The following is a 115088-nucleotide window of genomic DNA, read 5'->3' on the forward strand; positions in this document are numbered from 1 at the left end:
GGAGCAGCCGCAGGTGGAGGCACAGCCCCGGCCGCAGGTGGCGGCGCAGTCCCGGTCGCAGACAGAGGAGCAGCCGCAGGTGGCGGCGCAGTCCCAGCCGCAGACGGAGGAGCAGCCGCAGGTGGAGGCACAGCCCCGGCCGCAGGTGGCGGCGCAGTCCCGGTCGCAGACAGAGGAGCAGCCGCAGGTGGCGGCGCAGTCCCGGCCGCGGCCGCAGGCCCAGGCACAGGTGCCGGTCCCGGCCTCGGTCTACCCGGGCCGGGCGCACTTCCGCCCCGGCCAGTCGAACGCACATGTCGAGGAGCTCGGCCGCCAGTTGGTGGAGCGGGGCTTCGGCAAGCACTACCTCACGGCGCCCGGCCGGCAGTGGACCGAGGCGGACCGCCGCAACGTCGAGGCGTTCCAGCGTGCCCAGGGCTGGCGCGGCGGTGCCGCCGACGGCTACCCCGGCCCCGAGACCTGGCGACGGCTCTTCTCATGACCCGCCGCCCACCAGACCACGCCACAACCCCGAGGAGGCGTCCCCGGTGACCCCCACGACCCCCAACCCCGAGGACACCGCGGCCCCCCTGCCGCCCGGCCTTTCCCGCTCGCAGGTGCTTTCGCTCCCGGTCCTCGACCTGGGCACGGCGACCGGAACCACGACCTACGCGCCCGCCCCGGCGGTGACGCCCGCATCCACGGCCGCATCCACGGACGCGACCTCGTCCGAGACCGCGACCGTGACCGGCGGCCCCAAGCCGGCCGCACCAGCCGATCCCGCTGCGGCGCCCGATGGCAGCGGCACCGATTCCGGCACCGATCCCGGCCCCGTGTGGGCCTGGGGGGCGGTGGGCGGTCTGGCGGCGAGTGGGCCCGACGGCGACGCCTTCGGTTCGGACGAGCGGGCCGACGCGAAAGGCGCTGACGCCGACGCCGTACGAGACAAAAAGGACCCCACTGTCCGGCGACGCGACGACGGGTCGGGCGACTCGACGGGCTCGGACGACGGCAAGGGCTTCGCCGGACCGCGAGCTGACGGTGCGTCCGGTGGTTCCGTGGATGTCGGCATGAATGTGCCGGGCGTGGCGCGGAAGCCGTCCGGGCGGGAGGCCATGGACGACGACGCCGGCGCGCCGGCGGTGCCCGCGCCCGCGACTGCGGGCCGGCGCACGGTCGTGATCGGGGCCGAGACGACCGGGGCGATTCCCGTGCACCTGCTGTTCCGGGACGTACCCGGAGACTCCGTGGCCGCGGGGCACGTGGTCGCACCGGTCGCCGGGAAGGACTCCCGGACGGATTCCGGGAAGGACGTCGCCGGCAAGGTGGTTGCCGGGAAGGACGACGACGGGGGGCCCGACACCGTCGCCATGGCGCCTGTCGTTCCCTCCGGCCGCCGGGTCGCGACCGCACCGCGGGTGACCGTGGTCTCGCCGAGCCGGCGGCCCGCGCCGCCCGCGGACCCGAAGGTGCGGGAGCGGCCGGGGCCCGTGCTGCCCGGATGGGCCGCCCTGCTCGTCGGGGTCGTCGCGCTCACCGGGTGCGCGGCCGTGCTGCACTGGGCCGGGGCCTTCCCGCGGGAACTGACCGAGCTGTTCCGGCTGAGGCCGCGCCCGTACCACGGCATCGGCGGCGGCCAGTGGGCGCTCCTCGCCGTCGCCGTGGTCTTCGCGCTGTTCTCCCTCGGCGGCCTCGGCCGCGGCAGTGCGGGTAACGCCTGGGTCCTGACGCTGTTCGGCGAGTACCGCGGGACCGTGCGCCGCAGCGGCCTCCTGTGGGTCAGCCCGCTTCTCCTCCGCCGGAGCGTCGACGTACGCCTTCGTCACTGGCGCAGCGAGCCCATGCCCGCCGTCGACGCGAACGGCACCGCGCTGCAGGCCGTCGTTCTCGTCGTCTGGCGGATCCAGGACACCGCGCGCGCCGTACTGTCCGTCGAGGACCATGAGGAGTACCTGCGGGAGCAGGTGGAGGCGGCGATGGCGCGGGTGCTCTCGCAACTCCCCACCGACGCCTTCCACGAGGACGCGCCCACCCTCCGCAACGCCGAGGCCGTCGGCGACGCGCTGACGAAGACCCTGTCGGCGGAGTGCGTCCCGGTCGGCATCGACATCTTCTCCGCGCAGCCGACGCGTATCGAGTACGCCCCCGAGGTCGCGGCGGCGATGCGGCGGCGCCGTATCGCCGCGATCGAGGCCGAGCACCGGGACACCGTGCTGACCTCGGTGGTGGACGCGGTCGACGACACCGTGCAACGGCTCACCGTGCGGGGCCTGGTGGAGCTCGACGACTACGAGCGGAAGGCGCTGGTGCGGGATCTCACCGTCGCCTTCTGCACGGCAAGGGCAGGCGGCACGGAGGCACCGTGATTGGTCTGGACATGTTCAACGTTCGTCAATAATCTGGGACTTGGTCTAGACCGGAACGTGCACGACCGCACAAGCATCCGCACCGCACAGCACGCCTCACGGAACTCCCCCACGTTCTCAGGAGCGACAGCATGCGAAAGCGAATAGGCGCGGCCATGGTCGGCCTCGCGGTGGCGGGAACCTCCTTCCTCGCCACCGGCAGCGCCAGCAGCCACGGCTACACCGACTCTCCGATCAGCCGTCAGAAACTCTGTGCCAACGGCACGGTGACCAACTGCGGTGAGATCCAGTGGGAACCGCAGAGCGTCGAGGGCCCCAAGGGCTTCCCGGCGGCGGGCCCGGCCGACGGAAAGATCTGCGCCGGCGGGCTCAGCCGCTTCGCGCAGCTCGACGACCCACGCGGCGGCGCCTGGCCCACGACGAAGGTCTCGTCGGGGCAGAACTACACCTTCCGGTGGCAGTTCACGGCCAACCACAGGACGACCGACTTCAAGTACTACATCACCAAGAGCGGGTGGAACCCGAGCCAGCCGCTCACCCGTGCGGCCCTCGACCCCCAGCCGTTCCTGACCATCCCCTACAACGGCCAGCAGCCGCCGTCCACGCTCTCCCACTCCGGAACGCTCCCGTCGAAGTCGGGCCGCCATCTGATCCTGGCGGTGTGGACCATCCATGACACCCCGAACGCCTTCTACGCCTGCTCGGACGTTCAGTTCTGACGCACAGTCAGCTACCGTTCGGCGCCATGGGCGGGATGAACGGCGCCACGACCGTCGCGGAGCTCGTGCAGCGCCAGTGGGGCGACCACAGGACCGGGCTGAGACACGAGGACCTCGTCCTCAGCCACCACCAGGTCGCCTCCGGCGCCTCGGCGCGGGCCGCGCTGCTCGCGGAGCTGCTGCCCCGGGGTACCGAGCCGCACCTCGGGATCCTGCTCGACAACACTCCCGAGTTCCCGCTCTGGCTCAGCGCGGCGGCCCTTGCCGGGGCCGCCGTCGCGGGCATCAACCCGACCCGCCGCGGCGCCGAGATCGCCCGCGACATCCTGCACACCGACTGCCGTGTGCTGGTCACCGAGCGCGCGCACCTTCCCCTGCTCGACGGTCTCGAACTGCCGGGCGTGCGGGTGCTGGTGACCGGCCCCGACAACCCTGAGTACGCCGCGCTGCTCGCGCCGTACGAGGGCGTGAAGCCCGGCGAGGCCGTCGCGCTGTCGGGTCGCGCGGTGCGGCCCGACAGCCGGCTGCTGCTCTACTTCACCTCAGGTTCGACCGGAACGCCCAAGGCCGCGATATGCAGCCAGGGGAGGCTCGCTGCGGCCGGGGCGTCGCTCGTGGCGCACTTCGGTGTGCGGCCGGACGACGTCCACTACATCTGCATGCCGATGTTCCACGGGAACGCCGTCATCGCGGACTGGGCGCCCGCGCTCGTGGCGGGTGCGTCGGTCGCACTGCGCCGGCGCTTCTCCGCTTCGGGCTTTCTGCCCGACGTCCGTGCCCACGGCGCCACGTACTTCACGTACGTCGGGCGGGCGGTCCAGTATCTGCTGGCCACACCGGAGCGTGAGGACGACCGCTCGCACTCCCTGCGGCTCGGCTTCGGCACGGAGGCGGGGGCGGTCGACGCGGCCCGCTTCGAGGAGCGCTTCGGGGTACGGCTCGTCGAGGGGTACGGATCCTCGGAGGGCGGCGCGGCCGTCCAGCGCACGCCGGGCACACCGCGCGGTGCGGTCGGGCGGGCGGCGCCGGGGGACGACATGGCGGTGGTCGATCCGTCGACGGGCGAGGAGTGCGAGGCGGCGCGCTTCTCCGAGGAGGGCCGCCTGCTCAACGGCGACCGGGCAATAGGCGAACTGGTCAACCGTGGCCGCAACCCCTTCGAGGGCTACTGGCGCAACCCCGATGCGGACGCGGCGCGCGTACGGGGAGGCTGGTACTGGACCGGGGACCTCTTCTTCCGCGACGAGGAGGGCTTCCTGTACTTCGCGGGCCGCACGGACGACCGTCTCCGCGTCGACGGCGAGAACCTCGCCGCCGCCGTGATCGAGAACATCCTGTCCCGCTGGGACCGCGCCGCGGGCGTCGCGGTCTACGCCGTCCCCGACCCCGTCTCCGGCGACCAGGTCATGACCGCCCTTGCCCTGCGTGACGGCACCGACTTCGACGCGGCTGCCTTCGGGGACTTTCTCGCCGCCCAGCCCGACCTGGGCACGAAGATGGCGCCCCGCTTCGTGCGCATCGTGCGCGGACTGCCGGTGACCGCCACGAACAAGATCCACCGAGCGGCCCTGCGCCGTGAGTCCTTCCGCTGCCCCGACCCGATCTGGTGGCGCCCGGGCGGCCAGCCGCACTACCGCCGGCTGACGCGGGACGACGTGAAGGCGCTGCTGCGCGAGTACGAGTCCCACGACCGGGCTGCGCTGCTGGACCGGTGAGGGGGCGGCGCCTGCGGCCGGGGCTCCGCCCCCGAACCCCCGCGCCGCGCACGCAGGCAGGGCCGCAGTTCGGCCCGTCCGGCGCTCGGGGACGGACACCGGGCCAGTGGACGGCTCGGGGCACCTCCCGGGGGCCGTGGCCGTGCCCGGTTCGGGAACGGCCGCGGGGTAGGGCCAGGTACACCCGGGGCTCCGCCCGCGAACCCCCGCGCCGCGCACGCAGGCAGGGCCGCAGTTCGGCCCGTCCGGCGCTCGGGGACGGACACCGGGCCAGTGGACGGCTCGGGGCACCTCCCGGGGTCCGTGGCCGTGCCCGGTTCGGGAACGGCCGCGGGGTAGGGCCAGGTACACCCGGGAGACGCCCCCTGAGGCCATGGTCCGGCCCATGTGGCGGGACATAGCGTGGGCGGCATGACAGCACGCACCCTCTGGCGGGCGCTGACCCGGCGCGACTACCTGCGGAGCAACTGGCCCTGGCGGGCAGTCGGGTACCTCCTGAGCAGTGCGCTCACCGGAGTGCCGGCCCTCGTCGGCCTGGTGCTGCTCGGTGCGTTCTCCGCCGTGGCCGTGGGCCTGCCCCTCCTGGTGCTCGGCGGCGTCGCCCTCGCCGCCGTCGAGCGCCGTCGCCTGCGGATCGCGGACCTGGAGCCCACCCACAGCCCGCACCGCACACCTCCGGAGCCGGGCATGGCCGCCTGGGCCAGGACCCGGTTCACGGAGCAGGCCACGTGGCGGGAGCTTGCGTACGGGGTGGTGCACGCCACCGTGCTGTGGCCGCTCGATCTGCTGGCCGTCGCCTGTGGCGTGGGCGTGCCCCTCGCCATGACGGCCGCGCCGATTCAGCTCGCCGTCGACGGGCACGAGGCCCGCGTGGCCAAGCTGTGGCTCGTCACGGACCACCCCGCGGCCCTCGCCACGGCTGCCGCCGGCCTCGTGCTCCTCGCCGTGCTGCTCTATCCGCTCGGCGCGCTCGCCGGTGCCCGGGCCGCTCTCACCCGTGCGCTCCTCGCCCCGCGCGAGGCCGAACTCCGCACGAGGATCGACGAGGTGACCCGTTCCCGCGCCCGTCTCGTCGACGCCTTCGAGGCCGAGCGGCGCCGTATCGAGCGCGATCTGCACGACGGCGCCCAGCAGCGGCTCGTCGCGCTGACCATGACGCTGGGCCTGGCCCGGCTCGACGCCCCGCCCGGCAGCCCTTTCGCCGAGCGGCTCGTCACCGCGCACGAGGAGGCGGGGCGCGTGCTGACGGAACTGCGCGAGCTCATCCACGGCATCCACCCGAAGGTCCTGGAGGACTACGGCATCGGCTCGGCTCTCGCCGATGCCGCCGACCGCGCCTTCGTGCCCGTGGACACGGACGTCGACCTGCCGCGCCTGGAGCGCTCGGTGGAGACCGCCGCGTACTTCGCGGTCTGCGAGGCCCTCACCAATGTGGACAGGCACAGCGGCGCCCGCCGGGCGGGGCTCACCGCCCGGCACATCGGGGACCGGCTGACCATCGAGGTCCGGGACGACGGCAAGGGCGGCGCGTCCCCGGACAAGGGCACCGGGCTCGCCGGACTCGCCGACCGTGCAGCCGTCCTGGATGGCACACTGTCGATCACCAGCCCGCCGGGCGGGCCCACCGTCCTGCGACTGGAGATACCGTGCCGGACCGACACGAACCGCTCCGGGTAGTCATCGCCGAGGACAGCGTGCTCCTGCGCGAGGGCCTCACCGGACTCCTCCAGCGCTTCGGTCACGACGTCGTCGCCGCAGTCGGCGACGCGGACGCCCTCCGCGCAGCCGTCCCCGCCCAGGAGCCGGACATCGTCGTCACCGACGTACGCATGCCGCCCGGCCTCAAGGACGAAGGGCTGCGGGCCGCGGTCGACCTGCGCTCCGAGCGCCCGCGGCTGCCCGTCCTCGTCCTCAGCCAGTACGTCCAGCGCACCTATGCCACCGAGCTGCTCGACTCCGGCGAGGGCATCGGCGTGGGCTATCTCCTCAAGGACCGCGTCGGCCACGTCGAGGAGTTCATGGACGCGCTGGTCCGCGTCGCCCAGGGCGGCACGGTCGTCGACCCCGAGGTCGTACGCCAGCTGCTGCGCCGCCGCCGGGACCCGCTGGAGCAGCTCACCCCGCGCGAGCGGGAGGTCCTCGCCCTGGTCGCCGAGGGACGGTCGAACGCCGCGATCGCCCGCGAACTGGTGGTCACCGAGGCGGCCGTGGGCAAGCACATCGGGAACATCCTGGCCAAGCTCGAACTGCCCCCGGCCGAGGACACCCACCGCCGGGTCCTGGCCGTCCTCGCGTATCTGCGCTGATCTCCGCGCCCGGCGCGCCGCTCGCCTCCGTCGACGATCCGGCGAAGGTGACGCAGGTCACGGTCGGTGGGGTGGGGCGTCACGAGCGTGACGAGCGGGGAAGGTGCCCCATGCCCCGGCGGCGGCGACGGCACCTGCGCTGCCGCGGACTCGGTTGCTTGCTTCAGCAGCCGGGGGCCACTGCGCGGTGGTCGCGGAGCGGATGGGCCGAGACGGGTGCCGCGGCTGAAGCGGAAAACCACTGGAGCCCCTCGCGACTGCGAGGGGCTCCAGTGAGGTTGTGCGCCGCCAGGGACTCGAACCCCGGACCCGCTGATTAAGAGTCAGCTGCTCTAACCAACTGAGCTAGCGGCGCGGGCTGCCGTTCTCGCCGCTCTCCGCGGCTGACGACAGGATTAATACTACCTGGTCCGGAGGGGTGCTCCCGACCACCCGCGCCCAAAGGGCGGTGCCAGGGGCCTACAGCGTCAGCGACAGCACGACCGGTGCCGCCTTCCGGTTCAGCGTGTCCGCCGCCGCGCGCAGCCGGTGCGCATGCTCGATCGGGAGCGAGAGCGCCAGGCAGCCCACGGAGGATCCGGCCGTCAGCGGCACCGCCGCGCAGACCGTGCCCACCGCGTACTCCTGCAGATCCAGCACCGGGACCGTGGGCGGCTGCGAGTCCAGCTTCGAGAAGAGGATCCGCTCGTTGGTGATCGTCCGCGACGTCAGCCGTGCGATCCTGTGGCGCGACAGATGATCCCGGCGGCCGTTCTGGTCGAGCTGGGTGAGCAGGCACTTGCCGACCGCGCTCGCGTGCGCCGCCGAGCGGAAGTCGACCCACTCGTTGACCTTCGGGGTGCGCGGGCCGTCGGCGAACTGGGTGATCTTCACCTCGCCGTCGATGTACCGGCTGATGTAGACCGCGGCGCCGACGGAGTCGCGCAGCTCGGTGAGGGTCTCCTGCAGCTTGCGCTCCAGGGCCTCCCGCCGCGTGGCGCCGGAGCCCACCAGGACGAGGGAGTCGCCGATCACATATGCGCCGTCCGCCACCTGCTCCACATAACCCTCGCGCCGCAGCATCAGCAGCATCGAGGCCAGATGGCCGGTGGGCAGACCGGTCTCCCGCGCGATCTGGACGTCGGTGACCCCGCCGGCGTGCCTGGAGACCGTCTCCAGAACGCGCAGGGCGTATTGCACCGAGTGGAACGGCGCGGTCGGCTCCGGCTTCAGCGCCACGGTTTCCCCCTACCAGGTTGTGACCGCAAGCTTCCCTACCACGATAGCTGCCAAGAACCCTTCTCGGGGCTCCTGTTGGCGAGAATTGTGCCGCGCCCCAGCACCATATGCTGGGGCGCACGACAAAGGCATATGCCAAAGTCAAAGTAGGCACAAGGAAGGAAAGGTCAGAGCACCGCGCCGAGAAACTCACGAGTACGGTCGTGCTCCGGCTCGGAGAAGATTTTCTCCGGCGACCCCGACTCGACGACCTTTCCCGAGTCGAACATCAGGACCTCGTCCGAGATGTCCCGGGCGAAGTTCATCTCATGGGTCACACAGAGCATCGTGATGTCGGTGGTCCGGGCGATGTCCCTGAGAAGATCCAGCACCCCGGCCACCAGCTCCGGATCGAGCGCCGACGTCACCTCGTCCAGAAGCAGCACCTGCGGTCGCATCGCCAGCGCCCGCGCGATGGCCACCCGCTGCTGCTGGCCGCCGGACAGCTGGGTCGGCCGGGCGTCGCAGCGGTCGGCGAGCCCGACGAGATCCAGCAGCTCGCGGGCGCGCTCCTCGGCCTCGTCCCGGGACAGACCGAGCACCCGCACCGGTGCCTCGGTGAGATTCCGCAGCACGCTCATGTTGGGGAAGAGGTTGAACTGCTGGAAGACCATGCCGATCTTCTTGCGCACGTCGCGCCGCTGCTTCTCGTCGGCGGGGTACAGGCGGCCGCCGTTGACGTCGATCGTGCCCTCGTCGGGGCGCTCGAGCGTCATCAGCAGCCTCAGGATCGTCGTCTTGCCGGAGCCCGAGGGCCCGATCAGCGTGACGTGCTTGCCGGGGCGGACCGAGAAGCACAGGTTGTCGAGGACGGTGTTCTCCCCGAAGCGCTTGGTGACGTTCGTGAAGCGGATGAGTTCGTTCTGGTTCTGCTTCTGGTTCTGCTTCTCGTGCTGGCGGTCAGCGGGCAAGGCGGCGCTCCAGGGTCCGTACGAGCAGGGAAGCCGGGTAGGCGATGAGGATGAACGCGATGCCGACGACCGTCAGCGGTTCCGTGTACTGGAAGGTCGCCGCGCTCTCCAGCCGCGACTGCTGGAGCATCTCCAGCACGCCGATCCCGGCGAGCAGCGGGGTGTCCTTGAGCATCGCGACGACGTAGTTGCCCAGCGCGGGCGCGATCCGGCGGACCGCCTGCGGCAGGATCACCGCGGACCAGGTCCGGTGGGCGGGCAGGCTCAGTGCCGTTGCGGCCTCCCACTGTCCGGCCGGTACGGCGTCGATGCCGGCCCGGTAGACCTGTGCGGTGTACGTCGAGTAGTGCAGCCCGATCGCGATCGTGCCGGTGGTGAGCGCGGAGAACTGCACACCCCACTCGGGCAGCACGAAGAACAGGAAGAACAGCTGCACCAGCAGCGGGGTGTTCCGGATGAACTCGGTGACGAGCCCGACCGGCCAGCGCACGAAGCGCGGACCGGCACGCAGCCCGAACGCCCAGACCAGGCCGAGCGTGAAGGACAGCAGCGAGCCCAGCACCAGGATCTGCAGCGTGACCAGCACACCGTCCCAGAACCGTGGCATGAAGTCCGCGACCGCGGACCAGTCCCATGTCATTTCGCCACCACCCCGATCCCGACATTGGCCTTGGCACGGCGCTCCAGCGCCTTCATGGAACGGGTGATGGCGAAGGCGAGCACGAAGTAGATCACCAGCGTGACCGTGTAGATCTGCGCGCTCTCCTGGGTCGCCAGCCGCACCAGGTAGGCCGCGAACGACACATCGCCCACGCCCAGCAGCGACACCAGTGCGGTGCCCTTCAGCAGCTCGACCAGCAGATTGCAGAAGGAAGGGACCATCTCGGGCACGGCCTGAGGCAGCAGGATCAGCCGCATCCGCTGCCAGGGGGTGAAGCTGAGCGCGACCCCCGCCTCGCGCTGCGCCGGGGCCACCGCGTTCAGCGCGCCGCGCACGATCTCGGCGCCGTACGCCCCGTACGAGAGCCCGAGCGCGAGCACCGCCGCCCATATCGGCACCAGTTGCCACTCCAGCAGCAGCGGCAACACGAAGAACAGCCAGAACATCAGGATCAGTGCCGACGTTCCGCGGAACACCTCGGTGTAGAAGCCGGCCAGGAAGCGGACGAAGCGCGAGCGATGAGTTCTGGCCATACCCACACCGAAAGCGACGACGGCGGCCAGGGCCGCGCTGTACACGGTGAGCTGGATGGTGATCCAGATCCCCGGGAGCACCCAGTTCTGCCACAGTCCGGCGGTCATCGGCACAGCTCCTTCGCCGTGAGCTCCGTCATCTCGCTCTCGGTGAAGCCGAACCGGCGCAGGATGCGGAAGAGTTCACCGCTCTTCTTCATCCGGTGGATCTCGTCGTTGAACGCGTCCCGCAGCTCGGTGTCGGCCGGACGGAAGGCGAAGCCGCCGCCGTCGATCTTCTCCTTGCCTTCGACCACCGCCGCGAACGGTTCCGTCGCCTCCGCCTTGCTGCTCTTGCGCACCACTTCGCGGGTCGTGAGGGCGGTACCCGCGAAGACGTCGACGCGTCCGGACTCGACGGCGTTCAGTCCGGCCACCTGGTCCTGCAGGATGACGATGTCCTTCTCCGGATAGCCGGCCGCGACCGCGTACCCGATTTCCGCATAACCGGTTCCGGTCGCGAATTTCGCGCCCGTCCGCACCACGTCCTCGTAATTGCGCAGCTTCTTCGGATTGCCTCTGCGTACGATGAAGGAGTCCAGCATCTGGTATTCGGGGTCCGAGAAGATGACCTGCGCGCAGCGTTCCCTGTTGATGTACATCCCGGCGGAGACCACGTCGAACTGCTGCGAGTTGAGGCCGGGAATGAGGGACGCGAAGTCCGTGGCGACGGGTTGGACATCACGTATGCCGAGCCGGCTGAAGACGGCCTTGGCGAGCTCGGGGGCCTCACCCGTGAACTCGCCCTGGTCGTCGATGTAGCCGTACGGCACCTCGCCCGCGATCCCGAGGCGCACCGTGCCCTGCGATCTCAGCCGGGCGAGCGAGTCGCCCGAGGGCACCCGGGCGCAGCCCGCCGCGGCGAGTGCGCCCCCCGTACCGAGCAGCAGCGTGCGCCGCCGTATCGCATGTCCGGTGTGTTCAGCCGTGTGGGGAACCATGGGCGCGCGGCTACCCGGCCCGAGGCGGGGTATGCGTAGCCAATGGCCGATCGCTTCATCGACGTTTCACTCGCAAAGCGCGGGGTCCACTGCACCGCGCGCCTCCTCGACGACCGGGCGCCCGTGACCTGCCGCACGGTGTGGGACGCGCTGCCGCTGGGCGGTGACGTGTACCACGCGAAGTACGCACGCAACGAGATCTACGCCCTCTTCGCCGCCTTCGCCGACCGGGAGCCGCCGCTCGAGAACCCGACGGTGACGCCGATTCCGGGTGACCTCTGCTACTTCACCTTCAGCGGGACGGAGCTGGGAACGGCGGCGTACGGCTACGACCGCAACGACGTCGGCCGGCGGCCCGTGACCGTGGATCTCGCGCTGTTCTACGAGCGCAACAACCTGCTGCTGAACGGCGACACGGGCTGGGTCCCCGGGACCGTGTGGGGCCAGGTGGTCGACGGGCTCGACCGCATGGCCGACGCCTGCCAGGACCTGTGGCGCGCGGGTGCCTTGGGGGAGACGCTGACGTTCCGTCGGGCGTGACAGGGGCGCGCGGCCCGGCCACGGGCCCCGGTCGTGACCGGCGCCCTGCGACGGGCCCGCGTGTCCGTCCTCGAACGCCGGACGGGCCGAGAATCGGCGGGCGTGGCGATCGAGGGACACGGCCGAAGGCCCGTCCGGTGGCCGGGGGCTTGTCCCCGGTTCGGGAAGGGACGGGGCGGGCGGGGTGTGCCGATGGGCGGCTCCGCCGCGTGGGCCTGCCGCAGATGCCACCCGCCCCCACGCCCTACAAGGCCGGCGCCGGGATCGTCGCCGCGCCCGATTCGTACAGCGCATGGGCGGCGCGCAGCACCAGGGCGTCCGCGTGGCGCGCCGCGACCAGCTGGACGCCGATCGGGAGACCGTCCGCGTCCACCCCGCACGGCACCGTCGCCGCCGGCTGCTGGGTGAGGTTGAAGGGGTACGTGAACGGGGTCCACCCCGTCCACCGGCGGTGCCCGGAGCCGCGCGGGACCTCGACGCCCGCCTCGAAGGCCGTGATCGGCAGCGTCGGCGTGACGAGCAGGTCGTACGACGTGTGGAAGCGCCCCATCCGCCGCCCCAGCTCCATCCGCGCGTCCACGGCCGCGAGATAGTCCAGCGCGGACGCCCGCGCCCCCGCCGCACAGATCTCCCGCAGCCCCGGGTCGAGCAACTCCCGCTGCTCCTTGCCGAGGTGCTGCACCAGCCGGGCGGCTCCGCTGAACCACAGCGTGTGGAAGGCGTCCACCGGGTCCGTGATGTCCGGGTCCGTCTCCTCGATGTACGCGCCCAGCTCCGCGAGGCGCGCGACCGCCCCGCGGACGGCCGCGGCGACCGCGGGCCGTACGGCGACCTGTCCGCCGAGGGACGGCGAGTACGCGACCCGCAGCCCCTTCACACCCTCTGCGCCCACGCCGAGTCCCGGGCTCGTCGCGGCGGTGGGCGGCAGCTGCGACCAGTCCCGCCAGTCGGGCCCGCCGATCACGTCGAGCAGCAGCGCCGCGTCGGCCGCGTCCCGCGTCATCGGCCCCGCGTGGGACAGCGTGCCGAAGGGGCTCGCCGGGTAGAGCGGGATCCGGCCGTACGTCGGCTTCAGCCCGAAGATCCCGCAGAAGGAGGCCGGGATGCGGACCGAGCCGCCGCCGTCCGTCCCGATCGACAGCGGGGCCGCGCCCAGCGCGACGGCCACCGCACTGCCGCCGCTGGACCCGCCCGACGTCCGCGTCACGTCGTAAGGATTGCGGGTGACCCCGGTGAGCGGGGAGTCCGTGACACCCTTCCAGCCGAACTCGGGCGTCGTGGTCCTGCCGACGAAGACCGCTCCCTGCTCCCGCAGCCGCGCCACGGCCGGCGCGTCCTCGTCCCGGACGGCCGCGGCGGGACGCACGGTCCGCGATCCGCGCAGCGTCGGGGCGCCCGCCTGCAGCAGAAGGTCCTTGACCGTCACGGGTACGCCGTCGAGCGGGCCGAGCGGCTCCGTGCGGCGGCGGCGCGCCGTGGCCGCATCGGCCTGGGCCAGGGCCTGCTCGGCATCGACCCGGACGAACGCGTTCACCGCCGGCTCCATCGCCTCGATGCGCTCCAGGACGGCGCGGGTGGCGTCCAGGGGGGAGAAGTCTCCCCGCTCGTAGCCGGCGATGAGTTGACGGGCGGTCAGGGCGGTCAGGTCGCTCGTGTCGATCGGCTCAGGAGTCATGAGTGGGGACGTACCCACGTTTCTTGTCGACCACGTTCGTCAGCGGCTTTCCGGCCGACCACAGGGCGAACAGTTCGACGAACTGCGCGCCGAGCCGGTCCCGCCAGCCGACCGTGTCGCCGCTCATGTGCGGCGAAACGATCAGTCCCGGAACGTCCCAGAGCCGGCTCTCGGGCCCCAGCGGCTCGTGCTCGAACACATCGAGGGCCGCGCCCGCGATCCGCCGCCCCGCGAGCGCCGCGACCAGCTCGTCCTCCACCACCAGCGCGCCCCGCCCCACGTTGATGAAGCGGGCCGACGGCTGCATGAGCGCAAAGCGCCGCGCGTCGAACATGCCGCGCGTCGCGTGCGTGAGCGGCGCCGCGCAGACGACCCAGTCGGCGCGGGCGAGCAGCCTGTCGAGGTCCTCGGCCCCGTGCACCCCGGGACGGGCCGTGCGCCCGGTGACGGCGACGGCCACCCCGAGCGCCCGCAGGGTGCGCGCGACGGCCAGGCCGATGGGGCCGGCGCCGACGACGACCGCCCGGCTCTCCGCGACCGGCAGGCCCTCGCGGTGCCGCCAGCGCCGCTGCCGCTGGAGCTCCAGGGTGCCGGGGAGGTCCTTCGCCATGGCGAGCACCAGGCCGGCCACGTACTCGGCGATGGGTTCCTCGAAGATCCCGCGCGCATTGGTCAGCACCGTGTCCGACGCGACGAGCTCGGGGCACAGCAACCGGTCGACGCCCGCACTGGGGGTGTGCACCCAGCGGGGCCGCGGGCCCGGACCCGGCCAGGCCCGGCGCACCGCGTCGGAGGTGAAGTCCCACACCAGCAACGCGTCGGCGTGCGGAAGTTCGGCGGCAAGGCGGCGGCCGTCGGCGTATCTGATGTCGACCTGTCCGGCGAGCGCTCCGAGGCGTGGCGGAGGGTCCGCCTCCAGTACAAGAAGAATCGGGACCGACATCGCGGAGAAACCGTTTCTGAACGTCTGACATGTACGGATTGACCCACGCTCGCACCCCAACCTACCGTCGTCAACAAGACGTAAGGGGGCCTGCCGTGAATGTGTCCCTCGAAGTTTCCTGGCTGGGCGGACCGGCCCCCCAGCGGGGGATCGGCGTGGTCGCCCCCTTCGACTTCGCGCTGGACCGTGAGCTGTGGCGCTGGGTGCCCGACGGTGTCTCGCTGCGGCTGACGCGTACGCCGTACGTGCCGGTGGAGGTCTCCCTCGACCTGGCCCGGCTGGTCAGCGAGCACGAGACGCTCGGCGAGGCGGTGCGGGCCCTGTCCGCCTCCGAACCGGAGGTCGTGGCGTACGCGTGCACCAGCGGCAGCTTCGTCGGTGGACTGACGGGCGAGCGTGCCATGTGCGAGGCCATGACCCAGGCGGGCGACGTGGCCTCGCTCACCACGTCCGGCGCCCTGCTCGAGGCCGTCGAGGAGCTGGGCGCGGGCCGTATCGCCCTGGTCACGCCCTATACGGAGTCGGTGACCCAGGCGCTGGAGGAGTACCTGGGCGAAGCTGGGGTAGCGGTCACGGGTCGCGCCTTCCTGGGGCTGACCCGGCACATCTGGAAGGTGCCGTACCGGTCCGTGGTGGACATGGCGCGCCAGGCCGTGGTGGGCGCGGCGGACGCGCTCTTCATCAGCTGCACCAATCTGCCGACGTACGACGCGATACCCCAGCTGGAGGCCGAACTGCGCATGCCGGTGATCTCCGCGAACCAGGTCACGATGTGGGCCGCGCTGCGGCGGATCGGGGTGTACGCGGTCGGTCCGTACCAGGCGCTGCTGATGGACACGCCGGCCCCGTCACCCGGCGAGGGCCACAGGGCCCAGGGACTGCCCGAGGAACAGGAAGGATGGACATGACGACCGTCGGACTCCTCTACCCGGGGTACTCCGCCGAGGACGATTACCCGCGCATCGCGGTCCTGCTCGACAGCGACGTCCGGCTGCCGCTCTTCCACACCGACATCGGCGAGGACGCGCACCGGACGGACGCACTGATCGAGATGGGGGCGCCGGAGCGGCTGGCGGCCGGCGTCGAGGAGCTGCGGCTGGCCGGGGCGGAGTCGCTGGTGTGGGCCTGCACGAGCGGCGGTTTCATCCGGGGGTGGTCGGGTGCCCAGAAACAGATCCGGGAGCTGGCGCAGGCGGCGGGGCTGCCGGCGTCGAGCACGTCGTTCGCCTTCGTCCACGCGGTGCGGGCGCTGGGCGCCACACGGGTCGCGGTCGCGGCGACGTACCCGGACGACATCACCGCGTGCTTCGCGGAGTTTCTGCGGGCGGCCGGGCTCGAGGTGACCGCGGCGCGGGCGAGCGGGATCGTGACGGCCGCCGAGGTCGGCACCTGGGGGCGCGAGCAGGTCGTCGGCCTGGCCCGCGCGGGGGACGACCCGAGGGCGGAGGCGGTGCTCATGCCGGACACCGCCCTGCACACCGTGGCGTATCTGGAGGAGCTGGAGGCAGAGCTGGGCAAGCCGGTGCTCACGGCGAACCAGGTGACGGTGTGGGAGGGGCTGCGGCTGGCCGACCGCAGGGCGTGGGCGGACGAGCTGGGCACGCTGTTCGCCCGCCCCGACTGGGACCGGTCCGAGTGGAAGCCCGGCCAGGAGGAACGACGCCGGGAATAAAGCGGAGATAGCCTCCTGTTAGTGCTGTGATGGCGCACGACAACGCAGGAGGCCCCTCCGTGGACGCAGTGGACGCAGGCGACGACATCCGTGGCCCGGCGGCCGGAACCGCCCCCGTCCCCCTGTCGGTACTGGACCTGGTGACGGTCGGCAGCGGCAGCACCGCCACCGAGGCCCTGCGCACCAGCGTGGACATCGCCCGGCTCGCCGAGCGCCGCGGATACCACCGCCACTGGGTCGCCGAGCACCACTCCATGCCGGGCGTCGCCTCCTCGTCCCCCGCCGTGATCCTGGCGCATCTGGCCGCCCACACCGAACGTATCCGGCTCGGCTCCGGCGGCGTGATGCTGCCCAACCATGCGCCCCTGGTGATCGCCGAGCAGTTCGGCACCTTGGAGGCCCTCGCCCCGGGCCGTGTCGACCTGGGCCTCGGCCGGGCGCCCGGCACGGACGGCGCGACCGCGGCCGCGCTGCGGCGCACCGAGCTCTCCCGTAGCCCTTCGGGCACGGGAGGTACCCCCATCCACTCGGGTGCCGACGACTTCCCGCAGCAGCTCGCCGAGCTGACCCGCTTCCTGGACGACGACTTCCCCGACGGCCACCCGTACGCCCGTATCCACGCGGTACCGGGGCCGGTGCAGGCCACGGCGGCGGGCGGCGTCCAGTCCCCGGCCCGCCCGCCGGTCTGGCTCCTCGGCTCCTCCGGCTTCAGCGCCCGGCTCGCCGGAATGCTCGGTCTGCCCTTCGCCTTCGCCCACCACTTCTCGGCGCAGAACACGATTCCGGCGCTCGACCTCTACCGCGACACCTTCCGCCCGTCCGAGGTCCTGGACGCCCCCTACGCCCTGATCGGCGTTTCCGCCCTCGCCGCCGACGATCCGCGCGAGGCCCGTCGCCAGGTCCTGACCGGCGCCCTCTCCATGGTGCGGCTGCGCACCGGGCGGCCGGGTCTGGTCCCGACGCCCGAGGAGGCCGAGGCGCACGAATTCAGCTCCATGGAAAGGGAGTTCGTGGACAGCTGGCTCGTGAACATCGTCCACGGCACGCCGGACGAGGTCCGCACCGGCCTGGACGACCTCCAGAAGCGCACGGGCGCCGACGAGTTGATGATCACGGCCAATGCGCACGGCGGCGAGGCGCGCCTGCGTTCGTACGAGCTGATCGCGGACGCGTACGGACTGCCGGACCTGGCCGGGTGAATCCTGGGGTTTCGCGGGCGGAACGGTCCACGCGTGATGCACCCGCCGACGGCTCCCTCAAGACAGCATCGAACCGCTCGTCACCGATGGTGGCGAGCGGTTCACGGACAAGATCGGCGCGTACCTCGACTACGCGAACATCATGACGTACGACATGCACGGCGCCTGGGACGGCGACGGGCCGACGTACCACCAGCCCCGGCCTCCGCACCCGCAGGGGGCGAGGCGTCCAGGACCGGATGGGGTCACACCGCCAGAGGGCTGACCCCGCCGATCATCCCGTCGATGCGTTCCGGCGCCACCGCCCGCGAGTACAGCCAGCCCTGCCCCGTGTCGCAGCCGATGCGTCTCAGACGCTCCGCCTGCCCCGCCGTCTCGACGCACTCCGCGGTGACCGTCAGGCCGAGGCGGTGGGCGAGTTGGACCATCGCCTCGACGATCGTCTCGTCGGCCGGGTTCGGGTGCGCGCCGTCGTCGTAGCGGAAGCCGCGAACAAACGATCCGTCGAGTTTCAGTACGGATACCGGAAGCCGGCTCAGGTACGCCAGGTTGGAGTAGCCGGTGCCGAAGTCGTCGATGGCGATGCGCACGCCCATGTCGCTGAGCGCCTGGAGGGCCTGGAGCGGGCGGCCCGCCGAGCCCATCACCGCCGATTCGGTGAGCTCCAGCTGGAGGAGATGGGGCGCGAGCCCCGTCTCGGCGAGGATGCCGGCGACGTCCGCGACGAGGTCGGAGTCCCAGACCTGGCGTACGGCGACGTTGACGCTGACGAAGATCGGTGCCGCTCCGGGGTGGTCCGTCTGCCACTGGCGGGCCTGGTGGCAGGCCGTCCGCAGCACCCAGCGGCCGAGCTGGACGATCGAGCCGTCTTCTTCGGCAATTCCGATGAACCGATTCGGCGCCAGCGTGCCGAACTGCGGGTGGTTCCACCGCACCAGCGCCTCGACCCCCCGCACCGCTCCGTCCGCCATCCCGACCAGCGGCTGGTACTCGAGTGCGAACTCCCCGCGCTCGACGGCCGGCCGGAGCGTCGACGACAGTGCCTGCCGGGTCATCCGGTGGGCGTTGCGCTCGGGGTCGAAGAGGGTCCAGCGGGCCTTTCCGTCCGCCTTCGCCCAGTACAGCGTCGTGTCCGCGTCCTGCATCAGGCCGGTCGCCGTCGTCCCCTCCGCGGCCCGCTCCACGACACCGATCGACGCCGAGACCGACAGCCGCTGCCCGGCCAGGTCGAACGGCTGCTGGAGCGCGATGAGCACGGACCGTGCCAGATCGGCGAGTTGTTCCGTGCCCGTGGAGTCCTCGACCAGGATCGCGAACTCGTCACCGCCGAGCCGGGCCACCAGGTGCCCGCCGCTGCGCGTGTAACCGTCGCTGTCCGCGCACTCGGTGAGCCTGGCCGCCACGGCCGTCAGGAGCCGGTCGCCGACGCGATGGCCGAGTGTGTCGTTGACGGCCTTGAAGCCGTCGAGGTCGAGGTAGCAGAGCCCGATCCGGCCCGTGCCGCCGTGTTCGTACGACGACGTCTCCAGGGCGGCGCTGAGCCGTTCGAAGAACAGCGTGCGGTTGGGCAGCCGGGTCACCGGGTCGTGCATCTGGAGATGGCGCAACCGCGCCTGGAGTTCCCGCCGGTCGCTGATGTCCGCGATGGAGAGGAGAACGCGACGGCTGTCCGGCACGGGCGCGACGGTGACCTCCGCCCAGAGGGCGTGTCCGTCGGCGTGCTTGAGCCGGCGCGTACAGCGGAAGCGGGAGCGTCGGCCGCGCAGCACCTCGCGGTACGCGTGCCAGGTGCGGCCGTCGGACGCCAGGTCGACGAGGTCGGCGGCGGACTGTTCGTGGAGCGTGGCGGGTTCCGTGCCGAGGAGCGTCGCGAGCGCGTCGTTCGCGGTGACGACGAGGCCGTCGTGGTCGACGACGGCCATGGCGAGCTGGGCGGTGTTGAAGGCGGCGCGGTAGTCGCTGAGTTCCGCGGTGGCCGGCAGGGCGGGGCACCCGGCAGGAGCCGATGCGGAGGGTGGGTCGAGAGCGGGCCCGGCGAGTGGCGGCGCAAGGCTCGGCGCGACGGATGCGCCGGCTGTGACGGATGCGCTGGATGCGCCGGACGGCGAGGTGGGCGATGCGGACGCGGCGGAGGTCGTGGGCGCGGCGGAACCGGTGGTGGCGATCGGCGGGGCGGCGACCGGTGTCGTGGCCGTCGAGCTGCTCGCGGTGTGTGTGCCACGTCCGGACGCATGACGCTCCGTAATCGGCGGCAGGGCGCTCCCGGGCGCCGCGACCGCCGCGGGACTCGGTCCTTCGGTGTTTCCGCTCACCGCTCGCTCCCGCTGTGCGTCGTGTCGTTCAGGTCCGGTCGAGGCCGGAAATCCGGGAAAGTGTGCCGATCATAGAGGCTGGCCGGGGGGCCGTTCCAGCTTGCCTTTCGTGATCAAGCGCACGCGAAGGTCCAGACCGATCGTTTCTGCACGGCTGTGGCCTCGGACGACACTGTCGTGATCGGTTGTGACTTTCTGTGAGCCGCCGGGGTGTCGCCCTGTCTCACCCAACCAGGTCAGCCGAAAGGTGCGAATCACAGAAAATCATCACAAGGTGGGTGAGGCGTCCCGAATTCCGCAGCCGGAGGTCCACGTGGAGGGTCAGCAGACGCGCGTCGGAACACCCGGGGGAGTGGAAAGGCTCAACCTGCGTGCCATGGGCGCCGCTCTCACGTCCCTCGCGGCCCTCGCCGCCACCTCGCTCGTGGCGGGACCCGCCGCGGCCGACACCTCCGCCGGCCCCTGCGCCCTTCCGCGTACGTCCGCCCATCACTCGCTCGGACTGGACAGCTGGAACGGGGCGTTCCCGCGCCCCGAGCGCACGCTGGACGCGGCCATGGTCTTCCTGTCCTTTCCGGACGCCACCCCGTTGACCCGCCCGGACGAACTGGCCGCCGACCACTTCCCGGCGACCAGCGACTTCTTCCGGCGCGCCTCCTACGGGAAGTTCAACCTGCGAGCGCATCCCCTGCCGCAGTGGATCCAGATGCCGCAGCCCTCGACGGCGTACCGGATGAAGCGTGACTGGGACGCCGGGCGCCGCGCCGCGTATCTGCGGGACGCGATCACCGTCGCCGATCCGGCGGTCGACTTCTCGCGCTACGACATCGTCTATCTGGTCGCCGACCCGGACGCGCCGGGCGTCGACTCCGACGCGACGAAGGTCGTCAACTTCGACCGGCCGCTGTCCGCCGACGGCACGGACATCCGGCGCGTCGTGACGGTCTTCGAACGGCACCCGCCCGACCGCAATGTGCTCGCGCACGAGACCGGGCACGTCTTCGACCTGCCCGACCTCTATCACCGGCCGTCGGACGGCAAGGGCGACTGGGACACGCACGTCGGGGACTGGGACGTGATGGGAAGCCAGTTCGGGCTCGCGCCCGAGCTCTTCGGCTGGCACAAGTGGAAGCTGGGCTGGCTCGACGACCGGCAGGTGCGCTGCGTCACCGGCGGAAGGCTGTCCGACCGGATGCTCACCCTGGAACCGCTCGGCGCGGAACCGCCGCCCGGCATCTCCGCCGGTACCCGCCTCGCGGTCGTACGGACGGGTGAGAACGCGGCGCTCGCGATCGAGGCGCGGGGCGCGGCCGGCAACGACCGGGACACCTGCACCGAGGGCGTGCTCATCTACCGCGTACGGAACGAGGCCGAGTCCGGCGGCGGGCCGGTCGAGGTGATCGACGCGCACCCGGACACGGAGGCGTGCTGGGGCCAGTCCGTGTACCCGCCGCTGGCGGACGCACCGCTGACGGTGGGGGAGGCCTTCACGGTGCCGGGGGAGCGGGTCCGGGTGGAGGTCGCGGACCGCACGCGTACGGGAGCGTGGACGGTCAAGATCACGCCGGTGGCGTGAGCGCGAGGCGGTGGAGGGCCGGCGGTCGGCGGGCGGAGGGTCCCTGCGCGGGTCGTCGCCGTGGGCGGCGCCTCGGCACCCCGCCGGATCGCTGTCGCGGGGTGTCCGGCCGATCGCGCCATGCATCCGCAGGGGTGACGGAACGCCGAAGGGCGTCCTCGGAAGCCGAGAACGCCCAGGTCAGCGATGAAACATCGCAAGTGCGCCGCCAGGGACTCGAACCCCGGACCCGCTGATTAAGAGTCAGCTGCTCTAACCAACTGAGCTAGCGGCGCCTGCTGACGTCGTAGACCTTAGCACCCTGATCGGCAGGAGGAAAAATCGATATACGGACCGTCGCCACGGAGGTCGCCCGGGCGGCCCGCACGCATGCCCAGAGCAGGATCTCGGGTCCGGGAAGCCACGGGTTGCGGGTGTCAGGGGCCACGATCCAGCGTGGGTCCGACGCACGGGAGGCCGGGCATGAGGAGCCGGGGCGGGGCGTCAGCGGCGGGAGCGTGACGGCGTCGCCCGTGCCGTGGCAGAGCAGCGGTGGCACGGATGCGCCCCACTCCTCCCAGTCCAGCAGGGACGGTAACCGCTGGGCCGTCCCGGGCGCGGCGAACAGCAGCATCCGACCGCGGTGCAGGGCCACGGGCCCGGAGCCGGGCCCGTCCGACCACAGCCGCTCGAGCATCCGGCGCCCGAAGATCCCGGGCACGTTGACGACGTCGAACAGGGTCCCGCAGGGCACGACGACGGGCGCCGTCGGCTCGGCCTCCCACAGCGCCAGCGCGGACCGCGGATGCGCGCTCGCCGACGCGAGCCACCCTGCCCCCGACGCGGTCACGTGCGCGGTCTGGTGCCGGCCCTCGTCCCGCAGCAACGCGAAGATGTCGCGCCGGCGCTCGTCGTGGTCACTGGCGGGGCTCAGCGGGGTCTCGTCGCGCAGCCAAGTACTCATGGCGCCTACATCTACGGGGAGTCAGCATCCCGTTTCTGTGGGTTGCCGAAAATCGGGACGGCACGGGGCGGGAAGGGGTATCTTGCCCTGCGGCATATGCCATGCGAGATCTTGCCTGTCGTGTGCAAGCCGGATCCACGGGCCTGTCGTGTGCGTGCCGCAACGCCCGACGCCTGCCTGCAGGCCACCTGCCCGCCGGCCACCTGCCTACTGGTCTTCGGGATCCGTCGCGCGGAGGAGGTCGCGGCCGAATTCGACCATCTTCTTCGCGTAGTCCTCGCTCCACTCCGCACGCTGCGCGATGTCCGCCGCGGTCAGCCGGTCGAAGCGGCGCGGGTCGGCGAGCTGTGCCGCCGCGACCGCCTGGTACTCCAGGGCGCGGTCCGCAGCGGCCTGGAACGCCATCGTCAGCTCCGTCGCACGCGACAGCAGGTCCCGGGGGTCCTCGATCGACTCGAGGTCGAAGAAGTGCTCCGGGTCGGAGGCGGCCTCCGAGGGCTCGAAGAGCAGCGGCGCAGGCCGCATCCGCCGCTCGCTCCGCTCAGACGACTCCGCCATGCGTGTCTCCTCCTCGCACATTCCGACCACCCCCTATTGTCCCGCTCGGCACAAGGGGTCCTACGTGGGCCTGCGCGGCCCACGAGAACCGCCGGGCCCACCAAGAACCTAAGGCGTCCACGCCACTCGGTGTTCCCCGAGACGGGACGGAACCGCGTGATTCGCCTCGCACCCGTCCGGGCCGTTTCCTCCGGCCGCGCTCGCACTCCTTCGCCGGCTTCGGGCGGTGGCTCTCATGGTGTCCATGCCACGCGGTGTTCGCCGAGGTGGGACAGAACGGCGTGGTTCGCCTCCCATCCGTCCGGGCCGTTTCCTCCGGCCGCGCTCGCACTCCTTCGCCGGCTTCGGGCGGTGGCTCTCATGGTGTCCATGCCACTCGGTGTTCGCCGAGGTGGGACAGAACGGCGTGGTTCGCCTCCCATCCGTCCGGGCCGTTTCCTCCGGCCGCGCTCGCACTCCTTCGCCGGCTTCGGGCGGTGGCTCTCATGGTGTCCATGCCACGCGGTGTTCGCAGAGGTGGGACGGAACCGCGTGGTTCGCCTCGCACCCGTCCGGGCCGTTTCCTCCGGCCGCGCTCGCACTCCTTCGCCGGCTTCGGGCGGTGGCTCTCATGGTGTCCATGCCACGCGGTGTTCGCCGAGGTGGGACAGAACGGCGTGGTTCGCCTCCCATCCGTCCGGGAACTTCACCGTCACGCCGAGCTGCACCGGCTCCGTCGACGGGTGCTCGTCCAGGAGGTCCGTCACGCCCGCGCGGCACACCACGATGCACGCGTGCCGGTGCCGGGAGGCGAGGACGCACAGGCGGCCCGTCTCCAGGTGGAACGCCGTCGCGTCGGGGCGGCCCGACAGGGGGTGGAGGACGACCGTGACGTCGAACTCGCGGCCCTGCAGTCGGTTCGCCGTGTCCACGGCCACCCCGCTCACCCCCAGCTCGGTCAGCGCCGCCCGCACCGCCGCGGCCTGGTCGCGGTGGGCCGTGCCGACGGCGATACGGTCCGAGGTGAGCGGCACCGGATGCTCCGACCGCTCCGACACCGACGCCCCGCCGCGGTCCAGGAGCCGTCGTACCACCAGCGCCACGGCCCGCACCGCCTCCGGGTCGGTCCGCGGAGTGTGCCGGGCGGGCAGCTCCAGCAGGCCCCAGCCCGACTCGGCCGCCTCGTCGAGCACCCGGTCGGGTCCTGACCCGTCCGACGCCACCCCGAAGGTGAGCCTCCGGTCGCCGTGGCCCGTACCGCTGCGGAACGGCGTGTACGGATAGAACGCCCCCGACACCAGCGGCGCCGCCGACGCCGGCAGCCGCCACGACACCGGCAGCCGGTGCTGCGGCAGCTCCGGATTGTGCGCCAGCAGCGTGGAGACCGCGCTCGCCGACGGGTCGTACGACAGCCCGGCCCACTGGTCGGCCCCGACCACGGAGAACGGGTCGAGCTGCCCCGGATCCCCCACGAACAGCGCCCGCTCGAACAGCCCGGCCACCGCGAGCAGCGCGTCGGAGCGCATCTGGTACGCCTCGTCCACGATCGCGTGCCGCCACGGCTCGACACCCTTCACATGCGCCCACTTCGCGGCCGTCGAGATGACGACGTCGAGGCCCGCGAGGTCACCGGCCTTCGCCGACTTGCGTACGTTCTCCAGCTCGTCGAGCGCCTTGTCGTAGGGATCCGGGTCGTTGCTGTGCAGCCGGCCGACAGGGAGCTCCGGCTCCTTCTCGGCCAGGCGCAGCACCAGATCGTCCACCTGCGCGTTCGTCTGCGCGACGACCATCAACGGCCGCCCGGCCTCGGCCAGTTCGAGTGCCGCTCGCACGACGAGCGTCGACTTTCCGGCGCCGGGCGGGGAGTCCACGACGACGCCCCGGGCATCCCCGTGGAGGGTGTCGTCGAGGATGCCGGCGGTGGCGCGCGCCGCCTCGGCGCCCGGATCGAAACCGGTCGTCACAGCAGGTCCTCCGGGGTCACGGCGTCAGGGCTCTCGGCGGCATCGGTGCGGGGCGGACCGCCGTGCGTCCACGGCGTCTCCTCCGGGTCCGGGAGCTTCGGCCCGCCGCGCTGGTCGTGCTCGAACACCGTCCAGGCGATCCGCTCGCCCTTCTCCGGTACGGAACCCTCGGCCGGATCCTTGGAACGGCCCATCCGGTCCAGCAGCCGCAGCACGAGCGCGCCGTCCTCCTCGGACCGTACGAACTCGGCGGACTGCGGCTTGCCGTCCAGCGAGCGGTACACCTTCACACCCGTGCCCAGATGCGGCCGGTCGTCCGTGCGCACGGTCAGGAGCGGACGCGGTGACGGCCGCTTCGACTCGGACCAGGCCATCACCACCTCGGTGACCTCGCCGACGAACGCCTCGCCCGCGAGCCGCCGCCCCGCCAGCACCAGCGGATCGTCCAACGCCTCCTGGGCCTCCAGCTGCGCCTGGGCCGTCTCTCGCGAGGCGAGCTTCTGCGCCGCGGTCACCGCGTCGTCACGGCGCGGCTGCGGCGGCTCGCCCGCGCGGACCCGGTCGCGGTGGCCCGTGAACGACCAGCGGTCACGGGTCCAGCGGTCGGCGACCCGCGCGCCCACCGGCAGCTCCCGCAGCAGATCCAGGCCCTGCCACACTGCGTCCCAGCTCGGCCGCATGACCCCCTCGAGCAGTCCGCGGATCTCCCGCTCGGCGGCCGTCAGACGGCCCAGCTGCTCGTCCGCCGCGCCCCCGTCCTCGGCGGCGGCGAGCGCCTGGCGGGCCCGGTCGTAGCGCTCCATCGCGGGTGCCAGCAGCCTGTTGTCGAAGGCCGGGTCCGTGGCGGGACCGGCCGGCGGGCACAGCAGCTGACCGCCGGCGTCCCGCGCCAGCTCGGCGCGCAGGGCCGCCTCGGCGCCCGACTCGCCGTCGGGAGGAGCCGTCCAGGCGAGCAGTGCGCCCAGATGCTGGTCCTCCAGATGCGACTGCCCGGTCGCCCAGTGCCGCCCCAGCAGATCCGTCATCGCCAACAGCAACGACGAACCCGGTACGCGTGCCCGCTCCCCGTAGTGCGTCAGCCAGCGTCCGAGCAGCGGCACGCGCGGCGGCGCGGGATACGGGGTGTCCGGATCCTGCTCGGCCGTCCGCCGGAACCGCATCGACCGCCCCAGCAGCCGCACGAACTCGACACCGGCCCGGCTCGGCACGATCACCTGCGGTGCGTCCGCGCACAGTTCGACCTCGACCTTGACCTTCTTGCCGGTCTCGGGGTCCGTCTCGCTCCGCTCGGCGGCCTCGACGTCGTCCGCGTACGCGTCCAGATACGGCAGCACCGCCTCGGCCAGCTCCGCGAGGAAGGCGAACCGCAGATCCCGGTCGCGCGGCTGCGCGACGGTCAGCAGCCGGGGTGCGTCCCGGTCCGTCCCGACGAGCGCCCCGAGCGGCGCGCCCGCCTCTCCGGCGGTGGTGAGCGGCACGAACACGAGCGGCCGCTCGGCCACGTGCCGGTGCCGCACGGTGGCGATCGGCTGCGCCCGGCCGCTCTCGACGGCCTCCAGCCGTGCGAGGGTGGAGATCAGCGACATGCGCCCCTCCCCGCCGTACCGGCCGCTCCCCGCACGCGGGGTCCGGTGCTGCTTCCCCCGCCCCACCCCTTCCGGGCTGCGTCGATGTGCGGCTCCGCCGCGTGCGGGCTCCGCCCCGGACCCCGCGCCCCGATCGCCGGCGGGGCTCCGAACGACCCGGTCCGGCGTCCGAGGACGGACGCCCGGGCCGACGGGACGGTACCGAGCAGGCTCCCGGCTGCCGAGGGCCGGCCGCCGCAGGCGCCCCAGGACCGTCGGGCGGGTGCGAGCGGCATCGCCATCACGCCGTCCCCCGGCCCGCGCCGGATGTGGTCAGCGCTTCAGCCCGCAGCGCGGCGGCGCGGCGGAGGGCGCCGACCGCGGGGTCGGCCGGGTCGCCCGCCTCGCCGCGGGCCGCCGCGAGGATCTCGTCGACCTCCGTCAGACCGCCCAGCTCGCCCCGCACCGCACGCCCCAGCGACTCGACCGCGCCCGCGGTGCGTGCCCGCTCACGGCAGTGGAAGGCCAGCTCGCAGGCGGCCAGGCACTCGGGAGCGTAGGCCGAGGGGACCGCTTCGACGGAGGCCGCCAGTTCGCCGGCAGAGCAGGTCTCCACGTCGAAGCTCAGCCCGTCGGGCAGGGCGGCCGCGATGTCCTCGACACGGGTCAGGCGGGTGAGCTGGCGACGAGTCACCGCGAGCTGCTTGCGTACGTCGACCACGGACGCCGCCGGCAGGTTGGAGAAGTCCTTCGGGCAGACCAGCAGCACCGAGTGCCGCACCTCCGCGCCCTCGGTGAGCGCCGCGACCCGCTCCAACGCCAGCACGTACACCGCGGCCTGGCGCGCCGCCGCGCCCACCTTCGCCGCGTCCGCCGAACCGTCGACCATCGGGAAGGACTTGATCTCGACGACCGTCCACCGTCCGTCGGGATGCACCACCACCGCGTCCGGCTCCAGATACGCCGGCGAACCCGCCACCTCCAGCGCCAGCATCGGGTGGTCGAGCAGCGTCCACACCCCCGCCCCGGTCGCCTCCCGCAGTGCCAGCGCCGTGCGGGCCGCGCGGCCCTCGGGTCCGGCAGCCGTGAGGTCGGGGACCCGCGCCTCCTGGGGATCGGGGATGCCGAGCAGCCTCAGCAGCTCCGCCCCGCCGTCGGCCTTGACGCGGGCCTCGAACGCGTTGCCCCGCATGAACGCGAACTGGGACTGGCCGAACGCCGCGGGCGAACCCAGCGCCCGCGCGAGCGCCGCCTTGTCCACGCCGGCTCCGTCCAGCAGCGCGCGCCGCTTGCACCCGGGGTTCGCGGCGAGGGCCGCCAGCGCGCGGGCGTCGAGCGGATGCGGCGCGGCGGACGGGCCGCGCAGCTCAGCGAGTCGCTGCCGGAGTGCTGTCACCGGCGCCTGCGGAGGAGGTCCGCTGTCCAGGGATGTGCTCACCCGCGGAAGTCTCGCATCCGCCACCGACAATCGTGGACCTGTTGACCCAGGCACCCCGTCCGAACCTGGTCCTCGTCCGCTCCGCGAACCGCATCGCCGGCCTCGTGAGCAGCAGCCCGGCCCCCATCACGGCGACACCCCCGACCGCGTCGAGGAAGTAGTGGTTCGCCGTGCCCATCACCACCAGCGTGGTCAGCGTCGGATAGGCGATCGCCAGCGTCTTCGTGAGCACGCCCCGGCCGTGCAGCCACAGCATCACCCCGCACCAGAGCGCCCAGCCGACGTGCAGACTCGGCATCGCCGCGTACTGGTTGGTCATCCCCCCGAGACCGCGCGGCGCGCTCGCCTCCCCGCCCCACCAGCCGTACGAGCTGAACTGCGCCATGGTGTCGACGAACCCGTGTCCCGCGTCCAGCAGTCGTGGCGGGCACGTCGGCAGGAGCGTGAACCCGATGAGCCCGAGCAGGGTCGAGGCCATCAGCCAGGTCCGCGCCGCCCGGTAGCCGGCGGGGTGCCGGCGGAACAGCCAGACCAGGATGGCGGGCGTGGCCAGGTAGTGGAGCGAGGCGTAGGCGAAGTCGGCGGGTATGCCGAGGCCCGGGGTGCGGGTGAAGAGCCGGTTGAGCGGGTGCTCGAAGTTGATGTGGAAGCGTTCCTCCAGGCGCAGGATCCCCACGCCGTGCCCGACCGCGTCCGCCGTGTCCCCGCGCGCGAGCAGCCTTCCGGCCGAGTACGCCGCGTACACCACGATGATGAGCGGCAGTTCGGTCCACCACCGGGGCCTCCGTCCGACCGGCTGCCGAAGCGACTGCCGGCCCGGCGCTCCCGCGGGCCGCCGGTCCGGCCCGCTGTCCGGGTCCCGGCGCGGTCGGCGGCTGCTGTGCGCGGTCTGCGGCATCCGGACGCGTCTCCCTCGTGTCGTCGGAGCGGCCAGCGGCCGGCGATCAACCGTACGGCGTACAGGACGCGAGGCGACGGGTCGAGGTTGCCCGGACGTCACCGCGAGTTCAGTTGGGCGATGATGGGGATATGGCACCGCGCATATTTCTCGCCCGTCACGGGCAGACGGAATGGTCCCTGCGGGGCAGGCACACGGGGCGGACGGACATTCCGCTCCTGGACGAGGGGCGCCGGGGCGCGAAGCTGCTGGGGGAGCGGCTGCACAAGGCCCCGTGGTCGGGGCTCCCGGACGCAGTGATCCGTACCAGCCCACTCGTCCGGGCGTACGAGACCTGCGAACTCGCAGGGTTCGCCGACCGCGCGCAGCCCTGGGACGCGCTGATGGAGTGGGACTACGGGGCGTACGAGGGTCTGACGCAGGCCGAGATCCAGGCGATCGAGCCCGGCTGGATGATCTGGCGCAACGGCGTTCGCGACGGCGAGACCATGGAGCAGCTCTCCGCCCGCGCGGACGGGATCATCGAGTGGGCGCGCTCGGCCGACCGGGACTCGCTGCTGTTCGGGCACGGGCACATCCTGCGGGTGCTGTGCGCGCGTTGGATCGGGGAGGACGTGTCCTTCGCCGCGCGGATCAAGCTGGATCCGACCAGCCTGTCCGCTCTCGGGTGGGCGTACGGGGCCCCGGCGCTGGAGCGCTGGAACGACACGGGCCACCTGGGGACCTGACCCCGCGCGCGTGCCGCTCCGCGGGTCGGCGGGTGGTTCGTCCCCGAGGACCGTGGCGCCCTGGGCGCGTCACCGGGGCCGGACGCCTCACCGGGTGGCCACCGCTCTCGCTCTGGGTGTCCGTGCGTAGCGGTCCAGGAAGTCGGCGACCCCCGCCGCGTGGCGTAGTGGGGTCAGCACGCGGGCCGTTTCCGCGAGCAGCGCGCGGATGCGTGAGGACTGGACGTCGTCGAGCAGGTCGAGGACCTGGCCGGCCGCCGCCGCGGCTTCCGCGGGTGCACCCGCGCGGGCGAGGTCGGCGGCGAGCTGGGCGCGGTAGAGGGCGAGGTTGCGGGCGAAGTGCGGGTCCTGGAGGGCCGCCGCGCGATGGGCGTGGCGGGCCGCGCGGCCCCACTCGCCCAGCGTCGACCAGCACTGGGCCTCCAGCGCATGGAGCTCGGGCTCGCCGAAGAAGGACATCCACTCGGGGTCCGTGTCCGACGGCCCCCGGCCGAAGAGCGTATGGGCCCGGGACAGTGCCTGCTCGCAGGCCGCCCGGTCGCCGAGCCCCGCCCAGGCGCCCGCCTCCCGCAGGTTCAGCAGCGCCAGCAGTCGCGCCGACGACAGCTTGCCGGCCGCGCGCTGCCCGGCCTGCGCGGCCCGCACCGCCTCCCGGTACCGGCCCGCGTCCCTGGCCAGGAACGACGTGTTGCAGAAGGCGTGCGCCTCCAGGGCCGGGTCACCGGCGACCCGCGCCGTCGCCAGGGCCTCCGCGTAGTGCGAGCGGGCCTCTTCCTTGCGGCCCGAGTCATGGGCCAGCCAGCCGACGGAGATGGCGAGCTCGCCCGCGCCCGCGGCCAGCCGGTCGGCGGTCGAACCACGCGTGGTCGTGCCCGCGTCGAGCAGCGCGTACGCGGTCCGCAGCGGCTGTGCGGCGCGCTGGTAGAGGCCGTCGGCGCCGTGGCGGTCGTCGAGCAGCCGGATCTGGCGCACCGCCTCCTCGACGGCCCGCACCTCGGGCTCGCCGATCCGCGGCCGGGGCACATCGGCGCGAAGCCCGTCGGCGCGGAGAGCCTCGGTGTTCGGCAGGGGGCCGAACCCCAGGGATGCGGCGGCCATGGTGACCGTGCCGCTGGTCATGAATGCGCGACGTAGCACGTCGCTCTCCTCGTTGCTGTAGGTGCTGTTGCTGCTGTCGGAGCCGATGGGGTCGGTGGCGCTGTGGGGGGCGAGGGCGCTGTCGGCGCCCGTGGGGCCGCCGTCAGTGGTGCGCGCCGCCCGGCCCCGTACCGTCTCGCGGGCCGAGAACCCCAGATCCGCCAGGGTCGTGCCGGGGAACATGTGCAGGAAGACCCGCTCGTAGGCGTAGTTGGGGCAGCGGATCTCACCGGCCTCCACGCGCCCGATGTAGCGGGCGTCGCAGGCGACCTGCTCGCCGATCTCCCGGGCGGCCCGGCGCACGAGAGCCGCGAACTCCCCCGGCGAGCGCTGTCCGCGCAGCCGCCGGAAGGTGAGGTTGGGAACTGCCCGTGACGACGCCATGGCCGAGCCCTCTCCTGGTACTGCCGGCGCCCTCTCCTGTACGGAGACGTTCCATGCTCCGGCGGAGGAAGAACGTACCTGCTGTGACGAGCCGGATACGCAGGGTTTGGCTACAAACGGGATATCTCACCCACGATCCGCCATGAACTGCCATCCTTTGCGGCGGCGTGCCGCCGTAGCCGTTGACGCCGGCGAGCGTTGAACCATGCGGGGACACGGAACGTGCTCCCACTCGGCGAGGAGGGGTTCCCTTGTTGGAGGTCGGCATGGAGACCAGCAGTGGCCCGCGGACGAGTGCGACGAGCGCGCAGCACCTGCCCACCGAGGAGTACAGCGCGGCACCGGGCCAGGCCCGTCCGGGCACCGAGGAGGGCGGCGAGCCCTCCGTGCCCTGCGACCTGGTGACCGTTCCGGCCCGCCAGGGCCTGGAGGCGGTCGACATCCTGCGCCGCGGTGGCTCCCCGGCCGTCGGTCCCGTACTCCACGACGGCAGCTGCGACACCCTCGGCTTCCTGGTGCCGCCCGGCACCGCGGACGGCTGGGACATGCCGGGCAGCGCCTGTACGCAGACGTCGGGCCGCGGACTGCGCATCCCCGCGGAGCCCCCCGTCTCCGGCAGCGGCTGGCTGCTTCCTCCCGGCGACAGCGGCCCCGTCACCGACCCGGTGGTGCTCCGCGAGGCCCTCGGCGAGGCCGCCCGCATGATCGAGGCAGCGGACAGCATCTGAGGCCCGCCTTCCGGATCTGGCCTGGCGCGCTGACACAGCACCGCGCCCGTCCGCCGGCACCGGGGCCCCAGGCCGTGCCGGGGCCCGGGGTGGGCGGCACCGATAATGGCCGGGTGGCAAGGAAGAAGCAGCGCGGTCGCACGGCGGCTCCCGAGACCGTCGTCGAGGCCGTGGACGGCGGGCTCGCCGAGCTGATACCCGACCGCGAGCGCCCCCGGGGCTGGACGCTCGTCATCGACGGCGCCCCTCAGTCCCATGTCGACCTCGACGACCCCGCCCTGCTCACCTTCGAGTACCAGCGCCGCCTCGGCCATGTCATCGACCTCGCCGCGCCCGCCGGGCGGCCCGTGAACGCCGTCCACCTCGGCGGCGGCGCTTTCACCCTCGCGCGGTACATCGCCGCCACCCGCCCGCGCTCGACGCAGCAGATCGTCGAGGTCGACGGACCTCTCGTCCAGTTCGTCCGCGCCCGCCTCCCGCTCGACCCGAACGCCCGGATACGGGTCAGGTCGGCCGACGCCCGCGCGGGGCTCGGCAAGCTCCCCGACGGCTGGGCGGACCTCGTCATCGCGGACGTCTTCAGCGGGGCCCGCACTCCCGCCCACCTCACCAGTACGGAGTTCCTCGCCGAGGTGCGCCGGGTGCTGAAACCCGGCGGGCACTACGCCGCGAACCTCGCGGACGGCCCGCCCCTCGCCCATCTGCGCGGCCAGATCGCGACCGCGGCCACCGTTTTCCCGGAGCTCGCGTTGGCCACCGACCCGACCGTGCTGCGCGGGCGCCGCTTCGGCAACGCCGTACTGCTCGCCTCCGACGTGCCGCTGCCGGTCGCCGAGCTGACCCGCCGGGTCGCGGGCGACCCGCACGCGGGCAGGGTCGAACACGGAAAGGCGCTGGCCGACTTCACCGGGGGCGCGGCCGCGGTCACCGACGCGACCGCCAGGCCCTCGCCCGTCCCGCCGCCGTCGGTGTTCCGGACGTAGGGCCTGCCCCGGCCGTAGGGGTTGTCCCGTACGCAAGGCCTGTTCCGGCCCTCGCCGCCTGGCGTCAGCGCTCTTCGATCTCGACGCGTGGAGCCGTGTCGTGCCAGGTGCAGAAGACGTCGATCTCCCGCCCGCCCTGCGAGAACGTCACACGGATGTACGTGGGTTGCTTCCAGACCTGCATCGTCCAGCCGGAGGCCGGGGTCGCCGAGACCAGCTCCGCCGAAGCGGTTCCGATGTCGAAGGCGACCCGGCCGCCCTCGACCGAGTAGCTCTTCACGTTCGCCGAAGCCGTATGCGACGACGGCGGCTTGGTCGTGGCCGGCTTGTCGCCGGGCTTGTCGGCGGGTGAGGACGCCGAGGGCTTCCGGGTGTTGTCCGGCTTCGCACCGGTGGACGCCGAGGGCGACGGCGACTTGGGGCTCTGCGTCGACGACGACTCGGGCGGGGCGGCCTGCGTGGTGCGGCCGTCGGTCGTGATCGGCAACGCGCGGGGCCGGTCGTACGCCGTCCCCGCCATCACCGTGTGCACACCCCACCACGAGAGGGTGACCGCCGCGCCCGTGGCGAGCGACCAAGCCATGGCGTGTACGAGTCCTCTCCGCATCCCGGCCATACTGCACTACGTCCGGGCCCATGTCCCGCGGGGGACCTTCGTACTCCGGATGGCGTACGGTGCCGCCCATGGCAAGTGTGCTCGTGGTCGAGGACGACCAGTTCGTGCGATCCGCCCTGATCAGGCACTTGACCGAGGCCTCCCACACCGTACGGAGCGTCGGGACGGCCCTGGAGGCGCTGCGCGAGGTGGCTCATTTCCGGTTCGACGTGGTGATTCTCGACCTCGGACTGCCGGATCTGGACGGGGCCGAGGCGCTGAAGATGCTCCGTGGCATCACCGACGTACCGGTGATCATCGCGACCGCGCGCGACGACGAGACGGAGATCGTACGGCTGCTGAACGACGGCGCCGACGACTACCTCACCAAACCGTTCTCGGTGGAGCATCTGTCGGCGCGGATGGCCGCGGTGCTGCGGCGTTCGCGGGCGGCGGCGGGTGAGGCGCCGCCGAGCAGGGTGATCCGGGTCGGTGGACTGACGGTCGACCCGCTGCGCCGGCAGGCCGAACTCGACGGGGACCGACTCGACCTGACCCGCCGCGAGTTCGACCTGCTCGCCTTCCTCGCAGGGAGGCCGGGTGTCGTCGTCCCGCGCAAGGAGCTGCTCGCCGAGGTGTGGCAGCAGTCGTACGGCGACGACCAGACCATCGATGTGCATCTGTCCTGGCTGAGAAGGAAATTGGGGGAGACGGCCGCTCGCCCCCGGTATCTGCACACCCTTCGCGGGGTGGGAGTGAAGCTGGAGCCGCCGCAGTGAGATGGGCGCTGGTCAAGGTGTGCCTGGCGGTCACGGCGATGGTCGTGATCGCCTTCGCCATACCGCTCGGACTCGTCATCCAGGAGATGGCCAGGGACCGGGCCTTCTCCAACGCCGAGCGGCAGGCCGCCGCCATCGGTCCCACGCTGTCCATCACCGTCGACCGCGACCAGCTGGAGCGGGCCGTCGCGTCGACCCAGGCGGGCGCCGCGGGGCGGATGGCCCTCCACATCCCCGCATCGGACGAGACGGGCGGCCAGGAGCTGGCGATCGGTATCCGGCGCGCGGCCGTACGGGATGTCGTCACCACCGAGCAGATGGGCCGCGCCTCCATCACCGAGGTCACCGGCGGCTCCGCGCTGCTCCAGCCGACGGCGCTCAGCTCCGGGAAGATCGCGGTCGTCGAGGTGTTCGTACCGGAGGACGAGGTCGGCAACGGCGTGACCACGGCCTGGCTGGTCCTCGCGGCGGTCGGAGCGGCGCTGATCGTCGGTTCGGTCGCGGTCGCCGACCGGCTCGGCGTACGGATGGTGCAGCCCGCCCAGCGGCTCGCGGGCGCCGCGCACGACCTGGGCGAGGGCAGGCTCGGGGCGCGCGTACCGGAGGAGGGGCCGACCGAGCTGCGGTCCGCCGCGATCGCGTTCAACTCGATGGCGGACCAGGTGGTGCAGCTGCTCGCCAACGAACGGGAGCTGGCCGCGGACCTGTCGCACCGGCTGCGCACGCCGCTGACCGTGCTCCGGCTCAACGCCGCCTCGCTGGGCACGGGCCCCGCGGCCGACCAGACCAGGGCCGCCGTCGAGCAGCTGGAACGCGAGGTGGACACGATCATCCGTACGGCGCGGGAGGCCAAGCCGCAGACGCAGGCCACGGCTCCGGGCGCGGGCTGCGACGTCTCCGAAGTCGTGCGTGAGCGCATGGAGTTCTGGTCGGCACTCGCCGAGGACGAAGGACGCAAGGTGCGGCTCGCGGGCGTGGACCGTCCCGTACGCATCCCCGTCGCCCGGCCCGACCTGACGGCGGGACTGGACGCGTTGCTCGGCAACGTCTTCCGCCACACCCCGGAGGGCACGGCCTTCTCGGTGGACGTGCACAACGGCGAGGACGCCGTGATCGTGCTCGTCTCGGACGCGGGACCCGGTATCGAGGACCCGGAGGCGGCGCTGGAACGCGGCAACAGCGGGGGCAGGGACGGCTCGACGGGGCTCGGCCTCGACATCGTGCGACGGGTCGCCGAGTCGACCGGCGGCGATGTGCGCATCGGGCGCTCGGTGCTCGGCGGCACGGAGGTCCGGATCTGGATCGGTCTCGGCGACGCGACACGCGGCCCGTCACAGGCGCGGCTGGGCCGCAGGGCGGGGCGGCGCAAGCGCAGAGGTCTCAACCATTAATCGCCACCCATGCGGTCCTTAAGCGCACCCTAAGAACCTCAACCACTGTCCGAATCAGGGCAATTGCCCGATCCGCTGCCGCTAGCGTGCTGCCGCACCCCACCCCCGTTACACAGAGGCAGGCACGCGATGGGCAGCAGCAGCACGCACCGGCGCAGGGCGAGCGGCAGGACGAAGGCGATCGGCGCGGTCGTGGCCGCCGCGATCATCGGCGGCGCGGCGTTCGCCCTCACCGGCACGGCGCAGGCGGCCGCGGTCGGTGCCGCGTACACCAGGACCAGCTCCTGGGACAGCGGCTACACCGGTCAGTACGTCATCACGAACGACACCGGCAAGGCCCGCTCCGGCTGGACCCTCGAATTCGACCTGCCCGCCGGCACCACGATCAGTTCCCTCTGGAACGGCGACCACACCGTGCAGGGTCAGCACGTCACCGTGAAGCCCGCGAGCTGGAACAAGGAGCTCGCACCCGGCGCGTCCGTCACCGTCGGGTTCGTGACCTCGGCAAGCGGCAAGGCGGGCGACCCGTCCGGCTGTCGCATCGACGACACCGCGTGCTCGGTCGACGAGGGCGCGACGCCGCAGCCCAGTGGCCGCCCCACGGAGCAGCCCACCCCGTCCCCGACCGCGACCGCTCCCACGACTCCGCCCAGCCCGACCGGCACGCCGACGCAGACGGTGACGCCGACCCCGGTGCCGACCGCCACCGTTCCGGTGGGCAGCGGCGCCAGGTTCGCGCCGTACATCGACACCTCCCTCTACCCGGCGTACGACATGCTCGACACCGCCGCCAAGACAGGGGTGAAGGACTTCACGCTCGCCTTCATCACCTCCGGCGGCGGCTGCGCCCCGCTCTGGGGCGGCGTCACGGGCCTCGCCGACGACAAGGTCGCGGCGCAGATAGCGGCCCTGCGCGCCAAGGGCGGCGACGTCCGCGTCTCCTTCGGCGGTGCCGCCGGACACGAGCTGGCCCTCAACTGCGCGTCGGCGGGCGAGCTGGCGAAGGCGTACGGCAAGGTCGTCGACCAGTACAAGCTCACGAAGGTCGACTTCGACATCGAGGGCGCGGCCCTGCCCGACACCGCCGCCAACACCCGCCGCTCGCAGGCCATCGCGCAGCTCCAGAAGGAACACCCGGGGCTCGACGTCTCCTTCACGCTCCCGGTCATGCCGGAGGGCCTCACGCAGCCCGGTGTCGACCTGCTCGCGGACGCCGGGAAGAACGGCGTGAAGGTCGCGGCGGTCAACGTCATGGCGATGGACTACGGACCCGCGTACAGCGGCGACATGGGCACGTACGCGATCCAGGCCGCCACCGCGACGCAGGCACAGATCAAGGGTGTGCTCGGGCTCTCGGACGCGGCGGCCTGGAAGACTGTCGCCGTCACCCCGATGATCGGCGTCAACGACGTCACGACCGAGATCTTCAAGGTCGACGACGCGACCCAGCTGGTCGACTTCGCCAAGTCGAAGGGCATCGGCTGGCTGGCCATGTGGTCCTCGACCCGTGACAAGCAGTGCGCGGACGGCGCGGTCAACCGCGCCGACGCGACCTGCAGCTCGATCCTCCAGGAGCCGCTGGCCTTCACCAAGGCGTTCGCCGCCTACAAGTAGCCACTGCCCGCCCCCACACAGCGTGCCCCGGCCGGAGCCGCCCCCCACCCGGCCGGGGCACGCGTCACGCGTCGGGCAGCACACCCGTCCTGGCCAGCTGTCCGTACCAGCGGGCGCTGGACTTCGGGGTGCGGGCCTGGGTGTCGTAGTCGACGTAGACCGCGCCGAAGCGCTTGCCGTAGCCGTACGCCCACTCGAAGTTGTCCATCAGGGACCAGAGGAAGTAGCCGCGGACGTCGGCCCCGTCGGCGATCGCCCGGTGGACGGCGGCGAGGTGGCCGTGCAGATAGCGGATCCGCTCGGGGTCGTGGACGCTGCCGTCCGCCGCGGGCTTGTCGGGGTAGGCCGCCCCGTTCTCGGTGATCATCAGCGGCAGTCCAGGCGCTTCGCGCGTGTGGCGCAGCAGCAGGTCGTACAGCCCCGACGGGTCGATGGTCCAGCCCATTTCCGTGACGTCCCCGGGCGGTTGGTGGAACGCGACGGAGTCCGCGCCGGGCCAGGGGGAGTGCTCGCTCGCGCCGTGGCCGTCGTTCCGCTCGACAGTCCGGCCGTCACTGTCGGCGGCGGTTGATACGACAGCGGGTGAGTAGTAGTTGATCCCGAGCGAGTCCAGGGGGTGCCGGATGAGGGCCAGATCGTCGCCGTGGACGAACGACCAGTCGGTGAGATGCGCGGTGTCCGCGAGGAGATCCTCGGGGTACGAGCCGTGGAGCATCGGACCGGTGAAGATCCGGTTGGCCAGCGCGTCGATCCTGCGACGGGCGTCCAGATCGGCGTCCGACTGCGTGCGGGCCCTGACCGCGCTGGGGTTGAGGCTCACCGACAACTGCGCCCGGGCGGGAAGCGCGCTGCGCAGAGCCTGGGCGGCGAGACCGTGGCCCAGGTTGAGGTGGTGCGCGGCGCGCAGTGCGGCTGCCGGGTCGGTGCGGCCGGGCGCGTGGACGCCGGAGCCGTATCCGAGAAAGGCGCTGCACCAGGGCTCGTTGAGGGTGGTCCACCGCTCGACCCGGTCGCCCAGCGCCTCCGCGACGATACGGGCGTAGTCGGCGAAGCGGCTCGCGGTGTCCCGCTCCGGCCAGCCGCCCGCGGTCTCCAGTTCCTGCGGCAGATCCCAGTGGTAGAGGGTGAGCAGGGGCGTGATGCCGTGCTCCAGCAGGTCGTCGACGAGTGCCCGGTAGAAGTCGAGGCCGCGCTGGACGGCGGGGCCGCGGCCGGTCGGCTGTACGCGCGGCCATGAGACCGAGAAGCGATACGCGTTGACGCCGAGGTCCGCCATCAGCCGGACGTCCTCGGCGCGGCGGTGGAAGTGGTCGACGGCGACGTCGCCCGTGTCCCCGTTCTCGACCTTGCCGGGGGTGTGGCTGAAGGTGTCCCAGATCGACGGCGTACGGCCGCCCTCCCGCGCGGCGCCCTCGATCTGGTACGCGGCGGTGGCGGCGCCCCACAGGAAGCCGGGCGGAAAGCTGACGGACTCGGACATGGAGAGCTCCCAACGGTACGTAGGGACAGAAAGAGTGAGCAGGCGTCAGTTGTCAGCCCTTGACCGCGCCCTGCATGATGCCGCCGACGATCTGCCTGCCGAAGATCACGAAGGCGATCAGCAGCGGCAGCGTGCCCAGCAGCGCTCCGGCCATGATCACCGACTGGTCGGGGATGTAGCCGCGGCCCAGCCCGGTCAGCGCGACCTGCACCGTGGGGCTGCCGTTCTGCGTCAGCGCGATGATCGGCCAGAAGAAGTCGTTCCAGGCCATCACGAAGGTCAGCATGCCGAGCACCGCCATCGCGGGCCGCGCGGCAGGGAAGACCACGTGCCACACCACCCGCCAGCTGCCGGCGCCGTCCACGCGGGCCGCCTCGATCAGCTCGGTCGGCAGCGCCTCGCTCAGGTACTGCCGCATGAAGAACACACCGAAGGCGCTGACCAGGGTGGGGAGGATGACGGACTGCAGCTGGTCCGTCCAGGACAGCTCGGCGATCAGCATGTACAGCGGAACGACGCTCAGCTGCGGCGGCACCATCATCGTGCCGATCACGAGCAGCAGGAGGAGGTTCTTGAAGCGGAACCGGAGTTTGGCGAAGGCGAATCCGGCGAGCGTGGAGAAGAGCACCGTGCCCGCCGCGACCGACCCCGCGACGACGGTGGTGTTGAGCAGCGCCGTACCCATGTTGGCGTCGGTCCAGGCGATCTCCAGGTTCTTGAAGAGATTGCCGCCGAACCAGAAGGGCGGGGGAGTCTGCGCGAGCCGGGTGTTGTTGCGGGACGCCGCGATCGCCGTCCACACCAGGGGGAACAGCGAGCCCACGGTGAAGACGATCAGTACGGCGTAGGTGATCCGTCCGCCGCGCAGTTGCCTGCCCGCGCGGACCCGCTGCCGCTTGGTGGTCGTGGTCAGCACACCGGCCCCCTACACGCTCTTGCGGAGCCGGCGCACCAGCAGCCAGTTCACCGCGCCGATCAACAGCAGGATCAGGAACATCGACCAGGCGATCGCCGAGGCCCGGCCGAGATGGAGATTCACCCAGCCCTGCTCGTACAGATAGAGCCCGAGCGTCTGGAACTGGTGGTCCGCGCCGCCCGTCGCTCCCGCGCTCCCGTTGAACAGCAGCGGCTCGCCGAAGAGCTGGGTCGCGCCGATCGTCGACACCACACAGGTGAAGAGGATGGTCGGCCGCAGCGAGGGGATCGTGACGTGGACGAACTGCTGCCAGCGCGAGGCCCCGTCCAGCGCGGCCGATTCGTACAGGTCGTGGGGGATGGCCTGCATCGCCGCCAGGTAGATCAGCGCGTTGTAGCCGGTCCAGCGCCAGATGACGATCGTCGAGACCGCGATCTGCGAGGTCCATGTGCCGTTCTGCCAGTCGACGGGGTCGATCCCCACCGTCCCCAGCGCCCAGTTGATCATTCCGTAGTCGCGCCCGAAGAGCAGCACGAAGACGAGCGTCGCCGCGGCCACCGACGTGGCGTACGGGGTGAGGACGGCGACCCGGAAGAACATCGAGGCGCGCAGCCGGTAGTTGAGCAGATGCGCGATGCCGAGCGCCATCAGCAGCTGTGGGACGGTGGATATCAGCCCGATGGTGACGGTGTTCTGTAGCGCGTTCCAGAAGAACTCGTCCTCCAGCAGGCGGGAGAAGTTGCGCAGCCCCACCCACTCCATGTCGTTCGGCGCCGTCAGCTCCACCCGGTGCAGCGAGGCCCAGCCGGTGTAGAGCAGCGGGAAGAGCCCGAAGGCCGCGAAGAACACGAAGAACGGCGCGACGAATGCGTACGGGCTCCACCGCACGTCCCGCCGGTACCAGCGGCTGCGCCGTGCGCGGCGCCGTTCGGCCGCGGCGGCGCCCTCGATCCGGGCACGCGCCGGGGCCGCGCCCTCCTCCCCCTCGGAGGGCGCGGCGGCAGTGGTGTCACTTGCCATGCCGGTCAATGGTCCGGTCCCTGTCACTGGTCCAGCGCGTTGTCGATGGCCTTCACCGCGGCGTCCCAGCCCTCCTTGGAGGACTTGCCCTTCTGGTCGACCTGGAGCATGCCGATGTCTCCCAGGTTCTGGGCGATGACCAGGTCCTTCGGGCCGACGATGGTCACCGGGATGCCCTCGGCGGCCTTCGAGAAGATCTCGCCGATCGGGGCGCCTGCGAAGTACTCGTGCTCGGCGCCGGACACGGCGGGCAGCGCGTACGCGGCGGACGCGCTCGGGAAGCTGCCGCGCTTCTCGAAGAGCTTCGCCTGCTGCTCGGGGGCGGTCAGCCAGGCCGCGAGCTTCGCCGCCTCCGTCTTGTTCCTGCCCGCGTCGGGGACGACCAGGAAGGAGCCGCCCCAGTTGCTGGGCTTGGGCGCAGGGGCAACGTCCCACTTGTCCTTGCCGGCCGCCCCGGCCTTGTCCTGGATGTAGCCGAGCATCCACGCCGGGCAGGAGACCGTGGCGAAGGTGCCGTTGGCGTAGCCCTGGTCCCAGGCGGGCGTGAACTGCTGGAGCTTGCCGGTCAGACCCTCGGTGGCGAAGGAGGCCGAGACGTCCCAGGCCTCCTTCACGGCCGGGTTGGTCTTGTAGATGATCGCGCCGTTCGCGTCGTAGAAGCGTTCGGCGCTACTGCCGAGGATCGCGTTCATCACGCCGGTCGCGGAGTCCACGAAGGCCGTGCCCTTGGGCGCCTTCGCCTTGAACTGCTTTCCTGCCGCGAGGTACTTGTTCCAGTCGCCCGCCCAGAGCTTGCCGACGGCCTCGCGGTCGGTGGGCAGTCCGGCCTTGGCGAAGAGGTCCTTGCGGTAGCAGATCCCCTGCGGGCCGATGTCCGTGCCGAGCCCGACCGTCTTCCCGTCCTTGGTGGTGGCCTGGGCCCACTTCCAGGGCAGGAAGCTGTCCTTGCTGACACCCTCCGCCTTGCCCAGGTCGACGAGCTTGTCGGCCTGCGTCGCGGTGATCTCGGCAATGTTGTTGACCTCGATGGCCTGGATGTCGGCGAGCCCGCTGCCGGTGCCCAGGTGGGTGAGCAGCTGCGGGTAGTAGTTCTCGTTCCGCTCGATGGAGGTCTGCTCGATGACGATGTTCTTGTTGAGCTTCATGTACTCGTCGTAGAGCCCGGCCTCCTTGAGCCCGAAGGCGCCGAAGACTCCCACCGTGATCGTGGTCTTGCCCTTGGCGTCGCCCCCGCCCTTCGAGCTGCCGCCGGCGGGTTCGTCGCTGTCCTCGGCACAGCCGGCCAGCAGCCCGGCGCCGAGCGCCGCGACGACCGCGAGGATTACGGTCTTGCGCATTGCGTCCTCCTTGTGCCCTGACGTGCCGACCCCCCGGCCAACTGAGGTGCTGCGCCCGTTCGTTGAAGCATGCGGCTCGGGCGGGGAACGTGCGGGTTCTGTATGAGTGAGGTACGGTGGGAGCGCTCCCATGCGTGATGTGTTGAAGGGTCGCGGCTCCCCGGAAGGGTGTCAAGGCACCCGGCACGTTATGTTCTCGGCCAGGGGACCTCCGGGAGGCGGACATGGTGGATCGCCGGAAAAACGGTGTCCGGGCGGGCGTAGCGGGCGCCCGGTCCGGAGTCAGGAGCGGGCGCAGACCGACCCTCGAAGAGGTCGCCGCACGCGCCGGGGTCGGCCGCGGCACGGTCTCCCGGGTGATCAACGGCTCGCCGCGGGTGAGCGACGAGACCCGGGCCGCCGTCGAGGCCGCGGTCGCCGAGCTCGGTTACGTACCCAACCGCGCGGCCCGCGCGCTCGCGGCCAACCGCACCGACGCCATCGCCCTCGTCGTGCCCGAGCCCGAGGCGCGGTTCTTCGCCGAGCCGTACTTCTCCGACATCGTCCGGGGCGTCGGTGCGGCCCTCGCAGACACCGACCTGCAGCTGCTGCTGACGTTCGCCGGTTCGGACCGGGAGCGCCGCAGGCTCGCCCAGTACCTGGCCGCGGACCGCGTGGACGGTGTTCTGCTGGTGTCCGTGCACGCCGACGACCCGCTGCCCGACCTGCTGGAACAGCTCATGATCCCGGCAGTGATCAGCGGCCGCCGCTCGGCGGACGAACCGCTGGCCGCCGTCGACTCCGACAACACCGAGGGCGCCCGCGGCGCCGTCGGCCATCTGCTGTCCCGCGGGCGCCGCGCCATCGCGACGATCACCGGCCGCCTCGATGTGTACGGCGCCCAGTGCCGCCTCGACGGCTACCGCGAGGCCCTCGCATCGGCGGGCCTGCCCCCCGACGAGCATCTGATCGCGCCCGCAGACTTCACCGAGGAGGGCGGCCGCCGCGCCATGCGCGACCTGCTGGAGCGCTGTCCCCACCTGGACGCGGTCTTCGCCGCCTCCGACGTCATGGCCGCGGGTGCCCGCCAGGTCCTGCGCGAGGCGGGCCGCCGCATCCCGGACGACGTGGCCCTGGTCGGCTTCGACGACTCGGCGGTCGCCCGCCACATGGACCCTGCCCTCACCAGCGTGCGCCAGCCCATCGAGGAGATGGGCCGCGCGATGGCCGGGCTGCTGATCCACCAGATCGCCTCCGGCGGCGGACCGGACCGCCCGCAGATGGTGCTCCCCACGGAGCTGGTGGTCCGCGACTCGTCGTGACCGTGCGGTGTTGCCTGTGCTTGTGCTTGTGCTTGTGCTTGTGCTTGTGCTTGTGCTTGTGCTTGTGCTTGTGCCTGTGCCGCGTTCCGCCCGCCGCGCGTTCCCCGGCGCCGCCACGTGTGCGTCGCGCACAACGCCGAAGGGCCGGTCCGCCTGCGCGGACCGGCCCTTCGATCAGGGTGAGTGACGGGACTCGAACCCGCGGCATCCTGGACCACAACCAGGTGCTCTACCAGCTGAGCTACACCCACCACGACCGGTCGTTCTTCCGACCGGCCGAGAAAAAGTGTACAGGGTCCGAGAGGGTGCTCGCGCCCGTGTTTACGTCCCCCTGTCGGGGGACCTGCTTACGAGCGGGGCGCGAGCGGTCCACGGCTACGTCGCGGGGAGTACGTGGCGCGCGGCGATCGACCTCGCGGTGTCGGAGTCGGGGCCGGGCTGCGGGACGAAGATCGCCTCGCGGTAGTAGCGCAGCTCGGCGATGGATTCACGGATGTCGGCGAGGGCCCGGTGGTTGCCGTTCTTCTCCGGACTGTTGAAGTACGCCCTCGGGTACCAGCGGCGGGCCAGTTCCTTGACCGAGGAGACATCGACGATCCGGTAGTGGAGATACTCCTCCACCTTCGGCATGTCGCGCAGCAGGAAGCCGCGGTCGGTGCCGACCGAGTTCCCGCAGAGCGGCGCCTTGCCCGGCTCCTTGACGTGCTCGCGTACGTACGCCAGCACCTGCTCCTCGGCGTCGGCGAGTGTCGTGCCGGCCGCGAGCTCGTCGAGGAGACCCGAGGCGGTGTGCATCTGCCGCACCACTTCGGGCATCGTCGTCAGTGCCGCGTCCGGCGGGCGGATCACAATGTCCACCCCTTCACCGAGCACGTTCAGTTCCGAGTCGGTGACCAGTGCGGCCACCTCGATGAGTGCGTCGTCGGACAGCGAGAGCCCGGTCATCTCGCAGTCGATCCACACCATGCGATCGTTCATGCGTCCTACCTTAGGCCGACCGGCGTTCGACGGGCGGTGTCGCATGCCCCCGATCACCGGTCGGCCCAGGGTGTCTTCCGGATCAGGCCTGGTGCACACTCCGCTGGCCCGGGAGCGCGGGCCGCCCGGGGGCGTACGCGTCGGAATGCGGCTTGCCCGGTTCCGGCAGCCCGCCCGGGGCCGTGGCCGCGGCCGCCGCGGGGCGCCTCGCCTGCGGACCCGAGGCCTGCGCCGGAACGACGGCCTCCACCGCCGGGGCCGGCACACCGGACTCGCCCTGCGGGCGCCGGGCCCGGTACGCCGCGCGGTAGGCGGCCGGGGACGAACCCAGCTGGCGCCGGAAGTGGCCGCGCAGCGCCACCGGCGACCGGAAGCCGCAGCGGCCGGCGACCTCGTCCACCGAGTAGTCGGACGTCTCCAGCAGCCGCTGTGCCTGCAGCACCCGCTGCGTGATCAGCCACTGCAGGGGAGCGCTCCCGGTGAGCGAGCGGAACCTGCGGTCGAAGGTCCGCCTGCTCATGTAGGCGCGCGCCGCCAGCGTCTCCACGTCGAACTGCTCGTGGAGATGCTCCAGAGCCCAGGCCACGACCTCGGCGAGCGGGTCGGAGCCGATCTCCTCGGGTAAAGACCTGTCGAGGTAGCGCTCCTGTCCGCCACTGCGCCGCGGCGGTACGACCAGCCGGCGGGCCAGTGCCCCGGCGGCCTCCGCGCCGTGGTCCGTCCGCACGATGTGCAGACACAGATCGATTCCGGCCGCGGTCCCGGCGGACGTGAGGACATCGCCGTCGTCGACGAAGAGCTCACGCGGATCGACATGCACCGACGGATAGCGCTTGGCCAGCGTCGGCGCGTACATCCAGTGCGTGGTCGCCGGGCGGCCGTCCAGCAGTCCGGCGGCGGCCAGGACGAACGCCCCGGTGCACAGCCCCACGATCCGCGCGCCCTCCTCGTGGGCACGGCGCAGCGCGTCGAGCGCGTCCGCCGGCGGCGGTGAGGTGATGGACCGCCAGGCCGGTACGACGACGGTCCCCGCTCTGCCGATCGCCTCCAGCCCGTACGGAGCGGTGAGTTCGAGTCCCCCTGTGGTCCGCAGGGGTCCTTCCTCACCGGCGCACACGAGCAGCCGGTAGCGGGGAACTCCGGCGTCCTGGCGGTCGATTCCGAACACCGAGAGCGGGATGGAACTCTCGAAGATGGGGCCGCCGCTGAACAAAAGCACCGCGACGACCTCACGGCGGCGGCGCCCGGAAAGTTTCCGCGCGACCTCCGGTGCGGCGGAGTCCTGACTCATGACGCTAAGCCCCCCTCGGTGTTCGCGTCTCCCCGTTCGTTTCGTGCCTGTCGCTCCTGCACGTTTCCCCTCGGTTCTGCACGAGTCCCCAGCCTTCGATACTCATGATCGAATCTACTGCGTCCCGTGGTGCCGGCGTGACAAGTTCCGAATCCGGCACATTGTCGACAAGGCAACTTGGCGCGAAGCATTCGATCACGAAGCGTTCCACTCACGGGCCGCGCAGGGAAGTGGGTCTCGCATGCATGGCCCGTCCCCGTAGGGTGCGAGCGACCGTGTCGCTCCTTTCTTGCCTGGTGGCAAGCGGGTTGACGGGGCATTCGCGCAAGGACGGGCCGCAGACGGGAAGTTGGCTGAAAATATACGGGTGCGCGCGTGACGAGGTCGTCAATCCCCCGGCGCATTCCGCGCTCGCCGGCCTCCGCCCCTGTGCGCCCCCGTACGAACGGGCAGTGTCGCGGCCCGTTCCGAACGGCGCAGCAGCACCTGGCAGGCGGCCGTCATGGCAGCGAGTCCTGCCGCTGTTGCCACGGCCCCGCCGACGGGCGTGCCGTACGCCACGAGCACGACGGGGACGAGCAGACAGCAGAACGTCCCCCAGCGCACCACGTCGCCCGCGGAGTCGGCGCGGCCGTCCGTGCCGTAGCAGGGGACGCGCTCCGGCGGGTTGTGCGCGTGCGGACGCTGTTCCTGGCGCCGTTCCTGGTGTGGCACCCCCCGACGGCCCTTCGGCCGCTCGGGTTTCGGCTTCGGCGCCTGCGCCTGCGTGGGCGTCGGGACAGAGTTGCGGGCGGCCGGTGATGCGGGCACGGACAGCTCCTGGACGTGATGGGGCGACCGAGTACCAACGAGGAGCGGAACGTTCCGGTCACTGCGCGGTCATCGCGTGGCAGGGCGCGCCGCACGGCCCGCGCCGGCGCAGCCGCCGAAGCCTGTATGGGACAGGCGCCATTGCCATACGGAGCGTGCTCGTGCATGCTCCCTTGAACGCCGTGAGTAGGGCTGCTGCCCCTGGGCAGAGGAGGAGTGTCGCCGTACCCTTGGGGTATGGGCTTGGGAAGAAGATTCCCGGACACAGCTCAGCCGCCCACCGTCGCCCTCCCATGAGGACCCAATCGCCGAGACACCGATGGCCGGTCACGAATTTCCCGAACCCGCGGACCGCAAGCAGGTCGCCGATCACATGTCGGATCTGCGAGCGGCGGAAGAGTCACGCCATTCCTGCGATCCCGCCTTCCGGCACGGAGTTGTCGTCGGCTTCGACGGATCCACCTCCAGTGAGCGGGCCCTGGCGTACGCCATCGGCATGGCCAGGCGCTCCGGTTCCGGCCTGATCATCGTGCACGTCGCCAACCGCCTTCCCACCACTGTGTGGGCGGGCTGCGAGCCACCGGTCTTCGTCGACGTACCGGACCACCGCACGGAGGTGCTCGGCCTCGAGCTCGCCTGCGCCGACTATCTCTCCGAGGTGCCGTGGATCCTCGTCGAGCGCGGCGGCGACATCTGCCATGAGCTCGAGGAAGTCGGCCGGGAGTATTCGGCGGACGCGATCGTGGTCGGCTCCACGCACGGCATCGTGGGGCGCATCTTCGGGTCGGTGGCCGGCCGGCTCGCCCGGCGCGCGCAGCGGCCCGTGGTCGTCATTCCCTGACCGTCGGCCGTGGCCCGCCGGACACCCCTCGTTCGCCCAGGTCGGGCAGCGTTCATAACTTTTTGACGACCGTCAAATCTACTCGCCCGTACAGGTGGATTGTGCGCTTGTGAAGGGTACATAAGGGTGGCTGGGAACCAGCACCTACGCGCGCATGAAGGGAGCCCGCCGTGGACAACGAAGTCTCCGCGGGAAGCGCAACGTCAACCACTCTCGGCCACCTCGCACTGGGACTGACCCTGCTGGCCTTCGGTATCGGCCACACCGGTGTGATCGACAACGTCGCGGCGTCCGATGCCGCGTCACTCGCGACCTGGGTGGGCGGGGTCGCACTGTTCATCGTCGGGTTGCTCGAGTTCCGTGCGGGCAACGGCGGTACGGGTACGGCCTTCGCGGGCCTCGGCGCCTTCTGGTTCACCTGGGGCAACGGCGTCGGCTCGGAGGTCTCGGCGGAGGCCGCGGGACTGTTCCTGCTGCTGTTCGCGCTTCTGGCACTGACGCTCACCGCCGCCTCCGCGGGCAGCGGAATCTTCGGACAGGGCGTCTACGGGCTGCTGTTCATCTCGCTGCTGTTGCTCGCCATCGCGGCGTTGGCCGAGAACGACGGTCTTGCGAAGGCCGGCGGCTGGGTCGGCGCGGTCGCGGGCCTCGCGGCCTGGTACGGCGCCACGGCGGCGCTCGCCCACTGGCCCACGTTCACCGGGCGCGCTGCCGGCCGGGGGGTGACGGCCACCGGCTGAGCGGCCACGGGCCGGCGTGAGGGCAACGCCGGCGACGAAAAGGGCGACCCCTTCTGCGCGCAGGTGGCGTGCGCAGAAGGGGTCGCCCCCTTTTGTCAAGTCCCGAATTGCCGTGCCGTGACGCACATCACCCGGACGGGCTTACTTGAAGCACGGGCTCACTCAGAGCACATGAACACACCGCTTATCACTGAAGGAGAATCCTCATGACCAGCAACTCGCGCGCCAAGCGCCTGGTGATGTTCGCCGCCGCGACCGCACTGGCGGCAGGAGGCGCGCTGCTGCCGTCCAGCGCGTTCGCCGCGCCGGCGGCGGCGCCTGCCGGTGCCGCGGTCATGCCGGCAGCCGCCACCTACGCCACCTGGGACGACGACAGTGACGACGGCTGGGACGACTACGGCTGGGACGACTACGACGACTGCTGGGAGGACGACGACGGCGACGACGGCGACGACGGTTGGGACTGACAGGAGGTGACGGAGCAGCGCGGGCGCGGTCCCTGATCAGGACCGCGCCCGCGCTGTGCCTACTTCGCCGACCCGTCCGGGGCCGGGGCAGGGATCACTCGACGGTGACGGACTTCGCCAGGTTCCGCGGCTTGTCGATGTCCCGGCCCAGGGCCAGGGCCGTGTGGTAGGCGAGGAGCTGCAGCGGGATGCCCATGAGGATCGGGTCGAGCTCGTCCTCGTTCTTCGGGACGAGGATCGTGTGGTCGGCCTTCTCCTGCACCTGGTGCGCGACCGCGAGGATCTGGCCGCTGCGGGCCTTGATCTCCTCCAGTGCGGCGCGGTTCTTCTCCAGCAGATCGTCGTCGGGGACGATCGCGACGGTCGGCAGCGCGGGCTCGATGAGCGCCAGCGGTCCGTGCTTCAGCTCGGAGGCCGGGTAGGCCTCGGCGTGGATGTACGAGATCTCCTTGAGCTTCAGGGAGGCCTCGAGCGCCACCGGGTAGCCGCGGACCCGGCCGATGAACATCATCGACTTGGCGTCGGCGTACTGGTCCGCCAGCTTCTTGATGTCGTCCTCGCTCTGGAGGATCTCGGAGATCTGCTCGGGCAGCCTGCGCAGGCCCTCGATGATCCGCTTGCCGTCGGCGACGGACAGGTCCCGGATGCGGCCCAGGTGCAGCGCGAGCAGCGCGAAGGCGACGACCGTGTTGGTGAAGCACTTCGTCGACACGACGCAGACCTCGGGGCCGGCGTGCACATACACGCCGCCGTCCGTCTCGCGGGCGATCGCGGAGCCGACCACGTTCACGACGCCGAGAACCCGCGCGCCCTTGCGCTTGAGCTCCTGGACGGCCGCAAGCACGTCGTAGGTCTCACCGGACTGCGAGACGGCGATGTACAGGGTGTCGGGGTCCACGACCGGGTTCCGGTAGCGGAACTCGGAGGCCGGCTCGGAGTCGGCGGGGATACGCGCCAGGGACTCGATGAGCCCGGCGCCGATGAGGCCCGCGTGGTAGGAGGTGCCGCAGCCGAGGATCTTGACGCGGCGGATGCCGCGGGCCTCGCGGGCGTCCAGGTTCAGACCGCCCAGGTGCACCGTGGAGAACCGGTCGTCGATGCGGCCGCGCAGCACGCGGTCCACCGCGTCGGGCTGCTCGGAGATCTCCTTGTGCATGTACGTGTCATGGCCGCCCATGTCGTAGGAGGCGGCCTCCCACTCGACGGTCTCAGGGGTGGCGGTGGTCCGCGTGCCCGAGGTCGTGTAGGTGCGGAAGTCGTCCGCCTTCAGGGTGGCCATCTCGCCGTCGTTCAGGGTGACGACCTGGCGGGTGTGGGCGACCAGCGCGGCGACGTCGGAGGCGACGAACATCTCCTTCTCGCCGATGCCGAGGACGACCGGGGAGCCGTTGCGGGCGACGACGATCCGGTCGTTGAAGTCGGCGTGCATGACGGCGATGCCGTACGTGCCCTCGACGACCTTGAGCGCCTCGCGGACCTTCTCCTCCAGGGAGTCGGCCTGGGACCGCGCGATCAGGTGGGTGAGGACCTCGGTGTCGGTCTCGGAGGCGAAGACGACACCGTCGGCCTCCAGCTTGGCGCGCAGCTCGGCGGCGTTGTCGACGATGCCGTTGTGGACGACCGCGACCTTGTTCTCGGGGTCCATGTGCGGGTGCGCGTTGTGGTCGCTCGGGGCGCCGTGGGTGGCCCAGCGGGTGTGGGCGATGCCGGTGGTACCGGCGAAGCGCTTGGGGACGCGGGCCTCGAGGTCGCGGACCCGGCCCTTGGCCTTGACCATCTTCAGCCCGGTGGACTTGGGGCTGGTGATCACGATGCCCGCGGAGTCGTAACCCCGGTACTCCAGCCGCGCCAGGCCTTCCAGCAGCAGCGGCGCGACATCACGCTTCCCGATGTAACCGACGATTCCGCACATAGAGCTATGCCCCTCCGATGACGTTCAGGTGTGTGCCCGGCCGTTTCAGCCGTAGACGATGCGACGCAGTTGCCGGAGCGAGAGCTCGGGCGGCGCCACGGCGCGGTACGGCAGCTCGGCCGCGATCCGTTCGAAGATCTCCGTGTTCACGGCTCCGCCGGCCTGCAGCTCGCGATGGCGTCGGCGGACGAAGTCCTCGGTCGTCTCGTCGAAGAACGCCAGCACGTCGAGCACCACCCGGGCCGCCTCACCGCGCTGGAGCGCGGTGCTGCGCACCAGGTGGTCGACGAGATCGTCATGCGACGGCGGGCGACGTTCGAGCACCCGTAGATACTGAGGGCTGACAGGGCTCGAACGCAAGAATTCTGCCCGATTTCAGGCAGAAGCCTGCGTGATCATGACTGCGACCGCGTTTTATGTCCGCTTTATCTGGATTCACATGCGCCTGAGGACGGCCTGCTTGGCCGTGGTGAACTCCTCGTCCGTGAGTATCCCCGCTTGTCGCAGCTCCCCCAGCTCGCGCAGTCGCCGGAGCAGTACGTCATGATCGTCGGCGGTGACGGGGATCGCCGGCGCCTGCTCCCGTGCCGGGGGTTTCTCCGGGGCGTTCGGATGCGGAAGCCGGGCGATCACCGCGGCCGCGACGAGGACTGCGGTGTGCTCCTTGCGGGACAGCCCCCACAGGTCGAGGGCGTACGGGTCGTACTTGGCGGGGCCCGATGAGGTCCTGCCGCGCATGACGAAGCGCAGATGACCGTTCTCCAGGCCGATCGCGGGCAGCCACTGCACCGCGGTCACCTCCGAGAGCGGGAAGGTGCTCGCACCCGAGGCGCCCTTCGACTCCTCGGCCTTCCAGTTCCAGGCGAGCCGGATCGTCTCGCCGTCGAAGGAGGCGGTGCCGTCGCCGCCGCCGCCCGAGACGGGCACGGCCGGGTCCGGCAGCAGGAAGCGGTCCGCCGGTCCGTCCGGGACCTGGTCCAGCAGCAGGGCGTTGCGCAGTTCGTCCACGAAGTACTCGGCCACGCCGCTGCGGTCGTTGTCGACGGTCAGCCGGTACGGGTCGCCGTTCTCGGGCAGTCGGCCGTCCGCGGCCAGCAGCTGGGGGTCCCCCCGCCGAAGGCAGGGGGAGGGTCGCTGCCGTCGCGCAGCTTCAGCCGCAGCCGCCCGCTGCGGCGCCCCGGCTCGAAGGCGATCCCGGCCAGCGCCTCCAGCGGCACGGCGAGTTCACCGAGCGCCTGCCGCACCGGATGCGTCTTGCCGCCGCTGCCGGGCACGACGCGGACGACGTCGCCGTCGAAGGTCCAGGTCCCGTCCTTCTGGATGATTTCGGCCATGGGGGTGATTGTCGCACCGGGGGTGGCGGAGGTTTCGGTTCCGTGGGTGGTCGTGATGACCGGGGGTCCGGGGGTCGTCCCCGGGGATGCGGGGGCGCCATGGAGGCATCGCCGCATCGAGGATGGCGGAGGTTTCGGTTCCGGTGGCGCGGCCAAGGACCGGAAGTGGTCTACACCTTGACCACTCATGGGGTGCGCGGTACGGATGGTGACCGTTCGGTTGCTCGGCACCACAGTTGTGACGCCCTCGGAAGGGACCCAGCCTGTGAGACAGCACAGAACATTTCCCCGGCTCCTCGGCTCGCTGCTTCTCGTCGCGGCGGCCGGCATCTCCAGCGTCGGAGCCGTACCGGGCGGCGCCGGTGCGGCTCCCGATACCGCGCCCGCCGCCGTCAGACCGCTCGGCGAGGTCGTCCCCGCCCCCGCGTCCGTCAAGCCCTCCGGAGCTCCGTACGCCCTCACCCCCGCGACCCGCATCAGGGTCGACGACGACTCGCGCGAGGCGCGGCGCATCGGCGCGTATCTGGCCGCCGTGCTGCGGCCCTCCACCGGGTACGCGCTGCCCGTCACCGACGACGACCATGGACGCGGCGGCATCCGACTGGCGCTCGGGTCGCGCGACAGGAGCCTCGGCGACGAGGGCTACCGCCTGGAGTCGGGCATCGGCGGGGTCACCATCACCGCCCGCACGCCGGCAGGCCTCTTCCACGGCGTCCAGACGCTCCGTCAGCTGCTGCCCGCCACCGTCGAGAAGGACACCCGGCAGGCCGGCCCCTGGCGGGTTCCCGGCGGCACCATCACCGACTCCCCGCGCTTCGGCCACCGCGGCGCGATGCTCGACGTCTCCCGGCACTTCTTCACGGTCGACCAGGTCAAGCTCTACATCGACCAGCTCGCCCTCTACAAGATCAACAAGCTGCATCTGCATCTCTCCGACGACCAGGGCTGGCGGATCGCCATCGACTCCTGGCCGCGGCTGGCGACCTACGGCGGCTCCACCCAGGTCGGCGGTGGCCCCGGCGGCCACTACACCAAGGCCCAGTACAAGGAGATCCTGGCCTACGCCGCGTCCCGCCATCTCGAGGTGATCCCCGAGATCGACATGCCGGGCCACACCAACGCCGCTCTCGCCTCCTACGCCGAGCTGAACTGCGACGGGATCGCCCCGCCGCTCTACACCGGCACCGGCGTCGGCTTCAGCTCGCTCTGTGTGCCGAAGGCCGTCACGTACGACTTCGTCGACGACGTCGTACGCGAACTCGCCGCGCTCACCCCCGGCAGATACCTGCACATCGGCGGCGACGAGGCCCACTCCACCAGCCACGCCGACTATGTGGCGTTCATGGACAGGGCACAGGCCGTCGTCGCCAAGTACGGCAAGACGGTGGTCGGCTGGCACCAGCTGACAGGGACGACGCCGGCGAAGGGCGCGGTCGCCCAGTACTGGGGCCTGGACGGCACCGGCGCGGCCGAGAAGGAACAGGTCGCGGCCGCCGCGCGGAACGGCACGCGGCTGATCCTGTCGCCCGCCGACCGGATCTACCTCGACATGAAGTACACCAAGGACACCCCGCTGGGCCTGGCCTGGGCCGGTTACGTCGAGGTGCAGCGCGCGTACGACTGGGACCCGGGTGCCTATCTGCCCGGCGCACCCCCGTCGGCGATCGCCGGGGTCGAGGCGCCGCTCTGGTCGGAGACCGTCTCGACCAGCGACCACATCGAGTACATGGCCTTCCCGAGGCTCCCCGGCGTCGCGGAGCTCGGCTGGTCCCCGGCGTCGACGCACGACTGGGACGCGTACAAGGTGCGGCTCGCGGCGCAGGGGCCTCGCTTCGAGGCGCTGGGCATCGACTACTACCGCTCGCCGCAGGTGCCGTGGCCGGCTGAGTGAGGGGGTCCCGGCGGAGGTGGAGGGCCTCCACCTCACTTGGCCGGCGGCACCCCGACGCAGGCGCCGGCGCCCGGGGGACCCTAACCCCGGGCGCCGGCCCGTCTTCGGTGCGCGGAACGCGCTGTTTCAGCGCGCGAAGCGCGCTATCGGGTTCTTCAGGCTGCCCACCAGCTGGAGCGCGCCCGAAGGGTCGGCGAGGTCGACCATCTGCTTGTTGTTGCGCAGCTGCAGCCGGTTGAGGCAGGACAGCGCGAACTCGTCGGCGAACATGTCGTACTGCGCGAACCTGTCCGCCAGATGCGGCGACGAATCCTGATAGGCCGTCACGCACTCCGCGACCGCCCGCCAGAACGTCTCCTCGTCGACGACACCCTCCGTCGCCAGCGTGGCGCCGAGGAAGCGGAAGAAGCAGTCGAAGACGTCGGTGAAGATCGACAGCAGCTTCATGTCCTCGGGGACCTCGGCGCGGACCCGCTCCACCGCCGGCGGAAGGACTGCGTCCGGGTCCATCACGCAGATCTCCTCGGCGATGTCCTTGAAGATCGCCCGCCGCACGGTCCCGTCGTCGCCGATGACGAGGACGACGTTCTCGCCGTGCGGCATGTAGACGAGGTCGTATGCGTAGAAGGAGTGCAGCACCGGCAGTAGATACGCGTCGAGGTAGCGCCGCAGCCACACCTCGGGCGCCAGCCCCGACTCCGCGATCAGCGCGCCCGCGAACGACTTCCCGGCACGGTCGACATGGAGCAGCGAGGCCATCGTCGCGAGCCGCTCACCGTGCTCCAGCGTGGGTACCGGGCTCTCGCGCCAGAGCGCGGCGAGCATTTTGCGGTACGGGGAGAAGCGGTCCGTGGCGGCCTCGTACTCCAGGTGCCGGTAGCCGACCGCCGCCCGCTCGCGGATGATCGAGAAGCGGGCCGCCTTCAGCACGTCGTCGCTCGCGATCAGCGCCGCCAGCCAGTCGTTGATGGCGGGCGTCGCCTCCATGTACGCGGCGGACAGACCCCGCATGAAGCCCATGTTGATGACGGACATCGCCGTCTTGACGTAGTGCTTGGCCGGGTCGCTCGTGTTGAAGAAGGTACGGATCGACTGCTGGGCCAGGTACTCGTCGTCGCCCTCACCGAGCGGCACCAGGCGCTGCTGGGCGATCTCGGCGGCGAAGGTGACGGACAGCTTGTTCCACCACTGCCAGGGGTGGACCGGCATCAGCAGATAGGCGTCCGGGTCCAGGCCGAGCCCGCGCAGCCGGGCGTCGAAGCGGTCGAGCGTCTCCTGGCCCAGCTCGGCGCGCAGCAGGTTCTCGTAGCCGAGGTCCGCGCAGGAGGTGAAGGTCGCGCGGGAGCGGTGCGCGGCGACCCACAGCAGCCGGACCGGGGCCGCGGCCTCGGGGGCGTACCGGTGGTACTCGTGCACACCGAAGCCCAGCCGTCCGTTGTTGGCGACGAAGCAGGGGTGGCCCTCGGTCATCCCGGTCTCGATCGCCTGGAAGGAGGCGCGGGCCAGATCGGCCGCGGACACCTCGGGCTTGGTGAGCTTGTAGGCCGTGCCGGACAGGGTGGAGGAGATCTCCTCCAGATAGACCGGCAGGATCTCGTCGGACAGGCCCAGCGCGCCGCGCAGTTCGGTGCAGAACTCCAGGGCGTCCAGGGGGAGCTCGCCGCCGTCCCGGTGGCGGGTGAGGGACTCGGCGACGACCTGCCAGTGGTCGAGGGCGAGCCGGCCGGCCGTGAAGCGGTACTCGGTCGTGCCGTCGTCGCTGAGCACCGCGTAGCGGTCTCCCCCGGAGCCACCGGCCTGGGTGGGGGTCCCCTGGGGGCGCCCCCAGGCGTGAGCTCTGGGGGAAGAGCCAGGGGGAGCGCCCCCACCGAGCGCCTTCGGGGTGATGAGCCGTTCGTGCGAGAACTCGGCGATGGCTTTGCGGATCAGCTGACGGTTGGCCTCGGCCCACAGTTCGGGCGTGAGGTGGGAGACGCTGTCGATCGCGGTGGTCACCGGGCCTCCTCCCGTACGGCGGCCTCGAACTGCTCGCGCGTGCAGAAACTCAGCAGGGCCTTCTTCTCGGGCTTCTGTATCTCCCGTTCGGGTACGAAGCCGACCGCCTCGTTCAGCGCGTGGACGGCCTTGTTCGACACGTCCGGCTCGACGACGACGCGCCGGGTCGCCGGGTCCGCGAACAGCTCACGCATCACCGCGATGATCACGGCACGGGTGAAGCCGTGCACCGGGGTGTCCGTCGGGGCGACGAGGAAGTGCATGCCGACGTCGCCCGGCAGGGGCTCGTACAGGCCGACCAGCTCGACCTTCGACGGGTCGTACCGCTCCATCAGGAAGGCCGGCTCCCCGTCGTGCAGGCCGAGGAAGGCGTGATGGTGCTCGGCGGCCGCGATGGCCATGTACTCGCGCTCCACATCGTGGAGTTCGGCGTCCTGCATCATCCAGAACGCGGCCTTGGGGTGGGTGATCCAGCCGTGCAGCAGCTCGGCGTCGCTCGGGGTCTCCCCACCGGAGGTAGGGGAAGGGTCGACGGGCCGGAAGGTGAACGTCCCCAGGGCGGGGGCGACGGTGCTCATACGGCGAACTCCTGGAACGCGATGGTCTTCTCTACGGGGTAGTACTCGCTGCCGAGCAGCTCGCGGATGATGTACGCGTTGCGGTACGCGCCCATGCCCAGGTCGGGCGAGGTGATGGAGTGCGTGTGCACGCTCGCGTTCTGCAGGAAGATGCCGCGTCCTGTGGTGTCGACGGAGTAGTTGCGGGCGACGTCGAAGCGGCCCTGACCGTCCCAGCGGATGCGGTCGCGCACGGGCTCCAGGAACTCGGGGGTCACGTACTTGTAGCCGGTGGCGAGGATCAGGCCCTCGGTGCTGATCTCGAAGTCCTTGCCCTGCTCCTCCTGGCGCAGCCCCAGCGTGTACGTCCCGGTCCCGGGCTCGTACGAGGCGGTCTGCAGAGCCGAGTTGGTGAGCAGCCGGGTCGGGACCGGGCCCTTCAGGTTCTTCTGGTAGAGCAGGTCGAAGATCTCGTTGATCAGTTCCCCGTCGATGCCCTTGAACAGGCCCTTCTGCTGCGACTCCAGCCGGTGGCGGGTGGCCTCCGGCAGCGCGTGGAAGTAGTCGATGTACTCGGGGGACGTCATCTCCAGCGTCAGCTTGGTGTACTCGAGCGGGAAGAACCGCGTGGAGCGGGTCACCCAGTTGAGCTGGTAGCCGTGGACGTCGATCTCGGCGAGCAGGTCGTAGTAGATCTCCGCGGCGCTCTGGCCGCTGCCGACGAGGGTGATGGACCTCTTCTTCTGCAGCTCCTCCTTGGACTGGAGGTAGCGCGAGTTGTGGAGGAAGTCGCCGTCGAGGCCCTGGCAGGCGTCCGGGATGTACGGCGGGGTGCCGGTGCCCAGGACGAGCCGGCGAGCGCGGAGGGTCTCGCCGTCGGCGGTGTGGACGACGTACAGCTCGCTCCCGGCCTCGTACGCGACCTTCGTCACCGTCGTGCTGAAGCGGATGCTGCTCAGTTCGGCGGCGGCCCAGCGGCAGTAGTCGTTGTACTCGGTCCGCAGCGGATAGAAGTTCTCGCGGATGTAGAAGGAGTAGAGCCGCCCCTTCTCCTTCAGGTAGTTGAGGAAGGAGTACGGGGAGGTCGGGTCGGCGAGGGTGACCAGGTCCGACATGAACGGCGTCTGGAGGTGGGCGCCCTCGAGGAACATCCCCGAGTGCCATTCGAAGTCCGGCTTGGACTCCAGGAACACTCCGTTCAGCTCGTCGATGGGCTCGGTCAGGCAGGCGAGGCCGAGGTTGAACGGACCGAGACCGATCCCGATGAAATCAAGAGGCGTGGACAAGGGTCTCTCCCAGGTACTGCTCGGCGTGGCCGGCCATCAGATCGAGGACGGCGGCGATGTCGTGCACGGTCGTCTCGGGGTTCAGCAGGGTGAATTTCAGGTACTGGCGGCCGTCGACCTTGGTCCCGGCGACGACGGCCTCGCCGGAGGCGAACAGGGCCTTGCGGGCATAGAGGTTGGCGCGGTCGATCTCGGCCGGGGCGGTGACGCGCGCGGGGACGTAGCGGAAGACCAGCGTAGAGAGCTGGGGTTCGACGACGACGTCGTAGCGCGGGTCGCCGGCGAGCAGCTGCCAGCCCTCCGCCGCCAGGTCGCAGACCTCGTCGAAGAGCCGGCCGACACCGTCGGCACCCATGACGCGCAGCGTCATCCACAGCTTGAGGGCGTCGAAGCGGCGGGTGGTCTGGAGGGACTTGTCGACCTGGTTGGGGGTCCTCCCCCGTAGCCCTTCGGGCACGGGAGGTGCCCCCACCTCCACCGTGGGCGCGGGGTTGAGGTAGTCCGCGTGGTACGTGGCGTGGCGCAGCGTGACCCCGTCCCGTACCAGCAGAGCGGAGGAACTCACCGGCTGGAAGAAGGACTTGTGGTAGTCGACGGTGACCGAGTCGGCGCGCTCGATGCCGTCCAGGAGGGGACGGCGGGTGGGGGAGGCGAGCAGTCCGCAACCGTAGGCGGCGTCGACGTGCATCCAGGTGCCGTACAGCGTGCACAGGTCGGCGATCTCGGGGAGCGGATCGATGGATCCGAAGTCGGTGGTGCCGGCGGTGGCGACGACGGCCATCGGGACGAGTCCGTCCTGCTTGCACTTCTCCAGCTCGGCGGCGAGGGCCGCGGTCTGGAGGCGCCTGTCCCGGTCGACCGGGACGGACACGACGGCGTCGCGGCCGAGGCCGAGGAGGGTCGCGGACTTCTGGACGCTGAAGTGGCTGCACTCGGAGGAGAAGATGCGCAGCTTCGACAGGGCGGTCGTGTCGGCGGGCTTGGCCTCTTCGCGAGCCAGCAGCAGTGCCTGGAGGTTGGACTGCGTACCGCCGCTGGTGAACACGCCGTCGGCGGCGGGGCCGAGGCCGATGCGGCCCGCGGTCCAGTCGATGAGGCGGCGCTCGATCAGGGTGCCGCCGGCGCTCTGGTCCCAGGTGTCGAGCGAGGAGTTGACGGCGGACAGGATCGCCTCGCCGAGAACGGCGGGGATGACGACCGGGCAGTTGAGGTGACCCAGGTAGCGGGGGTGGTGGAAGTAGACCGCGTCGCGCAGATAGACCTGCTCCAGCTCGTCGAGCGCGGCGGTCGTGTCGCCGAGCGGCTGGTCCAGGTCGACGGCGGCGATCGCCGGGGCGAGCTCGTCGGGGGTGACTCCGGTGAACGGCCGTCGGGTCGTGGCGAGTTTGTTCGCCACCCGCTCGACTCCTTCGGTCACGGAGCGCCGGTAACGCTCCGCCGTTGTGTCGTTGAGCAGGTGCGAGCGCATGGTGGGGGTCCTCCCGGTGCGGGGACGTGGTCGCCCCCAGAGACAGGAACGGAGGCAGAGGGGCGACTCGAACTGAGGTTAGCCTAACCTAAGTTCGAGGCCTCGCCGACCTCTTCCGGTCCTTTCGTCCCAGGAGGCGTGGCGACTTGGATCACACTCGGCGCGTGGCCGCGCGTCGGCCGCACGGGGCGGCACGACGGTGCAGCTCCGTCGGGCGGGGCCACGGAGCTGCACAGTCGGGGGATATGCGGATCAGGCCTCGTCGTCCGGGACTTCGCGCAGGGCGTCCTCGCTGAGGCCCTTGCGCCAGTAGCCGACGAACGTGACGCGGCGGCGGTCCAGTCGGCGCTCGTTCACCAGATGGCGGCGCAGCGCCTTGACCGAACCGGACTCGCCCGCGATCCAGGCGTACGGGTCCGAGCCGGCGAACCGGGCGGCGCGCACGGCCTCGACGGCGGACGGCGCTCCCTGCGCCCGCACCAGCCAGGTGACGGTGGCGTCGGCGGCGGTCGTGAGCTCCAACCGGTCGTCGGCGTAAGGAACTTCGAGCCAGACCTGGGCCCGGATTCCTGAGGGCAGCCACTCCAGGACGGCCGAGGCGGCGGGCAGTGCCGTCTCGTCGGCCCAGATCAGCACCGAGTCGGCGTCGTCGGGGAGCCGGAAGCGCACGGCGGTGTTGTCGGCGACCGCGGGGCCGAGCACGGTCACACGGTCACCGGCGGAAGCTTTCTGCGCCCAGCGGCAGGCAGGTCCGCCGTCCTCGTGGACGGCGAAGTCGATGTCGATCTCGCCGTGTTCAGCGGCGTCGGGGCGCTGCTCCCGCACGGTGTACGAGCGCATCACGGCCCGAACGCCGTCCGGCAGCGCACGCCAGGCGCCGAGCGCGGCGTACATGTCCCCGTCCTCGGGAACCGGCACGACGGGCGCGTCCTGGCCGGGATGCGGCAGGAAGAGCGAGAGGGACTGGTCACGGCCACCGGAGGCGAAGTCCACGAAGGCTTCCCCTCCGAAGGTGACACGGATCAACGACGGGCCGAGCCGCCTCGTCCGTACGACCTGGAGAGGGAAGAAACGGAACGGGGCGGCTACGGCTGTCGACATCGTCAGGCGACCTTCTTCGCGTTCTCGATGGCCTTCGCGAGGTCCTCGAGGATCGGCGTGCACTTCTCGTACGAGTAGATCGGCTCCGTGACACGCGGGATGACCTGGCCGGCCTTGACGGCGGGCAGCTGGGCCCAGGTCGGCTTGGCCTTCAGGGCGTCGGGCTGAATCGCCGAGGCGCGGTTGTCCATCATGATGATGTCGGCCTTGTACTTGTCGACGTTCTCCCAGCTGAGGCCCTCGAACCAGCCGCCGGCGTCGAGCTTGGTGGGCGTCACGAAGTTGACGCCGAGCTCCTTGAAGTAGAGCGTGTCGGTCGGCCGTCCCGGGGTGGACACGTAGAAGAGGTCGGCGCTCGCGGAGCCGATGAGCACCGTGATCTCGGGCTTGGCCTTCGCGGCGGCGCGCAGCCTGGCCGCTGCCGTCTCGAAGGCGGCCTTGGCGTCCGTGACCTTCTTGGCCGTGACGTCGGCGCCCAGCGACTTCGCGAGGTCGACGTGGCGCTGGAGCACCTTGGGCATCGAGTAGTCGGAGGCCCACAGGGCGACGGACGGGGCCAGCTTGAGGATCTTGTCCTTGGACTGGTCCGGCACGTACCAGAGGGCGTCCTTCTCCCACATGTCGGTGATCAGGACGTCCGGGGCGAGCGCCGCGTACTCCTCGACGTTGAACTCGCCCCAGACATTGCCGAGAACCTTGACCTTGTTGATGTCGAGGTCGCCCGCCTGGACGTCGGGCACCTTCGTGCCCTTCGCCTTGTCCTCGACGTACGTCGGGCCGAAGACGCCCTTGACCTCGATGCCGAAGTCGTGGAGGGCGGCGGCCGCGCCGCTGAAGGCGACGATGTTCTTCGGGGTCGCCTTGGTCTTGGCCGTCAGGCCGCGGTCGTCCTCGAACTCCCAGGGGCCGGACTTCGCGTCGGCGGCCGAGTCGCTCTTCTTCTCGCCACCGCAGGCGGTGAGCGCGGCGCCGAGCCCGAGGGCGCCTCCGGCGGCCAGCAGGCCGCGTCGGGTGAGATGGGTGGCTCGGGCGTGGGGCATGGCGGAGTCGCTTTCGTACGTGCCGGGTTTCGGCCACTGGGCAAGTTCGAAGGTAGGTTAGCCTAACCTCACGCGATGTCCAGAGGGGGGTCTGGAACCGCTGCCGGGCCGCTCGCGTGAGACAGGACGGAACGGGGCACACGGGGGACGACCATGGGACTGCGGATCCACTTCACCTACGAGGACTTGACCCGGGTGGTACTGGCGGACGCGCCGGACCCCCTGTGGGAAGCGCTCCTCAGCCTTCATCTGCTGCAGAGCCGCGACGGGCCGCTGGTCTAGGGGAGTTGGCGGCGTGCGACCGCGGGGCGCCCGGTCGAGCCGGCGCTGCTCCGGCTGCGGACGCCGGCCCCGCCGGTGGGCTACTCGGGGGACTTCCTCGCCCCTGCCGAGGCGGCCCTGGGCCTCGAGGCAGGGATCGACGCTCTGCTGTCCACGCCACGGGCCCGGCTCCGCACCGACCTGACGGAACTGGCCCTCGCGCGGCGATTACCGGGCTGGGTGCGGCCGTTGGCGGACGGCGACCCACAGGCGCTGCGCGGGACGGCCGGGTTGGTGCGGCGGCATCACGAGCTCCACGTGGCCCCGTACCGGACCCACATCCGGGCGCAGTTCGAGGAAGAGCGGTCCACCGCCGTCAGGGTCCTGCTGCAGAGCGGGTTCGCGGCGATGGCGCAGGGCCTGCACCCCTCGATCCGGTATATGCCGCCGGTCCTGGAGGCCGGCGGACCCCAACTCGACGGCGACCTGCACCTGAACGGACGCGGCCTGCGGATCGTCCCCTCGTTCTTCTGCCGGCCCGGGCCGATCGTGCTCAGGGACCGGACACTCCCACCCGTGCTCGTCTGTCCCCTCACCCACGACCCGCGCTGGCTGGCGCCCTCCGTGTACGGAGGCGAGGACTGCGGGCGGGGCAGCGGGGGCGGCTCGCCCCATCGCGCGCTCGCCGCGCCGCTCGGCCGGGCGAGGGCCGCGGTGCTGGAAGCCGTCGCCGACGGGCTGAGCACCACCGAGCTGTCCCGGATGGCCGGTATCAGCCCCGCCACCGTGAGCCACCACACGGCCGTGCTGCGGGAGGCGGGGCTGATCGCCTCCCGACGGCTCGGGGGCGCGGTCCTGCACAGCCTCACCCCGATGGGCGCGGAACTTCTCGGCGGCCCTCCGGTCAGCAGGATCGGACCGCTGTCGAAGGGCGTGGTGCACGCGGATTCCGGCGAACGGGGATGAGGGCGCGGTGCACGCCCTCGGGCTGCGTCAGCCCGCGATCCCCAGCTCCCGCGCGATCAGCATGCGCTGGACCTCGCTCGTGCCCTCGCCGATCTCCAGGATCTTGGAGTCCCGCCACATCCTGGCGACCGGGTACTCGTTCATGAAGCCGTACCCGCCGTGGATCTGGGTGGCCTCACGGGCGTTGTCGACGGCGACCGTCGAGGAGTAGAGCTTCGCGAGCGCCGCCTCCTTCTTGAACGGCTCGCCGAGCACCAGTCGTGAGGCCGCGTCACGCCAGCCGATACGGGCCATGTGGGCGCGCATCTCCATGTCCGCGATCTTGAACTGGATGGCCTGGTTGTCGCCGATCGGGCGGCCGAAGGCGTGCCGCTCCTTGGCGTACTTCACGGACTCGTCCACACAGCCCTGGGCGAGGCCCGTCGCGAGCGCCGCGATGGCGATCCGGCCCTCGTCGAGGATGCGCAGGAACTGGGCGTACCCGCGGCCCTCCTCGCCCAGCAGGTTCGCCGGCGGGACGCGGACGTCGGAGAACGACAGCTCACGCGTGTCCGACGCGTTCCACCCCACCTTGGAGTAGGGCGCGGCGACGGTGAAGCCGGGGGTGCCGGAGGGGACGATGATCGAGGAGATCTCCGGGCGGCCGTCGGCCTTGCGGCCGGTGACCGCGGTGACCGTGACCAGGGCCGTGATGTCCGTGCCGGAGTTGGTGATGAAGCACTTGGAACCGTTGATCACCCACTCTCCGGTCGCCTCGTCGCGCACGGCGGTGGTCTTCGTGCCACTCGCGTCCGAACCGGCCTCGGGCTCGGTCAGCCCGAAGGCGCCGAGGATCTCACCGGAGCACAACCGGGGCAGCCACTCGCGCTTCTGCTCCTCCGTGCCGAAGCGGTAGACCGGCATGGCGCCGAGCGAGACGCCCGCCTCCAGCGTGATCGCGACGGACGAGTCGACGCGGCCCAGCTCTTCCAGGGCGATGCCGAGGGCGAGGTAGTCGCCGCCCATGCCGCCGTACTCCTCGGGGAAGGGCAGGCCGAACAGGCCCATGCGGCCCATCTCGCGGACGATCTCGTAAGGGAACTCGTGCCGCTCGTAGAAGTCGCCGATCTTCGGGGCGACGACGTCGTGGGCGAACTCCTCGACGGTGCGGCGCAGTTCCTCGTGCTCGGGAGTGAGGCGGTGGTCGAGCGACATGACTAGGACTCCTTGTGGGAGGCCGTGCCCGCGAGGGCACGAACGGTGCGGGAAGGGCTGGGACGGCCCAGCCGCTCGGCCATCCACACGCTGGTGGCGGTGAGCCGGCCGAGATCGACCCCGGTCTCGATGCCGAGGCCGTTGAGCATCCACACGAGGTCTTCGGTGGCGAGGTTTCCGGTGGCGCTCTTCGCGTACGGGCAGCCGCCGAGGCCGCCCGCGGAGGCGTCCACGGTCGTGACGCCGTGCTCCAGCGCCGCAAAGGTGTTGGCCAGCGCCTGGCCGTACGTGTCGTGGAAGTGCACCCCGACGGCGCTGGTGGGCACACCCTCCTCGTTGAGCTGGGCGAGCAGGGTGAGGACATGGCCGGGCGTGGCGACGCCGATCGTGTCGCCGAGGCTCAGCTCGTCGCAGCCCAGGTCCATGAGCCGCTTGGCGACGCGGACGACCTGGTGGACGGGCACCCTGCCCTCCCAGGGGTCGCCGAAGCACATCGAGAGATAGCCGCGGACGTGCACCTTGTCGGCCTTGGCGCGGGTGACGACCGGCTCGAACATCGCGAGCGACTCGTCGATCGTCCGGTTGAGGTTCCGGGCGGCGAAGGTCTCCGTTGCGGACCCGAAGACGGCGATCCGGCGCGCGCCGAGGGCGAGGGCGCGGTCGAGCCCGCGTTCGTTCGGTACGAGGACGGGGAAGGTGACGCCCTCGATGCCGGCGAGCCGTGGGAACAGCTCCTCGGCATCGGCCAGTTGAGGCACCCACTTCGGGTGCACGAAACTGGTCGCCTCGATGGTCGTCAGCCCGGCGTCGGCCAGGCGGTGGATGAACTCCGCCTTCACGTCCGTCGGGACGGATGTCTTCTCGTTCTGCAGCCCGTCGCGCGGGCCCACTTCATGGATCCGCACCCGCGGCGGAAGGTTCGCGACGGGCACCTCCATCGGCAGTCCGGCGGTCATTCCTCGCCCCTTTCCTGCGCTCGGCTCGCCTCCGGGGCGCTGGAGCCACTGTCGACGGTCGACCGTGCTCGGCCACTCGTTCCTCGCGGCCTCTGCGCGCTCTCCCTTTCGAAAGCGGCGCCCCCCTCTGGCTCGCTCGCGGGCTCGCGCGGGGTGACGACAGCGAGCACCTGGTCCATGGCGACCGTGGCCCCCGGTGTGACGTCCAGCTCGGTGACGGTGCCGGCGTGCGGGGCGGAGATGACGTGCTCCATCTTCATCGCCTCGACGACGAGCAGACTCTGGCCTGCGGTGACCTCGTCGCCGACCGCCACCTTGACCACCGTGACGGTGCCGGGCATGGGCGCGGCGAGCGTGTCCGCGCCCTGCCGGGCGGCGCCGCTGAGACTCGCCGCGACGGGGTCGTGGTCCAGGACGTGCCAGGCGTCGCCGTCCCTGCCGAGCCAGGTCCCTCCGGGGGTGGCGGCGCAGGTGAAGGTGTGGGTGACGCCGTCGACTTCGACGGTGACGGTGCCGATCTTCTCCGTGCCGGCGGCGTGTGTGTCCGTCATCGAGCTCCCCCGGAGCTTCGCCCGGGAGGCGCCCCCGGCAGGCATGTCGGGCATCCGGACCGTCAGCGGATCGTGGCCGGGCACGCGGAAGTGGTGGACCGTCGGGGCCGGTTCGCCGCCCAGGCGCCAGCCGGACGGGACCGAGAACGGGTCGACCCAGCCGTCCGGGCCCGCGGACGGGGCGGGACGGCGCAGCAGGGCCGCCGCCTCGTACACCTCGTCCGGCACGCCGTCCGGCACCAGCCCGTCCACCTCGCGCTCCACGAGGCCCGTGTCCAGCTCGCCGGACACGACTGCGGGGTGGGCCAGCAGCCGGCGGAGGAAGCCCGCGTTGGTCGGGACGCCGAGGGTGACCGTGTCCGCGAGGGCCGCCCGCAGCTTGCGCAGGGCGGTCGGGCGGTCGGGGCCGTGGGCGATGACCTTCGACAGCATCGGGTCGTACAGGCTGGAGACCTCCGTGCCCTCGCTGAGACCCGAGTCCGTGCGGATGCCGTCGCCCTGCGGCTCGCGGAGGGCGAGGACCGTGCCGCCCGAGGGGAGGAAGCCGCGGGAGCCCTCCTTGACGGACACAGTCTCCGCGCAGATACGGGCCTCGATCGCGTGGCCGGTGAGGCTGATGTCCTCCTGGGCGAAGGGGAGCCGCTCGCCGGCGGCCACCCGGAGCTGCCACTCCACCAGGTCGATGCCGGTGATCAGTTCGGTCACCGGGTGCTCGACCTGGAGGCGGGTGTTCATCTCCATGAAGTAGTACGAGGAAGGGTCCCCGCCCGGGACGATGAACTCCACCGTGCCCGCGCCCCGGTATCCGCAGGACCGTGCGGCCTGGACCGCCGCCTCGCCCATCGCCGCCCGGGTCTTCTCGTCGAGAAGGACCGAGGGCGCCTCCTCGATGATCTTCTGGTGCCGGCGCTGCAGCGAGCACTCGCGCTCACCGAGGTGCACCACGTTGCCGTGCGCGTCCGCGAGGACCTGGATCTCGATGTGCCGGGGGCGGTCGACCCAGCGCTCCACGAGCAGCGTGTCGTCACCGAACGACGCCCGCGCCTCGCGCCGCGCCGCCGCGATCTCCTCCAGCAGCGCCGACTCGACGCGCGTGAGGCGCATGCCCTTGCCGCCGCCGCCCGCCGAGGGCTTCAGCAGCACCGGCATGCCGATCTCGCGGGCTGCGTCGGCCAGCTGGTCGTCGGTCAGCCCGGATCCGGACGAGCCGGGGACCACCGGAACCCCGGCGGCCCGCACCGTCTCCTTGGCCTGGATCTTGTCACCCATCAGGGAGATCGCCTCGGCGGGCGGCCCGATGAAGACCAGGCCGGCGTCCGCGCAGGCCCGCGCGAACCGCGCGTTCTCCGCGAGGAAGCCGTAGCCGGGGTGGATCGCCTGCGCGCCGCTGCGCTGCGCCGCGTCCAGGAGCCGCTCCACCGAGAGATAGCTCTCCGCCGCCGGCGGCGGGCCCAGCCGCACCGCCGTGTCCGCCTCCCTGACGTGCCGGGCGTCCGCGTCCGCGTCGCTGAAGACGGCGACCGAACGCACCCCCATGGCCCGGAGCGTGCGGATCACGCGGACCGCGATCTCGCCGCGGTTGGCGACCAGCACAGTGTCGAACATCGCCTGTCCTTTGAGTGTCACAGCAGTCCCTCACATCCGGAAGACGCCGAAGCCGGGCTCGCCCAGCGGGGCGTTGGCACAGGCGGTCAGGGCCAGGCCCAGCACCTGCCGGGTCTCCAGCGGGTCGATCACGCCGTCGTCCCACAGCCGGGCGGTCGCGTAGTACGCACTGCCCTGCTGTTCGTACTGGGCGCGGATCGGGGCCTTGAAGGCCTCTTCCTCCTCGGCGGGCCATTCCTCGCCGCGGCCCTCGATCTGGTCGCGCTTGACGGTGGCGAGCACCGAGGCGGCCTGCTCGCCGCCCATGACCGAGATCTTGGCGTTGGGCCACATCCACAGGAAGCGGGGCGAGTACGCCCGCCCGCACATCGAGTAGTTCCCCGCGCCGTACGAACCGCCGACGACGACCGTCAGTTTCGGCACCCGCGTGCACGCCACGGCCGTGACCATCTTCGCGCCGTGCTTGGCGATGCCGCCTGCCTCGTAGTCCTTGCCGACCATGAAGCCCGAGATGTTCTGCAGGAACAGCAGTGGGATGCCGCGCTGGTCGCACAGCTCGATGAAGTGCGCGCCCTTCTGGGCGGATTCGGCGAACAGGATGCCGTTGTTGGCGACGATCCCGACCGGGTGGCCGTGGATCCGGGCGAAGCCGGTGACCAGGGTCGTACCGAACTCGGCCTTGAACTCCGCGAACCGCGAGCCGTCCACCACCCGGGCGATGACCTCCCGCACGTCGTACGGGGTGCGGGAGTCCACCGGCACCGCGCCGTACAGCCCGAACGGATCGACCTTCGGCTCCTCGGCGGGCTCCACCGACCAGGGGAGCGGACCGCGCTCCGGCAGGGTCGCCACGATGTTCTGCACGATCCTCAGCGCGTGGGCGTCGTCCTCCGCCAGATGGTCCGTGACGCCGGAGATCCGGGAGTGGACCTCGCCGCCGCCGAGCTCCTCGGCTGTGACCACCTCGCCGGTCGCGGCCTTCACCAGTGGCGGGCCGCCCAGGAAGATCGTGCCCTGGTTCCGCACGATCACGGCCTCGTCGCTCATCGCCGGGACGTACGCCCCGCCGGCCGTGCAGGAGCCGAGCACCGCCGCGATCTGCGGGATGCGGGCGCCGGAGAGCCGCGCCTGGTTGTAGAAGATCCGGCCGAAGTGCTCGCGGTCGGGGAAGACCTCGTCCTGCATCGGCAGGAAGGCGCCGCCCGAGTCGACGAGATAGACGCACGGAAGGCGGTTCTCCAGCGCCACCTCCTGGGCGCGGAGGTGCTTCTTCACCGTCATCGGGTAGTAGGTGCCGCCCTTGACCGTGGCGTCATTGGCGACGATCACGACCTCGCGGCCGCTGACCCGGCCGATCCCGGCGATCACGCCGGCCGCCGGGGCCTGACCCTCGTACATCCCCTCGGCCGCGAGCGGCGCGAGCTCCAGGAACGGCGAGCCCGGGTCCAGCAGCGCGTCCACCCGGTCGCGCGGCAGCAGCTTCCCGCGCGCGGTGTGCCGGGCGCGGGCCTTCTCGCCGCCGCCCAGCCGGGCCGCGGCCAGCTTCGCGCGGAGTGTGTCGGCCAGGGCGCGGTGTGCCGCTTCATTGGCCTGCCAAGCCTGGGAGGCGGGGTCTGCCGCGCTCGCCAGCACAGGTGCCTGCTGCATCCGGCAGGGCTCCCTTCGTGTTAATGAGCGTTAACCCATTTCCTTCAGGTTAACGAGCGCTAACTGCGTTGTCTAGAATCAATGGCATGAGCACCCGGACCGACACCTCCACCCGGCGCGAGCAGATCCTCAGGGAGGCCGCCCGCCTCTTCGCCGAGCGCGGCTTCCACGGCGTGGGCGTCGACGAGATAGGCGCGGCCGTCGGCATCAGCGGCCCAGGGCTGTACCGCCACTTCGCCGGCAAGGACGCGATGCTCGCCGAGTTGCTGGTCGGCATCTCCGGCCGGCTGCTGGACGGCGGTCGGCGCCGGGTCGCCGAGGCCGACGGCGACGGCGGGCCGGAGCAGGTGCTCGCCTCGCTGATCGACGGCCACATCGACTTCGCCCTCGACGACCGCTCCCTGATCACCCTGCACGACAGGGAGCTGGACCGCCTGCGGGACAGCGACCGCAAGCTCGTGCGACAGCTGCAGCGGCAGTACGTCGAGCTGTGGGTGGACGTCGTCCGCAAGTTGCACCCGGAGGTCCCCGAGGGTCAGGCCCGGGCGGCCGTCCACGCGGTCTTCGGGCTGCTCAACTCCACCCCGCACCTCGGGTCGTACGGAAACGGTCTGCCGAACCGCGCCTCGATGGAGGAGCTGCTGCGCAAGCTGGCGCACGGCGCGTTCGCCTCGCTGTCCGCGTGATGCGGCCGCAGCGCGCGTCCAGTCACCGGGACGTCCGGCACGCTCCGCACACCTGACGGCACAATGGGCTCATGCCGATACCGAACCGCGCCGCCCTCGTCGACCATCTCGTCCGCACGCGTATTGCCGGAGAGGTCGCCACACCCCGCGACAACAACCTCTCCCACTACCGCAAGCTCGCCAACGGAGACCGCCACTACTGGCTGGGCCTCGAGCTCGGCGACCGCTGGACCGACGAGCAGGACGTGCTGGCCGTGATGGCCGAGCGCTGCGGCGTCGTCGACGATCCGCAGCACCGGTTCGGGCAGGACACCATCGACCCCGAGCTGACCGTCGACGCCCTGGACCGGATGGCGGCGCGGCTGAAGGAGGCGGCGGCGGCCGGGGAATCGGTGCTTTTCGCGACCGGTCACCCGGGCGGGCTGCTGGATGTGCACCGGCAGACCGCGGACGCGCTGAGAGCCGCGGGCTGCGAGATCGTACGGATCCCGTCGGGGCTCACCGCGGACGAGGGCATGGTCTACCAGTTCGCCGACGTCGCGATGCTGGAGCGCGGCGCGACCCTGTGGCACACCCATTCACCGGAGCCGATGGCCGCGATCCTGGACGGCCTGGAGCGCGAGGGCCGGCAGCTGCCGGACCTGGTGGTCGCCGACCACGGCTGGGCGGGCTGCGCGGGCCAGCGCGGCATCGACGCCATCGGCTATGCCGACTGCAACGACCCGGCGCTGTTCATCGGCGAGGCGGAGGGCACCCTTCGGGTGACGGTTCCGCTGGACGACCACGTCACCGACCCCCGCTTCTACGAGCCGATGACGGCGTACCTCCTGGACGCGGCGGGACTCAGCTCCTCCGAGTGACCCATGGGGGACGCCACTCGGAGGGGCTCAGCACCGCCGAGCAGGCGGGCTTGCTCCTGACGGCGGTCCGTACGTCGGCCGGACCGCCCACCCCTTCCTCCGCCGAGCACGGCGACGGCGACCGGTCGCGATGCCACCGGCAACGGCTCGGCAACGGCGACGGCCCTGGTGATCTGCGCGGTTCCGCCGCCGGGCGACGCCGCCCGGGCGCGGGCGACGCCACGCCCGGGCGGCGGTCCGGGCCGCATCGCAGGCCGACTCATCGGCGTACGACGGTTCCTCCTCGGCCGGTGGCACCGCAGGCGAATCCCCTCGGCGGGCGGGCCGTGCGGCCCGTGCAGCGAGGGTCCCGGGAGTTTGGTCGGGCCCCGGGGATCCCGGTGGGCGCTTGTGGCGTCCTAGGATCTGCATCCAGGCTCGCAGCCCCAGGCACCACATCGCTCACACCACAGGACGACCTTTGCTCTACGACTTGAGGCCGCCGGTGCGTGTGCTCGTCGTCGACGACGAGGAGCTCGTACGCGCCGCACTGCAGCGCATCCTCGACGCCGCCGACGCGATCACCGTCGAAGGGACCTGCGACGGCCCCGATGCCGTCGAGGCGGTCGGGCGGCTCGCCCCCGACGTGGTGCTGCTGGACATCGACATGCCGTCCGTCGGCGGCCTGGAGGTGCTGCGCCGTCTGCGCGCACTTCCCCGGCCGCCCGTCGTGGCCATGCTCACCGCCCTCGACCGGGCCGACCACGTCGAGCGCGCGCTGCGGGGCGGCGCCGCCGGATTTCTGCTCAAGAGCACCGAGCCGAGGCTGTTCGTGGACGCCGTGCGGCTGCTCGCCGCAGGTGGCGTCATCTGCACACCGCCGGGCAGCGCGGACGTCTTCGCCCGTTACGCCGGCTCGGCGCCGATACTCGGCCCCGACGTGTCCGACGCGTCCGACGGGCCGGCCGGGCTCACCGACCGCGAGCGCGAGGTCCTTGCACTGATCGCGGCCGGTCTGCCCAACAGCGACATCGCCGCCCACCTCGGCATGGGCGTGACCACGGTCAAGACCCACATCGGGGCGCTCAAGCGAAAGCTCGCCGTCACCAGCCGGGTGGGTCTCGCCAACGTGGTCCACCGATCCGCCGCCGGGCGAGGTCCGGAATGACCGCCCGCCTCTGGGCAGTCGAAGCGCTCGTCGTTGTCGTCGCCGTCGCCGAGGCACTTGCGACCCGGTACTGGCTGGAGGACTGGATGTTCGCCGGCGCGCTCGCCGTCGCAGTCGTCCTCGTGCTGCGCAGGCGATTCCCCCGGACGGTTCTCGCTCTCGCGCTGCCCACCCTCGCCACCGGCGTGCTGTGGCTGCCCGCGATGTGCGCGCTGCACGCACTCGCCGCATCCGAACGCCGCCGCGGCGAGGTGATCGCCGGGTCGGCGGCCGTCGCGGTCGTCGCGTTCGTCCCGTGGCGGGACCTCGACGGGTACGCCTGGACGCTCCCCGACACCACCCTCGGCGTACTGCTGGCCGGGCTGCTGGCAGTCGCCCCCGCCGCGCTGGGCCTGCTCGGCCGCGCCCGCCGCGAACTCGCCGCCCGCCTGGCCGAACTGGCCCTGTCCCGGGAACGCGAGCGCCGGTACGCCGCCGAGCAGGCGGCGCTGCGGGAAAGGGAGCGGCTGGCCCGGGACGTCCACGACACGGCAGCCCACCATCTGAGCCTGATCAGCCTTCGCTGCACCGCACTCGCCGCCGCGGCGGACTCCCCCGACTACCGCCAGGAGGCCGAGGCGCTGGGCGAGCTGAGCAGACGTGCGGCGGCCGACCTGCGCCAGGCGATCCGCCACGAGCCCCCTGGCCTGGCGCAGCTCCCCGAACTCGTGGTGGCCGCGGGCGACGGTGTGCGCGCGGACCTCGCCCGAGCGGACCTCGCGGGCTGCTCGCCGGAGATCCAGCACACCGCGTACCGCATCGTTCAGGAGGCACTGACGAACGTGCGCCGACACGCGCCGGGCGCCCGGGCCGATGTCGCGGTGCGCTACACACCCGACTCCGTGCACATCTCCGTCCGCAACGGGCCACCGTCCGTGCCCGGTCCGCGCCCCGACCTCCCGGGAGGCCAGGGTCTGCCGGGTCTGAGGGCCCGCACGGCGGCTCTCGGCGGCACCCTCACCACGGCCCCGGCGCCGGACGGCGGCTTCGCCCTCGAGGCGGTACTGCCGTTGTCGACGCCGGCTTCGTGGTGATGCGCAGCGCAGCCGTCGAGGGACGGGCACGCACCGCCGTGCCCGAGCGTCAGGACGAGCCGTGCGGGACGCGGACCACGCCCTCCTGGATCACCGAGATGGCCAGCCGCCCGTCCTGCGTGTAGATACGGGCCTGGCCGAGGCCTCGCCCGCCGTGCGCCGACGGCGACTCCTGGTCGTACAGCAGCCATTCGTCCGCGCGGAACGGCCGGTGGAACCACATCGCGTGGTCCAGCGAGGCGCCCACGACGTCCCCGACCGCCCAGCCGCCCCGCCCGTGCGCGAGCAGCACCGAGTCGAGCAGCGTCATGTCGGAGACGTAGGTGGCGAGGCAGACGTGCAGCAGCGGGTCGTCGGAGTAGTCGTCGAGTTTGCCGTTCGTACGGAACCACACCTGCGAGCGCGGCTCGCGGGGCTGCCCGACGCTGGCCCACGGCGGCGCGTCGACGTAGCGCAGATCGACCGCGGAGCGGGCCTGGACCATCCGCTCGGCGATGTGCGCGGGCAGGTGGAGCGGCAGCATCTCGGCGGCCGTCGGCAGCGTCTCCGGGTCCGGCGCCGGCGGCATCTCCGCCTGGTGGTCGAGTCCCTCCTCGTACGTCTGGAAGGACGCCGAGAGATGGAAGATCGGATGCCCGTGCTGGACGGCGACGACCCGGCGGGTGGTGAAGGAGCGTCCGTCGCGGATGCGGTCGACCGTGTAGACGATCGGCGCGCCCGGGTCGCCGGGGCGCAGGAAGTACGCGTGCAGGGAGTGCGCCGCCCGGTCGCCCGGGACGGTGCGGCCCGCGGCGACCAGGGCCTGTGCGGCGACCTGGCCGCCGAAGACGCGCGGCACGACTGCGGAGCGGCTCTGGCCGCGGAAGATGTCCTGCTCGATCTGTTCCAGGTCGAGCAGATCGAGCAGGGACTGCAGAGCTTCGTTCATGTTTGAACAGGTATCAGTCGGCCAGGTCGACCGGGTTACAGACCCATGTCCTTGGCGATGATCGACTTCATGACCTCGCTGGTGCCGCCGTAGATGCGGTTCACGCGGTTGTCGGCGTAGAGGCGGGCGATCGGGTACTCGTTCATGTAGCCGTAGCCGCCGTGCAGCTGGAGGCAGCGGTCGATGACACGGTGCGCGACCTCGGTACAGAACAGCTTGGCGGAGGCGGCCTCGGCGGGCGTGAGCTCGCCGGCGTCCAGGGCCTCCAGGGCGCGGTCGGCGACGGCCTCGGCGGCGTCCACCTCGGCCTGGCAGGCGGCCAGCTCGAACTTGGTGTTCTGGAAGCTGGCGACCGGCTTGCCGAAGACCGTGCGGTCCTGCACGTACTGCTGGGCGAACCGGACGGCGGCCTTGGCCTGCGCGTACGCGCCGAAGGCGATGCCCCAGCGCTCGGAGGGCAGGTTCTGGCCGAGGTAGTAGAAGCCCTTGTTCTCCTCGCCGAGCAGGTCCTCGACCGGCACCTTCACGTCGACGAACGCCAGCTCGGCGGTGTCGGAGGTGCGCAGGCCGAGCTTGTCCAGCTTGCGGCCGATGGAGTAGCCCTCGGACTTGGTGTCCACGGCGAACAGGGATATGCCGAAGCGGCGGTCGTCCTCGCGCGGGGCGGAGGTGCGGGCGCAGACGATCACACGGTCGGCGTGCACACCGCCGGTGATGAAGGTCTTGGCGCCGTTGAGGACGTAGTGCGTGCCGTCGTCCGAGAGCCTGGCGGTGGTCTTCATGCCCGCGACGTCGGAGCCGGTGCCCGGCTCGGTCATCGCCAGCGCCCACATCTCCTCGCCGGTGACGAACTTCGTCAGGTAGCGCTTCTTCTGCTCGTCCGTGGCGAGCATCTTGATGTAGGGCAGGGCGAGCAGCACGTGCACGCCGGAACCGCCGAACTGGACGCCCGCGCGCGAGGTCTCCTCGTAGAGCACGGCCTCGAACTTGTGCGTGTCCATGCCCGCGCCGCCGAACTCCTCGGGGACGTTGATCCCGAAGATGCCCAGCTCGCCGAGCTTGTCGTAGAAGTCGCGCGGCGCCTGGCCCGCGGCGAACCACTCGTCGTAGACGGGGACGACCTCGGCCTCGATGAAGGCGCGGATCGTCTCGCGGAACGCCTCGTGGTCCTCGTTGAATACGGTCCGGCGCACGGACGCCTCCTCGTGACTGCATGGGTACGGACTGTCTAAGCGCTTGCTCAGTCCAAGTTACCCGGCAGTTCGCGAGGCTGTCCAGAGTGAGAAGGAGCACGCTCCCATGCCGCCCGACGCAAGCTGTTGTCGTTGTTGAGTGTGACCACCGCCCTCCGCCGGCTCCGGGCTCAGCCCGCCGCGAGCGGAGGCGGGTCCGCTTGTGGGTCCCCGCCGTCGTAGGCGTTGAGTGCGGTCTGGCGGCAGGCCAGGAGCTGGTCGAGGTCGTCGGGCGTCGGGCGCTCCTGGGCCAGCTTCACGGTCGCCTTGCCCTCCACCGCCGCCCAGGCGTGCCGGGCGCGTTTGTTCGCCCTGCACCTGGTGGCGCTCCGCAGGAAGCCCGCCCCGGCCGCGAACCCGGCAGAGGCCAGGGCGAGCAGGGCCGCGGGAATCCGTGCGTCAGCCGTGGCCAGTCCTGCCGCTCCCGCCGAGCCGGCGAGCAGGGCGGCGGGGAAACCGAGGGCGATGTCGGCCTTGGCCCAGAACTCGGCGCGCCGGTGGGCGAGTGTCTTCTGCCGCGTTGCCTCGTCCCGTAGGCGTTCGATCTCGACACGCAGGCGGCGCCCGGGGTCCGGAGTGCGGAGCGTGGTTCCGTGAGCGGGAGTGACCATGAAGGCATTCCAACACGCCTGCACCAGAAGGGACTTGGGTCGTTCACGACAGTGTTCGGGTGCGGCGTTGGTGGGCTCCCTACGGATCCGTGGACGCCCTACGGAACCGAGGGCTCACGTGTGCGGTCCGTACCGCAGCGCGAACCAGAGCTCCATCCGTACGTCCGCCTCGTCCAGGTCCACCCCGAGGAGCGTCGAGCAGCGGGTGATGCGCTGGCGCACCGTGTTGCGGTGAACGCCCAGGGCGACCGCCGTCCGGTCCCAGCTGCCGTGCAGCGAGAGCCAGACGCGCAGGGTCTCCGTGAGTGCGGGCGAGCCCGCGAGGGGCGCGAGGAGGGCACGGGCGTGCACGGCGGCCTCGTCGGGCGGGATCAGCTCGCCGAGCCCGGTGGCGCGCTGGCGGACCAGCGGCTCCCGGGTCGCCTCGGCCCGGCGCAGGGCGCGCGCGGCAGCCGTGTCGGCCGCGGAGAGATCGGCGGGGGTGGTGGGGGCGCTCACGCCGAGGGTCCAGCCCGGCTGCGGCTCGACCCGGCGGTCACCGGAGAGCAGGACCCGTACCGTCGCACCGTCCGCGTCCACCAGCGCGCTGCCCAGCACCGCGCCGAGCGCCGAGGCCGCGATCCGGTCGGGCGGTGGGCCGGGGCGGGCGGCGTGCACCACGGTCCACGGACCCGGCCCGAGCGCAGGCGCCACCTCGGCGGGGGCAGCCCCCAGCAGCAGCCGCACCAGCGCCGCCGACCGCCCGGTCGCGTCCACGCCCTGGTGCGGTGCCGTCAGCAGTGAGAGCAGGACCACGGCCACGCCGGCCACGGTGTGTCCGCCGGGCTCGCGCGCCTCGGTCGCGATCCCCAGCACCAGCCCCTCGCCGCCGCCGAGCGCGTACGCGGCAAGGCTGATGCCGTCGACGGTGTCGGTCGCGGAGGCGGGCGTGCGGCGGCCGCTGCCGCCGGGGGAGTCGGCGGGTGGTGCCGAGGGCTCCGCACCGGCCGCTCCCGTCGTGCGCGGTGCCGGCGCGGGCCGGCCGGGCCCCGGCTCCTCGTCCGCCGCCGGCCTGACCACCGCCGCCAGCCGAGCCAGCGCCGCGCGGGCATCGGCGGGCGGCCGGCGCCCGGACGCGTACAGGGCCGAGCCGTCCGGGGACAGGAGCACGGCCCAGCCGCCCAACCGGGACGCCAGTTGCTGCAGTACCGCCGGGACCGGGTCCGGGCGGGCGGCCGCGGTCGCCAGGCCCTGCTGGGCCTCGCTCACCCGGCGCACCTCCTGGAGGCGGACCTGGGCCATGAGCCGCCAGACCGCGCGGGCGATCGCGGTGAACGGGGTCTGCGGCGGCACCTCGACCAGCGGCAGCCCGTGCCGCTCGCACGCCTCGACGAGCGCGCGCGGGACGGTGTCGTACACGGGAGCGACCCCGAAGCCGATCGCTGCACCGCCCGCCTCGACCACGCGGGCCGCGTACCTGTCCATGTTGGCGTCGGTCAGCTGGACGCCCGCCGTCAGCAGCAGCTCGCCGCCCAGCAGATAGGGGTACGGATCGTCCATCTCCGAGGTGTGCACCCACTGGATGGTCGCGTTCTCCGGGTCCGTGGTGCCCGCGACGAGCCGCAGGCCGAGGTCCTCGCGGGCCAGCAGTGCGGCCAGTGGGATGGGAGGGGCCGGTGGGGCCGAAGGGGCGACGGGTGAAGCGGTGGGGTCCGGCATGGTGGACGTTCCATCCGTGATCGTCTTCGAGAATGGAGGAAACGTACACTTCATCGTCGCTTTTCGGCCACCTATCGTCGAGACGTCCAGCGGCCGCGGGTACGGGCGGATGTCCCCGCACAAGAGCTGCTGCGTCCCCCTCACATCTGCACGACACGCCACCGAGGTGAACGAAGGAGGGCCCCATGGCCGTCGACTACGCAGTGATCGTCGTCTATCTGGCCGGCATGCTGGCCATGGGCTGGTGGGGCATGCGCCGCGCCAAGTCCAAGAGCGAGTTCCTGGTGGCGGGCCGCAGGCTCGGCCCCTGGATGTACTCCGGCACGATGGCTGCCATCGTCCTCGGCGGCGCCTCCACCATCGGCGGCGTCGGCCTCGGCTACAAGTACGGCCTCTCCGGCGCCTGGATGGTCTTCACCATCGGCCTCGGCCTCCTCGCCCTCTCGATCTTCTTCTCCGCGCGCATCGCCCGGCTGAAGGTCTACACCGTCTCCGAGATGCTCGACCTCCGATACGGCGGCCGGGCCGGTCTCATCACCGGTGTCGTGATGTGGGCGTACACCCTCATGCTCGCGGTCACCTCGACCATCGCGTACGCCACGATCTTCGACGTCCTCTTCGACATGAACCGGACGCTCGCGATCATCCTCGGCGGCTCGATCGTGGTCGCATACTCCGCGCTCGGCGGCATGTGGTCGATCACCCTCACCGACATGGTGCAGTTCGTCGTCAAGACGATCGGTGTGCTGCTCCTGCTGCTGCCCATCGCGGTGGTCAAGGCCGGCGGCTTCGCCGAGATGAAGGCCCAGCTGCCCACCGAGTACTTCGCCCCGCTCGGCATCGGCGGCGAGACGATCTTCACGTACGTGCTGATCTACACGTTCGGCATGCTGATCGGCCAGGACATCTGGCAGCGCGTCTTCACCGCCCGCAACGACAAGGTCGCCCGCTACGGCGGCACCGTGGCCGGTACGTACTGCCTCGTCTACGCCCTCGCCGGCGCCGTCATCGGCACCGCGGCGAAGGTGCTCTACCCGAACCTCGCCAACGCCGACGACGCCTTCGCCACCATCGTCAAGGACGAACTGCCGCTCGGCGTGCGGGGCCTGGTCCTCGCCGCCGCGCTCGCCGCCGTGATGTCCACCTCGTCCGGCGCCCTGATCGCCTGCGCCACCGTCGCCAACAACGACATCTGGCAGCGGCTGCGCGGCGCCATCACCCACCGCCGCGAGGACGGCGAGGCGCACGACGAGGTCAAGGGCAACCGGGCGTTCATCCTGATGATGGGTGTCGCGGTGATCGTGATCGCCATCGCCCTCAACAATGTGATCGAGGCACTGACGGTCGCGTACAACCTGCTCGTCGGCGGACTGCTCGTCCCGATCCTCGGCGGACTGCTGTGGAAGCGCGGCACGGTCCACGGCGCGCTGTCCTCCGTCGTCGTCGGCGGCGTCGCGGTCATCGGCCTGATGTGGCACTACGGCATCCTCGCCAACCAGCCTGTCTACTACGGCCTGCTCGCCTCGCTCGTCACCTACGTCATCGTCTCGCTGGCGACCAAGCCGACGGACGAGGCGATCCTGGCCAACTGGCGCGAGCGTCTCGCGGGTCGCGGCCCCGAGGCCGTCGACGAGCCGGTGGCCGAGCCGGCCGTCCCGGCCACCCCCTGAAGCCCGTTACAGTCGAACGACTGCGAACAGTAGGAAAAGCGTAGGAAGAAGGCATACGTCATGAGCAGCAACGAGACGCCGCGTGGCCCCATCGACTCGTCCCGCATCCCGCGGTACGCCGGACCCGCGACGTTCGCCCGGCTGCCACGGCTCGACGAGGTCGGCACCACGGATGTCGCCGTCGTCGGCGTGCCCTTCGACGCCGGGGTCTCGTACCGCCCCGGCGCGCGCTTCGGCGGCAACGCCATCCGTGAGGCGTCGAGGCTCCTGCGCCCGTACAACCCGGCGCAGGACGCCTCGCCCTTCGCGCTCGCCCAGGTCGCGGACGCGGGCGACATCGCCGCCAACCCGTTCAACATCAACGAGGCGGTCGAGACCATCGAGGCCGCCGCGGACGACATCCTCGGCACCGGCGCCCGCATGATGACCCTCGGCGGCGACCACACCATCGCGCTGCCGCTGCTGCGCTCGGTCGCCAAGAAGCACGGCCCGGTCGCGCTGCTCCACTTCGACGCGCATCTGGACACCTGGGACACGTACTTCGGCGCCGAGTACACGCACGGCACCCCGTTCCGCCGTGCCGTCGAGGAAGGCATCCTCGACACCGAGGCGCTCTCCCACGTCGGCATCCGCGGCCCGCTGTACGGCAAGCAGGACCTGACCGACGACGAGAAGATGGGCTTCGGCATCGTCACCTCGTCCGACGTCTACCGCCGCGGCGCCGACGAGGTCGCCGACCAGCTGCGCCAGCGCATCGGCGACCGCCCGCTCTACATCTCCATCGACATCGACTGCCTCGACCCGGCGCACGCCCCCGGCACCGGCACCCCCGAGGCCGGTGGCATGACCTCGCGCGAGCTGCTGGAGATCCTGCGCGGGCTCGCCTCCTGCAACCTGGTCTCCGCCGATGTCGTCGAGGTCGCGCCCGCGTACGACCACGCCGAGATCACCTCGGTCGCGGCCTCCCACACGGCGTACGAACTGACCACGATCATGTCCCGCCAGATCGCCGCGAACCGTGCCTCCGGCGCGGGAGAAGCCGCGAAGTGACCCCCACCTCGTCCGGCTTCGGCGCCGCCGAGAACTCGCGCCGGGCCGGCCACGGCCCGGCGGCCGGAGCGCCGGCGCCCCGGACACAGACCGAACGCGACGCAGAGGACGCCCAGTGACCCACGACCACGACCTCGTACTGCGCCCGACCGCGACGCAGATCGCGGCCGCGCTCAACCCGCCGGCCGGGCGCAACGGCGGCGACCTCGTCGTCGAGGCCCTGGCCGGGCTGGGGGCGACCACCGTCTTCGGCCTGCCCGGGCAGCACGCGCTCGGCATGTTCGACGCGCTGCGCCGCTCCGACCTGACGTACGTCGGCCTCCGGGTCGAGAACAACGCCGGCTTCGCCGCCGACGCATACGGCCGGATCACCGGCCAGGTCGCCCCGCTGCTGCTGTCCACCGGGCCAGGCGCGCTGACCTCGCTCGCCGCGCTCCAGGAGGCGGCGGCCGCGTCCGCCCCGGTACTGGCGATCTCCAGCCAGGTGCCGTCCGCCGGTCTCGGCGGCGGACGCCACGGCTACCTGCACGAACTGCGCGACCAGAAGGCGTCGTTCCGCGACATCGTGAAGTCCGTGCACACGGTCCGTCGGGCCTCGCAGATCCCGTCGGCCATCGCCGAGGCCTGGGAGTCGGCGCTGAGCGCCCCGCACGGCCCGGTCTGGGTGGAGATCCCGCAGGACGTGCTGCTCGCCGAGGCCGGCCTGCCGGTCGTCACGGCCATGGACGCGACCCCGCGCGACCTGGTCCCGCGCCCGGAGCTGACCGCCGTCGCGGCCGATCTGCTCTCCCGCGCCTCCCGCCCGGCGATCATCGCGGGCGGCGGTGTCGTACGCGCCGACGCCTCCGGCAAGCTGCTGGCGCTCGCCGAGAAGCTGGACGCGCCGGTCGTCACCACCTTCGGCGGCAAGGGTGCCTTCCCCTGGGAGCACCCGCTGTCGATGCAGTCCTGGCTGGAGGACCGGCACACCACCGACTTCCTGGAGGACGCCGACGTGCTCCTGGTCGTCGGCTCGGGCCTCGGTGAACTCTCCTCGAACTACCACACGTTCGCGCCGCGCGGCCGGGTCGTCCAGATCGAGGCCGACCTCGGCAAGCTGGAGTCCAACCACGCCTGCCTCGGCATCCACGCCGACGCCCGTCTCGCGCTCTCCGCGCTGCTGGAGACCGTGGAGGACCGCCGCGACCCGTCGGCCGCCGAGCGGGTGTCCGCCCTGCTGGCGAAGGTGCGGGACCGGATCGCCGGCCAGGAGCTGACCCTGGAGCAGGAACTGCTCGCCGCGGTCCGCGAGGCCCTGCCGGACGACTCGCCGAGCTTCTGGGACATGACGATCCTGGCCTACTGGGCCTGGTCCGCCTTCGACGCCCGGCGCCCCAACACCATGCACTCCGCCCAGGGCGCCGGCGGCCTCGGCTACGGGTTCCCCGCGGCCCTGGGCGCCGCGGCCGCGGACCCCGGCCGGCCGGTGCTCGCGGTGTCCGGCGACGGCGGCGCGATGTACTCGATCGCGGAGCTGGCGACGGCGAAGCAGTACGACCTGCCGGTGACCTGGCTGATCGTCGACGACGGCGGTTACGGCATCCTGCGCGAGTACATGACGGACGCCTTCGGCGAGTCCACGGCGACCGAGCTCTCCCGCCCGGACTTCGTCGCACTCGCCGAGTCCTTCGGAGTGCCCGCGGTCCGTACGACGACGGAGTCGCTGCGCGAGGACCTGGCCAAGTCCCTGGACCGGCCCGGACCTTCGGTGGTGGTCCTGCCGGCGCTGCTGAGGATGTTCGCGCCGACGCACCTCTGATCCCGCCGCACCTCTGATCCGGGCGCACCTCTGATTCCGGCGCACCTGTGATCCGCTGCACCTGCACGAGTCCGGTGCACCTTCACGAGGCCACGCCGACGGCCGCCTCATCGGCGGCCGGCGCGTGGCCTCGTGCCCGTTCACTCAGGTGTACGTGTACGCGTCCGCAAGCTCAGTGCACCGTGATGGCCTGAGCCGTCCGGACGCTGGCCGCGTGGGTCTTGCGCAGATCTTCCAGATCGCCGTGGTGTACGCGGATCATGGCATTCTGGATGGTTGATTCCGTGGCGAACCATATGCCCAGGAGATTCGATTCCTTCTTGCAGGCCATGTCCGCCCCGGCGTCACCGCTGACGGGTCGGTCGCCTCCCGGGCAGGCGCACGTGCCCGGTGACGTGACAGGCTCAGCGCTCGTACAACTTTTCGCCGTCCGGTGAGTCTTCCGATGCGTGACTCACCACTCCATATCCCGCCGCCGCAGACGCGGCGCTCTCGGTGCGGCCCTCGCCGTGGGAGTGCTCCTGCCGACAGCACTGTCGGCGGCACCCGCCTCCGCCGCGACCCCAGCCGTGAGCTGTACCTCGAACAAGGCAGGACTCGCGACCAAGCTGTCGACCGACATCGCGGCCGCCCTCAAGGGGCGCTCCTCGATGACCGCCGTCGCGGTCTACGACCGCACCACCAACACCCACTGCGAACTGCGCGCCACAGAGAAGTTCGACTCCGCGAGCGTCGTGAAGGCGTCCGTGCTGGCGACGTTGCTCTGGGACGCCGGCAAGCAGCAGCGGAGGCTGACCGACCGCGAGGTCAGCCTCACCACCGCCATGATCACCAAGTCGGACAACAACGCCACCACGCAGCTGTGGAGCCAGCTCGGCGTCACCAAGGTCAAGGCGTTTCTGCAGACCGCGGGCATGACGATGACCGTTCCCGGCTCGGGCGGCTACTGGGGGCTCACCCAGATCACCGCCCGTGACCAGCGCAAGCTGCTGGGGCTGGTCACCAACAAGAACGGTGTGCTCAGCGACAGCTCGCGCTCGTACATACAGAGCCTGATGCGACGCGTGGTCTCCTCGCAGCGCTGGGGCACCCCGGTCGGCGCGCCCACCAGCGTGACCGTCCATGTGAAGAACGGCTGGCTGTCCCGGGCCACGCACGGCTGGCGGGTGCACAGCATCGGCGCCTTCACCAGCACCACGGCGAACTACTCGATCACCGTTCTCACGCACGACAACGCCTCGATGACCGACGGCATCAACACGATCCAGGCCGTCTCCCGGGTCGTGCACAGGGACCTCAACCCCACCGCGTCGACGCTCTCGGTGGTCACTCCGCCCGCCGTCCCGCAGGAGGCCATGCCGGCCGTGCCGGAGCGCGGCCCGGCCTCGTAGGTCCTGCCGGCTGGGTCCCGCCGGTCCGGCCCTCCGCCGGCACCGGCTCGTCTCCGGTCCCAGGACGGGTCCTGGGACCGGAGACCGTACTTTGTTGCGGCGGGATGAAATCCGCCCGCGCCCGCGTTGGTGCCTTCCGGAAGATCAGGATCAAAATCAGGATCAAGATCCGGAGCCGGGAGGCACCCGTGGCGGTGGCGTCAGAGCAGACCTGGGCATGGCGGCTCGCCGGCTACGCCTGGCGGGATCGGCGGAACGTCGTGCTCGCGCTCGGTTCGTCCCTCGCCGGTATGGCCGTCATGGCCGTCGTCCCCCTGATCACCAAGGTCGTCATCGACGACGTCATCGGTGATCACACACGCTCACTTGCCGTCTGGACCGGACTCCTGATCGCCGCCGCGGTCGTCGTCTACGTCCTCACGTACATCCGCCGCTACTACGGCGGACGGCTCGCCCTCGACGTCCAGCACGACCTCCGCACCGACATGTTCGCCACGATCAGCCGGCTCGACGGGCGCCGCCAGGACGAGCTGTCCACCGGCCAGGTCGTCGGCCGCGCCACCAGCGACCTCCAGCTCATCCAGGGTCTCCTCTTCATGCTCCCGATGACGATCGGGAACGTCTTGCTCTTCCTCATCTCCCTGGTCATCATGGCCTGGCTGTCGCTGCCGCTCACCCTGATCGCGCTCGCCGTCGCCCCCGCGCTGTGGTTCATCGCCAAGCGCAGCCGGGTGAGGCTGCACCCCGCCACCTGGTACGCACAGCAGCAGGCGGCCGCCGTCGCGGGCGTGGTCGACGGGGCCGTCTCCGGCGTCCGTGTCGTCAAGGGCTTCGGCCAGGAGGAGCAGGAGACCGGGAAGCTCAGGGACGTCGGCCGCAGGCTCTTCGCCGGCCGGCTGCGCACGATCAGGCTGAACGCCACGTACACCCCCGCCCTGCAGGCCGTGCCCGCGCTCGGGCAGGTGGCGATGCTGGCGCTGGGCGGCTGGCTGGCGACCCGGGGCCAGATCACCCTCGGCACGTTCGTCGCCTTCTCGACCTACCTCGCACAGCTGGTCGGGCCGGTGCGGATGCTCGCCATGGTGCTGACCGTCGGCCAGCAGGCACGCGCAGGCGTGGAGCGGGTCCTGGAGCTCATCGACACCGAGCCGGCCATCAAGGACGGTACGAAGGAGCTCCCGGCCGACGCCCCCGCGACCGTCGAGTTCGACGACGTCGGCTTCGCGTACGGGGAGGCATCGCAGCCGGTCCTCGACGGCTTCTCGCTGAAGATCCGCCCGGGTGAGACCGTCGCCGTCGTCGGCTCGTCCGGCAGCGGCAAATCCACCGTCTCGCTGCTGCTGCCGCGCTTCTACGACGTGACGCGCGGTGCCGTCCTCGTCGGCGGCCACGACGTACGCGAGCTGACGATGGAGTCGCTGCGCGCCGCCATCGGCCTCGTGCCGGAGGACAGCTTCCTCTTTTCCGACACCGTCCGCTCGAACATCGCGTACGGAAAACCCGACGCGACGGACGAGGAGGTCGTCCAGGCCGCGCGCACCGCCCAGGCGGATCGTTTCATCGACGCACTGCCCGACGGCTATGCCACCAAGGTCGGCGAGCACGGCCTCACCCTCTCAGGCGGTCAGCGCCAGCGCATCGCCCTCGCCCGCGCGATCCTCGCCGACCCCCGGCTGCTGCTCCTCGACGATGCGACCTCCGCCGTGGACGCCCGTGTCGAGCACGAGATCCACGAGGCGCTGCGCGGCGTCATGGCCGGCCGTACGACCCTGCTGATCGCCCACCGCCGCTCCACGCTCGGCCTCGCCGACCGGATCGCCGTCCTCGACGAGGGCCGGCTGGCCGACATCGGCACCCATGACGAGCTGCAGGAACGCTCCGCGCTGTACCGGCGGCTGCTGACCGACCCCGACGAGCTGGGCGGTGTGTCGCCGGGACACGCCGTTCCCGTGGAGCTGCCGGAGGACCGGACGGTCCTGGAGGAGCTGGAGGCCGAGTTCGACGCGGAGCGCGGCATCACGCCCCCGCTCTGGGTGCGCAAGGAGGAGGCCGAGGAGGACGAGGCCGCAGGCGCCACTCCCGAGCTGCTGGCCCAGGTCGCGGCGCTGCCGCCGGCCACCGAAATCCCTGACGTCGACGAGGCGCGGGCGGTGACGCCCGAGTTGTCGTACGGGCTGCGCAGGCTGCTGCGCGGTTTCGGGCTGCCGCTCCTGATCAGCCTGTTGCTGGTCGGGGTGGACGCGGGCATGGGCCTGCTGCTGCCGGTGCTGATCCGGCACGGTATCGACGACGGTGTGGAGCGGGCGGCGCTGGCCGCGGTGTGGGTGGCGTCCGCCGTCGCCCTGCTCACGGTGGTGGTGCAGTGGGCGGCGCAGATCGGTGAGACCCGGATGGCCGGGCGCACCGGCGAGCGCATCCTCTACGCGCTGCGGCTGAAGATCTTCGCGCAGCTGCAGCGGCTCGGGCTCGACTACTACGAGCGCGAGCTGACCGGCCGGATCATGACCCGGATGACGACGGACGTGGATGCCCTGTCCACCTTCCTGCAGACCGGACTTGTCACCGCCTTCGTCTCGGTCGTCACCTTCTTCGGCATCATGGTCGCGCTGATCGTGCTCGATGCGCAGCTGGCGCTGGTGGTCTTCGCGACCCTGCCGGTGCTGCTGATCGGGACGTTCGTCTTCCGCCGCCGGTCGGTGAAGGCGTACGAACTGGCGCGCGAGCGGATCAGCATCGTCAACGCCGACCTCCAGGAGTCGGTCAGCGGGCTGCGGATCGTGCAGGCCTTCCGCCGCGAGCGCTCGGGCAACCGGCGGTTCGTGGAGCGCAGCAACAGCTACCGCGAGGCGCGGGTGCGCGGCCAGTGGCTGATCTCCGTGTACTTCCCGTTCGTGCAGTTGCTGTCGTCGGTGGCGGCCGCTGCCGTGCTGATCGTCGGCGCCGGGCGGATCGAGGCGGGGACGCTCACGACGGGTGCGCTCGTCGCGTATCTCCTCTACATCGACCTGTTCTTCGCGCCCGTGCAGCAGCTGTCGCAGGTCTTCGACGGTTACCAGCAGGCGACGGTGTCGCTGCGTCGCATCCAGGAGCTGCTGCGGGAGCCCACGTCGACGGCGGAGGCCGGCGAGCCGCTCGATGTGCCGTCGCTGCGCGGCGAGATCGCCTTCGAGGACATGTCGTTCGCCTATGGCGATGACGAAGAAGCGCTGACCGGAGTCGACCTGCGCATCCCGGCCGGGCAGACCGTCGCCTTCGTCGGGGAGACGGGCGCCGGCAAGTCGACACTGGTCAAGCTGGTGGCGCGGTTCTACGACCCGACGAGCGGTCGGGTCACCGCCGACGGCGTCGATCTGCGCGAGCTGGACCTCACCGCGTACCGGCACCGGCTCGGTGTCGTCCCGCAGGAGGCGTACCTCTTCCCGGGCACGGTCCGCGACGCCATCGCGTACGGGCGTCCCGAGGCCACCGACGCCGAGGTGGAGGCGGCGGCGCGCGCGGTCGGCGCCCACGACATGATCGCCACGCTGGAGGGTGGCTATCTGCACGAGGTGGCCGAGCGCGGCCGCAATCTGTCGGCCGGTCAGCGTCAGCTCATCGCCCTCGCGCGGGCGGAACTCGTCGACCCGGACGTGCTGCTGCTCGACGAGGCGACCGCAGCACTGGACCTGGCCACCGAGGCGCAGGTCAACCAGGCCACGGACCGTCTGACCGGCCGTCGCACGACCCTCGTCGTCGCCCACCGCCTCACCACCGCGGCCCGCGCCGACCGGGTGGTCGTCATGGCGCACGGCCGGGTCGTCGAGGACGGCACGCACGACGAACTGCTGGCGCATGGCGGGCGGTACGCGGAGCTGTGGCGGACGTTCATCGGGGAAGAGGCGCCGGCGGCAGCCTGAGCCGGCCATTCCGCCTGGGCCGGCGCTTCCGGCCTGGGGCCGGACACGGACGCGCAGGGCCCGGACGGCAACCGTCCGGGCCCTTGTTGCGTCGTACGTCAGTACGGCTTGGTGTCCGAGGGGAGCAAGGGTGTTCGGAAGACTGGTGGTGCACGTACTCGCGGTGCTCGCGGTCGTCGCGGCTCTGTCACTGACGGGTCCGGGGGTGCAGAACGCCGCGGCCGTGTCCGCGTGCTCCGGGCGGCCGGCGAAGACCGTGGGGTTCGCCACGGGGGAGTTGCGCCTCTACAAGACCCGGCAGTACGTGTGCGCCCTCGCCGTCGCCAAGCAGCCCGGCACCCGACGGGCCATGTCGGTGTCCCTCCAGCCGCGCGGCGGCCGTGCCGCCGTCGACAAGGGGCGCTTCATCCGGCAGGCAGGGCCGGTCACGGTGCACGCGCTCAACCGCTGTGTGCGCGCCTCGGGTTCGATCGCCGGGAAGAGCGCATCGACCGGCTGGATTCTCTGCTGAGTCCACTGCCGAGCGGGCCCGGACCCGACAACCGGGGCTGGCGATACGGGTGTTGCGCCCGCTAGGTTCACCGCGACCGTTGTGAACCAAGGGGAGGGTGCATGCGCAGAACGCTGAGATGGCTGCTGTCGTTGGTCGTGCTCATAGGCATGGCCGGAGCGACGGCGAGCGCGGCCACCGCCGCCGATCCGGCCGCCGGCTCATCGGGAGTGTCCACCGACATCAAGGACCGGATCCTCGCGATCCCCGGAATGAGCCTGATCGAGGAGAAGCCGTACCCCGGCTACCGCTACTTCGTCCTCAACTACGCCCAGCCGGTGGACCACCGGCATCCGTCCAAGGGCACCTTTCAGCAGCGCATCACCGTGCTGCACAAGGACACGACCCGCCCGACCGTCTTCTACACCAGCGGCTACAACGTGGGCACCACCCCCCGCCGCCGCGAGCCCACCCAGATCGTCGACGGCAACCAGGTCGATCTCGAGTACCGCTTCTTCAGCCCGTCACGGCCCGATCCGGCCGACTGGTCCAAGCTCGACATCTGGCAGGCCGCGAGCGACCAGCATCGTGTCTTCACCGCGCTGAAGAAGATCTACGACAAGAAGTGGATCTCCACGGGCGGCTCGAAGGGCGGCATGACCGCCACCTACTACGAGCGCTTCTACCCCCGTGACATGGACGGCGTCGTCGCGTACGTCGCTCCCAACGACGTGAACAACAACGAGGACTCGGCCTACGACCGGTTCCTCGCGAAGGTCGGCACCAAGGAGTGCCGCGACAGGCTGAACGCGGTGCAGCGCGAGGCCCTCGTCCGTCGCAAGCCGCTGGAAGCCCGCTACACCGACTACGCGGCCGAGAACGGCTACACCTTCACCACGGTCGGTTCGCTCGACAAGGCGTTCGAGGCCATCGTCCTCGACTACACCTGGGCCTTCTGGCAGTACGGCCTCGTGGCCGACTGCGACACGATCCCGGTCGCCTCCACCGCCACCGACCAGGAGATCTGGGACAGCATCGACGCGATCTCGGGCTTCTCCTTCTACACCGACCAGGGACTGGCCCCGTACACCCCGTACTACTACCAGGCCGGGACCGAGCTGGGCTCGCCCGACATCGAGCAGTCGCACCTCAAGGGCCTGAGCCGCTACGGCTACCAGCCGCCGCGGAACTTCGTGCCGCGGGACATCCCCATGCGGTTCAAGCCGTGGGTCATGGACGACGTGGACAGCTGGGTGAGGCACAACGCCCGGCAGATGCTCTTCGTCTACGGGCAGAACGACCCGTGGGGCGCGGAACCGTTCCGCCTGGGCAAGGGAGCGCGTGACAGCTACGTCTTCACCGCCCCTGGCGCCAACCACGGTGCCAACGTGGCCGGTCTGAACCCCGAGCAGAAGGCGAAGGCCACCGCCCGGATCCTGGAGTGGGCGGGTGTCGCACCGGCCGCCGTCCAGGCCGACCCGTCCAAGGCGAAGCGGCTGACGAAGCCCGACGCGCTGCTGGACAGGCAGGGCGTCGAGCGGGAGCCGTTCACGCTTCGGCCGTAGTCCGGGGCCGAGGCCCTGGGTGGGCTGTGTCCGCCGTGTGTGCGTCACACACGGCGGGCGCAGCCCACCGGCCTTTCACCCTTCAACTGGACGTACAGATCCGTGGACGGCGGACACTGCGACCGCTTCTCGACAGCGGACCCCACCTCGAACTCGGGCCGCCGCTCGCCCGACCCGTCGCACGCCGTCTCCTTCACCTGCCCCTTGCGGGAGGTGTAGACGCAGTCGCCGGGCACGGTGTGCGGTCCGCCGCCCGCGCCCGGGTCGCCCGGATGCGGCGCCTCCAGATTGCGCATGCATGCGTAGCCGCGCGGCACGGCCCCGTCGCCGTCCTCGTCGGCCGACGGCCGGCTCTCGGAGATGTGCAGGACGAAGTCGGTCGCGGCCGGGCAGGCGGGCCCGCCGGCCTGGCGCCTTTCGTACCGCGCGACGACCCGGGCGGACGCCCTCTCGCTCGTGCACGGCACCTCGCGGACGTCGTCGCCGCCGGTGTCGCTGCACTCGCCGGGCCCCAGGAACACCGCCCCGTACCCGGACGGGTGCACCGGCCCGCTCCCGGTCTCCTCGAGACCATCCGCGTCCGAGCCGCCGTGCCCCGGCGAGCGCTGGCATCCGAGCGCGCCACCGATGACCAGCGCGGCGCACACCACCCCGACACGCAGTCGCCGCATACGCATGCAATTCCCCCCGGTCGGTCCGTCCCAGCGTGGCCCGCGGAAGCGGGCGCACGCCAGGGGAGCCGGGGGCTTTCCGTCGTGCGGGGGTCGTGCGCCGGTGGTGCGGCGTACGCCGCGCTACGTCCGATACGTCAGACCGTGACCGACGGGGTACAGCACCTGTGCCGGATCGTCCGCACGCTGCACGGGTACCGGCAGTCTGCCCTCCGGTTCCGCGCGGCCCGCGATCACCCGGACGGCGGCGCGCAGTTCCACGTCCGTCCAGCTGTACGCGGCGAGCGAGGCGGCGACACCCGCGCCGGTCAACTGGGCGATGTCGTACGGGTTGCGGATGGCGACCGTGACCACCGGAACGCCGGTCGCGACGAGCCGGGACACGAGCGTGCGCTGAGGGCTGGTCGCCGAGACGTTGTACGTACCGACGACCACGACGTCCTTGCCGGCCGCCGCGGCCACCGCCTCGTCGATCTTCGCAGCGGTCGGCGTGATGCCGGTGGACAGCGCCGTGGTGGTGAAGCCCTGCTCGGTGAAGGCCTTGGCAAGGGTGGTGGTGGGCGGACCGGTCGTGCCGGAGGGGGACGCCGGGTCGGCGCCGACGACGAGGACGTCGGCGTGGCTGCGGGGAGAGAGCGGCAGGAAGCCGTTCTCGTTCGCCAGCAGGGTGGTGGTCTCCTCGGCGATCCGGTCGGCGGCGGCGAGGTGGCTGCGGGTGCCGACCGTGCGGTCCACGCCCTTGTGCGAGACGAACCGGTCGCGGAACAGACCGAGTTTCGCCTTCAGGAGGAGGATGCGCAGGATCGATTCCTCGATGCGCTGCTCGGTCAGCTCGCCGCTCCTGACCGCTTCGAGGACGGCGTTCCAGGCGATGCTCAGACTCGGCGGGTTGAGCAGCTGGTCGCAGCCCGCCTTCAGCGCGAGCACGGGGACGCGTTCGTCGCCGTACTTCTGGCGCACTCCGGCCATGGTGAGCGAGTCCGTGACCACGACCCCGTCGTAGCCGAGTTCCTCGCGCAGGACGCCCGTCAGGATGGGCCGGGAGAGCGTCGCCGGGTCCTCGCTCGGGTCGAGCGCGGGGACCACGATGTGCGCGGTCATGATCGAGTCGATCCCGGCGGCGATGGCCGCACGGAACGGCGGTGCGTCCAGCTCGTTCCACTGCTCACGCGTGTGGTGGATGGTGGGCAGGGCGTAGTGGCTGTCGTCCTTGGTGTCGCCGTGCCCCGGGAAGTGCTTGGACGTGGAAGCGATACCCGCGCCCTGGTAGCCGCGGACCTGGGCGGCGACGAGCCCGGCCACGGCCTGCGGGTCGGCGCCGAAGGAGCGAACGCCGATCACGGGGTTGGCCGGATTCACGTTCACATCGGCGACCGGCGCGTAGTTCTGTGTGATGCCCATCGCGGCGAGCTCGGCGCCCGCGATCCGGGCGGCCTCGCGGGCTCGTGAGCGCGAACCGCCGGCTCCGAGCGCCATCGCGCCGGGCATCAGAGTCGCGGGCTTTCCGACCCGGGCGACGATGCCGTGCTCCTGGTCGGTGGAGATCAGCAGGGGCAGGGGAGTGGGCTGGGCGAGGCCCGCCTGCTGGATGCCGTTGGAGAGGTCGGCGATCTGGTGGGGATCGCGGGTGTTGTGCGCCCAGGCGAAGTAGATGATGCCGCCCACGTGGTAACGCTCGATCAGCTCGGCGGCGGTCCTGACGCCGATCTCCGTGAGGTTGGCGTCGATGTCGGCCTGGTCGGGCGCGGTGGCGGAGTGCCCGTACACCCGCATGACGAAGAGCTGGCCGACCTTCTCCTCCAGGCTCATCCGGGAGATGAGGCGCTTGAGGTGGTCGCGCGTGGCGGCTTCGGCGTTGCCCCGGCCGGAAGCGAGGGCGGATGCCGGAGCGAGAGCGACGGCCGCGGCTCCGGCGGCGGTCGCGGCGAGGAGAGTACGTCTGGAGGGGGTGGTCCGGTCCTGCACTGATGATCCTCCCGTGAAGGAAACTTCCAAGGAGCCACGGATATCCGGAAAGTAACTGCCAGTCAAGGGATGTGACAGGGAAGGGCGGTGCGCGGACGTGGCGTGTCGGAGCGGGCGGCGTCGGAGGCAGGGTGAGCGGAGCCGGAGCCGGAGCCGGAGCCGGGGCCGAGGCCGGAGCGGAAGGCGGAGGCTGGGCGAACCGGGGTCCGAGCCGGAGGTCGGGCCGGGGCTGGGCGACCCGGGCCGGGGCCGGGAGGGCCGCCACCGGCGCCAGGGAGGGGGTGCGCCGGTGGCGGTGTGCCCTGCCGGCCGCAGGCGGTTGGAGAGGGGAGTCAGCGATCGCAGCCGACAGCGAGGGCCGACACCACGCTGCGGTGACTCACCGGCAGGACGGCACTTGGACGGTGCGGGAGCGCCGCAGGTTCCCCGCATTGCGAAGATTCCTCTTGTTCCTGGGCATAGGTGCGGATGATGCCGATGTGGCCCCGTCTCATGAACCTGCCGACGACTGCCCTTTAGCGTTGCTTCCACCGACCAGGTAGCAATCCGCGCTGGTGCTACATGGTTGCCGCAGGCGAGGCTCGACGCATGCGCCCCTCCCATGTCGCTCTCGCCGCCCTCGTCGCCGCGGTCTGGGGCGTGAACTTCGTTGTCGTCGAGATCGGCCTCGATCACTTCCCCCCTCTCCTCTTCTCGGCCCTGCGTTTCCTGGTCGCCGCTCTCCCTGCGGTGTTCTTCGTCGGCCGCCCCAAGGTGGCCTGGAAGTGGATCATCGCCGTCGGCATGGTGCTGGGCGTGGCCAAGTTCGGGCTGCTCTTCACCGGCATGAACGAAGGCGCACCGGCCGGACTGTCCTCCCTGATCCTTCAGATCCAGGCCGTCTTCACCGCGCTCTTCGCGTTCCTGGCCTTGGGCGAGCGGCCGGGAAGAACGCGCGCGCTCGGCATGCTCATCGCCCTCTCGGGCATCGCGGTGGCAGCGGTCGACGAAGGCGGCTCTGGCCCGTTGACCGGCTTCGGCCTCGTGATCGCCGCGGCGGCCTGCTGGGGCGTCTCCAATGTCCTGACCCGCAAGGCATCCCCGCCCGACGCCCTCAATTTCATGGTCTGGGTGTCGGTCGTCCCCGTACTGCCCCTGGTTCTCCTCTCCCTTCTGATGGAGGGCCCCGACCGGGACCTCGCCGCACTCCGCGCCCTCGACTGGCCGGGCGTCGGCGTCATCGTCTATGTCGCCTGGATCACCACGATCTTCGGCTTCGGGGCCTGGGGCTGGCTCATCCGCCGCCACCCCGCCTCGTCGGTGGCCCCGTTCTCCCTCCTCGTGCCCGTCTTCGGTATGTCGTCCGCCGCCCTGTTCCTGGACGAGTCGGTCACTCCCCTCCGCTGGTGCGCGGCGGCCCTCCTCGTCGGCGGTGTCGCGCTCACCTCCCTGGCGCGGACAGCGACTCCAGGTGCTTCCTCCCCGCCGGCAGCAGCCCCGGCAGGTCCGGCGCCTGCGGATGCCAGCGCTTCTCGTACTCCCAGCAGACCCAGCCCTCCTCGCCCGTGAGGGTCACGCACTCGGCGAGAGGCAGGACGCCGGCACCGAGGGGGAGTGGGCCGAGGTCCTCCCGCGAGGCGACGTCCTTGACCTGGATATAACCGAGGAACGGGGCGAGGGCGGCATGCGTGGTGGCCGGGGCCTCGCCGTCCAGCCAGGGGTGCATGACATCCCACAGCGCGCCCACGTGCCGATGGCCGACCGTGCCCAGGACTCGGGACACCGCCGCACCCGTGCGGTGCGAGTCGTGCGTCTCCAGCAGGATCCGCACGCCCAGGTCCGCCGCGGTCTCCGCCGCCGCGGCCAGCCGGCGCGCGGCGGTCGCGTCCGCCGTCCCCTGGTCCTGGTCGCCGCCGCCCGGGAAGACCCGTATGAACGAGGCTCCCAAGTCCCTCGCCAGCCTCAGCAGTTCGTGGAGCTCGTGGCGCACGGCCTCGTCGTCGCCAGGGGACGCCACCCGGGCGTAGCCGGCGACTGTCAGGATCTCCACGCCTGCGCGGGCGAACTCATCCACCACCGCGGCCCGTTCGCGCGCGCCGATGCCCGGGTGGACCGGCTCCTCCGGGTGGGCCCGCAGTTCCACTCCCTGGTAGCCGGCCGCGGCGGCGAGGGCGGCCACTTCGGAAACGGGCATCCCGGGAACCCCGAGCGTCGAGAAGGCGGGCCTCACTGGGGTGATCCTTCCTGGAGGGGGAGCCGCCAGTCCTGGCCGATCAGATCCACCCCGTACGAACGGTGGGGCTTCTCGGCGACGAGGGTGAACCCGGCGCGCTGGTAGATCTTGCGGGCGGCGCCGAGTGCATCGTTCGTCCACAGCACCAGTTCCCGGTAGCCGACCTCGCGGGCGAAGTCCACGACCGCGCCGACCAGCCGGTCCCCGAGGCCGTGCCCGCGCGCCTCCGGCTCGACCAGCAGCAGTCTCAGCCGGGCGGTGGCCGGCGCCTCGTCCCGTACACACATCACCGAACCGACCTGGCGGCCGTCCATGTCCGCTATCCACACCCGCTCCAGATGCGGGTCGTGGTCCTGGGCGAAGTCGGCGACTATGCGGGCGACCAAGCCTTCGAAGTCGGCGTTCCACCCGAACTCCGCGGCGTAGAGCGCGCCGTGGCGCTGGACGATCCAGCCCAGATCGCCGGGGACGGGGTCGCGCAGCACGGGGCCCGTGCGGTGCCGATCCCGGTCGGGGCGGGCCTCGCCCAGTATCTCCCGCACCGTGCGCATCGCCTCCGTCAGACGGGGCCGGTCGTCCGCCGGCACGGCGGACAGCAACTTGCCGACGGCCTCCCGCGACCGCTCGTCCAGCAGCGCGGTCGCCTCGCGTCCGCGCTCGGTGAGCGTGATGCGCTGGCGCCGAGAGTCCGCCTCCGACGGGGCCCGCTCGACCAGACCGTCGCGCTCGAACTTGCCGAGCAGCCGGCTCAGATACCCCGCGTCCAGGGAGAGCTCCATCCGGAGGTCGGCGGCATCGGTGCGCGGGGCGTGCGCCAGCTCGTACAGAACGCGCGACTCGGTCAATGTGTACGGCGTGTACAGGTGTTTGCTGTAGTCGAGCGCGCCGATGAGGTTCGTGTAGAAGCGGTTGAAAGCGCGGACCTCGTGAACGGCCATGATCCAGCCCCCATTTTTCGTTGACCGAGTCAAGGCTAGGTGGGGGTGGAGATGCCCGGCAAGGCCTGTGGACAACTCTGCTTCCGAGCCCTGCCGCGCCCCGTCGGGCCCGCCCCCGGGCCCTTGTTCGCCCACCCCGCTCCGTTCCGATCCGCCCTCGCGCCGGGCCTCGGACCTCGGGCCTCGGGCCTCGGACCTCGGGCCTCGGACCTCGGACCTCGGGCCGGATCCGGCCCTTTACCCCCTCTTCGGCGGTGCCGTCGACGCCCGTGCCATGAGCTCCGCACCGATCGTCGCGATGCCCCCGGGCGGAGGCGTCTCCTTGCCCATGGCCAGCCGCCCTGCCCGTGTTCCTGCGTCGTGCAGCGGCAGCCGTACCGTCGTCAGGGCCGGGACCGCGTCCACCGAGAACGGCAGGTCGTCGAAGCCCGCCACCGAGACGTCCTCCGGAATGCGCAGGCCCTGATCCCGCAGAGCGGCGCAGGCGCCCAGCGCCACCGTGTCGTTGGCGGCGACGACCGCCGTCAGATCCGGGTCGCGGCGCAGCAGCTCCAGCGTGGCGTCGTAGCCCGAACGCCGGTCGTACGAGCCGTGCACGGTGAGCAGTGCCTGATCCCCGGCGGCCTTGTCGAGCCCCGCCGCGGCGAGTGCCGCCCGGTGGCCCTCGAGCCGGTGCCGGGTCGTCGTCCGCTCCGCGGGTCCCGCCACGTACCCGATCCGCCGATGCCCCAGCGTGATCAGGTGCTCGGTGAGCCGCCGCCCGCCGCCCCGGTTGTCGAAGGCGAGGGTCGCCGTGACGGACCCGCCCGGCATGGGCGGCCGGCCGCACAGCACCACCGTCGTACCCGCGTCCGCGAGCCGCGCCAGCTTCGCCGACATCGCGGCGATGTGCTCCGGGCCCTCCAGCGCCCCTCCGGTGAGGACGACCGCCGCGGCCCGTTGCCGCTGCAGCAGGGTGAGGTAGGTCAGTTCGCGTTCGGGGGAGCCGCCCGTGTTGCAGACGACCGCCAGCTTCTCGCCGCCTGCCCGCCCGGAAGCCCCTTCGCCGATCGCGGTCTGCGCGGCTCCGGCCATGATCCCGAAGAACGGGTCGGCGATGTCGTTGACCAGGATGCCGACCAGGTCGGACGTGGCCGCGGCGAGCGAGCTGGCCGGCCCGTTCAGGACGTAGTCCAGCTCGTCGACGGCGCGGAGCACCCGCTCCCGGGTCGTCGCGGCGACGGGGTAGTTGCCGTTGAGTACCCGGGAGACGGTCGCCGGGGACACCCGGGCGCGGGCCGCCACATCCGCCAGCGTGACTGTCATCGCTTTCCTCCGGGGAGATCGGGCTGAGCCCTTGCAGGGCCACTGTGCGCAGGCTAGCGTCATAGCGCATAGAAAGCGCTTGCTGTCACCGTTTCGCGACCGTATCGAAGACACGAGGACGCAAGGAAACGAGGGGACGGCGGAACATGGAGGCATCTTCGTGACACGCAGGACAGTGCGGATCGCCATGAACGGCGTTACGGGACGCATGGGATACCGGCAGCACCTTGTGCGCTCCCTCCTCGCGATCCGTGAGCAGGGCGGCCTCGACCTCGGCGACGGCGAGATCCTCTGGCCCGAGCCCGTCCTGGTGGGCCGCCGTGAGCAGGCCCTGCGTGAGCTCGCCGAGCGCCACGGGCTGACGGAGTGGTCCACGGACCTGGAAGCGGTGCTCGACGACCCGTCCGTCGACATCTACTTCGACGCCCAGGTCACCTCGGCGCGCGTCGAGGCGATCAAGAAGGCGATCGCCGCGGGCAAGCACATCTACACGGAGAAGCCCACCGCGACCGATGTCGCAGGCGCCCTCGAACTGGCCCGGCTCGCCCGCGCCGCCGGCATCAGGCATGGCGTCGTCCAGGACAAGATCTTCCTTCCGGGACTGCTGAAGCTGAAGCGCCTCGTGGAGGGCGGCTTCTTCGGGGAGATCCTCTCCGTCAGGGGAGAGTTCGGCTACTGGGTCTTCGAGGGGGACTGGCAGGAGGCCCAGCGGCCCTCGTGGAACTACCGCTCCGAGGACGGCGGCGGCATCGTCGTCGACATGTTCCCGCACTGGGAGTATGTACTGCACGAGCTGTTCGGCCGGGTGACGAGCGTTCAGGCGCAGGTCGTGACCCACATCCCGCAGCGGTGGGACGAGCGGGGCAAGCCCTACGCGGCGACGGCCGACGACGCCGCGTACGCCGTTTTCCGGCTGGAGGGCGGGGTCGTCGCCCAGATCAACTCCTCCTGGGTGGTGCGCGTGAACCGCGACGAGCTCGTCGAGTTCCAGGTCGACGGCACGCACGGCTCGGCCGTCGCCGGGCTGCGGCGGTGCCGCGCACAGCACCGCAGTGCGACGCCGAAGCCCGTGTGGAACCCGGATCTTCCCGCCACCGAGTCGTTCCGCGACCAGTGGCAGGAAGTGCCGGACAACACGGACTTCGACAACGGGTTCAAGGCCCAGTGGCAGCTCTTCCTGCGCCATGTCGCCCTCGGGGAGCCGTACCACTGGGATCTGCTCGCCGGCGCGCGCGGCGTGCAGCTCGCCGAGCTCGGACTGAGGTCGTCGGCGGAGGGACGCCGGCTCGACGTTCCGGAGCTGACGCTGTGACGATTCTGCTGCCGGGCGGCGACGGCACGCTCCGCACGTACGAGCCGCGCGCCGAACGCACCAGCACCGCCTACTGTGCAGGTGGTGCTCCGCTCGCCTCCCGTACGGTCTTCTCGGCGGCCCACGTCGTCGCCGAGCCGTACGCGTTCACCAGCCCCGAAGGCCCCGCCGCTGTCGACTGGGACGCCACCCTCGCCTTCCGGCGTCACCTGTGGGCGCACGGGCTGGGCGTCGCGGAGGCCATGGACACCGCGCAGCGGGGAATGGGGCTGGACTGGGCGGGTGCCGCGGAGCTCATCCGGCGCTCGGCCGCCGAGGCGAAGGCGGTCGGGGGCCGCATCGCGTGCGGAGCCGGAACCGACCAGCTCACGGGCGCCCGCGCGGACCTCGAGGCCGTGCGCGCGGCCTACGAGGAGCAGCTCGCGCTCGTCGAGGAGAGCGGGGCGCAGGCGATCCTCATGGCCTCCAGGGCCCTGGCCGTGGCCGCTCGCACCCCGGAGGACTATCTGACCGTCTACGGGCACCTGCTGCGGCAGGCGAGCGAGCCGGTCATTCTGCACTGGCTCGGACCGATGTTCGATCCCGCTCTGGACGGTTACTGGGGCAGCGCGGACCTCGACAAGGCCACCGAGACCTTTCTCCAGGTCATCGCCGAGCACCCGGACAAGGTCGACGGAGTCAAGATCTCGCTGCTGGACGCGCAGCGCGAGGTCGACCTGCGACGGCGCCTGCCCGACGGCGTGCGCTGCTACACGGGCGACGACTTCCACTACCCCGAGCTGATCGCGGGTGACGACCAGGGCTTCAGCCACGCCCTGCTCGGGATCTTCGACCCTTTGGGGCCGGTGGCGGCCGAAGCCGTACGCGTCCTGGACACCGGCGACGCCAAGGGCTTCCGTGAACTTCTCGACCCGACGGTCGAACTGTCCCGCCACCTCTTCGAAGCGCCGACCCGCTTCTACAAGACAGGAGTCGTCCTGCTGGCATGGCTGGCGGGCCATCAGTCCCACTTCACGATGGTCGGCGGCCTGCAGTCCGCGCGATCCCTGCCGCATCTCGCACGGGCCTACGAACTGGCGGACGGGCTGGGGCTGTTCCCCGACCCGGCGCTGGCCGAGGCCCGGATGCGATCCCTGCTCACGGTGTACGGAGTAGCACGGTGACCCACAGCCTTTCCCGGTTCAGCATCAACCAGATGACCGTCAAGCAACTCACGCTGCCTGAGCTCACGGAGGCCTGTGTACGGCTCGGTGTGCCCGGCGTCGGCCTGTGGCGCGAACCGGTGCAGGCGTACGGCATCGATGCCGCCGCCAAGCTCGTGCGGGACGCGGGACTCACGGTCACCACACTCTGCCGTGGGGGCTTCTTCACGGCGACCGACCCCGCGGAGCGGGCACAGGCCCTGGACGACAACCGCGCGGCCGTCGACGAGGCGGCCGCCCTGGGCACGGACACGCTCGTCCTCGTCTCGGGCGGGCTGCCGCCCGGCAGCAAGGACCTGCCGGGCGCGCGCGAGCGCATCGCGGACGCGCTGGGCGAACTCGCGCCGTACGCAGGGGAGCGGGGTGTGCGGCTGGCGATCGAACCGCTGCACCCGATGTTCGCGGCGGACCGCTGCGCCGTCTCCACGCTCACCCAGGCCCTCGACCTCGCCGAACGCTTCCCCGCCGAGCAGGTCGGCGTCGTCGTGGACACCTACCACATCTGGTGGGACGACCAGGCGCCCGCGGCGGTCGAGCGCGCCGGCGCGGGCGGGCGGATCCACTCGTTCCAACTGGCGGACTGGATCACTCCGTTGCCGAAGGGGGTGCTCAACGGCAGGGGGCAGTTGGGCGAGGGCGCGATCGACCTGCGCGCATGGTGCGAACGCGTCGACGCGGCGGGCTACACGGGCCCGGTCGAGGTGGAGCTCTTCAACGACGAGCTGTGGACGCTCGACGGGGCCGTGCTGCTGGCGGAGACGGCGGCGCGCTACGTCCGGCACGCGCTGTAGCTCGCCGGGACGGCCCTGGGGCGCGGTGGATCACTGCTTCCTGGGGCCGCCGCCCAACAGGTCGCCCAGCACCTCGCCGAGACTGCCCTGAGAGGTACCGGGCGAGCCGGAAGCGGCCCCGGAGACCCCGGGCGCCGCCCCGGCCGACCTGCGTTGTGCCGCGCGCTTCGTGAGGACGGTCAGGATCACGGGAACCAGCAGTTCGAGCACCCGGCTGACCGTGGCCAGGGGAAGGCCCGTCTTCTTGGCGACCGCCGCGGCGGCGGGTCTGGCCAGCCGTGAGAGCACGCCCGCCATCAGACTGCCGCTCAGCAGCCCGCCGCCGAGGGTCGCGACGCCCTCGAGCGGAGGTTCGGTCACCTCGGAGACGGCCTGTCGCACCTCCTCCGCGTGCTCCGGTGTCGCGGCGGCCTCCCGCAGGCCTCCGGAGAGCGCGGACACGGACGTGTCCACGAGGTTCGAAGCCTCCCCCGGGTCCGTGCCGAGCAGGCCCGCGATCTCGTGGAGCCGGTCGTCCCCCAGCTCGTTCAGTACGTCCTGCTGAAACGCATCGTTACTCATGGTGAAAACGCTAAGGGTGCCCCGGTATGTCGGCATTTCGAGATTCCGCAAAAATAACTGCCCGCAGTCGTGCAACCCTTCCGGGGTGAGAAGAGTCGTACTTGGCGTCAGGGCTCCTGGGGAGGGATCTGGGGGGATCTGGGGAGCTCTGCCGGAGGGGGAGTGAGCGGGGCCCGGTCATGTGACCGGGCCCCTTGAACTCTCCGGGACCTGTGCGGACCCAGGTGGCCGCGGAGTTTTCCACCGGCACGGCCGACTGTCCGACCGGGGCGGTAGCGTCGGATCATGTCCAATCTGGCAGTGGTCGAAGGGGTCCTGGAGCGGATCACCTACGCCAACGAGGAGAACGGGTACACGGTCGCCCGCGTCGACACCGGCCGCGGCGGCGGTGAGCTCCTCACAGTGGTCGGCTCGCTCCTCGGCGCGCAGCCGGGCGAATCACTGCGCATGGAGGGCCGCTGGGGCTCCCATCCCCAGTACGGCAAGCAGTTCAGCGTCGAGAACTACACGACGGTCCTCCCCGCCACGGTCCAGGGCATCCGCCGCTATCTCGGCTCCGGCCTCATCAAGGGCATCGGCCCCAGAATCGCCGAGCGGATCGTCGACCACTTCGGGGCCGACACCCTCGACATCATCGAGAAGGAGCCCGAGAAGCTCATCGAGGTCCCCGGCCTCGGCCCGAAGCGGACGAAAATGATCGGCGCCGCCTGGGAGGAGCAGAAGGCCATCAAGGAAGTCATGGTCTTCCTCCAGGGTGTTGGCGTCTCCACCTCCATCGCCGTGCGGATCTACAAGAAGTACGGTGACGCCTCGATCTCGGTCGTGAAGAACCAGCCCTACCGCCTCGCGGCAGATGTCTGGGGCATCGGCTTCCTCACCGCCGACCGGATCGCCCAGGCCGTCGGCATTCCTCACGACAGCCCCGACCGGGTCAAGGCCGGTTTGCAGTACGCCCTGTCGCAGTCCACGGACCAGGGCCACTGCTTCCTCCCGCAGGAGCAGCTCATCGCCGATGCCGTGAAGCTGCTCCAGGTCGACACCGGCCTGGTCATCGACTGCCTCGCCGAGCTCGCTGCCGACGACGAAGGAGTCGTGCGGGAGCAGGTCCCCGCTCCGGACGGCGGGGATCCCCTCACCGCGGTCTATCTGGTGCCGTTCCACCGTGCCGAGCTGTCCCTCTCCGCGCAGCTGATACGGCTGCTGCGCACGGACGAGGACCGCATGCCGGCCTTCCACGACGTGGCCTGGGACAAGGCACTGGCCTGGCTCGCGGACCGCACGGGCACGGAGCTGGCCCCCGAACAGGAGCAGGCCGTGCGCCTCGCGCTCACCCGGAAGGTGGCCGTCCTCACCGGAGGCCCGGGCTGTGGAAAGTCCTTCACGGTCCGATCGATCGTCGAGCTGGCCCGTGCCAAGAGAGCCAAGGTGGTGCTCGCCGCTCCGACTGGCCGGGCGGCGAAGCGGCTCGCCGAGCTCACGGGCGCCGAGGCGTCCACCGTGCACCGGCTGCTGGAGCTCAAGCCGGGCGGCGACGCGGCCTACGACCGGGACCGGCCGCTCGACGCCGACCTGGTGGTCGTGGACGAGGCGTCCATGCTGGATCTGCTCCTTGCCAACAAGCTGGTGAAGGCCGTGGCCCCGGGTGCGCATCTGCTCCTGGTCGGGGATGTGGACCAGCTCCCGAGCGTGGGCGCGGGAGAGGTGCTGCGGGATCTGCTGGCCGACTCCGGGCCGGTGCCGAGCGTCCGGCTGACCCGGATCTTCCGGCAGGCCCAGCAGTCCGGGGTCGTGACCAACGCCCACCGCATCAACTCCGGGACACAGCCCCTCACCCAGGGCCTCGACGACTTCTTCCTCTTCGTCGAGGACGACACCGAGGAGGCGGGCAGACTCACCGTGGACGTCGCGGCGCGGCGCATCCCGGCCCGGTTCGGCCTGGACCCGCGGCGCGATGTGCAGGTGCTCGCCCCCATGCACCGCGGACCGGCCGGCGCGGGCACCCTCAACGGGCTGCTTCAGCAGGCGATCACTCCCGCCCGCCCCGACCTGCCCGAGAAGCGGCTCGGCGGCAGGGTCTTCCGCGTCGGCGACAAGGTCACTCAGATTCGCAACAATTACGAGAAGGGGAAGAACGGAGTCTTCAACGGCACGGTCGGCGTGGTGACCTCGCTCAATCCGGTCGATCAGCGGCTGACGTTGCTGACGGACGAGGACGAGGAGGTGCCCTACGACTTCGACGAACTGGACGAGCTCGCGCATGCGTACGCCGTGACGATCCACCGCTCCCAGGGCAGCGAGTATCCGGCGGTCGTGATCCCGGTCACCACCGGCGCCTGGATGATGCTCCAGCGGAATCTGCTGTACACGGCCGTCACCCGTGCGAAGAAGCTCGTGGTCCTCGTCGGCTCCCGTAAGGCCATAGGGCAGGCGGTGCGCACCGTTTCCGCAGGCAGGCGCTTTACCGCACTCGATCACCGGCTGTCAGGTGAAGGCTTCGTGGGAAAGATCACCTAAGTCTTCCGGAACCAGGGCGAAGGGGGCACGATGAGCAGGTTGGAGGCACTGAGTGCCGCCAAGTGACCCAATGGTCGACCCCGAGTGCACTCTCCTCAGCCAAATGGGGGATGGTAGAGACAGTCAGGGCACCTCGAAGAAGAGGACTACGTCGGTGAGGGATGACGTGAGCGACAACTCTGTAGTACTGCGGTACGCGGACGGTGAATACACCTACCCGGTGGTCGAGAGCACCGTCGGTGACAAGGGCTTCGACATCGGGAAGCTCCGGGCGCAGACCGGTCTGGTGACCCTGGACAGCGGTTACGGCAACACAGCCGCCTATAAATCCGCGATCACCTACCTCGACGGCGAGCAGGGCGTCCTGCGTTACCGCGGTTACCCGATCGAGCAGCTGGCCGAGCGCTCCTCCTTCCTCGAGGTGGCGTACCTGCTGATCAACGGCGAGCTTCCGACGGTCGACGAGCTGGCCGCGTTCCGGGGTGAGATCACCCAGCACACGCTGCTGCACGAGGACGTCAAGCGGTTCTTCGACGGCTTCCCGCGCGACGCCCACCCGATGGCGATGCTGTCGTCCGTCGTCAGTGCGCTGTCGACGTTCTACCAGGACAGCCACAACCCGTTCGACGAGAAGCAGCGCCACCTCTCCACGATCCGGCTGCTGGCCAAGCTGCCGACGATCGCGGCGTACGCGTACAAGAAGTCGATCGGCCACCCCTTCGTCTACCCGCGTAACGACCTCGGGTACGTGGAGAACTTCCTGCGGATGACCTTCTCGGTCCCGGCGCAGGAGTACGAGCTCGACCCGGTCGTGGTCGCCGCGCTCGACAAGCTGTTCATCCTGCACGCGGACCACGAGCAGAACTGTTCGACGTCCACCGTGCGCCTGGTCGGCTCGTCGCAGGCGAACATGTTCGCCTCCATCTCCGCCGGCATCTCCGCCCTGTGGGGCCCGCTGCACGGTGGCGCCAACCAGTCGGTGCTGGAGATGCTCGAGGGCATCGCGGCCACCGGCGGCGACGTCGACACCTTCATCCGCAAGGTGAAGAACAAGGAGGACGGCGTCCGCCTGATGGGCTTCGGCCACCGGGTCTACAAGAACTTCGACCCGCGCGCCAAGATCATCAAGGCTGCGGCCCACGATGTGCTCTCCGCGCTCGGCAAGTCCGACGAGCTGCTGGACATCGCCCTCAAGCTGGAGGAGCACGCGCTCTCCGACGACTACTTCGTCGAGCGCAAGCTCTACCCGAACGTGGACTTCTACACCGGCCTGATCTACCGGGCCATGGGCTTCCCCACCGAGATGTTCACCGTGCTGTTCGCGCTCGGCCGGCTGCCCGGCTGGATCGCCCAGTGGCACGAGATGATCAAGGAGCCGGGTTCCCGTATCGGCCGCCCGCGCCAGATCTACACGGGTGAGGTCCTGCGGGACTTCGTCCCGGTCGAGGCCCGCTGACGGCTGAAGGCCGACGGCTGCCGGGGGTCCGGTCGGTGTCCCCGGGCCGGCGCAGCCGGGGGTGAGGTCCTGCGGGACTTGGCCCCGGTCGAGGCCCGCTGACGCCGGTCCTCCGGGGGCGTCGCTCCTGAGATGTGTCCCAGGGGCGACGGCGCCTCCTGGGCAGGACGGCGTCTCCTGAACAAAGCGAGAAGCGCCCCGCTGCCGATCCCCCCACGGGTCGGCGAGCGGGGCGCTTCCCATATCCCCGGTGCGGATTCCCCCCACGGGATCCGGCCCGGGCGTCTGCTGGTACCCAGCAGAAGCTCTTCGCGCGGTCTGCCGGGGTACGTATGTCGGGAGGGCCGCTCAAAGCTCCCCGGTCTACGTGCCCCGGCCAACGCTTGCCTGGAACGTCCCCCAAGACATCCCATGAACGTCCCCCAAGACGTTCTGGCATCGCCCACTTAGACTCGCGAAGAGCCCGAATGGTTACCCACAAATATCTGTGATCTGGATCTCTTTGTGAAGGTCCTGTGTATCACGTGAAGGATCGCAGACGCAGGCTGTTGCTCACCACGAAAACGGACGAGAAAGCCATGGCGAATCCGGCGATCATGGGATTCAGCAGTCCTGCGGCGGCCAGCGGCAGGGCCGCGACGTTGTAGCCGAAGGCCCAGAAGAGGTTCCCCTTGATGGTGGCGAGGGTCCGCCGCGAGAGCCGGATGGCGTCTGCGGCGACCCGCAGATCGCCCCGTACGAGCGTGAGATCACCGGCCTCGATGGCCGCGTCCGTGCCCGTACCCATGGCCAGACCGAGGTCGGCAGTGGCCAGTGCGGCGGCGTCGTTCACGCCGTCACCCACCATCGCGACCGTCCGGCCCTCCGCCTGAAGCCGCCGGATCGCGGCCACCTTGTCCTGCGGCAGCACCTCGGCGTACACCTCGTCGATGCCGACACCGGCCGCGACCGCCTCGGCGACCCCGCGCTCGTCGCCTGTGAGCAGCACGGGCTCCAGGCCCAGCGCGCGCAGCCGGGCGACCGCCTCGGCGCTGGTGTCCCTGACCGCGTCGGCCACGGTCAGGATGCCGCGGGCCTTCCCGTCCCAGGCGACCGCGACGGCGGTACGTCCGGAGATCGCGGACAGCTCGTGCGGCGGCTCCACGCCGGCCTCCTCGAGCAGGCGGGCGCGGCCGACAAGCACGGTGTGGCCGTCGACCGTGCCACGTACCCCGAGGCCGGGAACGTTCTCGAAGGTCTCGGGGGCGGGGAGCGGGAAACCGAGCCGGCCCGCCGCGCCGTCGGCGACGGCACGGGCGACAGGGTGCTCGGACGCGTGCTCCAGGGCGCCCGCCAACCGCAGCAGCTCCTCCTCTGTGGTGGGGCCGGTGACGTACACGTCCTGCAGGCGCATACGGCCGGTGGTGACCGTTCCGGTCTTGTCGAGGACGACGGTGTCGACCGTGCGGGTCGACTCCAGGACCTCGGGACCCTTGATGAGGATGCCGAGCTGCGCCCCGCGGCCCGTACCGACCATGAGGGCGGTGGGCGTGGCCAGCCCCAGCGCACAGGGGCAGGCGATGATCAGCACGGCGACGGCAGCGGTGAATGCGGCGGCCGTGTCGCCGGCGACCAGCAGCCAGGCGACCATTGTGCCGAGGGCGATCAGCAGGACGACGGGGACGAAGACGGACGAGATGCGGTCGGCGAGACGCTGTACCTGCGCCTTGCCGTTCTGGGCGTCCTCGACCATCCGGGCCATCCGGGCCAGCTGGGTGTCGGTGCCGATCCGGGTGGCCTCCACGACGAGCCGGCCCGCGGTGTTGACGGTCGCACCGGTGACGTTGTCGCCGACGGTCACGTCCACCGGGACGGACTCGCCCGTCAGCATGGACGCGTCGACGGCCGAAATGCCCTCGACGACGACTCCGTCGGTCGCGATCTTCTCGCCCGGGCGCACGACGAACAGGTCGCCGACGACGAGGTGGGCGGCCGGGACGCGTGTCTCCGTACCGCCCCTGAGCACGGCGACGTCCTTGGCGCCCAGCTCCAGCATCGCGCGCAGGGCGGCGCCCGCCTTCCGCTTGGCGCGGGCCTCCAGATAGCGGCCGAGGAGGATGAACGTGACGACGCCGGCGGCGACCTCGAGGTAGATGGCCGATGCGGCGTCGGTGCGGCCGGCACCGGGGATGACGGCGAGGTCGAATCCGTGGCGCATGCCCGGCATGCCCGCATGCCCGAAGAACAGCGCCCAGAGCGACCAGCCGAAGGCGGCGAGGGTGCCCAGGGACACGAGGGTGTCCATGGTGGCCGCGCCGTGCCGGAGGTTGGTCCACGCGGCGCGATGGAAGGGCAGTCCGCCCCAGACGACGACGGGCGCGGCGAGGGTGAGCGAGAGCCACTGCCAGTTGTCGAACTGGAGCACGGGCACCATGGCCAGCAGGATGACGGGCGCGGCGAGCAGAGCGGATATCAGCAGGCGCTGTCGCAGGGCGGCGGCGGTGTCGTCGGCAGAGGGCCGGGTTCCGGCTCGGGCGGCCGAGGCTGCGGCCTGGGGCCGCGGTGCTTCGGTGGCCGCCTCGGGTCGGGCCTGCGCGGCCGTGTACGTCCGATCGGCGGTCCGCGGCCGGGCGTGGCCGGCCGCGCGGACGGCCGCGGGACGAGGGGTGTCCTCGCTGCGGCGCGGCACGGCAATCACGTCCGCGGGGGTGTCAGGGAGGGCGGTCGTGTCCCTGGTCGCGGTGTCGGGGGCCACGGCAGGGGCGCTCAGCGGCGTGGCCGTGTAGCCGGTCTTCTCGACCACGGCGATCAGGTCGGCGACCTCCGTGCCCTCGCCGTAGGCGACGCGGGCCTTCTCGGTCGCGTAGTTGACCGTCGCCGTGACGCCGTCCACGCGATTGAGCTTCTTCTCGACGCGGGCCGCGCACGACGCGCAGGTCATCCCGCCGATCAGGAGCTCGACCCGGGACGTGCCCGTGTCCGGCGTCTCGGTTGCGATGCTGGTCATGGGTACTGGCTCCAAGGGCGGGGTCGGGCCGGGCCGTGCGCTGTGGCGATACGGCCCGGCCGGGAATGGATCTCAGGCCTGGCCGACGAGCTCGTAGCCCGCCTCGTCTACCGCGGCGCGCACCGCGGCCTCGTCCAGCGGAGTGTCGGACACGACGGTGACCTGCCCGGCGGCAGCGACCGCCTTGACCGAGGTGACACCGGCGATCCCGGAGATCTCGCTCGACACCGCACCCTCGCAGTGGCCGCAGGTCATGCCCTTCACCTCGTACACCGCGGTGACACCGGCCTGCTCGGCGTCCGCCGCGCCGCCGCCGTGGCAGGTGCCGGCGGGCGAACAGCAGGAGCCGGTGGCCTGGGGGAGCTCGGTCTTCGTCTCGACGGTCATGGGCGTTCTCCTCTTCGAGCCGTGTGCGCTTCGCGATCAGTTCGCGGAACGACGTCATGGTGCATCAGGCGCATCAGGAGGGTCCCGGGGGCGCCGGGGCTCCTCTCCGGGCACCAGATTATACCCCTAGGGGGTATGAATGCGAGTCCATCGTGGCGTGTCGGGCAGCACTCGGATGGATAGGTTCGAGCCGATTCCAGCGGAGCCAGGGAAGGCGGGGCCGATGAGGGCTGTGGTGTTCGAGGAGTACGGGCAGGTCGCCGAGGTACGCGCAGTGCCGGACCCGGTCCCGTCCGAACACGGCGTGGTCGTGCGTGTCGAGGCCACCGGGCTGTGTCGCAGCGACTGGCACGGCTGGATGGGCCACGATCCGGACATCTCCCTCCCGCACGTGCCCGGACACGAGCTCGCCGGAGTCGTCGAGGCGGTGGGGCCCGGGGTTGCCGGCTGGCGTCCGGGCGACCGGGTCACCGTCCCCTTCGTCTGCGCCTGCGGCCGCTGCGCCGCCTGCGCGGCGGGGGACCAGCAGGTCTGCGAGCGCCAGACCCAGCCCGGATTCACGCACTGGGGTTCCTTCGCCGAGTACGTGGCGCTCGAGCACGCGGACGTGAATCTGGTGGCCGTGCCCGAGGAACTGTCGTTCGCGACGGCGGCGGGGCTCGGCTGCCGTTTCGCGACCGCCTTCAGGGCCGTGGTGGCCCAGGGGAGGGTGGCCCCCGGCGAATGGGTCGCGGTGCACGGCTGCGGCGGAGTGGGGCTGTCCGCGGTGATGATCGCGGCGGCCTGCGGGGCGCGGGTGGTCGCGGTGGATGTCTCACCGCGGGCACTCGAACTGGCGCGCAAGTTCGGCGCGGCGGAGTGCTTGGACGCCACGGCGCTCACGGGCGCCGGTGCGGGCACCGAGAGCTGTGGCCCGGGCAGCAGTGGTGCCGGCGGCGGTGGTACCGCCGACGCGGTGCGCGACCTGACGGGCGGGGGTGCCCATCTCTCCCTCGACGCCCTAGGCTCCGGGGTCACCTGTGTCGCCTCGGTGCTGAGCCTGCGCCGTCGGGGACGGCATGTGCAGGTCGGCCTGCTGCCCTCGGCGGCCGGGGACCCGGTGATGCCGATGGGCCGTGTCATCGGGGAGGAGCTGGAGATCCTCGGCAGTCATGGCATGGCCGCGCACTCCTACGGCCCGATGCTGGAGATGGTCCGCTCGGGGGCGCTGAGGCCGGACCTCCTGGTCACCTCGGTGATCTCCCTGGACGCCGCCCCGGCCGCGCTGTCCGCCATGGGTACGACCCCGGGGGCGGGCGTGACGATCATCGAGCCGGGCCGCGGCTGAGCAACGGCCGGCACGGGGCTCGGTTCCCGCGCCGGCCGGACACGGGCCCCGAGGGCTCATTCCCTGCGCCCCCTGTTGCGGGGGCGATTGGCCACCCAGCGGCGGATGGTGTCCGCGTACCAGTAGGGCTTTCCGGCCTCCACGTGGTCGGGTGGCGGAAGGAGGCCGTGCTTGCGGTACGAGCGGACCGTGTCCGGCTGCACCCGGATGTGCGCGGCGATGTCCTTGTAGGACCAGAGCCTTCTGTCCGTCAACTGTGGCACCTCCCTGCGCGCGCCACAGCGGCGACCGGGAAAGCCGTCGGGGGAGCTGTGGCGCGGACGCTGGCGATCACTGAGCCTGTGCCCGGTGCAACGACAGGGCGCGACGGGGAGGAGGGGCTGTCGATGCCTTGTGACGGAAGGCCCGCGTAATGGAGACAAGCGTGACAGGAGGGCAACAGCTGTGACATGACCGGAGCCTTGGGATAATCGGTCCGCGTGTGCCGAGCGCGACGTGGGGCTCAGTCCCCGTGCCCGAGCGCGACGTGGACCGCGGCCTCGCCCCGTCCGAGCATTGACGTGGACCGCAGGCCCCGCGTGCCCGAGCATGCGCTGCCCGCAGGTCCCGTGCGGAGCCGGCAATTGCCCCCTCACGCCCCGCAGGAGCGGAGGAAGCGGCGGGTGCGCTGGGCCGGGTGCAGCCCGGTGAGGACGGTGCCGGCCGAGACCTTCAGCCCGCGCGCCGCGGTCTCGGCCGTGAGCCGGGCCGGGCCGGGTCGGGTCGGGTCGGTGGGGAGGTAGCCGTACGGGCCGAGTTCGATCCACTCGTACCCCGCCTGCGCGACCTCGTCGAGGAAACGCCGCCAGGGAACCTGCTGCGGGTCGTCGGGGAACCACACGCCCCGGGAGTCAGGGGCCGACCGATCCGGATGCGGTGGGGCAAGGGGGCGGAGGAGGTCATGGCGGTCAGCTTTCCGGCCGTCCGAGAAAGGAGTCAAGCTTTCGTCCGAATGTAAGGACAAAATGTTGACAGGGTTCGTGAGGGCGGGTTAGACCAGGGAACAGCCGGACGGTGGAACCGAAGGGACGCGTATGTCGCAGCCGTACGACGTGATCACGATGGGCCGGATCGGCGTGGACCTCTACCCGCTGCAGACCGGCGTTCCGCTGGCACGGGTCGAGACCTTCGGGAAGTTCCTCGGCGGTTCCGCCACGAATGTGGCGGTCGCGGCGGCACGGCTCGGCCGCGGCGCCGCCGTGGTCACCCGCACCGGACGGGACGCCTTCGGGGAGTATCTTCACGAGGCGCTGAGGGAGTTCGGCGTCGACGACCGCTGGGTGACGGCGGTGCCGGGTCTGCCGACGCCGGTGACGTTCTGCGAGATCTTCCCGCCGGACGACTTCCCGCTGTACTTCTACCGGCAGCCCAAGGCGCCGGATCTCGAACTGCACGTGGACGAACTCGACTTGGCGGCGATCGGCGCGGCACGGGTCTTCTGGACGACCGGCACCGGGCTGTGCGCCGAGCCGAGCAGGAGCGCGACCCTCGCGGCGCTGGAGCACCGGGCGAAGTCCGGCACGACCGTCTTCGACCTGGACTGGCGGCCGATGTTCTGGGACAGCACGGCCCGGTCGGCTCCGGACGAGGCGCGTCCGTACTACGCGCAGGCCGTCGCCCACGCCACCGTCGCCGTCGGCAATCTCGACGAGTGCGAGATCGCGACCGGCGAGCGCGAGCCGTACGCCGCCGCCCGCGCGCTGCTGGCCGCGGGAGTCGAACTGGCCGTGGTCAAACAGGGGCCCAAGGGCGTCCTGGCCGTGCACCGGGAGGGCACCACCGCCGAAGTCCCGCCGGTGGAGGTCCAGGTGGTCAACGGGCTCGGTGCGGGCGACGCGTTCGGCGGCGCGATGGTGCACGGGCTGCTGGCCGGGTGGGAGCTGGAGCGGGTGATGCGGTACGCCAACGCCGCCGGCGCGATCGTCGCCTCCCGCCTGGCCTGCTCCTCCGCCATGCCCTACCCCGCCGAGGTCGAGGCACTGCTCGACGGCCGAGCACCCGGTCCCGAGGCGGATCCCGACCCACATCCCGGTCCACCACATCCGGATCCCCATCCCGAGCCACGGCCCGAGCGGCACCCGGCGCCCGGCGGCGGCACGCCCGGCCCCGTACCCGGGGCGGCGTCATGACCCGCGTCGACGTCGCCGGCCTGGTCCGCATCAGGGCGCACCACCCCGAGGCCGTCGCCGAGGCGGCGGCCCGGCGGCGCAGGCGCCCCCTGGTCCGGAGCAGCGGCCGGCTGATGATCATCGCCGCCGATCATCCCGCCCGTGGTGCCCTCGCCGTCGGCGATCGGCGGCTCGCCATGGCCAACCGCCTCGGCCTCCTGGAGCGCCTGTGCACCGCCTTGGAGCGCCCCGGTGTCGACGGGGTCCTCGCCACCGCCGACATCCTGGAGGACCTCCTCCTGCTCGGCGCCCTCGACGACAAGGTCGTCATGGGCTCCATGAACCGGGGCGGACTCGCGGGCGCCGCGTTCGAACTGGACGACCGGTTCACCGGCTACCGGGCCGAGGATCTCGCGCGGCTCGGCTTCGACGCCGGGAAGCTGCTCCTCCGTATCGACTACGACGACCCGGGCTCCCTCGACACCCTCCACGCCACAGCCCGTGCCATCGACGAGATGGCCGCACGACGGCTGCCGGTCTTCGTCGAGCCGTTCATATGCCGCCGCGTCGACGGGGTCCTGCGCAACGATCTGTCCGCCGACGCGGTCACCCGTTCCATCGCGATCGCCTCCGGTCTCGCCGGCACCTCGGCGTACACCTGGCTGAAGATCCCCGTGACCGAGAACCCGGACGACATGGCACGGGTGATGGAGACCTCGACGCTGCCCGCGGTGCTGCTCGGCGGCGACGTGGGGGACTCCGCCGAGAGGCAGGCTGCGGCGTACGAGAAATGGCGCGGAGCCCTGCAACTGCCCACCGTCCAGGGTCTGGTGGTGGGGCGCTCACTGCTCTATCCGGTCGACGGCGACGTGGCGGGAGCGGTCGATACGGCCGTAGGACTGCTCTAGTGGGTACGGAGAACTCATGGACGACCACAGGCATGTACGGGCAGGCTCCGCGGCCGCCGGGCCGTACGCGCTCGACATCGACCCCAGGACGGCCGGATGGGGCTACTCGGCGCTGCGGATCCTGGAGCTGCGCCCGGGTGCTTCGCATCTGCTGAGCGCCGGGGACAGCGAGTGGATCGTGCTTCCGCTCAGGGGCGGCTGTACGGTGCAGATCGCGGGCGAGAGCTTTGAACTGCTGGGCAGGGAAGGTGTGTTCGCCGGAGTCACCGACTTCGCGTACGTACCGCGCGACGCCCATGCACAGATCGCCTCCGGCGCGGGAGGCCGCTTCGCCCTGGCAGGAGCGAAGTGCGAGCGACGACTCCCCGCTCGCTACGGACCCGCGCCGGAGGTACCGGTCGAGCAGCGCGGCACGGGCAGCTGCGCCCGCCGGGTGAACAACTTCGCCGCCGCCGGCTCCTTCGACTGCGACCGCCTCATCGCCGTCGAGGTGCTCACTCCGGGCGGCAACTGGTCGTCGTACCCACCCCACAAGCACGACGAGCACCGGCCCGGCGTGGAGACCAGACTGGAAGAGATCTACTACTTCGAGATCGACGGTGAGCACGGCTTCGGCTACCAGCGGGTGTCGCCGTCACGGCCCGGCGGCACCGATCTGCTCGCCGAGGTCCGCAGCGGCGACGCCGTCCTCGTCCCCGACGGCTGGCACGGACCGTCCATCGCCGCGCCCGGCCACGACATGTACTACCTGAACGTCATGGCGGGCCCGGGACCGGAACGGGAATGGCGGATCTGCTTCCACCCCGACCACACGGAGGGCTACCGATGAGCACGGGACCGAGCACGGGACCGAGCACCGGGCAGGACACGGGAACCGACGCCCGTGCCGGCACAGGGCAGGCCGACCTCCGGCGCGGCACCGGGCGGTCCGCCACCCGGCCCGGCGGCGCCGGGCAGGCCGAACCCCGCCCCGGCACGCGCCGTCTCACCACCGCCCAGGCGCTGATCGCCTTCCTCGCCCGCCAGTACACCGAGCGCGACGGCCGGAAGCAGCGGCTGATCGGCGCCACGTGGGGCATCTTCGGCCACGGAAACGTCGCGGGGATCGGCCAGGCCCTGCTGGAGAGCGGCGCCGAGATGCCGTACTACCAGGGTCGCAACGAACAGGCGATGGTCCACGCGGCCGTCGGCCACGCCCGCCAGTCCTGCCGGCTCGCCACCCACGCCGTCACCACCTCCATCGGCCCCGGCGCCACGAACCTCGTCACCGGCGCGGCCCTCGCCACCGTCAACCGGCTCCCCGTCCTCCTCCTCCCCGGTGACGTCTTCGCGAGCCGCCCCGCCGACCCGGTCCTCCAGCAGCTCGAGGTCCCGTACGCGGGGGACGTGTCCGTCAACGACTGCCTGCGCCCCGTCTCGAAGTACTTCGACCGGATCACCCGTCCCGAGGCCCTGATCCCGGCCGCCCTCACGGCCATGCGGGTCCTCACCGACCCCGCCGAGACCGGCGCGGTCACGCTCGCGCTGCCGCAGGACGTGCAGGCGGAGGCCTACGACTGGCCGGAGGAGTTCTTCGCCGAGCGGGTCTGGCACGTGCGCCGTCCCATGCCCGACCCGGACGAACTGGCGGCGGCGGCAGCGGCGGTCCGGTCGGCCCGCCGGCCCCTGATCATCGCGGGCGGCGGCGTGCACCACAGCCGCGCGGAGACCGCCCTGAAGACGCTGGCCGAGTCGACCGGTATCCCCGTCGCCTCGACCCAGGCGGGCAAGGGCTCGCTGCACCACGACCATCCGCAGGACGTCGGCGGCATCGGCCACACCGGCACCGCGACCGCCGACGAGCTGGCGCGCGCCGCGGACCTGGTCATCGGCGTCGGCACCCGTTACTCCGACTTCACCACCGCATCGGGCACCCTCTTCACCCACCCCGACGTCCGCTTCCTCAACCTCAACATCACCGGCTTCGACGCCCACAAGCTCTCCGCCCTGCCGCTCGTCGCGGACGCCCGGGCGGGCCTGCACGGTCTCATCGCCTCCCTCCACGGCCACCACGTGGAGCACAGCTACGAGACGGAGTACACGGACGACAAGGAGCGGTGGGAGCACCGCGTCGACGCCGCGTTCGAGGCGCGCGACGAGGACGTACGTCCCACCCAGCCGCAGGTCCTCGGCGTGCTCGACGGTCTGGTCACCGAGGACGACATCGTGATCAACGCGGCGGGCTCGCTCCCCGGAGACCTCCACAAGCTCTGGCGTGCCCGCTCCCGCGACCAGTACCACGTCGAGTACGGCTACTCCTGCATGGGATACGAGATCCCCGCGGCGATCGGCGTCGCGATGGCCGCACCGGACCGGCCGGTCTGGGCGCTCGTCGGCGACGGAACGTATCTGATGAATCCCACCGAGATCGTCACCGCGGTGCAGGAGAACATCCCCATCAAGGTGGTCATCCTCCAGAACCACGGGTACGCGTCGATCGGCGGCCTCTCCGAGTCGGTCGGCTCCGAGCGCTTCGGCACCGACTACCGCCGCCGGGAGGCCGACAGGACGTACACGGGGCCACCGCTCCCCGTCGACCTCGCGGCCAACGCGGCCTCCCTCGGCATGCGGGTGCTGCGCGCCAAGACTGTCCGTGACCTGCGCGAAGCCCTGACGCAGGCCCGGGCTTCAGACCGCCCCACATGTGTCTACGCCGAGACCGAAACGGCAGACACTGTGTCGGGCGCGCCCCCCGCGCAGGCGTGGTGGGATGTTCCTGTGGCCGAGACCGCGACCCGCCCGTCGGCGGTCAAGGCCCGGGAGGAGTACGACCGGCAGGTCGCAGCCCGACGCCGCCATCTCTGAAGGACCTGAAGGAGCTTTTCGTCATGACGAAGACCGTCAACCACTGGATCGGTGGCAAGACCGTCGAGGGCGCGTCCGGCAACTGGGGCCCGGTCACCGACCCGGCGACCGGGGCCGTGACCACGCAGGTCGCCCTCGCCTCCGTCGAGGAGGTCGACGCGGCCGTCGCCGCCGCGAAGGCCGCCTTCGAGACCTGGGGCACGTCCTCCCTGGCACAGCGGACCACGATCCTCTTCCGCTTCCGGGCGCTGCTCGACGCCAACCGCGACGCGATCGCCGAGCTGATCACCGCGGAGCACGGCAAGGTCCACTCGGACGCGCTGGGCGAGGTGGCCCGTGGTCTGGAGATCGTGGACCTGGCCTGCGGGATCACCACCCAGCTCAAGGGCGAGCTGTCCACCCAGGTGTCGAACCGTGTCGATGTGGCGGCGATCCGCCAGGCGGTCGGTGTCGTGGCCGGCATCACGCCGTTCAACTTCCCGGCGATGGTGCCGATGTGGATGTTCCCGCTGGCCATCGCCTGCGGAAACACGTTCGTCCTCAAGCCGAGCGAGAAGGACCCGTCCCCGTCGCTGAAGATCGCGGAGCTGCTGACCGAGGCCGGTCTGCCGGACGGTGTCTTCAACGTCGTCCAGGGCGACAAGGTCGCGGTCGGCCGTCTCCTGGAGCACCCGGACGTCTCGGCGATCTCCTTCGTCGGCTCGACCCCGATCGCCCGGTACATCCACACCACCGCCTCCGCCAACGGCAAGCGCGTCCAGGCGCTCGGCGGGGCGAAGAACCACATGCTGGTCCTCCCGGACGCGGACCTCGACGCGGCCGCGGACGCCGCGGTCTCCGCCGCGTACGGCTCCGCGGGCGAGCGCTGCATGGCGATCTCGGCGGTCGTCGCCGTCGGCGCGATCGGTGACCAACTGGTGGACAAGATCCGCGAGCGCGCAGAGAAGATCAAGATCGGCCCGGGCGACGACCCGACGTCCGAGATGGGCCCGCTCATCACCAGGGCCCACCGCGACAAGGTCGCCTCGTACGTACACGGCGCGGCGGACCAGGGTGCCGAGGTCGTCCTCGACGGCACGGGCTACACGGTGGACGGCTTCGAGGACGGACACTGGATCGGCCTGTCGCTCCTCGACAAGGTCTCCACGGACTCCGACGCGTACCGGGACGAGATCTTCGGCCCCGTGCTGTGCGTGCTGCGCACCGACACGTACGAGGAGGGCCTCGCGCTCATCAACTCCTCGCCGTTCGGCAACGGCACCGCGATCTTCACCCGCGACGGCGGCGCCGCCCGCCGCTTCCAGCTGGAGGTCCAGGCGGGCATGGTCGGCGTGAACGTGCCGATCCCGGTGCCGGTCGGCTACCACAGCTTCGGCGGCTGGAAGGACTCGCTCTTCGGCGACCTGCACATCTACGGCAACGACGGCGTGCAGTTCTACACCCGCGGCAAGGTCGTCACCACCCGCTGGCCGGACCCGTCCGAGGCCCCGGCGG

The 115088-nt window shown here is 71.4% G+C and carries 96 protein-coding genes, 3 tRNA genes and 3 pseudogenes (1 of these 102 running past the window's edge); 48 read left to right on the forward strand and 54 right to left on the reverse strand.

Annotated elements, in window-relative coordinates; all coding sequences use genetic code 11:
• The 6 genes from ABT078_RS18065 to ABT078_RS18090 all read left to right on the forward strand — a co-directional run.
• The coding region (locus tag ABT078_RS18065; RefSeq protein ID WP_351228740.1) for a peptidoglycan-binding protein at positions 1 to 481 on the forward strand (481 nt) is incomplete at its 5' end.
• Positions 482 to 527: 46 nt separating this feature from the next.
• Positions 528 to 2345 (forward strand): SPFH domain-containing protein, encoded by a 1818-nt coding sequence (locus ABT078_RS18070; RefSeq protein ID WP_351228742.1) that lies wholly within the window; start codon positions 528 to 530, stop codon positions 2343 to 2345.
• A 131-nt stretch (positions 2346 to 2476) separates the two neighbouring features.
• Entirely contained in the window at positions 2477 to 3064 is a 588-nt protein-coding gene (locus ABT078_RS18075; RefSeq protein WP_351228744.1) for a lytic polysaccharide monooxygenase auxiliary activity family 9 protein, read from the forward strand.
• Between the two features lie 35 nt (positions 3065 to 3099).
• Positions 3100 to 4779, forward strand: coding sequence for a long-chain-fatty-acid--CoA ligase (locus tag ABT078_RS18080; protein ID WP_351228936.1), 1680 nt, complete (start codon positions 3100 to 3102; stop codon positions 4777 to 4779).
• A 411-nt stretch (positions 4780 to 5190) separates the two neighbouring features.
• On the forward strand, positions 5191 to 6456 hold the full coding sequence (locus ABT078_RS18085) for a sensor histidine kinase (RefSeq protein WP_351228746.1): 1266 nt from the start codon (positions 5191 to 5193) through the stop codon (positions 6454 to 6456).
• On the forward strand, positions 6426 to 7085 hold the full coding sequence (locus ABT078_RS18090) for a response regulator (protein ID WP_351228748.1): 660 nt from the start codon (positions 6426 to 6428) through the stop codon (positions 7083 to 7085). The genes ABT078_RS18085 and ABT078_RS18090 overlap by 31 nt, the downstream gene beginning before the upstream one ends.
• A gap of 281 nt (positions 7086 to 7366) precedes the next feature.
• Here ABT078_RS18090 and ABT078_RS18095 read toward each other — a convergent pair.
• From ABT078_RS18095 to ehuB, 6 genes are all read right to left on the reverse strand, one after another.
• A tRNA-Lys gene (locus ABT078_RS18095) sits at positions 7367 to 7440 on the reverse strand.
• 104 nt (positions 7441 to 7544) lie between these two features.
• Positions 7545 to 8303, reverse strand: a complete 759-nt coding sequence (locus ABT078_RS18100; RefSeq protein WP_351228750.1) for an IclR family transcriptional regulator — start codon at positions 8301 to 8303, stop codon at positions 7545 to 7547.
• A gap of 167 nt (positions 8304 to 8470) precedes the next feature.
• The gene (ehuA, locus tag ABT078_RS18105) at positions 8471 to 9253 is read right to left on the reverse strand and encodes an ectoine/hydroxyectoine ABC transporter ATP-binding protein EhuA (protein ID WP_351228752.1); all 783 of its coding nucleotides are present in this window, start codon (positions 9251 to 9253) and stop codon (positions 8471 to 8473) included.
• Complete coding sequence (gene ehuD, locus ABT078_RS18110; RefSeq protein ID WP_351228754.1) at positions 9243 to 9893, reverse strand: ectoine/hydroxyectoine ABC transporter permease subunit EhuD; 651 nt, start codon at positions 9891 to 9893, stop codon at positions 9243 to 9245. Before ehuD ends, ehuA begins: the two co-directional genes overlap by 11 nt.
• A complete protein-coding gene (gene ehuC, locus ABT078_RS18115) occupies positions 9890 to 10555 on the reverse strand; it encodes an ectoine/hydroxyectoine ABC transporter permease subunit EhuC (RefSeq protein ID WP_351228756.1) in 666 nt (221 codons plus the stop codon). Before ehuC ends, ehuD begins: the two co-directional genes overlap by 4 nt.
• A complete protein-coding gene (gene ehuB / locus ABT078_RS18120; RefSeq protein ID WP_351228758.1) occupies positions 10552 to 11427 on the reverse strand; it encodes an ectoine/hydroxyectoine ABC transporter substrate-binding protein EhuB in 876 nt (291 codons plus the stop codon). The genes ehuC and ehuB overlap by 4 nt, the downstream gene beginning before the upstream one ends.
• Positions 11428 to 11469: 42 nt before the next feature.
• Between ehuB and ABT078_RS18125 the strand changes: the two genes are divergently transcribed.
• The gene (locus ABT078_RS18125; RefSeq protein WP_351228760.1) at positions 11470 to 11967 is read left to right on the forward strand and encodes a DUF3830 family protein; all 498 of its coding nucleotides are present in this window, start codon (positions 11470 to 11472) and stop codon (positions 11965 to 11967) included.
• Between the two features lie 244 nt (positions 11968 to 12211).
• Here ABT078_RS18125 and ABT078_RS18130 read toward each other — a convergent pair whose 3' ends face one another.
• On the reverse strand, positions 12212 to 13642 hold the full coding sequence (locus ABT078_RS18130) for an amidase (protein WP_351228762.1): 1431 nt from the start codon (positions 13640 to 13642) through the stop codon (positions 12212 to 12214).
• Positions 13632 to 14585, reverse strand: coding sequence for a D-2-hydroxyacid dehydrogenase (locus ABT078_RS18135; RefSeq protein ID WP_351228764.1), 954 nt, complete (start codon positions 14583 to 14585; stop codon positions 13632 to 13634). Before ABT078_RS18135 ends, ABT078_RS18130 begins: the two co-directional genes overlap by 11 nt.
• A 101-nt stretch (positions 14586 to 14686) precedes the next feature.
• On the opposite strand from ABT078_RS18135, the gene ABT078_RS18140 reads away from it, so the two are divergent.
• From ABT078_RS18140 to ABT078_RS18150, 3 genes are read left to right on the forward strand one after another with little or no spacing between them, the layout of a single operon-like run.
• Positions 14687 to 15493: a maleate cis-trans isomerase family protein gene (locus tag ABT078_RS18140; protein ID WP_502981246.1), complete on the forward strand. Its 807-nt coding sequence runs from the start codon at positions 14687 to 14689 to the stop codon at positions 15491 to 15493.
• Positions 15490 to 16257, forward strand: coding sequence for a maleate cis-trans isomerase family protein (locus ABT078_RS18145; RefSeq protein ID WP_351228938.1), 768 nt, complete (start codon positions 15490 to 15492; stop codon positions 16255 to 16257). The genes ABT078_RS18140 and ABT078_RS18145 overlap by 4 nt, the downstream gene beginning before the upstream one ends.
• A gap of 29 nt (positions 16258 to 16286) precedes the next feature.
• Positions 16287 to 17456, forward strand: a complete 1170-nt coding sequence (locus ABT078_RS18150) for an LLM class flavin-dependent oxidoreductase (protein ID WP_502981242.1) — start codon at positions 16287 to 16289, stop codon at positions 17454 to 17456.
• A 245-nt stretch (positions 17457 to 17701) separates the two neighbouring features.
• Here the strand turns inward: ABT078_RS18150 and ABT078_RS18155 are convergent, their stop codons facing one another.
• On the reverse strand, positions 17702 to 19768 hold the full coding sequence (locus ABT078_RS18155) for a putative bifunctional diguanylate cyclase/phosphodiesterase (protein WP_502981243.1): 2067 nt from the start codon (positions 19766 to 19768) through the stop codon (positions 17702 to 17704).
• Between the two features lie 376 nt (positions 19769 to 20144).
• Between ABT078_RS18155 and ABT078_RS18160 the strand changes: the two genes are divergently transcribed.
• On the forward strand, positions 20145 to 21344 hold the full coding sequence (locus ABT078_RS18160) for a M6 family metalloprotease domain-containing protein (protein ID WP_351228768.1): 1200 nt from the start codon (positions 20145 to 20147) through the stop codon (positions 21342 to 21344).
• Between the two features lie 201 nt (positions 21345 to 21545).
• Here the strand turns inward: ABT078_RS18160 and ABT078_RS18165 are convergent.
• The 7 genes from ABT078_RS18165 to ABT078_RS18195 all read right to left on the reverse strand — a co-directional run bounded on the left by ABT078_RS18165 (position 21546) and on the right by ABT078_RS18195 (position 28689).
• Positions 21546 to 21619: transfer RNA gene (locus ABT078_RS18165), tRNA-Lys, on the reverse strand.
• A complete protein-coding gene (locus tag ABT078_RS18170; RefSeq protein WP_351228770.1) occupies positions 21610 to 22287 on the reverse strand; it encodes a bifunctional DNA primase/polymerase in 678 nt (225 codons plus the stop codon). The genes ABT078_RS18165 and ABT078_RS18170 overlap by 10 nt, the downstream gene beginning before the upstream one ends.
• A gap of 207 nt (positions 22288 to 22494) precedes the next feature.
• Positions 22495 to 22845, reverse strand: coding sequence for a DUF8844 domain-containing protein (locus tag ABT078_RS18175; protein ID WP_351228772.1), 351 nt, complete (start codon positions 22843 to 22845; stop codon positions 22495 to 22497).
• 608 nt (positions 22846 to 23453) lie between these two features.
• Positions 23454 to 24788 (reverse strand): AAA domain-containing protein, encoded by a 1335-nt coding sequence (locus tag ABT078_RS18180; RefSeq protein WP_351228773.1) that lies wholly within the window; start codon positions 24786 to 24788, stop codon positions 23454 to 23456.
• Positions 24785 to 26374, reverse strand: a complete 1590-nt coding sequence (locus tag ABT078_RS18185; protein ID WP_351228775.1) for a hypothetical protein — start codon at positions 26372 to 26374, stop codon at positions 24785 to 24787. Before ABT078_RS18185 ends, ABT078_RS18180 begins: the two co-directional genes overlap by 4 nt.
• Positions 26375 to 26654: 280 nt before the next feature.
• Complete coding sequence (locus ABT078_RS18190) at positions 26655 to 27791, reverse strand: hypothetical protein (RefSeq protein ID WP_351228777.1); 1137 nt, start codon at positions 27789 to 27791, stop codon at positions 26655 to 26657.
• Positions 27721 to 28689: a phosphatase PAP2 family protein gene (locus ABT078_RS18195; RefSeq protein ID WP_351228779.1), complete on the reverse strand. Its 969-nt coding sequence runs from the start codon at positions 28687 to 28689 to the stop codon at positions 27721 to 27723. Before ABT078_RS18195 ends, ABT078_RS18190 begins: the two co-directional genes overlap by 71 nt.
• A 131-nt stretch (positions 28690 to 28820) precedes the next feature.
• Here ABT078_RS18195 and ABT078_RS18200 point away from each other — a divergent pair, with 131 nt between their 5' ends.
• Positions 28821 to 29417: a histidine phosphatase family protein gene (locus ABT078_RS18200; RefSeq protein WP_351228781.1), complete on the forward strand. Its 597-nt coding sequence runs from the start codon at positions 28821 to 28823 to the stop codon at positions 29415 to 29417.
• A gap of 87 nt (positions 29418 to 29504) precedes the next feature.
• Here ABT078_RS18200 and ABT078_RS18205 read toward each other — a convergent pair whose 3' ends face one another.
• On the reverse strand, positions 29505 to 30938 hold the full coding sequence (locus tag ABT078_RS18205) for an NsdA family TPR-like regulatory protein (protein ID WP_351228783.1): 1434 nt from the start codon (positions 30936 to 30938) through the stop codon (positions 29505 to 29507).
• 266 nt (positions 30939 to 31204) lie between these two features.
• On the opposite strand from ABT078_RS18205, the gene ABT078_RS18210 reads away from it, so the two are divergent.
• Both ABT078_RS18210 and ABT078_RS18215 read left to right on the forward strand, forming a co-directional pair.
• Positions 31205 to 31666: a hypothetical protein gene (locus ABT078_RS18210; protein WP_351228785.1), complete on the forward strand. Its 462-nt coding sequence runs from the start codon at positions 31205 to 31207 to the stop codon at positions 31664 to 31666.
• A 113-nt stretch (positions 31667 to 31779) separates the two neighbouring features.
• Entirely contained in the window at positions 31780 to 32649 is an 870-nt protein-coding gene (locus tag ABT078_RS18215) for a spermidine synthase (RefSeq protein WP_351228787.1), read from the forward strand.
• A gap of 64 nt (positions 32650 to 32713) precedes the next feature.
• Here ABT078_RS18215 and ABT078_RS18220 read toward each other — a convergent pair whose 3' ends face one another.
• Complete coding sequence (locus tag ABT078_RS18220; RefSeq protein ID WP_351228789.1) at positions 32714 to 33265, reverse strand: hypothetical protein; 552 nt, start codon at positions 33263 to 33265, stop codon at positions 32714 to 32716.
• Positions 33266 to 33333: 68 nt separating this feature from the next.
• Here ABT078_RS18220 and ABT078_RS18225 point away from each other — a divergent pair, with 68 nt between their 5' ends.
• The 3 genes from ABT078_RS18225 (at position 33334) to ABT078_RS18235 (ending at position 37028) form a co-directional block, all read left to right on the forward strand.
• Entirely contained in the window at positions 33334 to 34023 is a 690-nt protein-coding gene (locus tag ABT078_RS18225; protein ID WP_351228791.1) for a response regulator transcription factor, read from the forward strand.
• The gene (locus ABT078_RS18230; protein ID WP_351228793.1) at positions 34020 to 35414 is read left to right on the forward strand and encodes a sensor histidine kinase; all 1395 of its coding nucleotides are present in this window, start codon (positions 34020 to 34022) and stop codon (positions 35412 to 35414) included. Before ABT078_RS18225 ends, ABT078_RS18230 begins: the two co-directional genes overlap by 4 nt.
• Before the next feature lie 129 nt (positions 35415 to 35543).
• Positions 35544 to 37028, forward strand: a complete 1485-nt coding sequence (locus ABT078_RS18235; protein ID WP_351228795.1) for a glycoside hydrolase family 18 protein — start codon at positions 35544 to 35546, stop codon at positions 37026 to 37028.
• Between the two features lie 64 nt (positions 37029 to 37092).
• On the opposite strand, the gene ABT078_RS18240 is transcribed toward ABT078_RS18235, so the two are convergent.
• From ABT078_RS18240 to ABT078_RS18255, 4 genes are read right to left on the reverse strand one after another with little or no spacing between them, the layout of a single operon-like run.
• Positions 37093 to 38508, reverse strand: coding sequence for a GH1 family beta-glucosidase (locus ABT078_RS18240; RefSeq protein ID WP_351228797.1), 1416 nt, complete (start codon positions 38506 to 38508; stop codon positions 37093 to 37095).
• Between the two features lie 52 nt (positions 38509 to 38560).
• Positions 38561 to 39424, reverse strand: coding sequence for a carbohydrate ABC transporter permease (locus ABT078_RS18245; protein WP_351228799.1), 864 nt, complete (start codon positions 39422 to 39424; stop codon positions 38561 to 38563).
• Positions 39425 to 39433: 9 nt separating this feature from the next.
• A complete protein-coding gene (locus ABT078_RS18250; protein ID WP_351228801.1) occupies positions 39434 to 40444 on the reverse strand; it encodes a carbohydrate ABC transporter permease in 1011 nt (336 codons plus the stop codon).
• Between the two features lie 23 nt (positions 40445 to 40467).
• Entirely contained in the window at positions 40468 to 41781 is a 1314-nt protein-coding gene (locus tag ABT078_RS18255) for an ABC transporter substrate-binding protein (RefSeq protein WP_351228803.1), read from the reverse strand.
• Positions 41782 to 42005: 224 nt separating this feature from the next.
• On the opposite strand from ABT078_RS18255, the gene ABT078_RS18260 reads away from it, so the two are divergent.
• Positions 42006 to 43082 carry a LacI family DNA-binding transcriptional regulator gene (locus ABT078_RS18260; protein ID WP_351228805.1) on the forward strand — a complete coding sequence of 359 codons (1077 nt, stop codon included), beginning with the start codon at positions 42006 to 42008 and terminating at the stop codon, positions 43080 to 43082.
• A 178-nt stretch (positions 43083 to 43260) separates the two neighbouring features.
• Here ABT078_RS18260 and ABT078_RS18265 read toward each other — a convergent pair.
• The 4 genes from ABT078_RS18265 to ABT078_RS18280 all read right to left on the reverse strand — a co-directional run bounded on the left by ABT078_RS18265 (position 43261) and on the right by ABT078_RS18280 (position 46161).
• Positions 43261 to 43333: transfer RNA gene (locus tag ABT078_RS18265), tRNA-His, on the reverse strand.
• 124 nt (positions 43334 to 43457) lie between these two features.
• Positions 43458 to 44060 (reverse strand): oligoribonuclease, encoded by a 603-nt coding sequence (orn, locus tag ABT078_RS18270; protein WP_351228807.1) that lies wholly within the window; start codon positions 44058 to 44060, stop codon positions 43458 to 43460.
• Between the two features lie 82 nt (positions 44061 to 44142).
• Positions 44143 to 45351 (reverse strand): helix-turn-helix domain-containing protein, encoded by a 1209-nt coding sequence (locus ABT078_RS18275; protein ID WP_351228809.1) that lies wholly within the window; start codon positions 45349 to 45351, stop codon positions 44143 to 44145.
• 387 nt (positions 45352 to 45738) lie between these two features.
• The gene (locus ABT078_RS18280; RefSeq protein ID WP_351228811.1) at positions 45739 to 46161 is read right to left on the reverse strand and encodes a hypothetical protein; all 423 of its coding nucleotides are present in this window, start codon (positions 46159 to 46161) and stop codon (positions 45739 to 45741) included.
• A gap of 319 nt (positions 46162 to 46480) precedes the next feature.
• On the opposite strand from ABT078_RS18280, the gene ABT078_RS18285 reads away from it, so the two are divergent.
• From ABT078_RS18285 to ABT078_RS18295, 3 genes are all read left to right on the forward strand, one after another.
• The gene (locus tag ABT078_RS18285; RefSeq protein WP_351228813.1) at positions 46481 to 47002 is read left to right on the forward strand and encodes a universal stress protein; all 522 of its coding nucleotides are present in this window, start codon (positions 46481 to 46483) and stop codon (positions 47000 to 47002) included.
• Between the two features lie 170 nt (positions 47003 to 47172).
• Positions 47173 to 47742, forward strand: coding sequence for a GPR1/FUN34/YaaH family transporter (locus ABT078_RS18290; protein ID WP_351228815.1), 570 nt, complete (start codon positions 47173 to 47175; stop codon positions 47740 to 47742).
• Positions 47743 to 47948: 206 nt separating this feature from the next.
• Positions 47949 to 48209 (forward strand): hypothetical protein, encoded by a 261-nt coding sequence (locus ABT078_RS18295; protein ID WP_351228817.1) that lies wholly within the window; start codon positions 47949 to 47951, stop codon positions 48207 to 48209.
• Positions 48210 to 48303: 94 nt separating this feature from the next.
• Here ABT078_RS18295 and glmS read toward each other — a convergent pair whose 3' ends face one another.
• The 3 genes and pseudogenes from glmS to ABT078_RS18310 form a co-directional block, all read right to left on the reverse strand.
• Positions 48304 to 50121, reverse strand: coding sequence for a glutamine--fructose-6-phosphate transaminase (isomerizing) (gene glmS, locus ABT078_RS18300; RefSeq protein ID WP_351228819.1), 1818 nt, complete (start codon positions 50119 to 50121; stop codon positions 48304 to 48306).
• 45 nt (positions 50122 to 50166) lie between these two features.
• Positions 50167 to 50445 carry a hypothetical protein gene (locus tag ABT078_RS18305; protein ID WP_351228821.1) on the reverse strand — a complete coding sequence of 93 codons (279 nt, stop codon included), beginning with the start codon at positions 50443 to 50445 and terminating at the stop codon, positions 50167 to 50169.
• Between the two features lie 111 nt (positions 50446 to 50556).
• Positions 50557 to 51455: pseudogene (locus ABT078_RS18310) on the reverse strand (DUF4429 domain-containing protein).
• Between the two features lie 265 nt (positions 51456 to 51720).
• On the opposite strand from ABT078_RS18310, the gene ABT078_RS18315 reads away from it, so the two are divergent.
• Complete coding sequence (locus tag ABT078_RS18315; protein ID WP_351228823.1) at positions 51721 to 53346, forward strand: beta-N-acetylhexosaminidase; 1626 nt, start codon at positions 51721 to 51723, stop codon at positions 53344 to 53346.
• A gap of 126 nt (positions 53347 to 53472) precedes the next feature.
• Here ABT078_RS18315 and ABT078_RS18320 read toward each other — a convergent pair whose 3' ends face one another.
• From ABT078_RS18320 to ABT078_RS18345, 6 genes are all read right to left on the reverse strand, one after another.
• On the reverse strand, positions 53473 to 55341 hold the full coding sequence (locus ABT078_RS18320) for an IucA/IucC family protein (protein ID WP_351228825.1): 1869 nt from the start codon (positions 55339 to 55341) through the stop codon (positions 53473 to 53475).
• Positions 55338 to 55919: a GNAT family N-acetyltransferase gene (locus ABT078_RS18325; protein ID WP_351228827.1), complete on the reverse strand. Its 582-nt coding sequence runs from the start codon at positions 55917 to 55919 to the stop codon at positions 55338 to 55340. The genes ABT078_RS18320 and ABT078_RS18325 overlap by 4 nt, the downstream gene beginning before the upstream one ends.
• The gene (locus tag ABT078_RS18330) at positions 55916 to 57184 is read right to left on the reverse strand and encodes a lysine N(6)-hydroxylase/L-ornithine N(5)-oxygenase family protein (protein ID WP_351228829.1); all 1269 of its coding nucleotides are present in this window, start codon (positions 57182 to 57184) and stop codon (positions 55916 to 55918) included. The genes ABT078_RS18325 and ABT078_RS18330 overlap by 4 nt, the downstream gene beginning before the upstream one ends.
• A complete protein-coding gene (locus ABT078_RS18335) occupies positions 57168 to 58652 on the reverse strand; it encodes a pyridoxal phosphate-dependent decarboxylase family protein (protein WP_351228830.1) in 1485 nt (494 codons plus the stop codon). Before ABT078_RS18335 ends, ABT078_RS18330 begins: the two co-directional genes overlap by 17 nt.
• A gap of 252 nt (positions 58653 to 58904) precedes the next feature.
• Positions 58905 to 59753, reverse strand: a complete 849-nt coding sequence (locus ABT078_RS18340; RefSeq protein WP_351228832.1) for a siderophore-interacting protein — start codon at positions 59751 to 59753, stop codon at positions 58905 to 58907.
• Positions 59754 to 59755: 2 nt separating this feature from the next.
• Positions 59756 to 60793, reverse strand: a complete 1038-nt coding sequence (locus ABT078_RS18345; protein ID WP_351228834.1) for an ABC transporter substrate-binding protein — start codon at positions 60791 to 60793, stop codon at positions 59756 to 59758.
• A gap of 153 nt (positions 60794 to 60946) precedes the next feature.
• On the opposite strand from ABT078_RS18345, the gene ABT078_RS18350 reads away from it, so the two are divergent.
• Entirely contained in the window at positions 60947 to 61075 is a 129-nt protein-coding gene (locus tag ABT078_RS18350) for a hypothetical protein (protein WP_351228836.1), read from the forward strand.
• A gap of 75 nt (positions 61076 to 61150) precedes the next feature.
• Positions 61151 to 62020, forward strand: a complete 870-nt coding sequence (locus ABT078_RS18355; RefSeq protein WP_351228838.1) for an ArsR/SmtB family transcription factor — start codon at positions 61151 to 61153, stop codon at positions 62018 to 62020.
• A gap of 27 nt (positions 62021 to 62047) precedes the next feature.
• On the opposite strand, the gene ABT078_RS18360 is transcribed toward ABT078_RS18355, so the two are convergent.
• The 4 genes from ABT078_RS18360 to ABT078_RS18375 are packed head-to-tail and all read right to left on the reverse strand — an operon-like array spanning position 62048 to position 67973.
• The gene (locus ABT078_RS18360; protein ID WP_351228840.1) at positions 62048 to 63214 is read right to left on the reverse strand and encodes an acyl-CoA dehydrogenase family protein; all 1167 of its coding nucleotides are present in this window, start codon (positions 63212 to 63214) and stop codon (positions 62048 to 62050) included.
• A gap of 2 nt (positions 63215 to 63216) precedes the next feature.
• Complete coding sequence (locus ABT078_RS18365) at positions 63217 to 64170, reverse strand: hydroxymethylglutaryl-CoA lyase (protein ID WP_351228842.1); 954 nt, start codon at positions 64168 to 64170, stop codon at positions 63217 to 63219.
• The gene (locus ABT078_RS18370) at positions 64167 to 66326 is read right to left on the reverse strand and encodes an acetyl/propionyl/methylcrotonyl-CoA carboxylase subunit alpha (protein WP_351228844.1); all 2160 of its coding nucleotides are present in this window, start codon (positions 66324 to 66326) and stop codon (positions 64167 to 64169) included. Before ABT078_RS18370 ends, ABT078_RS18365 begins: the two co-directional genes overlap by 4 nt.
• Before the next feature lie 30 nt (positions 66327 to 66356).
• Complete coding sequence (locus ABT078_RS18375; RefSeq protein WP_351228846.1) at positions 66357 to 67973, reverse strand: carboxyl transferase domain-containing protein; 1617 nt, start codon at positions 67971 to 67973, stop codon at positions 66357 to 66359.
• Positions 67974 to 68059: 86 nt separating this feature from the next.
• On the opposite strand from ABT078_RS18375, the gene ABT078_RS18380 reads away from it, so the two are divergent.
• From ABT078_RS18380 to ABT078_RS18395, 4 genes are all read left to right on the forward strand, one after another.
• Complete coding sequence (locus tag ABT078_RS18380) at positions 68060 to 68659, forward strand: SACE_7040 family transcriptional regulator (RefSeq protein WP_351228848.1); 600 nt, start codon at positions 68060 to 68062, stop codon at positions 68657 to 68659.
• A 71-nt stretch (positions 68660 to 68730) separates the two neighbouring features.
• Positions 68731 to 69519, forward strand: a complete 789-nt coding sequence (locus ABT078_RS18385) for a phosphatase (RefSeq protein WP_351228850.1) — start codon at positions 68731 to 68733, stop codon at positions 69517 to 69519.
• Positions 69520 to 69979: 460 nt separating this feature from the next.
• A complete protein-coding gene (locus ABT078_RS18390) occupies positions 69980 to 70666 on the forward strand; it encodes a response regulator (protein WP_351228852.1) in 687 nt (228 codons plus the stop codon).
• A complete protein-coding gene (locus ABT078_RS18395) occupies positions 70663 to 71739 on the forward strand; it encodes a sensor histidine kinase (protein ID WP_351228854.1) in 1077 nt (358 codons plus the stop codon). The genes ABT078_RS18390 and ABT078_RS18395 overlap by 4 nt, the downstream gene beginning before the upstream one ends.
• Before the next feature lie 49 nt (positions 71740 to 71788).
• Here ABT078_RS18395 and ABT078_RS18400 read toward each other — a convergent pair whose 3' ends face one another.
• From ABT078_RS18400 to ABT078_RS18415, 4 genes are all read right to left on the reverse strand, one after another.
• Positions 71789 to 72667 (reverse strand): acyl-CoA thioesterase, encoded by an 879-nt coding sequence (locus ABT078_RS18400; protein WP_351228856.1) that lies wholly within the window; start codon positions 72665 to 72667, stop codon positions 71789 to 71791.
• A 35-nt stretch (positions 72668 to 72702) separates the two neighbouring features.
• On the reverse strand, positions 72703 to 73860 hold the full coding sequence (locus ABT078_RS18405) for an acyl-CoA dehydrogenase family protein (RefSeq protein ID WP_351228858.1): 1158 nt from the start codon (positions 73858 to 73860) through the stop codon (positions 72703 to 72705).
• 170 nt (positions 73861 to 74030) lie between these two features.
• A complete protein-coding gene (locus ABT078_RS18410; protein WP_351228860.1) occupies positions 74031 to 74510 on the reverse strand; it encodes a hypothetical protein in 480 nt (159 codons plus the stop codon).
• A gap of 114 nt (positions 74511 to 74624) precedes the next feature.
• The gene (locus ABT078_RS18415) at positions 74625 to 76208 is read right to left on the reverse strand and encodes a PucR family transcriptional regulator ligand-binding domain-containing protein (RefSeq protein WP_351228862.1); all 1584 of its coding nucleotides are present in this window, start codon (positions 76206 to 76208) and stop codon (positions 74625 to 74627) included.
• A 185-nt stretch (positions 76209 to 76393) separates the two neighbouring features.
• On the opposite strand from ABT078_RS18415, the gene ABT078_RS18420 reads away from it, so the two are divergent.
• The 4 genes from ABT078_RS18420 to ABT078_RS18435 are packed head-to-tail and all read left to right on the forward strand — an operon-like array spanning position 76394 to position 80726.
• On the forward strand, positions 76394 to 77878 hold the full coding sequence (locus tag ABT078_RS18420) for a sodium:solute symporter family protein (RefSeq protein WP_351228864.1): 1485 nt from the start codon (positions 76394 to 76396) through the stop codon (positions 77876 to 77878).
• Positions 77879 to 77938: 60 nt separating this feature from the next.
• Positions 77939 to 78928 carry an agmatinase gene (speB, locus tag ABT078_RS18425; protein WP_351228866.1) on the forward strand — a complete coding sequence of 330 codons (990 nt, stop codon included), beginning with the start codon at positions 77939 to 77941 and terminating at the stop codon, positions 78926 to 78928.
• Positions 78925 to 79047 (forward strand): hypothetical protein, encoded by a 123-nt coding sequence (locus ABT078_RS18430; protein WP_351228868.1) that lies wholly within the window; start codon positions 78925 to 78927, stop codon positions 79045 to 79047. Before speB ends, ABT078_RS18430 begins: the two co-directional genes overlap by 4 nt.
• A complete protein-coding gene (locus ABT078_RS18435) occupies positions 79044 to 80726 on the forward strand; it encodes a thiamine pyrophosphate-binding protein (RefSeq protein ID WP_351228870.1) in 1683 nt (560 codons plus the stop codon). The genes ABT078_RS18430 and ABT078_RS18435 overlap by 4 nt, the downstream gene beginning before the upstream one ends.
• A 172-nt stretch (positions 80727 to 80898) precedes the next feature.
• Here ABT078_RS18435 and ABT078_RS18440 read toward each other — a convergent pair whose 3' ends face one another.
• Positions 80899 to 81057: a hypothetical protein gene (locus ABT078_RS18440; protein ID WP_351228872.1), complete on the reverse strand. Its 159-nt coding sequence runs from the start codon at positions 81055 to 81057 to the stop codon at positions 80899 to 80901.
• Positions 81058 to 81175: 118 nt separating this feature from the next.
• Between ABT078_RS18440 and ABT078_RS18445 the strand changes: the two genes are divergently transcribed.
• From ABT078_RS18445 to ABT078_RS18460, 4 genes are all read left to right on the forward strand, one after another.
• Complete coding sequence (locus tag ABT078_RS18445; RefSeq protein ID WP_351228874.1) at positions 81176 to 82117, forward strand: serine hydrolase; 942 nt, start codon at positions 81176 to 81178, stop codon at positions 82115 to 82117.
• Between the two features lie 194 nt (positions 82118 to 82311).
• Entirely contained in the window at positions 82312 to 86013 is a 3702-nt protein-coding gene (locus ABT078_RS18450; RefSeq protein ID WP_351228944.1) for an ABC transporter ATP-binding protein, read from the forward strand.
• Positions 86014 to 86143: 130 nt separating this feature from the next.
• Positions 86144 to 86524 carry a hypothetical protein gene (locus ABT078_RS18455; RefSeq protein ID WP_351228876.1) on the forward strand — a complete coding sequence of 127 codons (381 nt, stop codon included), beginning with the start codon at positions 86144 to 86146 and terminating at the stop codon, positions 86522 to 86524.
• A 101-nt stretch (positions 86525 to 86625) separates the two neighbouring features.
• Positions 86626 to 88068: a S28 family serine protease gene (locus ABT078_RS18460; RefSeq protein WP_351228878.1), complete on the forward strand. Its 1443-nt coding sequence runs from the start codon at positions 86626 to 86628 to the stop codon at positions 88066 to 88068.
• A gap of 44 nt (positions 88069 to 88112) precedes the next feature.
• Here the strand turns inward: ABT078_RS18460 and ABT078_RS18465 are convergent, their stop codons facing one another.
• Positions 88113 to 88739, reverse strand: coding sequence for a hypothetical protein (locus tag ABT078_RS18465; protein ID WP_502981244.1), 627 nt, complete (start codon positions 88737 to 88739; stop codon positions 88113 to 88115).
• 123 nt (positions 88740 to 88862) lie between these two features.
• Positions 88863 to 90704: a glycoside hydrolase family 3 protein gene (locus ABT078_RS18470; RefSeq protein WP_351228882.1), complete on the reverse strand. Its 1842-nt coding sequence runs from the start codon at positions 90702 to 90704 to the stop codon at positions 88863 to 88865.
• Positions 90705 to 91292: 588 nt separating this feature from the next.
• On the opposite strand from ABT078_RS18470, the gene ABT078_RS18475 reads away from it, so the two are divergent.
• Positions 91293 to 92252: an EamA family transporter gene (locus ABT078_RS18475; protein WP_351228884.1), complete on the forward strand. Its 960-nt coding sequence runs from the start codon at positions 91293 to 91295 to the stop codon at positions 92250 to 92252.
• Here the strand turns inward: ABT078_RS18475 and ABT078_RS18480 are convergent.
• From ABT078_RS18480 to ABT078_RS18490, 3 genes and pseudogenes are all read right to left on the reverse strand, one after another.
• Positions 92242 to 92877, reverse strand: a pseudogene (locus ABT078_RS18480) (sugar phosphate isomerase/epimerase family protein); the annotation flags it as partial. The gene ABT078_RS18475 and the pseudogene ABT078_RS18480 sit on opposite strands and share 11 nt — an antisense overlap.
• A gap of 32 nt (positions 92878 to 92909) precedes the next feature.
• On the reverse strand, positions 92910 to 93854 hold the full coding sequence (locus ABT078_RS18485) for a bifunctional helix-turn-helix transcriptional regulator/GNAT family N-acetyltransferase (RefSeq protein ID WP_351228886.1): 945 nt from the start codon (positions 93852 to 93854) through the stop codon (positions 92910 to 92912).
• Positions 93855 to 94091: 237 nt separating this feature from the next.
• A complete protein-coding gene (locus ABT078_RS18490; protein ID WP_351228888.1) occupies positions 94092 to 95159 on the reverse strand; it encodes a LacI family DNA-binding transcriptional regulator in 1068 nt (355 codons plus the stop codon).
• A gap of 160 nt (positions 95160 to 95319) precedes the next feature.
• On the opposite strand from ABT078_RS18490, the gene ABT078_RS18495 reads away from it, so the two are divergent.
• The 3 genes from ABT078_RS18495 to ABT078_RS18505 are packed head-to-tail and all read left to right on the forward strand — an operon-like array spanning position 95320 to position 98464.
• Complete coding sequence (locus ABT078_RS18495) at positions 95320 to 96471, forward strand: Gfo/Idh/MocA family protein (RefSeq protein WP_351228890.1); 1152 nt, start codon at positions 95320 to 95322, stop codon at positions 96469 to 96471.
• Positions 96468 to 97634 carry a dihydrodipicolinate synthase family protein gene (locus ABT078_RS18500; RefSeq protein WP_351228892.1) on the forward strand — a complete coding sequence of 389 codons (1167 nt, stop codon included), beginning with the start codon at positions 96468 to 96470 and terminating at the stop codon, positions 97632 to 97634. Before ABT078_RS18495 ends, ABT078_RS18500 begins: the two co-directional genes overlap by 4 nt.
• Positions 97635 to 97666: 32 nt before the next feature.
• Positions 97667 to 98464: a sugar phosphate isomerase/epimerase family protein gene (locus tag ABT078_RS18505; protein ID WP_351228946.1), complete on the forward strand. Its 798-nt coding sequence runs from the start codon at positions 97667 to 97669 to the stop codon at positions 98462 to 98464.
• A gap of 30 nt (positions 98465 to 98494) precedes the next feature.
• On the opposite strand, the gene ABT078_RS18510 is transcribed toward ABT078_RS18505, so the two are convergent.
• Entirely contained in the window at positions 98495 to 99025 is a 531-nt protein-coding gene (locus tag ABT078_RS18510; protein WP_351228894.1) for a DUF937 domain-containing protein, read from the reverse strand.
• Positions 99026 to 99310: 285 nt separating this feature from the next.
• On the opposite strand from ABT078_RS18510, the gene recD2 reads away from it, so the two are divergent.
• Together recD2 and ABT078_RS18520 are read left to right on the forward strand one after the other, a co-directional pair.
• Positions 99311 to 101539 (forward strand): SF1B family DNA helicase RecD2, encoded by a 2229-nt coding sequence (recD2, locus tag ABT078_RS18515; RefSeq protein WP_351228896.1) that lies wholly within the window; start codon positions 99311 to 99313, stop codon positions 101537 to 101539.
• Between the two features lie 166 nt (positions 101540 to 101705).
• Entirely contained in the window at positions 101706 to 102995 is a 1290-nt protein-coding gene (locus tag ABT078_RS18520; protein ID WP_351228898.1) for a citrate synthase, read from the forward strand.
• 520 nt (positions 102996 to 103515) lie between these two features.
• On the opposite strand, the gene ABT078_RS18525 is transcribed toward ABT078_RS18520, so the two are convergent.
• Complete coding sequence (locus ABT078_RS18525) at positions 103516 to 105981, reverse strand: heavy metal translocating P-type ATPase (RefSeq protein WP_351228900.1); 2466 nt, start codon at positions 105979 to 105981, stop codon at positions 103516 to 103518.
• 72 nt (positions 105982 to 106053) lie between these two features.
• Positions 106054 to 106368 carry a heavy-metal-associated domain-containing protein gene (locus ABT078_RS18530; RefSeq protein WP_351228903.1) on the reverse strand — a complete coding sequence of 105 codons (315 nt, stop codon included), beginning with the start codon at positions 106366 to 106368 and terminating at the stop codon, positions 106054 to 106056.
• A 223-nt stretch (positions 106369 to 106591) separates the two neighbouring features.
• Between ABT078_RS18530 and ABT078_RS18535 the strand changes: the two genes are divergently transcribed.
• Complete coding sequence (locus ABT078_RS18535; protein ID WP_351228905.1) at positions 106592 to 107695, forward strand: zinc-dependent alcohol dehydrogenase family protein; 1104 nt, start codon at positions 106592 to 106594, stop codon at positions 107693 to 107695.
• 56 nt (positions 107696 to 107751) lie between these two features.
• Here the strand turns inward: ABT078_RS18535 and ABT078_RS18540 are convergent, their stop codons facing one another.
• Both ABT078_RS18540 and ABT078_RS18545 read right to left on the reverse strand, forming a co-directional pair.
• A complete protein-coding gene (locus ABT078_RS18540; protein ID WP_351228907.1) occupies positions 107752 to 107949 on the reverse strand; it encodes a helix-turn-helix transcriptional regulator in 198 nt (65 codons plus the stop codon).
• A gap of 422 nt (positions 107950 to 108371) precedes the next feature.
• Positions 108372 to 108637: pseudogene (locus tag ABT078_RS18545) on the reverse strand (2-keto-myo-inositol dehydratase); the annotation flags it as partial.
• A 131-nt stretch (positions 108638 to 108768) separates the two neighbouring features.
• Here ABT078_RS18545 and iolC point away from each other — a divergent pair.
• The 5 genes in view from iolC to mmsA are tightly spaced (at most 23 nt apart) and all read left to right on the forward strand, a layout consistent with a single transcriptional unit that may run on beyond the window.
• Positions 108769 to 109863: a 5-dehydro-2-deoxygluconokinase gene (gene iolC, locus ABT078_RS18550; RefSeq protein ID WP_351228909.1), complete on the forward strand. Its 1095-nt coding sequence runs from the start codon at positions 108769 to 108771 to the stop codon at positions 109861 to 109863.
• Positions 109860 to 110750 carry a Cgl0159 family (beta/alpha)8-fold protein gene (locus ABT078_RS18555; RefSeq protein WP_351228911.1) on the forward strand — a complete coding sequence of 297 codons (891 nt, stop codon included), beginning with the start codon at positions 109860 to 109862 and terminating at the stop codon, positions 110748 to 110750. The genes iolC and ABT078_RS18555 overlap by 4 nt, the downstream gene beginning before the upstream one ends.
• Before the next feature lie 16 nt (positions 110751 to 110766).
• The gene (gene iolB / locus ABT078_RS18560; protein ID WP_351228913.1) at positions 110767 to 111579 is read left to right on the forward strand and encodes a 5-deoxy-glucuronate isomerase; all 813 of its coding nucleotides are present in this window, start codon (positions 110767 to 110769) and stop codon (positions 111577 to 111579) included.
• Positions 111576 to 113594: a 3D-(3,5/4)-trihydroxycyclohexane-1,2-dione acylhydrolase (decyclizing) gene (gene iolD, locus ABT078_RS18565; RefSeq protein WP_351228915.1), complete on the forward strand. Its 2019-nt coding sequence runs from the start codon at positions 111576 to 111578 to the stop codon at positions 113592 to 113594. The genes iolB and iolD overlap by 4 nt, the downstream gene beginning before the upstream one ends.
• A 23-nt stretch (positions 113595 to 113617) precedes the next feature.
• Positions 113618 to 115088, forward strand: partial view of a CoA-acylating methylmalonate-semialdehyde dehydrogenase gene (gene mmsA / locus ABT078_RS18570; RefSeq protein ID WP_351228917.1) — the 5' portion only. It continues 32 nt past the right edge of the window; 1471 of the gene's 1503 nt are visible here — the first part of the coding sequence; its start codon is at positions 113618 to 113620; the stop codon falls past the right edge of the window.

Origin of the sequence: Streptomyces sp. NPDC002133, from assembly GCF_040296405.1 — a bacterium.
Lineage (GTDB): Bacteria > Actinomycetota > Actinomycetes > Streptomycetales > Streptomycetaceae > Streptomyces.

Bases quoted from the DNA above. Each gene is read 5' to 3' on its own strand.
- ABT078_RS18075 (WP_351228744.1), top strand. From the start codon at position 2,477: ATGCGAAAGCGAATAGGCGCGGCCATGGTCGGCCTCGCGGTGGCGGGA.
- ABT078_RS18080 (WP_351228936.1), top strand. From the start codon at position 3,100: ATGAACGGCGCCACGACCGTCGCGGAGCTCGTGCAGCGCCAGTGGGGC.
- ABT078_RS18085 (WP_351228746.1), top strand. From the start codon at position 5,191: ATGACAGCACGCACCCTCTGGCGGGCGCTGACCCGGCGCGACTACCTG.
- ehuD (WP_351228754.1), bottom strand. From the start codon at position 9,893: ATGACATGGGACTGGTCCGCGGTCGCGGACTTCATGCCACGGTTCTGG.
- ehuC (WP_351228756.1), bottom strand. From the start codon at position 10,555: ATGACCGCCGGACTGTGGCAGAACTGGGTGCTCCCGGGGATCTGGATC.
- ehuB (WP_351228758.1), bottom strand. From the start codon at position 11,427: ATGGTTCCCCACACGGCTGAACACACCGGACATGCGATACGGCGGCGC.
- ABT078_RS18125 (WP_351228760.1), top strand. From the start codon at position 11,470: ATGGCCGATCGCTTCATCGACGTTTCACTCGCAAAGCGCGGGGTCCAC.
- ABT078_RS18130 (WP_351228762.1), bottom strand. From the start codon at position 13,642: ATGACTCCTGAGCCGATCGACACGAGCGACCTGACCGCCCTGACCGCC.
- ABT078_RS18135 (WP_351228764.1), bottom strand. From the start codon at position 14,585: ATGTCGGTCCCGATTCTTCTTGTACTGGAGGCGGACCCTCCGCCACGC.
- ABT078_RS18145 (WP_351228938.1), top strand. From the start codon at position 15,490: ATGACGACCGTCGGACTCCTCTACCCGGGGTACTCCGCCGAGGACGAT.
- ABT078_RS18150 (WP_502981242.1), top strand. From the start codon at position 16,287: ATGGCGCACGACAACGCAGGAGGCCCCTCCGTGGACGCAGTGGACGCA.
- ABT078_RS18160 (WP_351228768.1), top strand. From the start codon at position 20,145: ATGGGCGCCGCTCTCACGTCCCTCGCGGCCCTCGCCGCCACCTCGCTC.
- ABT078_RS18170 (WP_351228770.1), bottom strand. From the start codon at position 22,287: ATGAGTACTTGGCTGCGCGACGAGACCCCGCTGAGCCCCGCCAGTGAC.
- ABT078_RS18175 (WP_351228772.1), bottom strand. From the start codon at position 22,845: ATGGCGGAGTCGTCTGAGCGGAGCGAGCGGCGGATGCGGCCTGCGCCG.
- ABT078_RS18185 (WP_351228775.1), bottom strand. From the start codon at position 26,374: ATGTCGCTGATCTCCACCCTCGCACGGCTGGAGGCCGTCGAGAGCGGC.
- ABT078_RS18195 (WP_351228779.1), bottom strand. From the start codon at position 28,689: ATGCCGCAGACCGCGCACAGCAGCCGCCGACCGCGCCGGGACCCGGAC.
- ABT078_RS18200 (WP_351228781.1), top strand. From the start codon at position 28,821: ATGGCACCGCGCATATTTCTCGCCCGTCACGGGCAGACGGAATGGTCC.
- ABT078_RS18205 (WP_351228783.1), bottom strand. From the start codon at position 30,938: ATGGCGTCGTCACGGGCAGTTCCCAACCTCACCTTCCGGCGGCTGCGC.
- ABT078_RS18210 (WP_351228785.1), top strand. From the start codon at position 31,205: ATGGAGACCAGCAGTGGCCCGCGGACGAGTGCGACGAGCGCGCAGCAC.
- ABT078_RS18220 (WP_351228789.1), bottom strand. From the start codon at position 33,265: ATGGCCGGGATGCGGAGAGGACTCGTACACGCCATGGCTTGGTCGCTC.
- ABT078_RS18225 (WP_351228791.1), top strand. From the start codon at position 33,334: ATGGCAAGTGTGCTCGTGGTCGAGGACGACCAGTTCGTGCGATCCGCC.
- ABT078_RS18235 (WP_351228795.1), top strand. From the start codon at position 35,544: ATGGGCAGCAGCAGCACGCACCGGCGCAGGGCGAGCGGCAGGACGAAG.
- ABT078_RS18240 (WP_351228797.1), bottom strand. From the start codon at position 38,508: ATGTCCGAGTCCGTCAGCTTTCCGCCCGGCTTCCTGTGGGGCGCCGCC.
- ABT078_RS18250 (WP_351228801.1), bottom strand. From the start codon at position 40,444: ATGGCAAGTGACACCACTGCCGCCGCGCCCTCCGAGGGGGAGGAGGGC.
- ABT078_RS18255 (WP_351228803.1), bottom strand. From the start codon at position 41,781: ATGCGCAAGACCGTAATCCTCGCGGTCGTCGCGGCGCTCGGCGCCGGG.
- ABT078_RS18260 (WP_351228805.1), top strand. From the start codon at position 42,006: ATGGTGGATCGCCGGAAAAACGGTGTCCGGGCGGGCGTAGCGGGCGCC.
- orn (WP_351228807.1), bottom strand. From the start codon at position 44,060: ATGAACGATCGCATGGTGTGGATCGACTGCGAGATGACCGGGCTCTCG.
- ABT078_RS18275 (WP_351228809.1), bottom strand. From the start codon at position 45,351: ATGAGTCAGGACTCCGCCGCACCGGAGGTCGCGCGGAAACTTTCCGGG.
- ABT078_RS18285 (WP_351228813.1), top strand. From the start codon at position 46,481: ATGGCCGGTCACGAATTTCCCGAACCCGCGGACCGCAAGCAGGTCGCC.
- ABT078_RS18295 (WP_351228817.1), top strand. From the start codon at position 47,949: ATGACCAGCAACTCGCGCGCCAAGCGCCTGGTGATGTTCGCCGCCGCG.
- glmS (WP_351228819.1), bottom strand. From the start codon at position 50,121: ATGTGCGGAATCGTCGGTTACATCGGGAAGCGTGATGTCGCGCCGCTG.
- ABT078_RS18325 (WP_351228827.1), bottom strand. From the start codon at position 55,919: ATGAGCACCGTCGCCCCCGCCCTGGGGACGTTCACCTTCCGGCCCGTC.
- ABT078_RS18335 (WP_351228830.1), bottom strand. From the start codon at position 58,652: ATGCGCTCGCACCTGCTCAACGACACAACGGCGGAGCGTTACCGGCGC.
- ABT078_RS18340 (WP_351228832.1), bottom strand. From the start codon at position 59,753: ATGTCGACAGCCGTAGCCGCCCCGTTCCGTTTCTTCCCTCTCCAGGTC.
- ABT078_RS18345 (WP_351228834.1), bottom strand. From the start codon at position 60,793: ATGCCCCACGCCCGAGCCACCCATCTCACCCGACGCGGCCTGCTGGCC.
- ABT078_RS18350 (WP_351228836.1), top strand. From the start codon at position 60,947: ATGGGACTGCGGATCCACTTCACCTACGAGGACTTGACCCGGGTGGTA.
- ABT078_RS18360 (WP_351228840.1), bottom strand. From the start codon at position 63,214: ATGTCGCTCGACCACCGCCTCACTCCCGAGCACGAGGAACTGCGCCGC.
- ABT078_RS18365 (WP_351228842.1), bottom strand. From the start codon at position 64,170: ATGACCGCCGGACTGCCGATGGAGGTGCCCGTCGCGAACCTTCCGCCG.
- ABT078_RS18370 (WP_351228844.1), bottom strand. From the start codon at position 66,326: ATGTTCGACACTGTGCTGGTCGCCAACCGCGGCGAGATCGCGGTCCGC.
- ABT078_RS18375 (WP_351228846.1), bottom strand. From the start codon at position 67,973: ATGCAGCAGGCACCTGTGCTGGCGAGCGCGGCAGACCCCGCCTCCCAG.
- ABT078_RS18380 (WP_351228848.1), top strand. From the start codon at position 68,060: ATGAGCACCCGGACCGACACCTCCACCCGGCGCGAGCAGATCCTCAGG.
- ABT078_RS18385 (WP_351228850.1), top strand. From the start codon at position 68,731: ATGCCGATACCGAACCGCGCCGCCCTCGTCGACCATCTCGTCCGCACG.
- ABT078_RS18395 (WP_351228854.1), top strand. From the start codon at position 70,663: ATGACCGCCCGCCTCTGGGCAGTCGAAGCGCTCGTCGTTGTCGTCGCC.
- ABT078_RS18400 (WP_351228856.1), bottom strand. From the start codon at position 72,667: ATGAACGAAGCTCTGCAGTCCCTGCTCGATCTGCTCGACCTGGAACAG.
- ABT078_RS18410 (WP_351228860.1), bottom strand. From the start codon at position 74,510: ATGGTCACTCCCGCTCACGGAACCACGCTCCGCACTCCGGACCCCGGG.
- ABT078_RS18415 (WP_351228862.1), bottom strand. From the start codon at position 76,208: ATGCCGGACCCCACCGCTTCACCCGTCGCCCCTTCGGCCCCACCGGCC.
- ABT078_RS18420 (WP_351228864.1), top strand. From the start codon at position 76,394: ATGGCCGTCGACTACGCAGTGATCGTCGTCTATCTGGCCGGCATGCTG.
- speB (WP_351228866.1), top strand. From the start codon at position 77,939: ATGAGCAGCAACGAGACGCCGCGTGGCCCCATCGACTCGTCCCGCATC.
- ABT078_RS18440 (WP_351228872.1), bottom strand. From the start codon at position 81,057: ATGGCCTGCAAGAAGGAATCGAATCTCCTGGGCATATGGTTCGCCACG.
- ABT078_RS18460 (WP_351228878.1), top strand. From the start codon at position 86,626: ATGCGCAGAACGCTGAGATGGCTGCTGTCGTTGGTCGTGCTCATAGGC.
- ABT078_RS18465 (WP_502981244.1), bottom strand. From the start codon at position 88,739: ATGCGGCGACTGCGTGTCGGGGTGGTGTGCGCCGCGCTGGTCATCGGT.
- ABT078_RS18475 (WP_351228884.1), top strand. From the start codon at position 91,293: ATGCGCCCCTCCCATGTCGCTCTCGCCGCCCTCGTCGCCGCGGTCTGG.
- ABT078_RS18485 (WP_351228886.1), bottom strand. From the start codon at position 93,854: ATGGCCGTTCACGAGGTCCGCGCTTTCAACCGCTTCTACACGAACCTC.
- ABT078_RS18490 (WP_351228888.1), bottom strand. From the start codon at position 95,159: ATGACAGTCACGCTGGCGGATGTGGCGGCCCGCGCCCGGGTGTCCCCG.
- ABT078_RS18505 (WP_351228946.1), top strand. From the start codon at position 97,667: ATGACCGTCAAGCAACTCACGCTGCCTGAGCTCACGGAGGCCTGTGTA.
- ABT078_RS18510 (WP_351228894.1), bottom strand. From the start codon at position 99,025: ATGAGTAACGATGCGTTTCAGCAGGACGTACTGAACGAGCTGGGGGAC.
- recD2 (WP_351228896.1), top strand. From the start codon at position 99,311: ATGTCCAATCTGGCAGTGGTCGAAGGGGTCCTGGAGCGGATCACCTAC.
- ABT078_RS18525 (WP_351228900.1), bottom strand. From the start codon at position 105,981: ATGACCAGCATCGCAACCGAGACGCCGGACACGGGCACGTCCCGGGTC.
- ABT078_RS18530 (WP_351228903.1), bottom strand. From the start codon at position 106,368: ATGACCGTCGAGACGAAGACCGAGCTCCCCCAGGCCACCGGCTCCTGC.
- ABT078_RS18535 (WP_351228905.1), top strand. From the start codon at position 106,592: ATGAGGGCTGTGGTGTTCGAGGAGTACGGGCAGGTCGCCGAGGTACGC.
- iolC (WP_351228909.1), top strand. From the start codon at position 108,769: ATGTCGCAGCCGTACGACGTGATCACGATGGGCCGGATCGGCGTGGAC.
- ABT078_RS18555 (WP_351228911.1), top strand. From the start codon at position 109,860: ATGACCCGCGTCGACGTCGCCGGCCTGGTCCGCATCAGGGCGCACCAC.
- iolB (WP_351228913.1), top strand. From the start codon at position 110,767: ATGGACGACCACAGGCATGTACGGGCAGGCTCCGCGGCCGCCGGGCCG.
- iolD (WP_351228915.1), top strand. From the start codon at position 111,576: ATGAGCACGGGACCGAGCACGGGACCGAGCACCGGGCAGGACACGGGA.